Consider the following 113,082-nt stretch of genomic DNA (forward strand, 5'->3'; position numbering starts at 1 on the left):
GCACGTTACAAGTAGTTGCTTATGAATCGGGTGAAGAGGTTGGTCGAGATCAGTTAGAAACTGCTCATGACCCGATCAGCTTGAAATTAGAGACGGACAGAGACGAAATCTCTTCAAATTATGGAGATTTATCATATATAAAGATGACTATATTAGATAGCTCTGGAAGAGAAATCCCCTATGCAGATCATCTCATTACTTTACAGGTCGAAGGGCAAGGTGAACTTATCGCGGTAGGCTCTGCTGATCCATTATCTACTGAATTATTTGTTGAGAACCAAAGAAGATTATATAAAGGTAAGTCTCTTGCAATTGTAAGGAGTACAGGAAAAGAAGGAACATTTACAGTCACTGCCACAGCAGAAGGTATAGAGAGCCAAAGTGTAACAGTAACGTGTAAAGAAACAGAAAAAAAGTATAAGGAATTTATCATTGAAGAAAAGCTGACGATCTATGGTTTTGATATGACTGTTGGAGAGTTAGTAGAGAATCCTGTCACAAAAGAAATTATTCAAAAGCATTTACCTGAATTTCTTTCTAATCCTTTACTTGAAAGAGCTAAGAGAATAAGTTTTAACCAACTTATCCAGTTTACTCCGGAAACGATTCTTCCAAAGGACAAATTGAAACTGATAGAGGCTGAATTAAAAAACGTACAATAAGTACTCTTGCTCACCTAAATTTTGAGTAAAAGCAGTGCTAATACACTATTTATGAGGAGTGAGGATATATGTTAAAAGAATTTCCGCGTGAATTTATGATGGGGGCAGCCACCGCTGCCCACCAAGTTGAAGGTAATAATAACAATAGTGATTTCTGGACGATGGAACATGTCCCGAATTCAATGTATAAAGAACCCTCTTTAGAAGCTGTTGATCATTATAACCGCTTTAAAGAAGACATTTTACTACTTGCAAAAGCCGGAGGTAATACGTACAGATTTTCTATTGAGTGGGCTCGAATTGAACCTAAAAAAGGTTTTTTTAATCAAGAAGAAGTCGAACATTATAGAGAAGTTCTACAATATTGTCATGAACACAACGTTACACCGATTGTAACGTTACATCATTTCTCTTCACCTAAGTGGTTGATTTCAGAAGGCGGATGGGAAAGCGAACAGACCGTTCAGTATTTCGAGCGGTACACCCGTCACATTGTTTTAGAACTAGGAGAACTTATCCCTTATATATGTACTATTAATGAAGCCAACATGGGAAAACAAATAAAAAAAATCATGAAGAGAATGGAACAAAAACTAAATTCGTCTTCAAACGAGAAATCTGATGGCAGTGTTCAAGTTGGATTAAATATGGACATGAAAACTAAAATGAAGAGCTATTATCAAGAACTTGGTAAGGCTTTCGATATGGACCCTAGTGCCATCTATACCTATTTAATGCCAAGGTCAGAACAAGGTGAGAAGATTATCATGGACTGTCATCAACAAGCGAGAGCTATTATAAAAGAGACAGCTCCACATATAAAAGTCGGTATCACATTCTCACTTTATGACCACCAAACGTTACCAGGCGGTGAAGAATCCGTTAAAAAGGAACAATATGAAGATTTTCTCTGTTATTTGCCCGCTATTCAAGAAGACGACTTTTTAGGCGTGCAGAACTACTCAAGAAAAATTCATGGACCAGATGGTGTAATCGCTTCAGATGATACAACAAGGTTAACTAAGATGGGGTACGAGTATTACCCTGAGGCTCTTGGTAATGTACTTCGTTTTGTAGTTAAGCATTGGCAAAAGCCAATCATCATTACGGAGAATGGGGTCTCGACTGACAATGACAAAGAAAGAGTTGAATTTATAGAAAGAGCATTAAAAGGTGTTCAGGATTGTATGGATGAAGGGATCCCAGTTATCGGATACACCTATTGGTCTTTACTTGATAATTTCGAATGGCAATTGGGTTATGAACAGACGTTTGGATTAATCGCCGTGGATCGAGAAACCCAAACAAGGTATCCTAAAGAGAGTTTGACATTTTTGGGGAGTCATATAAAATCCGTTATTAAGAAAGATTCAAGTAGTCTAAAATAGGATGTGGATTAGTTTATGATTGATTCAATTAATTCATCACGTCCACCATATAAAATGATTGCTGTATTGTTAGTCGGTGCCTTCATTGCCTTACTAAATAATACATTACTCGGAATTGCCATTCCTTTTATTATGAGCGATCTAAATGTTAATGCAGCATCAGCACAATGGCTAACAACAGGTTATATGTTAGTAAATGGCGTTCTTATTCCTGTGACAGCATTTCTAATCCAGAAGTTCTCGATTAGAAAATTATTTTTAGTTGCTATTGGGCTTTTTATAGTAGGTACACTGGTCGCTTGGACCTCTCACCTCTTTTCTATTCTTTTAATTGGCCGAATGATTCAGGCTTCGGGTGCAGCTGTCATGTCCCCATTATTAATGAATGTCATGCTAGTGAGTTTCCCAATTGAAAAAAGAGGTAGAGCCATGGGGATTACTGGCTTAGTCATGATGGGGGCACCAAGCCGTTGGTCCTCTAGCCTCTGGCTTGGATTCTTCAATCGTTTGAATGGAGAATGCTTTTTTTATTAGTAGCACCCATTGCAATGTTGATCTTCATCACAGGTTTTTTCTTTATAAAAGATAAAAAAGAATATAAGAATCTACGACTGGACTATTTATCACTAGTCCTTTCTACTATTGGATTCGGTAGTATCTTATATGGATTTAGTTCTGCAGGTAATAGTGGTTGGAGTCATCCAAGTGTATATGGAATGATATGTATTGGTGTGCTTTCTTTAATAAGTTTTATTTTACGTCAACAAAAACAACAGCAGCCCATGTTAAATTTCACTGTATTTCGATACCCCTTGTACACGATAGCCATTTCCATCTCTATGATTGTAGCTATGACCCTGTTTTCATCCATGATACTAGTGCCTATTTATTTTATTGATCTTAGAGGAATCCCTTCATTTGATGCAGGCTTAATGATGGTTCCAGGTGCCATTATGCTGGCACTAACTTCACCTATTGTAGGCAGGTTATTTGATAAGTATGGTGGAAGGATTTTAGCTCTTATTGGTTTATCAATTATAACCATAACGAGTTATTATTTTAGTCAATTAACCTTCGAAACGTCGTATCTTCATTTGGTCGTGCTTAACACAATAAGGATGTTAGGAATTTCAATGGTCATGATGCCTGTAGCCACTACTGGGTTCAACCAATTACCAAAGCAATATTATTCACATGGAACAGCAATGAGTAACACCTTCCAGCAAGTATCTGGAGCTATTGGCACAGCCTTGTTGGTAACGATCATGTCCAATCGAACAGATTTTCATCTTACTAACTTAAACACATCCTCTTCAAATGAACAAAATGTCCAACTAATCGATCAAGCTATGCTTTCAGGCATTAACGATGCTTTTTTTACGACCATTTTCTTTTCTGCCGCAGCATTTTTGTTAGCCTTATTTTTACAACCAACAAAACAAAGCAAAGGTAAGAAACGTAAGGAAAAAATAAGCGCATGATTTAATATGTGGCTTTAATCAATTCAATCGTTACATTAAAAAATTAAAGGCTCAACCTCTCATTTATGAAGTTGAGCCTTCCATTAATCACACATAACATAATTAAAATAAAGAATGACCATATTAGTCATTCTTATTACTTATAAATAGTCTAAATACACCAAAAACCTTACTATTACACCATACAAGAAAAGGATCTACTGATATACTTTTTTTAGTAAGTAAGCGCTAACATAAACATTTTCACGCGATCTAATCTAGCTCAGTATTATGAAAAGAATTTCAATTCCCTTCGCATGAAAGCGCTCTCTTATGCAGATAAATAAAAAATCATAAAGCACTTGAAAGGGGCGTTAAATATGGATAAGAAAGAAATAAAAAGGGCAAAAAAAGAACAAAAAGCATTAGAGAGAGCAGAAAGAGAGCAAAAATTCCGCAGAGCAAAAACGTGGGAATTATTCATGTATCCTACCTTTTCTATTGGCCATAATGGATTTATGTTTTTGATGACATTAGTATCTTATTATGCAGCAGGAATTGTGGGGCTTGGTACGGTCGTTGCATCCTATATCATTTCAGGTTCTCGGATTTTTGATGGTATAACAGATCCACTCATTGCACTTATTATTGATAAAACAAAAGGAAAATATGGTAAGATCCGAATTTTATTCGCAAGTGCCTATTTCACAATGTCTCTTGCAACCGTCCTATTATTTTTTACGAACCATTTAGTAGCGGATGGCTTTAAACTCTTTTACTTTATCCTATTATATATCGTCTTCATAATTGGATATACATTATCAGGGATAGCGGGAAATATAGGGAATAACCTTCTTACCAATGATCCTCAGCAGCGTCCTGTTTTTGGAGGATTAAACATGATTTACTCCATGCTTTTCTATTCTGGAGTAACTCTTTTTCTAACTGTTTATTTAACAGGAAAATATAGCTTTAGTGATGTGCAATTGTTTCATGAGATGACAATTTTCACACTTATTATTACAGCAATTGGATATGGATTATCCTCTATAGCCATTCGTTCAAAAGACAAAATCGAAAATTTTGGAGAAGGAAAAAATACAGAACGTGTAAAATTCAGAGACTTGTGGCCTATGCTTAAAGGGAACCGCCCATTGCAATTATTTGTTGTAACAATGGCTACTGATAAATTGAGTTTACAAGTATCTGGGAATGTAGTAGCTAATGTTATGCTTTTCGGAATTGTCATCGGTAACTACGCAATGTTAGGTATAACACAATCATTAGCTACGATACCAAACATACTAGTCTTATTCTTTGGCATACGTTACGCCATGAAGTTTGGTTCGAAGAAAGGCTATGTCCTTTCAACATGGGGTTGTTTAATTAGTTATGGGTTACTATTCTTACTACTATGGTTAGGCGATCCAACGCAAATTCGAATGGACAATATGGGATTCATGACCTTAGCATTTATCACTCTGTTTACGATTAGTGGTGCTGTGAGATTTGTGAGCTCTTCATTTGTTCAACCTATGCTTGCAGATGTAGTTGACTATAATACGTATAAGTCAAATCGGTACGCACCAGGACTAGTCTCTGCCATTTATACGTTTATCGACAAGGCTGTCTCTTCATTGCAACAGACCGTGATAGGCTTATTACTTGCATTTATTGGTTTTAGAACCGCTTTTCCTGATGTAGACACTCCTTATACTGAAAAGATTTTTTGGATGACGATGTTTCTGAATTTTGGAATATTAATTATTTCATGGACACTATCACTCATTGTCATGAAATATTACGAACTGAATAAGGAACGTATGGTCGAAATTCAAGAAATATTAGAAGAAAGAAGCAAGGGTAACACGGATGATCCTGACTTATTAGCAAAATAAATAGATCACGCAAAAGGTTCTGAAAATCACTTAGATTTTCAGAACCTTTTATCATGTTATGTAAGATGCTGTTTTTCTCGATACTGCCTTGGCGTCATACCCACCAGCTTTTTAAAAACTTTTGTGAAGTAGCTTTGATCATAGAAGCTTAAATAGGCACATATTTCAGGAATGGTGGCTTGGGTATTTTCAAGTAACCTTTTAGCTTCTTCAATTCGCTTGAATCTTATATAGTCTGTTAAAGACATCCCTACTTCTTTTTTAAATAAGACCGATAAGTATTTAGGGCTTAAATCTACATAGTTAGCGATATCATCATGCGCAATGTCTGAGTACAAATGACGTATAACGTAATCAACAGACTTACTAACCGTTTTTGAATAATGTTCATGATTCACTTGCTTAACTTTATTAGTAAATGTATAGAGCATCTCCTTGGACATTCGTTTAACGTCATCTACGTGATGTAGTGTTTCTAGTTTTTTAATATAATTATCATTCAAACGAAAAGCCTCTTCTGGATTAAGCCCTCCATTAATTGAACTTCTGGTTACGAGCGTAATTAATGTAATCATATGAGTCTTTAACGATCGAAGATAACCTGCCTCTGAGTAAACAGATGCAGAACCTTCCTCTTTAAGAAAAAAGGGATTATCAAGTGCATCGACTCTTCCTCCCTCCACAATTGACAGAATTTCTTTCTCAAACAATCGGTCACGAAAAGGTGGAGCACTAGGGCTTGCCTCCTCATCAATAAATAGTGGCGCATGATCATTGATAGGAGTAATGACTTCTTTATTGTTTCCTAAAATTAACTGTGGCGAAATGAAACTACCGTTAATCAAGTTGTTAATTAAAACACTCATGTTTATGAGCTTATCTAAAGTTATATTAGGGATTAATTGATAATATCGATAGACCTCTTCTCGATTAGCAAACGTTTGCTCATCCTTAATTAAACCGCTAACATTTTCTTTGCTCACAAACGATGTGGTCACAGGACCTATAATTACATTCCCAATAAATGAATCTTCAACCATTACACTCACTATAATAAACTTCTCAAAGTAAGCTGTTTTTCGAATGATGGGTGTCGTATATATCTGGCTAGCATCGAATTTTAAGATATTTGTTGCTCTCTTTTTCTCATTATCATATAAGGGATTTAGAGATTTCTTAGATAGTACCTTCAGCACTTTACTATCTGGAGTGACAAAAAAAGCAGCAATATCAAACGTATTGCAAATCAGCTCACACTTGTCTTTTATCATCTGTATATGGACATCCAGGACCATCAACTCCTTGATTTTAGGAACTAATATTACTTCTATATTACTAAAAATAGAACGAGGTTTCCATAAAGATCTACCTGATAAATGATAAAATGGGATCTATAACACGTTAGTACAACAGGAAAATGAAAGCGCTTGATAGTTTTTTTCAACGTGATCTTAGGAGGATGAATATGCGAAAAATAATTAATTTAAACCCAAACTGGACCTTCTCTCGCCAAGAATCTCAAATTGAAGAAGTGATGTCGACTTACCAAACATGGTCTTCCCTCTCGTTACCTCATACTTGGAATGCGATAGATGGTACAACTGGCAAGGAATATGATCGAGGAGCATATTGGTATGCAAAGTCTCTCACTTTACCTAAGGAAGATCAAGAAAAATCGGTGTTTATTGAATTTAAAGGAGCTAATAGTGTTACCGATGTCTATTTAAATGGAGAATACCTTGGGCAACACCGTGGTGGGTATTCAATCTTTCGTTTTGATCTTACAAATCATTTTCGTTTTGGAGAAGAAAATATACTTGCAGTGAAAGTTGATAATTCAGCAATTGTTGATATTTACCCATTAAGAGCTGATTTTACGTTTTTTGGTGGCATTTATCGAGATGTAAACTTACTTGTTGTGAACCCCACTCACGTTGATCTCATGGACTATGGCTCTCAAGGTGCCTACATTGTGCAGGAAGATGTGACATCTGAGAATGCCGACATTAAGCTTAAAACAATTATCACCAACCACTTATCAGAAGAGGAAAAAGTAAGGTTATGGATTGAAGTTTATGACCAAGACGAAACCCTAGTGAGCTATTGTGCTTCTGAGGTGATTCTAGATGGCAAGGAGACAAGGGTCATAGAGCTAGACATGAGAATTGAAAAACCGAGGTTATGGAATGGGATCAAAGATCCTCATATGTATAAAGCAAAGATTACTTTGCAAAAACATAATGATACAGTAGATGAACTCTCTGTTCCATTTGGTCTACGCTACTTCCATGTTGACCCAGATTCAGGATTCTATTTAAATGGACATTCACACCGACTAAATGGTGTTTCGCGTCATCAAGACCGAAAAGACAAAGGTTGGGCCATTTCCAAAGAGGATCAACAAGATGATATGGAGCTTATCAAAGACATAGGTGCAACCTCCATTCGGCTAGCTCATTATCAACATGATTCTTATTTTTATGATTTGTGTGACCAAGAAGGAATGGTCGTTTGGGCAGAGATTCCATTTATTACTCAGGTATCTGAAACAGATCTCACCGGAGAAAATGCAAAGGTACAATTAACAGAGCTGATACGACAGAATTATAACCACCCATCCATTATGTTCTGGGGCATTCAAAATGAAATTCAAATTGACAGTAAGAGAGATAAAGAGGCTCGTCAGATTGTAAAAGAGTTAAACGATTTGGCTAAACAAGAGGATGCGACTCGTTTAACAACGATGGCTAATCTGTTTCTAGTAGATGAAAAAGACGAGTATAACTTTATGACCGACATTATTGGTTACAATAAATATTATGGATGGTATACAGGGAAAGCCGAAGATTTTGCAGACTGGATTGATCTATTTCGTGCCAAAAACCCAACTACTAGTCTAGGCATTTCAGAGTATGGTGCTGAAGGAATTATTGACTATCACAGTGATAATCCGGTAGTAAAGGATTATTCAGAAGAATATCATGCGCTCTATCATGAAAAAGTGTTAGATATCTTTGCCGATCGACCATACTTATGGTCCACCTATGTATGGAATATGTTTGATTTTGGCGCAAATATTCGTGATGAAGGTGGCGTCAAAGGACGAAATAACAAGGGTCTTGTTACTTACGACCGCAAGATAAAAAAAGATGCTTTCTACATTTATAAGGCACATTGGTCAAAACAGCCGTTTGTTCATATTACAGGAAGAAGGTATGTAGAAAGAGCAACAGACACTATTAATATAAAAGCTTATACCAATCTCTCTGAAGTGGTTTTAATGATAAACGGAGAGAAAACAGAGACATTCTCCGTACAAGGAAAAGTAGCAGTTTTTGAAGGTATTACATTAACTAAGAAGCTTAATCACATTAAGATTGTTGGAATAAGTAATAATGAAGAGTACAAAGATGAAGTCTTCTATATGAGAAAGTACTCACAGCAAACAAAAGTTATAAAGCACCAGTAGAAGATGTCGGTTCGGTCGTGGCGAACTGGTTTGTAGAGTCAGATGAAAATGATGAGCCGCTAGAAAAAGCTGTAATTGGTGAAGGGGTCTATTCATCACGAGAAATACTAGCAGACCTCATGGAAAATGATGAAACCAAACAATGTGTCGTAAAAGTCTTAGGTGATCTTTCTGAACTACCTATGTATGGAATGATGAAGAATATGAAAGTAGATGTTCTAGCTTCCATGGACAGTGAAGGTTTGGTCTTTACAGAAGCGAAAATAAATCGATTAAATCACAAATTAACTAGGATTAAATCTAAAAAAGATTAGATAATAACTATGGAAAATTAGATGAAGTTTAAGTAGGAGGCCCTATCATGATCTATAAAGACCCACAAGAAACAATTACATCTCGAGTAGAAGATCTACTTGTCCGAATGACATTAAAAGAAAAAGTGTCTCAGCTTTTTGGACTTGTTAACCATGGACAGGATGATCCACTAAAAAACGTAAGTAAGAAATACCTAGATGGCGTAGGAACATTAAGCTTCTTAAATAGTTCTCAAACAGGTGATCATAAGAAAGATATGGAAACGTTAAAAAAGCTACAATCCTTCTTCGTTAATGAGACACGTTTAGGTATTCCGGTACTGATTCATAATGAAGGGATCGCAGGGGCTCAAATCCCAGGAGCAACCACTTTTCCTCAATCAATGAATGTAGCTTCTACGTGGGAACCAGAACTTGCTATAAAAATGGGGGAAGTTGTAAAAAAACAGCTAATGGCGTTTGGTATAAGAGCCGTTCACTCTCCATTATTTGATCTTGGACGTGACCCAAGGTGGGGCAGAATCGGGGAAACATATGGGGAAGATCCTTACCTCGTTGCTCAAATGGGGACCGCTTATGTTAAAGGGGTGCAAGGTGAGCAAGAAGTAATGGCTGCAGCTAAGCATTTTGTAGGCTATGGCAATACAGAGGGTGGAAGGAATGGCGGCGAACAACAACTAGCAGAAAGAAAGCTACTAGATACGTATTGCTTCCCTTTTGAAGCGGCTATTCATGAGGGGCATGTCATGGGAATTATGAATAGTTATGGGATCGTTAATGAACAACCAGTATCTACATCCAAGTGGCTATTAACAGATATATTAAAAGAAAAACTTGGGTTCTCTGGCGTAGTCGTTGCGGATTATGGAAGTGTGAGTCATGCTCATTCCAGGTATCGTGTAGCAGAGAGCAGAAAAGAAACAGCCATTATGGCTCTTCAAGCTTGGATGGATGTTGAACAACCAAATAATATCTGCTTTCAGTATCTTGAAGAGGCTATAGAACAAGGGGATTTAGATGAAGAATATGTAGACCGTGCTGTTAGAAAAGTCTTAGAAACTAAGTTTGCATTAGGGTTGTTTGAATCACCATATGAGGTAGGGAATTTCCAAGAAGAGATAAAGAAAGAACAGAATCAACTTCTTTCACAAGAGATTGCAGAAAAATCAATCGTGCTTGTTAAAAATGAGCAGGATGTTCTACCATTAAAAAAGCAAGTGAAAGTTGCAGTTATAGGTCCATCTGCCGCAAACGTCGTTAACTTCTTTGGAGGGTATTCATCACTCGGTTCAGCTGACACAACAACCGGAGATTTTGATCGATCTGAGGACGATAACTTTATTAAGATGGCCTATGATACAGTTGTGACGGAACATCGGGACATGCTAAAAGAACAAGGGATCGTGTTTGATGATCAACCTTCTCCTGAGCAAAAAGAAGCCATTATTACGATGCTTAAGAAAAGAAGAAGAACTTCAAATAAAGTTTACAAAACAATGGAAGAATTTATTGAGTTATTCTATCCCTCTTGCCGCACAGTTAAAGAGGTACTTGAAGAAGAGTTAGGCCTAGAGAATGTTGTCTATGAAAAAGGTTGTGAGATCAATACATCTATTCAAGGTGGATTAGAGAAGGTCCAGAAAGTCGTACAGCAAGCTGATATTGTCATTGCCGTTCTTGGTGGGCGTGAAAGCATGCGTGCTCCTGATGCAACCTCTGGAGAAAATAAAGACAATATTCACATTGATGTAGAGAAGCCACAGATTGAGATGATGGATGAAGTATTTAAACATAATAAACCAGTCATTACTGTTGTCGTTGATGGACGACCTCTATCAAACTCAACAATCAATGAAAAAAGTCAAGCGGTCATTTACTCATGGTTACCCGCACAAGCAGGAGCAAAAGCAATAGTTAATGTGTTAACTGGCGCAGTAAACCCAAGCGGAAAATTGCCAGTCACCATCGTTAAGGATAAAGGTCAGATCCCAATGTATGCAAGCCGAGCTCCATTTTATTTAGAGATAAACGACTGGGCTGAATATATTGATTATGATAAAAATAAGCCTCAGTATCCCTTTGGACATGGTCTAAGCTACACTTCTTATCAATATAGTAACTTAGAAATAGATAAAGAAGTTGCATCAGATGGTGAACTTCATGTTCGTTTTAACATAACAAACACTGGATATAATCAAGGTGATGAAATTGTTCAAATCTATATTCGCGACTGTTTCAGTGAGGTTGCCCGACCTACTAAACAGCTAGCTTGGCTTTGCTAAAGTTCATCTTGATGTGGATGAGTCGAAAGAAGTCTCGTTTACGATTAATATGAAACAATTAGCCTTCCATGACATAAATATGGAGCAAGTTGTTGAACCAGGTAAGATGGAAGTATACGTTGGCGCTTCATCAGAAGACATTCGTTTAGTAGATACGTTTAACATAATAGGAGAAAAAACTAAGATTGATCGAAAAGTGTTTTCGTCAGAAGTAACGATAAGATAATAGTAAGGGCCTAGAACACACCTCTTTTATCCAAAATAAGGACCTTACAATGATGTCGTTTGACACGTCATTGTAAGGCCTTTTTCTATGAGGAAACTGGACAATTTTGTCTGCACGGAAGCAGAGTTTATCCGGTATGCGGTGAGAATGAGCTCCCCCCTCTATGAAATGAATGCTTTAAAGTAACATCATAATCCATCTTTAGATCATATCGTCCTATTATGAATAATTGAGAATTGTGCCACTAGGAATCTAGGTGTATAAGGCATGTCGTTGTTAAGCCACGCAATGATGGTCCCTATTATAGCCGATGAATCATACCAGGCTAAAACCTCCTCTTCCACACCGGTTTTCGTAATAAATGATCCCTCTCTCCTTTCTCCGATCTGCGAAACGATTCTATTAATTAAGAATTCTATTAGACGATTTTTAAATAATGGTACCCCTCTAGTTCCTAATATAACTTTATAAAAAACGGCTTGGCTAGAAATATGTTCAAGTAAATTAATCATTGGTTGCCAATTTGTATTATGACTATCATCTTTATACGAGGTCTTATCTTCTAAATCTTTAGATATTTGGTCAATCATATCTTGAGCCAGTTTTTCTAGCATATCTGGAATATCTTTATAGTGAGAATAAAACGTAACCCGATTAATATTTGCTCGTTTCGCTAATGTATTTACGGTTATTTTTTCAATTTCTATCTCTTGTAGTAATTCGATTAAAGCATCTTTAAGTGATTTACGCGTCCGTCTCACTCTAAGATCCGGATAATTATTTTCAAATTTCATGTTATTACTCCTCTTTTCTACTAAAACAAAAAATTAAATGACGTTTCTGTATACACTTGTTATTTATCTTACATAAAGAAGAAGATTGTTATTTGATGAATGACCTTTCAGCGAATATAATTTACACTATGTAAATTATACAACATTAAGTAAATTAATTGTAGTAGGAAGGATTTGAAATACATTGAAGAAAGAAATGAACTCTGATGTGCCTTTAAAAAAGAACGTTATCGTTATGATCATGATACTCGGAACTTTTCTTACGGCATTAAATCAAACGATCATGAGTGTGGCGACCCCAGAGGTAATGAAAGACCTAGAGATTTCAGCATCTACTGCACAATGGCTAACAACAGGATATTTGTTAGTAAATGGGGTACTTATTCCAATTACGGCCTTCTTTATGAAACGATTCTCAACTCGGCAACTCTTTATGAGTTCAATGATTATTTTTCTATTTGGTACAACGATATCAGCTGTAGCCATAAACTTTCCGCTTCTTTTAAGTGGACGTTTAATTCAAGCAATTGGTGCAGGAATCATCATCCCCTTATTATATAATGTGGTGTTAACACTCTATCCTCCATCTAAAAGAGGCACAGTAATGGGTATGGTTTCACTAGCCATTCTTTTTGCTCCAGCAATCGGACCAACTGTAGCTTGGTTATGTATTAGACCAATATTCATGGCAAGCCATGTTTTACAGTCTAATACCTGTGATCATTATCATTATTATTAGTAGCTATTTTTATCTAAGAAACATATCAGAGACATCCAAAGCTAAGGCTGATATTCGAAGCGTCATCCTTTCAACTGTTGGTTTCACAGGGATCTTGTACGGTTTTAGTGTGGCTGGTGAACAAGGGTGGTCAAGCTTAATCGTCCTTTCTTCTCTAGGTATAGGGTTAATAGCCATTGCTCTATTTACTCGCAGACAGTTAGTTTCAAAAGATCCACTACTTGATTTAAGTACATTTAAATATGGAAAATTCACTTTGTTTAACATTATTAATATCGGTATTACCATTATCATGTATGCAGATATGATTTTGTTACCTCTCTATCTTCAAAGTTCAAGAGGTTACTCTGCAATGGAAGCAGGATTACTGTTATTACCCGGAGCCATTTTAATGGGTTTACTTAGTCCGGTTGCCGGAAAGATTTATGATCGATTTGGCGCAAAGTGGATTACGATTGTTGGAATACTCATAACCATTTTGACTACTATTCCGTTTACGGTATTAACAAGCTCAACCGATTACTATTACCTTCTTCTGATGTCAACTGGTCGGCGAATTGGTATGGCTCTATTAATTACACCCATACAGACAGCTGGGTTAAATCAAATACCAACTTACTTGAGCTCTCATGCTTCGGCCATATGGAATACCGTTAGGCAGGTAGCAGGTGCTTTAGGGACGTCCTTACTTGTAACTGTGATGACGATCGGTACGACTAATACCCTTCTCAATCTCACTGATTCGACTGAAGATGGGCAAGCTGATTTAATGACATTGGCTTCTATTCAAGGTGTAAACGATGCCTACTTTGTCATTGTTGTTATTGGAGTGGTTAGCTTAGTATTATCATTCTTCATCGGTAATGATAAACAAATTAGAGAAGGCTAATCTCTAGATAAAAAGGCATGATGCAAAAGGAACTGGAGGCAGGAACAAAACTTAAAATCTTCTCTAGAAACACGAACGGTGCAGAAAATTCGCTACAGGAGAATCCCTCGCTTTCCATGGGCACGGCCTTAGCTTCAGCCCTTGAAGTGGAAAAGTGTCACTTCACTGTCGGTCTGGCTCGTGCTGTCCCACAGGAGTCTCGGGTTCTCCTACGCGAGTTATGTAAGAACACGAAGAGAAGAATGATCCAAGCTAGGATCATTCGTCTTTTATTCATGCTTATATACTTCTGTCCCAACCTCTATTCCGAGGGATGTATTTAGAAGATGATTATTTTGACCTTATTTAAATTGATTAACATGATAAAACAATAAAGTCTTAAGAGATTCCTCTCTCTCATTATTCTCCAACCACATCTCTACAGAAACTCGAAAAGCAGCCATATGAATTGCGACTTGGAAACGAATGTGATCTTTATCGGTATCTTTAAAGGAAATGCAGAGGTCATCGCAGATCACTATTTCTGGTTCTAAAAGTTTGTATAGAAACAAAGATGATATAGATTCGGCTTGCTTTGAGATATGATATCGGATCATCAGATTTTCTTTATTCTGTTCATACTTCTCTGAGAGCACGGAAAAGATCGTTTGAAGAGCCTGATCAAGAGAATCACTACTTGATTGAATTAGCTGCAATCGCTCATCTTTAGTCGTTATAGGTGAGCCTGTAAGAATCTCTTCTTTGGACGCAAAATATCGAAAGAAAGTCCGAGAGGACATCATGACTTCATCTGTAATATCTTTAATTGATGTATTTTCATATCCTTTTTCTAGAAATAAACGCAGTGCGGCTGTCTCAATATCATTTTGAGCTTTTCTTTTTTTAAATTCCCTTAGACTTAAATTATGAATACCATAACTCTCATTCATTTTTACATCTTTCCTCCGTTGACTTATGTCACAGTGTGACACTATAATTTTAATAAGCTTAATATTAATGCTTACTCTATCACATTTCAATTTCTTTTTTAAACGAACTTGTTAATTAGACAGAGAGGGTGAAGAAAAGATGAATCATGAAGCTCACGTTTCAGTTGAGGAGAGAGTTTTAGGTTTTTTAAGTGGACAGACTACAGAAAGTCCCTTTTCTCTTTTTGCGCAACTCAGAGAGATGGGACCAGTCATTTCAGTCAGAAACCCATTGGGGGAATCAGTAGGGAATTCATGGATGATAACTAAAATGGATATCGCTACTCAGGTGTTAAAAGATGCTAAGTCGTTTACAGTTGACCCATCATCTATTGAAAGTGATAGCGGGTTCAGAGAAGACATATTGACCGAGAAAAATTCAAGTCCTGACACCTTTTTCACAGGAAAATCAATGCTCTTTATTGATGGAATCGATCATAAAAGGTTACGCAGATTAGTTTCAAAGGCATTCACTCCAAAATACATGGAGAGTTTACGCCCGCGTATCCAGGAATTAGCAGATGAATTAATTGATCAAGTTAAAGATAAAGGCAGAATGGACCTTGTTAAAGATTATGCGTACCCTTTGCCAATCAACGTAATATCCGAGATGCTTGGTGTTCCTAAGGAAGACAGGGCAAACCTACAAATCTGGTCTTCTGCCATCGCAAAAGGATTAGGTTGGGGGAAACAAGATCCTGGTATTCAAAAACACTTAAAAGAGTTTGGTGCTTACACTAAGGAGCTTGTAGAAAGAAAACGTATAACACCAGCTGATGACTTAATAAGTCAACTAATAGAAATAGAAGAAGAGGGCGAACAATTAAACGAAGATGAGTTAATTTCTATGATCACTCTACTCATTTTCGCAGGCCATGAGACAACATCGAATTTAATTGCAACAGGCACGATGATGTTATTTGATCACCCGGAACAGCTAGATCAATTGAAAGCTGATTTGAGCCTAATACCAACGGCTGTAGAAGAATTGCTGCGATTTAATGGTCCCACAACCAGTGTTGGTCCTAGATTTGCTAAGGTAGATCTAGAATTAGCTGGTCAATCCATTAAAAAAGGAGATATGCTTCTGATAATGGTTAAATCGGCAAATCGTGATGAGGAAAAGTTCCATGATTCAGATGGACTTGATATCACCCGTGATATTCATCGTCACCTAGCCTTTGGTTTTGGTATGCACATGTGTCTTGGAGCTCCTTTAGCTCGTGTAGAGGGAGATATAGCCTTTACAACTTTACTAGGTAGATTACCAAATTTGCAGCTTAGCATCCCACCCGAAGAGGTAAATTGGCAATTCTCTATTTCTTCACAAAGTATTGAATCTTTACCTGTTTCATTTTAAATTTAATTGGTTCAACCATGAATGATGTTAAGCTCTCTCAGTTATTTTTTTCGAATGTTATTTTGAAAAAGCTTATCATTTTTTACTAATAGATAGAGTCGGAGGCGTGAAACAATTATGGAAAAAGAAACTTTTATAGGTTTGACATCAAAATATGCAAATGAAGCTGGCTCTATGTCCGGTCTACTTAACCTTACTGACCAAGTTGCTGTTGTAACGGGTGGTGCAGGTAGCCTAGGTTTTCTTGTAGCAAATCGACTCTCAGAAGCTGGAGCTGCAGTAGTACTTACAGACTTTGATGAGGATGCTTGGCGCTCAAGCTGTAGAAGCCCTAAATGAATTAGGAAGAGAAAACATCATATTTTTTAAAGCAGATGTAAAAAGTTCTAAGGAAATGGATGCCGTTATGACATTTGCAGTTGAACAATATGGTGGCCTTGATATCTGCGTGAACAGCGCTGCTTGCTGGAGTTATTATCCGACTTTGGAGCTTACAGATGAAGAATGGCGGTACACAATCGATACGGTTTTAACTGGAACCTTCAACACATGTCGCAGCGCAGCTAAGATGATGCAGCAACTTGGCAATGGCGGCAAAATCGTGCCTATTGGATCAGCAGCATCAACAAACGCTGAGCCTCCTCTTGGTATCCTCAATCATTATGCTGCAGCAAAAGCCGGTGTTATGGGCTTTGCGAGATCATTTGCACGTGAGGTTAAGCCTTATGGCATCAATGTGAATATGGTACTTCCAGGAGCAATGAACACGATTGGAGCAAACATGCTTAATGTCCGTGGAGCGGAAAACGAAGAAACACGTGCTAAAATGGCACACATTAATATGCCGATGAGCGAAACACCTGATGATGTGGCACGAGTGATTTTCATGCTCTGTACGAAGGTTGCTGATTTTATGTATGGAGCAAGCATTCCGGTTGATGGTGGTGCGCATATAAACATTAGTGGTAATAGTCATTAAAAAGGGGCGTACCCTAGTTATGCCAATAGATTTTTTGAAGAAAATAATATTGAAATATCTATTGAACTTTAAATCGGTATAAAAAGAAAAGCTTCTATTGGTATAAAGCTCTGATAGAATCTAATGGAAGAATTATCGGTAAGGAATAGAATATTTAATAGTCATATTCCTTTTAAATCAAGCAGGAAAAAGAGATGACCTCTGTCGGAAATGAGTGTTGGTATTTGAATGAGATAACACCTACACTGCATTGAGGGGCTATTGGGGTTAAACCCGTGGAGGTTCGAGTCCTCCGGGGTGCATACTAGTAGTACCAAGGCTTTCAGAGCTTTGGTGCTTTTTTTATTTTTGGTAATAGGACCAGGAACCCACCCTGTTAGTAAAGCTCTAGCATTATTATGGTCCTGATTTTCTATTTTGTATTAATTTCCATTCTTAATTGCGTTCGATACTCCCCAATATATAAAGCGAAATACGGCAGTAGTAAGACAAAAAATCCAGAAGTATTCAAATGCACTGTAATCCGGATTACTGATTACAATTGAGTTTAGAAAAACTAAGCTTAGAGACAAATATTCTATAAAAGAATCTTTAAACCCAATTTTCTTATATAATTCTTTAGTTTCAGTAAGGTTAAAAACATCTTTCAATTCTTTTGTACGATACCCTTTAGCAAATCCTAGACCTATAATATAAAACCCTAAAGCAGGTCCATAATCTATATTTAGTACCCAGGTCGATGCGCAGTAAATGAAAGTGAATAGAATTAAGAACATTTTAATATCTCTCCTCGTTATTATTTCGAAGCAACACTCTTTGTTTAAAAATTAGCATTTAGCGTATTTAATAATCTTTTAAATTTAGTTAAAGCTGAAATCAATATATAATGGTAATTTCAAGTGAAGTCTGGAGGAATTAAAACGTGTTGAAAAAAATAAGTTTATTATTACCTATCTTAATGCTGGTTGCATGTAATTATGATATAAGTGGATCTGCAATGGTAGAAATCACAGAAAGGTTTAAGGATGATAGTGATTTTTACATTAAAGTTAAAAATCAAGGTGAAGAGATCTATACACTAGAAGTAGATGAAAATGTGTTTAATCTTATTGAAGTAAAGGAAGAATATTTTATTTCGTATAAGAGTGACAAAGATAGAGTTGGTATTCTAGAAACCATTGAACCTAAATAAATGTAGGTCTATTTTTCGAGCACAGCACTTATCTAAATGGTGCAATTGAGTGTAGGGAATACGCAAGTTTGAAGGAAATAACAAGTTTCACGGCATTGAGGGCTTAGTGAGGTTAAACACGTGGAGGTTCGACTGCTCCGGGCCGCATGTATAAGAAACATAAGGTACTGAGGCGCTTTAAGAGGCTTTGGTATTTATATATATAGAATATCACATTATGACAGTTTGAAGTTGTAACTAGAAAAAAGTCCTCAATGATTGAGGACTAAAATTAGACTTTAACAGTGCGATGTAATAGGGAATTTGAAATGACCATCTAATAGAGGGGAATCTGACAAATAAAATAGTGCATCATCATCTGACTGAACTTTTTTAACTTGTAAACCTTTAATATTGTCTGGTTCAAAATGAAATATAACTTGTTCAATCTTTTCATTTATTACGTTATCTAACACCGCGGAAATGTCTAGTTCTTTGGTTGAGATAATATCGAAAATATGCAGTGTATGCTCTTCATGTTCCATTATAACAACGGATTCTAATTCTGAAATATAGTAAATCGATTCAGGGAATATAACTAAAAAGTAAAACATCAATAGCTCTTCATTATTTATTACATTGATTTTACTCTTATTTGGGTAGCGATTCTTGGTGATTGCTTCAAGTAAACGGATATCAGTATCAACGCTTAGTTTTCTTACGTTATTTTTAGTAGCTCCTTTTAAGGAACTGTTAGTAACCACTAAACTATATTCACTTTCATCAACTCTGGAAAAGCCAAATTTAGGGTAAAATTCAAGGACAGATTCATTTGCAAAAAGGTAGAAAAAATCACAATCATCCTTCTGAGAATCTATTATTTTATTCATTAGTATTTTAGCTAGACCTTTATTACTATATCGAGCATCAGTCATAACAGTTCCAATTTGAATGGCGTTATGTGACACATTATCAATTACAATGTTCATTTTAAAGATTGAAGCATTCGCAATGATATCACCATCATTATTAGCAAATGAATAAGGAACATATTTATCATTCCAGTACCCTTTGTTAAACCACTTACTAAAATCAATTTGAAACGTTGTCTGTGCTAAATGATTAAAGCTATTTCTAAGTTTTTCGTCCTTTCGATAACCAGTTACTAAGTTTAAATTCTCCATCACTTATTCCTCCTGAAAATTTTATTTTAGTTGTTTTAGAATTTATAAATCATTTGTAATACTCCTTTTCTTAATAACAAAAAAGACTTCATGAGAATAAACTCATAAAGTCTTTTGGTGTGTAAAATAACAAACTACTTCCTCAAAAGGTTTAGTAGTATCATTTAATACACTCATCGTTAGACAATATTTGCTTCTCTTTTATCGCAAAAGGGTAACATTAATAATCTACAAATTCCTTTTAAGAAATTTATAGATGAAACCCCTATTAAATTCATAGAATCTAGTTTGCGATAATAAGTTTTAGCATCGTTGTCTAATCTCCTTGTTGTTTGATTATCAACATCATAGCATAGATATTAAAATGTAAATAGAGGATGGTTCAAGCTAATATTATTTTAGTTTTACATCGTCTGAATGATGAATTTTTTATCATCTGTTTCCGCGTCATTGAGGGTTTAGTGAGGTTTAACTCATGGAGGTTTGAATCCTCTGGGTCGCATCCATTTAGTGACAAAGCTTTTGGAGCATTGGTACTTTTAAAATTTTGGGATTATATAAATGTGGAAAAATTACTCTTTCCATAAGATAAGTAAGGAGAAAATACTTATATTTTTGAGAAGGAAAAAAAGAAGTGGTTGTTGAAATGATTAACTACATAAGAAAACTGAGGTAGCCTAATCACAATCATTAAATAAAGCAATGAGGGAGTCATATAGATGATTTTAAGCTTAAACCATGTTAGTGGTGGATATCTTACTCGGAAAATCATAAGAGACATATCGTTTGATATTCAAACTGGAGAAATCATAGGTTTAGTCGGTTTGAATGGAGCAGGAAAAAGCACAACCCTTCGTCACATTATAGGCACCTTAAAACCTATGGATGGAGATGTCACGATTAACAAGCAAGATTGGTATAGTCATAGAGACAAACTTGCTCTTATTCCTGATAAACCTCATCTTTATCCAAACCTTACTGTTAAGGAACATTTTGAATTTATAAAGAGGATTTATCAAATTGAAAATGACGATTACTTAAATGGTTTAATAGACAGATATTCACTTCGAACCCACATGAACAAATATCCTTACGCTTTATCAAAAGGTACACAACAAAAGGTTTCAATTATTAGTGCAATGATCTCAAATCCAATATTTCTTGTTATTGATGAACCCTTTATGGGTTTAGATCCACGAGGGTTAAAATACTTTATGGAGGATCTTATTAGACTCAAAAAAGATGGTGTCGGAATTATCCTTTCAACTCATATGTTGAATATAGCGGAAAGCTTGTGTGATAGGGTGATTGTTTTACATGAAGGGCACCAAAAGTTTTTTAATGATAGTCCTTACCTGTCTGCTGATCATATGAAAGATGTGACGTTAGATGATCTTTTCTTTTCCATCATTGAGGATAAAAGATGAAGGATTTATTTATTGAACGATTCCAGAACTCCATGCAACAAAACAGTAAAGTTCTTGTTAAAGTGTTGGGACATAGTGGTGTGTTTGCGTTAATACCCTTTATTATGTTATTGATGTATGTCGTTATTATGGTACTACAAGATGGCAATCTTCATTCGTTCTATAAATCTTTCATTCTTACCGGTCTCTTTCTGTTTTTTACACTTAATAGAGGCATCATTAGTTTTATTAGTGAGTATGATGAGATTTATTTAGCTCCTAAAGTAAAAGGGATGGAAGGTTATTTTATTTATTGTTTACTTTATAACCTGATCATTCAATCGATAAAGGCTACTTTGTTTACCTTGTTTTTATTATACGCACTTAGTTTAAGTATAAGCGAACTGGCGACTCTTTTTATTTTCATACAACTCATAGGTGTTTTGCATATTCTGTCTCTAGTTATGATCATTAGCACGAGTACAAAAAAAACAGAGTTATTCTTTGTACTTAACAATGCTTGTATTGGCGTTGGTTTTCTCTTATTGCTTGAAGCACCTATCATCTTTGGTATTGCCGTTATGATAGGTATCATACTTATTGGCATACTCTATAGTAGAATGAGGATTTTCCCTATTCACTCTTGGAAGAGACTAATGAAGTCTGAAGAGAAAACGAGAAAAGTAGTTCAGATTTTTTTAAGTAGTCTTATAGATGTAAAGTCAAATCAGTCATCTTTTAAAAGTATTATACCGTTAGCCTTTTTTAAAAAAGATGAGAATCCAATAGTCTACCTATTAGTGCGATCAACAGTAAGAGGGACAGAGACCAGTCGAAACTTTGTCCGAGTGATACTCTTAACAGTCTTTCTGATCATTTATTTTAAGAGCTTATTCATTCTTATTCCACTGTTAGCTGTATTGATTTATTTTAATACATTGCAATTCTCGCAAGGGATCGGCTCAGGAAAAGAATTAATCCCACTCCACTTTCCTATTAATGATCAAATGATAAACGATGCGGAAAAGCACATTAAAAGGAGAGGTATTTTCATTCAATTATATATTTTTATGTTTGTTGTATTCATTCAGAAATTCTTTTTTCAGTAACGTGTATGTAAGTAGTGTGGGTGTTTGCAGAAGATAACACGTTTCCTCGGCATTGAGGGCTTAATGAGGTTAAACCCGTGGAAGTTCGATTCCTCCGGGCCGCATTCCATTAGTACCAAGGCTTTTAGAGCTTTGGTGCTTTTTTGTTTATAACTGTACAGTTAAAATCTTATTATTAGATATTGACAATATCATCCTTGTCATACATTCTAATATTAAAACATGCGTTTGAATGTTATTGGCAGGGAGGTTTAAATGATAGATACATATGAAGTATTGATTATTGGTGGCGGTCAAGCTGGGTTGGCAATGGCTTATGCACTAAAGCAACAAAATACTCCCTACATTATACTTGATGAAAATGAAAAGCCAGGAGCTTCATGGGAACAGAGATATGATTCACTAACCTTATTTACACCAAGGAATTATAGTTCTTTGTACGAATATAATATAGAGGGAGAGCCCAAAGGATTTCCTAGTAAAGGCGAGATTGCTTCATATATGCGAAAGTTTATATTGGAAAATGATTTATCTATTAAACACAATGAAAAGGTGTGGAGTGTTGCAAAGAACAAAAATAATACATTCAGTATAGAGTCTGAATCAAATACGTATGTTGCTAATCAAGTAGTCGTAGCTACGGGAGCATTTCATGACCCTTTTATTCCTAACATTCATGACCAGACGATCCCTTTTATGATTCATTCATCAGAATACAAGAATTCTAATCAAGTGCCAGAGGGAAAGGTATTAATTGTAGGCAGTGGAAATACAGGAGTACAAATTGCAGCAGAGTTAAGCCATTCCCATGATGTCATTCTTTCTAGTAGTAAAAAAATTAAAAATATCCCCAATCAAATAGTAGGTAAGAGTTTATTTTGGTGGCTTGACGTACTTGGAATTTCTAAAGCTACACCCCATTCATTGGTCGGAAAGTTTCTACAGAAAAGAGACCCTATTATCGGTAACGATTATAAACGTGTAAAGAAACAAGTTAAAAGGGTAAGTAGACTAATGAAAATGGAGCAAGGAAAAGCCTATTTCCAGAAAGATCGACCAATAGAGATAAATTCTATAATATGGGCAACGGGTTATAGAAACCGTTATGATTGGATTCATATCGAAGGAGTCATTGACTTAAAAGGAAAGCCTGTTCATACATTCGGTGAGTCAACGGTTAAAGGACTCTACTTTATAGGACTTAGTTGGCAGAGTCGAAGAAGTTCAGCTTTAATTTATGGAGTAGAAAAAGACGCTAATTATGTTGCGCAACTTGTGATAAAAAGACAGAAGAGTTAAAAAACTGATTAATAGAGGTGCTATATGAAAAAACTGATTAATGTATTTTATATTGGATTAGCACTTATATTCGTAGGCTGTACTAATAACAACGAGCCAGTGACCATTTCAAACAGTGAAGAAAATCCGACAGCAGAAGAAGTTCTTAAAGAAAACTCAGAAGCTGATATTTTGATGTACTATGGAACTATATATAACACGAACGTTGATTGGGTAGATGAATTAACGTTAACGAAAGGCGATCAAGTGGGAGAAATAAAAGAACAAGCAACGGAAGGAAACTATGATTATTCAAATGAAATGGCAAATAAGTTATCAGTAGGTTCGATGATCTTTGAAGCAAAAGAAAGAGATGATGTTTTAATTGTAGAAGATAACGGAGAAACACATTATTATTATGCATTGGTAGAAGGGTAAGATACAGGACAAAAATCAAGGGTTGATTACCGAATTATAGAAGTGCATTGTTTTATGTTCGTGTTTTATAGTTTGTTTATATTTAAAATTAGGGTGTAGGTACTTAAAGTTCCTCACCAAATCTTTACAACGATTGTGGAAGTGGAGAATTTGATCAAAAAATTGACTGTGTCATTGATTTCCATCGAGAGGATTCTGTATATTTTAAACAATCGGTAAAAGAAAAAGAAATAATAGAAAATGCGAATGTCGTTTATGATGAAGGGAAATATATTAGTATCTCATTTATTGATCCTGAAGATCAAACAGAAACTCGAAAAGAATCTTATGAAAAAATCGGTGATAGCTAGAACGATTGAAACTATATGAAAGTTAAGCGTTAATTAACAATTCCCCTGTTTATGATAAATAGTTAGGCGAAGAAATATAGGACTAACCTCATCTTTAAATCCAAAATAATTAATAACCCCGTATAACTTAATAGTATTACGGGGTTATTTTTGATATTCTACCTTTTCTACAAAACTAAAGTACATAAGAGCATTTATAGATACTGACGCTCTCCAGTTTTTGCAGCTGTCTCTATTGTATCTAGAAGTTGATGAAGCTTCACTGCATCCGCAAAAGTAGGTAGACTTGAAGTTCCTTCAGAGATATCCTTAGCAAACTTACTATGTGCTTGAGCCACATTAAGAATCATTCCTGTATCATTTTTAAGAGAATCCGGTACCCAGTAGTAATGATCCGGAATGCTTAAATCCTGAAGTTCTTTATCAGTAGAATTTGCTCCTCGTAATTGATGGAATCCAAATTGAATAGAAGCAGGGGCATTGAGTGTGATTGTTCCCTCGTCTCCAAAAATCTCTAATGTTAAACCATTTTGATGTTTAACACCTCCCTGGATGTGAACACTAGCAGTTGCGCCATTGGTTAACTTCCCTGAGATTATGATTTGATCATCGGTATCTTTTTTTATTGTTTTTTGAACATCTGTTAATTCGACCTCTGGGAATTGTTGTGCCGTAACTGCTGAAAGTTCTTTGAAGTCTCCAACCATATTAGTAAAAGCATCAAGATTATGTCCACCTACGATAGTCAACAGGTTGCCACCTATCTTTTTATCAAATAAGTAAGCAGAAGCCCCATCAGCCACTCCACCCATAGCATCAATCGAGATCTTTAAGTTGGCTGACAAAACGTTTCCAACATAGCCATCAGCTAGTAAATCTTTTACATAATTAATAGTAGGAGACTGCCTCGACTGCAATCCAATGACATTGGGTACATTTCCCGATTCAACCCATTCCTGCATTTCTAAGGCTTCGTTAGTGTTTGAGCCCAGTGGCCATTCACAATAAATGGGCTTGGTTGCTTGGAACAATTGCTTTTACTGCATCATAATGTTCTTTAACATTAATGCTAACGACTACCATATCAACATTTGTTTCTTTTGCTAATTGTTCGGCATTTTCAAAAGCATACGGAGCTTTAAAAGCATCAGCACTTTTTACAGCACTTTTCATATTACTCGTACTAACAGCTTTGAGTTCAAGGTCATCTAGTTGTTCGATTACAGGAATATGCGTTCCTTTGGCCCACCCGTTATTAATAGACCCACCTATAATGCCTACGCGTAATTTATTATTCATTTTAAAAAAACTCCTTCTTATTTTGTTGTGGGAAACGAATGTACATTCTTTTGTACTGTGTACATTTTTATTGCCCTCTTTAATTTATGAACAATTCATTCTATCCTTTAAGAACGAAAACGTATGAAAGTAGGCGAAACAATTATGAACAGCACAATAGACTTGTTAAAGAATCACTCGTCATTTCGTTCTTTTGAAAAGAAACCAGTATCCAATGAACAAAGGGACACGATCTTCCAAGCTGCAAGCCATTCTTCTTCTTTTAGTCTTTTACAAACCGTTTCTATTATTCGAATTTCTGATCAGGAGCTTCGCAAAAAAGTAAACAATCTTTGTTTTAACCAACCATATATCGAAGAAGCAGGAGAATTTTGGATCTTTTGTGCAGACTTTAATCGCAATCATCAAATGGCTCCTAGTGTTGATTTGTCTTATATAGAATATCTATTAATCGGAACATTTGACGCTGGCATCATGGCTCAAAACGCACTAACTGCAGCTGAATCTTTAGGGTTAGGCGGAGTATACATTGGTGCTGTTAGAGGGAATATACAAGAGCTATCGGACCTTCTAGAACTTCCCGAATACGTTATTCCATTGGTTGGTCTGTGTATCGGTCATCCTAAAGGGGAAAAGCCCGATTCTAAGCCTAAATTACCTCAAGAGATAGTGATGTCTGAAAATACGTATAAGCCATTAAACAAAGATTCTCTTGATATTTACGATCAACACATGAAACACTACTATGAAAATAGGTCTTCTAGAGCACCGTTTACAGCACGAACAGTCAAAGGATGGTCCGATCATATACAAGATCATTTAGAGCGTAGCTCACTAACGTTTATGAAAGAGTATTTAAATAAACAAGGTTTTGCTAAGAAGTAAGAAGAATATCGATCTATATTTGATTTTGCTTCATTTATAGAAGACAATATAGATGAACTTAGTACAATAAAATGTACTAAGTTCTTTAAAGTCTAACGCTTTTTGTGTACATACTTTCAGGGTATGGCAGCTCTAAATTTCCTCGGAGTGTAGGTTGATCATCATTATAGTCTGTTCGAACAATTCCTCTATCCTGCAAGATAGGAACTACTAACTTAATAAAGTCCTCAAAACCTGATGGACCATTCTGTCTAATCAGCATGATATCCATAATGCCTTCTCGATACCAATGTTCAATTTGTTCTGCTACGTTCTCCGCAGAACCTATAAACTGAGGTCTTGGTAATCTGTGACCTATAGGCATGAATGATTCAATTTCTTTCAATTTTTCTAATGCCTCTTTCTCAGTTTCTCCTACAATTGGATTTTGCGCAGGCATCATTAGGAAATCATCAGGAGAGCGTCCTTGATCTTGAACTCTTCTTTTTAGTTCAGCCGTATATCCCTTAAGGTAATCAAAATGATCTCCAGGTGCCATAATCCCTTCAGCATGTTTAGCCGCTATATCCATAAAGTCTGAAGATGTTCCTGCTTGGAAAATCACAGGTCTTCCTTGTCTTGAACGACTAACATTTAATGGACCATCCACTGAAAAGTATTTTCCTTTGTAATAGAGAGGATGCATCTTTCTTGGATCATAAAAGATGCCACTTTCTTTATCACGGATAAAAGCATCATCTTCATACGAATCCCAAAGTCCCTCTACAATTTCTAGAAACTCCTTTTTCATTGGATAAAGATCTGATTTGCTTAAATGAGAGCGACTATAATTGGCTAAACCTCCTGGATTAGATGTAATCGCGTTCCATCCAGCTCGTCCATTACTAATTTTGTCTAACGAAGCAACTTGTCTAGCTACTGTAAAAGGATCAGCATACGAAGTCGCAATTGTTGCTATTAATCCAATAGATTTAGTCACCATACTTAAAGCCGACAAAATAGAGATGCCTTCAAACATACTAAGATAATGAGGGATCATCCCCGGCCCGATGTGGCTAACATCCGCTAAAAAGATCGCATCAAATTTACCATTTTCTAATTGTTTGGCTTTTTCTACATAATGATTTATGCTTTCACTCGCATTTGATGGCATATCATGGTGTTTCCAACCCGTATGACTCCACCCAACTCCATCAATATTCCCAATGAGTTTTAGCTTTCTTTCTCGCATTATTGATTTCTCTCCTTCAAAACGATCATTAAGCATAATTCCCTTATATCAATCCAAATTGTTTAGCCAGTAATTTATGTCCATTCTTCCGACTTTCTTGATTAGGGTAAAAATCAGCAATGATTATTTCATCAACCATACTGGCCTTCGCCATTTGGTGTAATTTTTCAGCAACCGTTTCAGGACTCCCGATAACAAATCTCGCTTTGTTATGTTCTCTAGCACTTGCTTCTGCAAGAGTATACGTATGATTTTTAGCTTCACTTGGAGTTGGGAAAGAAAGAATCTTTGTTCCAGTACTCATCTGTGCCCACATTAATTCTGCCGGACCTGCAACAAATTCTGCCTCTTCTTCGGTTTCAGCTGTAATCACCATAATAGCCATCATACTTTTCGGTTCATTTAAATAAGAAGAAGGCTTAAATTCATTTTTGTAGGCTCGTAACATAGGAACAGCCAATTGCGGTGCGAGTTGAGCAGCAAATACAAAACCAAGTCCCTTTTGAAGTGCAAAGTGTAAACCACCTTCGCTAGACCCAAGCATGTACAGGTCTGGTACCATGGATTTGTCACCAGGAGGGTTTATGTGACTAAAGGGATGTGTTTCTTTAAAGCTACGATAAAAAAATGAAAGAAGGTCATCCAGTTGCTCTGGAAAATCATTTGCTCCTAGTAGTTCTCTAGACCGCAACAATGCCAACATCGTTTGGGCATCGGTTCCAGAGGCTCTTCCAATTCCAAGATCAACGCGGCCAGGATATAACCCTTCAAGCAAAGTGAAATTCTCCATGACTTTTAACGGACTATGGTTTGGCAACATCACACCACCGGACCCTACGCGAATTTTATTGGTATGTGCAGCAGCGTGCATACTTAACATATCTGGTGACGTACTCATCAAGTTTGTTGTATTGTGATGTTCCGTAAACCAATACCTTGAGTAACCCAACTCTTCCGCAAGTTGCACCATTTCTGTCACATTTTTAAGACTTTTACTAGCAGGGCTATCTTTATATATGTGAACAAAATCCAGAATCGAAAGTTTTAGTTTGGAATTTTCGCTATCCATTCATCTCTAGCTCCTATCTGTGGTATAATTTTAGTTAGCTTGCTAACTAAAAGTCCAGAAAAATGTAGTTGCTAATTTATTTATTTTTGGTGTGTTTCACCATCATAAGGGCATTATGTTTATCTGCAAAGAGGGCAAACTAAATGGACTTAGTACATTTTTATGTACTTAGGAAAGGAGCTTAAAGATGAAGGTTTGTAATGACGGTTTTGACCGTGATTTTATTGAAGGTAAAACTGATATGTACGCCATTGCATTCACACAAAATGTGTTATCAGGCAGATGGAAATACTTTATCTTATGGTACTTAAAAGGAGACACACGAAGATATTCAGATATTAAAGCATTTTTAGGAAACTTGTCACAAGGATCTCTCACAAAACAGCTTAAAGAACTAGAGAATGATGGTGTTATTAAGCGCGAAGTATATCCAGTGGTTCCTCCAAAAGTAGAATACTCTTTAACTGAAAAGGGGATTAAATTGATGCCAGTCCTTGATGCGATGGAGATTTTCGGTAAAGAATATGGTGAAAGCAATCAGGACTAATTGTATTAGAAATGGACGTAAAAACAACTCCGCGATATAGTTAGTCCACTAATTAAATTGTTAAGTGGGGTCTTGATATGGTAAATGATGATATCAGAGTTCTTTTAGATAAAATCTCTTCACAAAACCGAAGAAACTATAATCAATTATTAACTAATTTAAACTTACATGTAGGCCAAGACAATCTATTATGTAAACTCTGGAATAAAGATGGTATGACTCAAGTTGAACTGTGTAATCAGTTAAATTGTGAAGCCCCAACTGTAACCAACATGGTGAAATCATTAGAAAAAAAAGGATTAATTATTCGACACAAAGATGTTCATGACAAACGAATAACAAGAATCTATCTCACAGATTCTGGGAAAGAGATTGAAAAACCAGTTAGTGAGATATGGAAAAAACAGCAAGAGCGTTTATTAACAGAAATTACTCAAGATGAGAAATTGCTTTTTAGAAGACTGTTGAAACAAATGGAAAAGAACCTTTTCAACTAGTTAGTCGCAAGGATATAAAATCCTACAATGATAGGCAATGCTACTATTATCGATTGATTAGATATTATTTTAAATAGAAAAGAAATTATTGTGGCTCGAGTATTCACTTGAAGAACCAAAGCATTAAAACTTTGGTTCTTTTTTTATTGATCAGTACAGATATGACTGTTAACAACTGAAATTACAAGATTAAATCTCTAACTTACGATTACTAATCATCTTTATCATTTCAGGATCTCGGTGAGAGAAAAATAAAGTTTCTTTTTGATCTAATGAAGCGATATTAGTTAGATCATTTTCATCTAATTCAAAATCAAAGATATTAAAATTCTCAGTAATCCTTTCTTGATTAATCGATTTTGGAATAACAATAACATCTCTCTGGGTCAGCCAACGTAAAACGACTTGAGCCACGGACTTATTATGTTTTTCAGCTATTGCAACCAAAATTTTGTTATAAAATAGATTGTTCTTTCCTTCCGCAAAAGGTGCTGGTTACAGCCTGTTAGAGTGTATCAAGAAAACCTATGATCAGCTGCGTATCGAAATAACCAGGTAGGTAACCAAAGTGGAGGAGTTAGAATATATTTCTTTATTATAAATCCGATGAGTGTGGATGAATTTTAAAACCTCAAGAAAAAACATTGACTATAATCGAACGATCGTTTATTATAGATTGTATGAGACATAAAGATGAAAATAAAAACAAAAGTATATATAAAGCAGCCATACAGTTAGTTAATGAACAAGGGTTATCTGCAACCTCTATGTCAAAGATTGCAAAACGGGCAGGTATATCTGCTTCTACAATTTACGTTTACTTTGAAAATAAGGAGGATATGCTCAACAAATTGTATTTAATGATTAAGAAAGATATGAGCGTCGAAGTGTTTCAACATTACGATGATTCTATCTCCGTACGTTCTTCTTTTGAATATACATTGAGAAAATATCTAGACTTTATTCTGAATAATAAAGATGAATTCTTATTTATTGAACAATTTTCAAACTCTCCTCTTCTTCACAACTTATCTAAAGAAGAAGGAACACTAATGTTTGAACCAATTATTAGGCTACTTGAAGAAGGGAAAAGCCAAAAAATATTCAAGCAAGTGGATACTAATCTGCTATATATGGCAATGGTTAACCTTTGTATGCAGTATGTTAAAGAGCATTATGGTGGGCGAATAACGTTTAAGCAAGAAGATATCAACATAATCGTTGAAATGACTTGGGATGCTATTAAAAAAGATGAAATCTGATGTAGGAGATCATTTTCTCTTACATCTTCATTTTATATAATAATTAATCGAATGAACGTTTATTATACAAATGTTCATAATTAAACGAACATTCGATAATTAAAGGGGGTGATATGGAGTACGAAGATCTCTTTTAGAGAAGATCAGGAAGTTCTTTTAAAACAATTATTCTGATGGGATGTACCTTGTTAAGGAAAAAATATAATTAAGAGAGGACGTTTATAATATGTCAAATATTCAAGGAAAAGTTGTTATCATTACTGGTGCATCAAGTGGAATTGGGGAAGCTACTGCAAAGGAGCTTGCTTCGAAAGGTGCTAAAATAGTTCTTGCTGCACGGAGAGAAGAGCGACTAAAGGAGATACAGCAAGAAATTAAGCGTAATGGGGGACAGGTAATTTATCAAGTTACAGATGTGACTTCATACGAGCAAATGGAAACGCTAGCTTCGTACGCTCTTACAGAGTTTGGCAAAATTGATGTTATGATCAATAATGCAGGTGTAATGCCACTATCAGCTATTTCAGATTTGAAAATAACAGAATGGGAAACAATGATTGATGTAAATATTAAGGGCGTAACATATGGAATGGCTGCTGTTCTTCCTTCTATGAAAGAAAATAAAGTTGGTCACATCATCAATGTTTCTGCTGTTGCTGGCCATATGGTATTTCCAACTAGTTCTGTTTACAGTGGAACAAAATATGCTGTACGTGCTATAACAGAAGGTCTTAGACAAGAAGAATGTAAAAACAATATACGTACAACAATTATCTCTCCAGGTCCAACTTCAACCGAACTTACAAATTCAATTTCTGACCTAGGACTAAGAAACTTCATTATAGAGAGCGCTAAAGAGGCAATTGATCCTTCCAGTGTAGCAAGAGCCATTGCATTTGCGATTGGAGAACCTGATAACGTAGCTATTAATGAAATGATTATTCGACCAACTATTCAAGAAATGTAAAGATAGTAACTACATTTGTTTTGAAGAGTTGTTCTTATTTTGCCCCTAAAAAATAGACAGGTAACTCGGAATTTCCGTGTTGCCTGTCTATTTCATTTAGCCACAGTTCTGAGTTTTGTTTTACAGGGGGAAGTTACTATTCATCTAACTCTTAGCCTAATAAATTAATGAGAGCGATTACATTAAATCTGTACATTTTATACCATATTTTGATATAATTTATATAGAGATTAATTATCAAACTAGAAAAGGGCAAATCAGTCGAAAGATTGAGACGCAAAGTTACAGGTCTAAGGTTTATACTATGATGGCTGTGCTACCTAAAATAGTACATATTTTAGGGGGGATATGTTTGGTTCCTTTTAATAGTGAAAGTGAATTAGACAAAGAATGGAGTAACTTAATAAAGGAAGCTTTGGAAATGGGGATTTCTGCCGAAGAAATTAGACAGTTCCTAAAAGATCCTAAAATGGTTGACAATCTTTCAAATGCGCATGTTTTAGAAAGATTGTATTACAAATAGGGATAACATAGGTGAAGTTAATAGACCTTAAAGGTCAAGAAAACAGTGCAAACGAACCTTAGAAGCCTTGCAGACGCTTATGGGTTCATTACAGAAAGGATATATGTTACTGCCTTTCTAAAAACGTGATGAAGTTCCTGCTGTTTTTTTGTGCAGATTGAACTCATAGTCTAATTAAGTTACGATACGAAAAACAGTAGTGGTTGAAAATCTTTTTAAAACAGAGAAGGGATATCCCAAGAGGAGCTTTTAAGCTCCTCTTTTTTCGTTTGTATGTTTATCCATTTGCTCGTTCATTATAAGATATAACAACAAGATTAGATCATCTAACTTACTTCTCTTTCCCTCCAAAGTACCAATCCATTGCATTCTGATACAAGACTTTATGTATAGCTGTTTCATCATCTAAAGCTTCTTTTATGATAGTTATGTCTGAGTCTTGGAAAGGTCGTGGTGCTCGGGTAGAGGGTAAATCACTTCCAAACATTAACGCATTATTGTTAATGTTGTATATTTCTTTGATCATTTCTCCGGGATCGAAATCTAATCTGCCAAATCCAGTTGCTTTTACTTTAACTCCATGAGAAACAAGGTTCAGTAGTTCATGCGAGCCAAGCTTTTGAAAGGCCTAGATGATCAATGGATACAGCGGGCAAAGTCCTAAGTATATTCATGATATCTGCTAGTTTAGAAGAGTTTATATACAGTTCGGTATGCCAACCGGCTAAGTCATATACTCGTTTTGAAAATGACTCTAGTTTAGAAAGTTCTTCTGAACCTCCTCGATTTACATTAAATCTTAATGCTGTAACCCCAATAGAATCTAGTTCTAGGATCTCTTCGTCACTTGTAGAGTAAGGCAACTGAGTGACTCCAACAAACCCACTTCCTAATTGTTTAAGGGATTCTTTTAGATAGGTTTGGTCAAATTTTTGAAAGGAACCTGATACAATGGCACCATTTGTAATACCTAATCTGTTAGCATCAACTTGATAATCAACAGCAGTATAGGAATCGGGCGTAAAGCCTTGGTTTTCATAAATAGGGAAGTGTTTATCAATAATATGTAAGTGGGAATCAAAGATCTTCATGAATGTTCTCCTTTTTCATTCTATTATAGTTTAAGCTTATCAAAACGATTAAAATAAGAACATACATATCAATTCATATCTTGCGCCAAAAATTGAATTGCTCCTGTCACTATCGAGCACAAAATATCAAGAATCAACATTGAGCTACGTATAAACTTAGTGAAGAGAGGGGAGCTGCTAATATGGAAGGGCTTCAAAGGATGCTTGCTAGTCTCGAGTATATTGAAAACAATTTAGAAAATGACTTGAATATTGAAGAGGTCGCTGAGATTGCCTGTATGTCAAAGTTTCACTTCCAACGAATGTTTAGCATGCTTACGAGTTTTACGGTTAGTGAGTATATTCGTAATCGCCGGATGACTGTTGCTACACAGATGCTGAATCATTCAAACAGCAAGATCATTGATGTGGCGATGAGATATGGCTACGAAAGCCCGGAAGCCTTCACTAAAGCATTCAAACGAATTCATGGAATCAATCCATCAGAAGCAAAGAAGAGTAATCGTTCTTTAAAGGCGTATCCAAAGCTTTCCTTTCAAATTCAATTAAAGGGTGATGTAGAAATGGATTACAAATTAGTAGATAAAGATGAATTTGCTGTTGTTGGAAAAAGCATTCGTACGTCATGTATCGACGGTGAGAATAACCGTAACATTGCGGGGTTCTGGAATGAATCAAATCAAAACGGGTTCACAAAAGAACTAGCAAAAAACAGTGGATCACTTGGACTGATTGGCTTGTGCTTGGAATTTGATAGTAAGCAAGAAAATCTGACCTATCTCATTGGAGCCGAAAAGAACATTGATTCCATACCAAACGATTGGCAAGAGACAATCATTCCAGCAGCTACATGGGCCGTCTTCCCAGTACACGGACCAATGCCTGAAGCTATGCCAAAAGTGTGGGGCAGAGTTTTTTCAGAGTGGTTTCCTTCTACTGGATATGAGCATGCCGGTGGACCAGAAATGGAAGTGTATCTTAGTGATGCGGATCCATTTTCAGAGGACTATTATAGTGAAGTCTGGATTCCAATTAAAAAATAAGAGTGTAGATAGGCGCGCGTGTTCACAGGAGGCGCCTATTTTTTCGAGTATACTAAAAGAGAATTACTGTTAATAGAGAGGAGGAATAGATGATGAAGCTTTTTGTTTCTCAGTATGAATGGGTGCGAAAGACACGCGACGTATTATTTCAATATTGTGAGAGTTTACCTCAGGAGGACTATGTAAAAGAAGTAGAATCATTTGGCGGTGATTCTATCCGAAATTTACACGTCCATGTTGCTGAATGCTATCAAGTCTGGTTAGGCAAACGAGCGCTTAAAAAGGAGCTCTCATTGGTTAATCCAATAGACATTACAACTGTTCAACAAATGCGAGAGCTATTCAAGCAAACGGATGACATCGTTAATGAGTTTTTACATACGTATGAAGGTCAGTGGGAACAAAAGGTTGGAGTGACTTATCGGAATGGCGAGTCTAATGAATTTACAGCGCTATGGTTATTTACTCATACCTTAACCCATGAATTTCACCACAAAGGGCAAATTGTGAAAATTGGAAGACAGCTAGGCTATATTCCACCAGATACTGATCTTATTGAGGAATAGATGAAGCACTAAAATAGATAGTATAGGAGGCAGTCTCCATTTGTCATCATTCATGACGAATTGAGGCAGCTTCTTTTTTTATTTTGATGAAAGTTCATATTAGGTATTGCGATTTAGAAAATTAAATCATATAATAAATTTAAATTAACGATTTAAGTTATTAAATCGGATTGTTAAATTAAATCGAAAGTTGGTGTTGTTATGTCTAATAGAGAAATGATGAAGATTACTTTAAAGCAGCAAAAAGTGATTTCAGATCCATTAAGGTCCCGTATCATAGCTATGCTACACGAAGAACCAATGACGCCAAAACAAACAGCGGAGAAACTAGATAAAAATGCGGGAACAATCTATTACCACATTCAACAGCTTTTTAAGCATGACATCTTAGAAATTGATCATGTTGATACGAATAAGGGTGTGGTGGAGAAATATTACCGGTCAAAGGCCATTTTGTTCCAAGGTCCTGAGCAGGAAGATTCTGAGGAACATGTAACAGGTAGCAATATTCACATCCTCCTTTCAAAGAAATTATTAGATGAAATGCATCAAGAAGTCCAGGAGATCTACTTTAAATACGGACGTTTATCAATAGAAGAAACGGAAGAGCAGAATTCTTATACTGTCGAGTTTAATGTAAAAAACTATGTGGAGGAGGAAAAGGGATGAGGGCATCTTTTGTGATGGAACGAAACTTTCTCATTTTACTATCTGGAATATTTATTAATGGAATTGGTGGCGGAGTTTATGCAGTGTCGGGCATGATGCTTGTATTTCAATTGAGCGGGAGTGTGATTTATTCAGGATTCGCCTTCTTTGCTTTGACCCTTGCTAGTGCAATGGCTTTTCTGATCGCTCCATTTGCTAATTATGTAACCTACAAAAAGGGTTTGATTGGCTGTGAAGCTTTAAAATTTCTGTTGCTATTTACGATCCCACTATTTTATTTTACTGTCGGATTAAATGTATTCTACGTCATATTAATTCTATTTATAGTCGCACTGATTTCGCAGTTCTCTTACCCAATCGAATCCACAATCATGCCAATCATTGTAGGTAAAGAGAATATCATCAAAGCTAATTCCTACTTTCAAACGGTACGTGAAGGCATGAGTATCGTATTTGTAGCCGGTGCTGGAATTCTTGTGGTTGTCATCGGACCCGTTCAAGCAATTCTAATCACGGCAATCTGCCATGTATTATCCTCTATCACCTACTTATTTTTCACCTTCCAACAAGAGAAAGCAACAGAGAGACCAGTGATTGGTCAACTTGTAACAACGTATACAAATGACTTAAAAGCAGGGATTCGCTATATACAGGATTCACTGATTCCAAAAATGATCGTATCCATTGTGTTTATTAATTTTGCTATGGGGGTCATGATGCCTAATATGCCTGCTTTTGCTCTTATAAAAGGCAATGGAAGCGAGGCGCTGTATGGGTTTTACCTCGCAGCGATATCACTAGGTATTATGATTGGGGCTATACTTGCACCTAGAGTGAAGAAGTTTAGTTTTGGATTACTAACCATTGTTAGCTTTAGCATCACAGGCTTATTGTGGATGGGTGCTGCAGCACTGCCGGCGGTTCCATCTCTGATCTTCTTCTGCATCGGTACCATATCAATTGGCATATTAAACATACTGATGTTCTCATCTATTCAACAGCAGGTTGAATCTGCTTTTATAGGTCGCGTATTAACTGTATTAACAAGTGCAGCGTCAATTGGCATGCCGTTTGGTTCCTTATTAGGTGGTTATATCGGTGAAACCTTTACAGCCATTGTGCCAATGTACCTATGTGGCATAGCGATGATCATATTCAGTTTAAGCTGGCTCTTTAACGCAGTATTAAGGAAGCTGCCGAAGATTGATGAGGCAAAGCTTTTTCCGGCACGACCGGTAACTGAAACCAACTTTGAAAAGTCGCTGTAGATACAAAGCTCTGGTTGGTGTTTTGGCTGGAGACTATCTTAATTGCACTGCATTCTCTAAAACGGGTTTGTACGCTGCAGATCAAGTTGGTTTTTAATAAATATGTTAGCTTAGGGAGTTGTTATTTGCTACGGCCTTTTTATTTTGATAAAAGGGGTCCCTTTAACTAATCTATCATACGTGAAAAGAAAAATCGGAATGAAAATAGCAAAGAGAATTCCAGCGTATTCATTATAGTGGAAGATTCGTCGAATGGATAATAAATTCTGAGGAATCATACTTAAACTAATGACTATACATCCGATTAGAATAGAGAATAATCTTGTATTTGATCGATTGAATATAATCTCCAAACCTGTTGAAGCTGAATAAAGCAGAATGGTTAGTGTTGATAACACGATAATGGACCAGAAAGCTAAAAAAATTAAATCAACTCTTTCAAATAAAGTAAAGGAAATGGTTTTAATCATATACAGGAAAGGTTCAGGAAGAACTTCAAATTGACCCGGGCTAAAATAGATATAACACGAAACTACAATAAATGTATAAAACGTTGTCACAAATATATTTGCATACGTAGCTGTTAGTAATTTCTCTTTACTTGTACCAGATACGAAGGGATATATAATTGGAAGAATTAAAAATCCCTGCATAGCAAAAGAACTAGATAAAGCTCCTTTCCATATACCGCCCCATTCTGTCTCCAATAACGGTAAAAGATATAGGGGTTCAGAATCTGAAAATGCGAATGCAGCGCAAATGGGGGCTAAGAATAAGATTGGAGCAGTGATTGTCATAAAAGATGCTATTATTTTGATTGGACTATTTAAAAGGTAGAGAGCTGGTATTGTAAAAAGTATTAGTTTAACTACATCTGGTGTATGCGGTAATACCCAAGCATCAATAAGAGTTTTAAAGAAAACCAAAAGAGTTATGGTAATAACAATAAAATATAAACTGTATAAGAAAATGACGCTCTTCCCAATTTTATTGCCTAGAATGTGTTTTTGGAATTCATAAAATGTGAGATTTGGATAATTATTGGATACGCTCCAAAGAATAACGATCATGACTTGTGAGATGAGCCCGGCTATTAAAACAGAAATCCACCCATCAGTTAGTGCTTGTTGAAAGACGATATAAGGAAGTGTGAAAAGACCCGCACCAATTTGGGCTTGAACAAAGAACCAAAAGAAATGAATGAGACTTATACCTTTTTTTTGATCCAAGTTATTGCCCCCCACCCTTAGTTAAGTCACGATCTTAGTATTTCCAAAAGAAAATAATGAATGCATATTTTAAGTGGTGAGAATACAATATTAAGAATTAAAGTGAATGATCATTCTTACTTTTCTTTGAATACATCGCTTAAAGATACACTAACCTTTTAGTAAGTACCCCAACTAAAAGTGCGTACTTACATGACCTTTAAATCTTAATTATAATTAATAGAGATTTAAAGGAGGATAAAGAATGAAAACATTAGTCATAATTGGTCACCCAGATATTGAGGCATCTATCGTAAACAAAAAATGGATAGAGGAAATGAAGTTGTACCCTGATTTATTCACCATACATGAATTGGAAAAAGAGTATCCAGATGGCGTAATCGATATTAAAATAGAACAATCACTAATCGAGTCACATGGAAATTTAGTATTACAATTCCCAGTACATTGGTTTAATTGTCCGCCTATTCTTAAAAAATGGTTAGATGAAGTATTTACAGATGGGTGGGCATTTGGAAAATCCGGGGATAACTTAAAGGATCGAAAAATGGCGTTAGGAGTTACTACAGGAAGTAGAAGTGACGACTATGATAAGCAAGGAAGATATAAATATAATTTAAAAGAAGTATTAGTGCCGTTTGAAATAACAGCAAAATACTGTAAAGCAGATTATCAATCTTTTTTCGCTTTTTATGGCACAGATTTTAGTTCACAAGATGAAATTGATAAAAGCGCTAAAGATTATGTGGATTTCTTAAAAAAATTAATATGAACAAACAATAAGAAGCAACTGAGAGTAAGTTGCTTCTTATTTATAGTTATCTAGATACTTCTGGTTTTCTCCCCATTCACACATCGAATTCAACACTGGTATTAATGAAAGACCACGTTCAGTCAATGAGTATTCAACTTTAGGAGGAATTTGAGGGAATTCAACTCTGTTAACTAATCCATCTTTTTCTAAGTCCTTTAACATAACGCTAAGTGATTTAAAGGAAATGGTTCCTATCTTACGTTTTAATTCGTTATGTCTAATCTTATGGTGTTCATAAAGCAAATATAGTATGAGCATTTTGTACTTACCATTGATTAAGGACAATGTTAATCCGAATCCAGTGTTTTTAACATCGACATCCGAGGGACTTGTTTCCTCCACTTTACAAACCTCCTAACCTAAATATAGAACGTTGATAGTGATCAGTATTACTACAGTTTAACACTAATTAACCGTAAGACAATATTGATAGAATATAAGAGGTAATGAAAGAGATGGCCAAGTGTGGTGTCAGATTCCTTTTAACTTTAGAAGAAATACAAGGCTTATCTAATATAGCTTAAGCTTGTATGATAAGAGTACGTTTTATTTAGAATTTCTATCTGCTCTTCTCTTAAAGTCAATTAGCGTAATGAACAGTAAGCGAAGGGCGATAATTAAACCGCTTTTAATCATTAGATCTACTCCTCTAAAGTTGGTGCGTATAAAGGTAATTCAATAGTAAACGTGATCCAATCTTCATGTAGTTCGGCATACATCTTACCCTGATGCAGCTCTACAATTTTTTTAGCAATGGCAAGTCCTAATCCCGTACCAACACGTGTTGTTCTTGCTTTTTCGCCTACAAAAAAACGTTCAAATAACTTGTCCAATTCCATAGAAGTATGATGTTCAACTTGGTTTGATATCTTGAATAGAGCAATACCTTTTGCACTTACTAGTTCAACTTTTAATTCTGAAGGCTTCAGGCTATATTTTAAACAGTTTACTAAAAGGTTCTCAAATACTCGTGCAACTTTCTCAACATCCATAAAAACAGAAATTTCGTTTCCGACGATGGTTCTTGATAGTTGTATCTTTTCCATTTCAAGTTCCAACGTATATTCACCTAGTACTTGTTCGACTAAATCTACCATATTTACGACATGCCTATTTAAGGTGATGTTTGGATTAGACAATCGTGAGTACTCGAACAATTCTTCTATTAACACGTTTAAACGATGTGATTTTTGATTAATTATTTGAAGATATTCATTAAATTGTTCTTTATTTTTGTACTTATTTTTCATGATCAAATCTACGTATCCAATTACAGATGTAAGGGGTGTTCGTAAATCATGCGATACATTTGTAATTAGTTCGTTTCGATCAGATTCTAATCGTCGTTCATTCTGGAATTTATACTCCAAGTCTTTAGACATGTTATTAATGTTCTTTGCAAGTGTGGTTAATTCGTCATTCCCCTTTAGATCAATTAATAGCCCTAATTCACCTTCCGCTATTTTCTGAACATTATCAGAAATATGTTTTAGAAATCTAATTTTTTTTCTTGTGAAAAAGGTAAAAGATAAAATAAATACAAATAGTACAAATAAGAAAATACAGGTTGTTAGAATAACTGCAAACGTAACATTTAATTCTGTCACATTCATTTTTTCGTACAAATGTCCTGTGAATTGAAAAATGGTTAAGAGAGTAACAAGTGATATCACTGTGCTTAAAGCAATCACACACAATAATTGAATGACAATTTTATTTTTGAGTGTTAAGACATTCATATTTTATATCCGACTCCCCAAACCGTCTTAATGTAAATTGGTTTTTTAGGATCTTGCTCAATTTTGTTACGAATATTAGTAATGTGAACCATTACGGTATTATCTGATCTTGAGAAGTCTTCTTTCCAAACCAATTCATAGATCTTTTGGATACTGAGTACGATTCCTTTGTTACGAGCCAATAATTTTAGTATCTCAAACTGTTTGGGTGTTAAACGAACTTCTTCTTTTTGCACATATACTTGGTGCGTATCTATATGAATGTCTAAATCACCAATCTCGATGATACTTTCATTTAGATTATTAGTTACATTACTGTACTTATTCATTCTTCTTAACTGAGACTTGACTCTGGCCATTAATTCTAGGGGATTAAATGGTTTGGTTAGATAATCATCTGCCCCTGAAGTAAGACCTTGGATTTTATCCATATCTTCTGATTTTGCCGAGAGCATAATAATCGGCATGTTCCGTTCTTTTCTAATTTTTATGCAAGCTTCAATACCATCCATTTCAGGCATCATAATATCTAATATGATTAAATCAATCTCGTGATTTTCTAATAGCTGCAAGGCTACAACTGCGTTTTCGGCTTTTACTGTGTCCATGCCTTCATTTACGAGATATACCTCAATTAGATTTCTAATATCTACATCGTCATCAATAATAAGGATTTTTGGTGGCATAAAAATCTCCTATAAATTATTTTATTTCTTGCAGCTTAGTATATAAGCTGGAGGAACATTTCTGTATTCTTTTTCAATTTGAATATGAGGAAAAAAACGTTCCATATAAGCTATTTTTAATTTAGTGTATTGAAAAGTAATGAAGAGTCCATTTTGATTTAAGATGTTTAGAGTATTAGTTAGAATTTTATCAGACATTTCAGTAGGTAGACTAGCGAATGGGAGACCAGATACGATAAAATCCACAGAGGTAATATTAAGGTCATTAAGGTGCTTTTCAATATTTTCCGCAGAATCATTAATAATAAAAAGATTTGGTTCATTTTCAAAGTTCTCTTTGAGGATATTGAAAAACTCTTTATTGTATTCAACTAGAACAATTGTTGTTTCTTTTTTGCGTCTTTTCAGTATTTCTTTAGTAAAAGCACCCGTACCAGATCCATATTCAATAATACAGTTTGCAGTTTTAAAGTTCACTTGATCTAACATTTTATAGCTAAGGTACTTGGAACTGGGTAGGACTGCGCCTACTGTTCTTGGGTTAGTTATATATTGTGTTAAAAATTTTATATTTCTCAAGACGCCTTGCACCTCATTCATTTAGTATGAGCACAAGTGTATAAAACAAATCTTAATTATTAAGTGCAAAAAACCTTAATAATTCTTAAGATCTAGAATTCATTCGTAAACATGGTGAAGAGTGGATTTAGTAGGAATTTATTAAGACATATCTATTAAAATCTTTATATAAGTAAATCGTTATATAATAATTGACTTATATAAAACGCTTATAATATACTTCGTTTTGAAAGGAGTCGGGACAATGGTACATATACAGAAGCTAGAAACAGCGGATACGGTTACTTGTTTGAAAATTATAAGCGATCCAACTAGATTGTTAATATTAAAACTTGTTGAGAAGAAAGAGTATTGTGTGTGTCAGTTTGTTGAGATGTTTGAAACTAGCCAACCAGCAATCAGTCAACATATTAAAAAACTGAAGAAGCTGCACTTATTAAATGAAAACAGAAGAGGACAGTGGAGACATTACTCTCTTAATGTAAGTTCTCCATATTTTCAAGTAGTGAAATCTATTTTAGATCAAGTAGATCATGATGATCCTTCTCTAATAGAAGCATTAAAAAAAGAAAGACCGGTTCAATGCTAGTCAGAGGAGGAAATTAACCTTGAGTTCAGTCATCTTAGCATCTACTATTTTTATTTTGACAATTGTTTTAGTCATTTGGCAGCCAAAAAATCTTAATATTGGGTGGTCGGCTTGTGGTGGGGCAATTTTGGCTCTGTTGTTTGGAGTTGTAAGCTTTACTGATGTAATGGACGTAACAGGTATTGTTTGGAATGCCACTTTAACATTTATTGCTATCATTATTATCTCGCTTATTTTAGATGAAATTGGTTTCTTTGAATGGTCAGCTTTACACATGGCAAGAATGGCCAAAGGTAATGCTGTTCTTATGTTTGTATATGTATGTATATTAGGCTCTGTTGTCGCTGCGTTTTTCGCTAATGATGGAGCAGCTTTAATTCTAACTCCTATTGTTTTATCAATGGTACGTTCACTTAAATTTAATGAAAAGATGGTTTTTCCATTCATTATAGCGAGTGGGTTTATAGCCGATACAACTTCCCTACCTTTAGTGGTTAGTAATTTGGTGAATATTGTCTCTGCTGATTATTTTGGAATTGGGTTCGTTGAATATGCGACACGTATGATCGTACCAAACTTTTTTGCCTTAGTAGCAAGTATTCTAGTCCTTTATCTTTATTTTAGAAAACAGATCCCAAAACGATATGATTATTCAGAACTGCAAGATCCTGTGGACGTTATTAAAGATCATAAGATGTTTCGTCTGTCTTGGTTTGTGCTAGGTGTATTGTTTATTGGTTATTTAGTAAGTGAGTTCTTACATATACCAGTTTCAATTGTTGCCGGTAGTATCGCACTTATTTTCTTGGTATTTGCTAGTAAAAGTACAGCAGTTGAAACACGAAAGGTGCTAAGCGGTGCTCCGTGGAATATTGTCTTCTTTTCCATTGGTATGTATGTAGTTGTGTATGGACTTCGTAATGTTGGTCTGACAGATGTTTTATCTGAAGTGATTCAGGTTGTAGCCGATCAAGGTCTTTTTGCAGCGACAATGGGCATGGGTTTTATAGCGGCAATACTATCTTCAATTATGAACAACATGCCTACTGTTTTAATTGATGCGATTGCGATAGCAGGAACTGATACAACAGGATTAACAAGAGAGGCATTAATCTACGCAAATGTAATTGGGGCGGATCTTGGGCCGAAGATTACACCAATTGGTTCATTGGCAACTTTGTTATGGCTTCATGTTTTAACTCAAAAAGGAGTTAAAATCTCTTGGGGCACTTATTTTAAAACTGGGATTATCATCACTCTACCAGTATTATTTATCACTCTAATGGGGCTATATCTATGGTTACTTATTATTCATTAAATGTTGGGGGAGAAATAGGATGACTAAAAAGATCATTTATTTTCTTTGTACAGGAAATTCATGTAGAAGCCAAATGGCGGAAGGTTGGGCAAAAGAATATGTAGTAACAAGTGAGTGGGATGTATACAGTGCTGGGATCGAAGCACATGGGTTGAATCCGAGTGCTGTGAAGGCAATGAAAGAGGTCGGGGTTGATATTTCTAATCAAACATCAGATATTATTGATACTGATTTGTTAAACAACGCAGACTTTGTGGTTACATTATGTGGCGATGCAGCAGATAAATGTCCAGTGACTCCTCCACACGTAAAACGAGATCATTGGGGATTTGATGATCCCGCAAAAGCAGAAGGTACAGATGAAGAGAAATGGGCATTCTTTCAGCGTGTTAGAGATGAAATAGCTGAGCGAATTAAACGGTTCTCGGAAACGGGTGAGTAAACACTTTTCAAGCTATATTACTTTTCTGTGATCACAAAATCCGTTCTCATTAGGGCTTAAATTAGTTGCCACTATTCTTTTAAATACAAGTAAATAAAAACTAATGGTACCAAGGCTTTTGAGCTTTGGTTTTTTTTGTGTTTCTACTCTTTTAAAAAGGAATCTTCAATATATTTTTTTGCCCAATTGCACCAATCTAAGTACATCTTTGAATAACGAATACCATATTCGATCGTTAACATCGTACCCATGTCATTTTCTCCTTGATTACTATAATGGTCTCTCCATCTTGTTGACATTTCTAATACTTTTTTTCTCTTTCTATGACATCTTCAATTAATTTAATCATATCTTCAACCGTTAAAACATTAAATGCAGTGGTCTTAATAAGGAATTCATCTTTAATTTTAGCCGGTTTTAATGGCTGATCTATAACCCATTGCACTAAATCTTTTCTACCTTGATCTGTAAGAGAATAGATTTTTTTATTGGGAGAGGTTTGTTGAATAACTAATTCATGATGTATTAATCCCTTGTTCTCCATTTTATGCAACTCAGTATAAATTTGACTATGAGTGGAGTTCCAAAAATACACCATCTGTTCTTTGAATATCCTAACAACATCATAACCAGTTGCGGGCTTTTTAGAGATGATACCTAATAAGGCATAGCGTAAGCTCATAAAACCATCAATCCCTTAACATTTGTCTATATATCGAAATTATATCACATAAACTTGACTCCATTGATTGAATCTGATTAATATGTATATAGTTTAATATGTCTAAAATGACATATGGGGAGGGGTTTGTTTATGTATGATTTTTTATATCAGGTTCATGTAGGCACGTGGATCATTTTACTTGTGTTTGTTGTGTTAAATATGTTCTACAGATCTACTATTTTGAAAATGCTATTCCGTCTCTGTTCCATTTTTATGTTGGGGTCTGGTGTAGGCTTAGCACTACATATGTCTTTTCCTATTATATTTATCGTTAAATTAATTTTGGCTTTACTTCTAATAGGGTTAACAGAAATGGTTTTGAAAAAAGAGAATCCGAGAGAGGAATCTTTTCTATTAATCTTGATTAGTGGACTATTTTTTCTGCTTGTCCTAATTGGATTTGGGATCATAAGGTTTTAATGATGAAAAAACTATTTAATAAAAAAATACTAATTATTGCATGCATCTTGATAATGGTAAGCTTCTTATCTTTTTATAAATGGACACAGGTAACATACGAAGCTATTAATAGTTCACAGATTGAACTGGAAGAAACCAAGCAATTAGAAGAAGGTTGGCTAATATACTCTGCTGAACAGGCAGATAAAGGGTTGATTCTTTATCCTGGTGCAAAAGTAGAAGCTAATGCTTATGCGTACTTAGCGCAAGAACTATCGAAACAGAATATTACGGTCGCTATACCGTCTGTCACGTTAAACCTACCAATTATTGATCTATCAAAAGCACTCGAAATGATTGATGGCAACGATGCAATGGAGTGGTATGTTGGTGGACATTCAATGGGAGGTGCTGCAGCAGCGATGTTTGCAGATCAACAGTTAGATAAAGTTAATGGTTTGGTGCTACTTGGATCATATGCAGCAGATAATGACTATTTAAAAGAATCTAGTTTACCTGCCTTATCTATTAGTGGCTCAGAGGATGGATTGAGCACGCCCGATAAAATTAAAGAGAACAGTAGAAACATACCTCAAACAACCGAGTTTGTTGAAATTAAGGGTGGGAATCATGCTTTTTTCGGTGATTATGGTAGTCAAAAGGGTGATAATGAAGCTCAAATAACAGTTAGCGAGCAACAAGAAATTATCATAGATACAATTGTTCAATGGTTAGAGAGTGTCGAATTTTCAGGAGGGGAAAATGGGTAAATTGAGAGTCTATTCATTTTTTACAATGATTGTTGTGCTGTTTGTTCTCTTACAAGGCTCCATTGTGACCAAAACAGGGTCGGGTCAAGGGTGTGGAACGACGTGGCCTCTCTGTTTTGGAGAGCTGATCCCATATAACCCCACGTTAGAGACCATTATTGAATACACTCATCGCTTAATCTCTAGCTTTGCGGGGATGTTGGTTCTCGTTCTATCTTTTTGGTCTTGGCATAAGTTATCTTATATTAAAGAAATAAAGTTCTTTGCAGCCCTAGCTTCTTTAGCGATTATTGTTCAAGGATTAATGGGAGCAGGACAAGTTGTATTTGGACAACCTCCAGTAATAATGGCTTTACATTTTGGATTTTCCGCTGTTTCTCTTGCGGCAGTCTTTACAATTTTCCTCTTTACGTTTGAAAATAAACTTGAACCTTTTAAAATAAATGTGAGCATATATTTCAGGCGTTATGTTATTGCAATAGCTTTATATTCTTATGCTGTTATTTATACAGGAGCGTTTGTAAAACATATGGGGGCTGCTACAGCTTGCGCAGGGTTCCCACTATGTGACGGTAAATTTGTTTTATTTAACGATGGAATGGTTGTTTTTGCTCAAATGTTTCATCGGATTTCAGGAATGTTTTTATCCGTTTTAGTGGTGTTGTTATTTATATGGATAGTAGTGAGATATAGGGGACAGCGCTTATTAATGTGGATAGGTTCAGCAGGAGTTTTATTAGTGATCATACAACTCCTAAGCGGAGTAGGGATGGTTTTAACTAAGAATCAGAATCTAACTATAGGTATTATTCATGCTTTAACTATATCAATCCTTTTCTCTATCTATACATACACGATTGTACTATCAAGAAGAAAATAAAATGCGTAAGCTAAGTGAATTTGTTTACCTTACTAAATTCCTAAAATGAAGAATTAAGAAACCGTACTTTAAAGTATTAATTATGTAGAGCTTTCTTCAAACTCTTAAGAATAAGCAAAATGCCTATCAACCATGAGCAAGAGAACCTTCTAAATTTCTTAGATGGTTCTCTGGCTTTAATTTTCCTTATTTATCTTCAACTAGTCGTCCTAATGTAAAACATTAATTAACACCAACCCACGTCTTATAAGAATATCTATGATCATGTTATGGATTTATTGGTATAGTGATTTAACTAATCATAAAATTAACTTCATCCCATCATGACTTGCTACAAATCCTAGATTCTCATAGAAGTGATGAGCATCTTCTCTTTCTTTATCTGTAGTTAATTGAACCAATCCACAACCTTCAGTTTTTGCTAGGGTAATCGCTTCTTTAAATAGTTTGCGCCCTATTCCTTTTCCACGGTGCTTATTATCAACACGAACTCCTTCAATCTGAGCACGTTTCATCCCCATTCTTGCTAAACCAGGAATAAACGTTAATTGTAGAAAACCTATGACTTGCTCGTTTTCTGTAGCTACAAGAATTTGGTTGCCTCTTTGATGTTCAATTTCTTTAAATGCGTCATAGTAAAAGTCAGGTAGAGGATCTTGATACTTCTCGCGTTTTGAACCCAATGTATCGTCTGCTAACATACGTACAATATCTGGCAGATCATTTTTAAGTGCTTTTCTACATTTCATCATTATCATCCTTCTCTTTTTATCTCTAATATATCAAACATTCTCAAAGAAAATGTCTTAAAATAAAGTTAAATGGTTCGTTTATAGTTATATATGTTTTATTGTAGTTATAATATTATTATTGGTGTTATTTGTAATGATTAAGATTTTTCGCAGTGGGGTATCAACTTGGCTAAGCAGTTGTAATATGAATTCCCAACTGGTTATTATTATTCGCTGAATGAAGATCGAGATACGGTCAGGCTGCTTGAAGTAGATTCTAAAGATCAAGTTTAGAATATATCGATTGAAGAGTTTCAAACGTTATTGGTAGAACGGTACGAAAATGGTTATGGTGGCAGTGTAGAACCACAGCGCCAAATAAGCTGGCTGTAATCTACAGTTGGTGCAGAGACGGTTTTGATTTCCAAGGTTTCTTTAATTGTTTGGAGAAAGAAGAAGTTTAAACACAATTGAAGACTTATAACGCAAAGGGGTTGCTTCACTATGTTAGAGGGTCAGTTAATTGAATTACGTTCAGTAATTGAACAGGACTTAGAGGATGTTTTTAAGTGGAACAACGATGAAGAGCTAGTCACTCTTGCATCAGGAAGCGATAAACCTTTTCAAATAAATAACTCGATGGTTGGTTTAAAGCATTATTTAGAGAAGAATACGTTAGAAAACGATTTAGTAGAAGATGGGCAGTTTTTTTCTATTTATACGAAAGATACTGGTTGCCACATTGGTAAATGCGACTACCGTGATATTAACTGGATAGTAAGATCGGCGACTATTGGGATTATGATTGGTGAAAGAGATCATTGGGGAACTGGTCATGGTAAGGATGCTATAAAGGTACTTTTAAATTATCTATTTAATACACTTAACTTAAACCGAGTTCAGATTGATACATGGAGTGGGAATCAAAGAGCGATTCGATTTTTTGAGAATGCTGGGTTTGTAAAAGAGGGAGAGTTCAGAGAAGGAGAATATATTGACGGTCGTTTCTACAATACTATTATTATGTCTATTCTTAAGAACGATTACATAGTAGATCAAAAAAAGAATTAAGAACAAAAAAGCTACGTGAGTTCTCTCACGTAGCTTTTTTGTTCTTAATTAATCTAACCAGCTATCGACTACATCACGATTTTCTTCGATCCATTGTGAAGCCGCTTCTTCATCATCTCCAAGTTCCTGCCTGAGGGAGAGAAGTGCTGATAATTGATCGTCATCAAAGAAACTATTTTTAAGCCATGTATCAACTTCAGGGAAGTCCTCTGCAAATCCATTACGTCCCATGTAATAAATATCATCGGGATCACCAAAGGCTTGATCAGGATCTTCTAGATATTTCAGATCATAATCTTCAAATGCATAATGTGGGCTCCATAACGTAACAACAATTGGATCTTGATTTTGATAAGCCGTGTCGAGCTGCTGCATCATTGCTTGTTCAGATGAATTGGTAAGCTCGAATGACTCTAAATTATAATTTGGAATAACTTCTTCATTCATAATTTGCATAAGAGATGAGCCTGGATCAATTCCAAGCTATCTTGGCATCGAACTCATCAATATGATCAACCAGATCAGATATTGAGTTAATATCCTCCATATAGGAAGGGACTACAAGACCGTTGTGAGCTCCTTCATACATGATTCCTTCCTCAGATATTTCCATCTCATCTGTATCTTTTGAAACATAGGATTGATCAGTAAATGGAAGCCAGGCTGGAAACGCAACATCTAAATCTCCATTAGAGGTTCCTTCAAATAGAAAGGCTTTTTCAAAAGTCGTAATGTCGACATCATAGCCTTGCTCTTCTAAAAGTTGTTTCCAAACATAAGCAAAGGCAGTGCCATCTGAATATGTAGTGTGACCAATTGTGATGGACCCACCTTCACCTGTGTTATCCCCGCCACATGCAGCAAGTGAGAAGGCAGAGGTAAGAATTACTCCGAATAAAACGTTTTTTCTACGAGACATTAATCGAACAACTCCTGAAATTTTTAATTGTATGTCCCCATTATTAATACCCACATTTCATGAAAAGAAACCCTTTAAGGAAAAGGGATACATTCACATGAGAGATGAGCATCGATAATGGAGGATACAATTGTTCCATTTTTGGGGATTATATATAGAGGAAGAGGGTATTGTTCGTTTAAGTGTATCTTTCATATAAGGAGCTGATTTGTATGAATAGATTAGAAAAGGCGCTTATCCTTATCAAAATTGGATCCATTGCAGTGGTACTTCCTCTTATTACAACTCAATCAGCTGGATACCTTTCAGGACATATAGCTTTTTACCTTATTTATATTCTTCTTGGACTCGTTTTAATATCAACAGGTGTAATAGAAGTAGCCATGAAAAAAACAAAGCAAGGCACCATAGGTATGGTTGGAGGCTGCTTTGTTTTGATCTTTTTACTAATGTTTAGCTTGAACTAGGAAGGTATAGAGGGCATTTGGTTTGTGTACTGCCTTCTTAATGGTTTGGTGAAGATAAAGCACAATCTAGAATCTCTTGATAGATATGGTGCCATCCATTATATAATCGACTAATTTCCGTAGGATCGACTAGGATACGCTCACATGATTCAAAACCAGCTTCAAATGTATGCATCTTATTGATCTGTAATGTATGAAAAAGTTGGAAGCCCACTTTAGGATACTTACTTTGATCATTCCATTTAGCATTATTACTATGATCAACAATGATAAAACCTAATTGTTCACAAGTCCCCTCAACATACGCCTCTTCCATGACTTCTCGATGTAAACTCTCATCAGGGGTTTCTCCTTTGTCGATATGACCTCCTGGAAGTCCCATCCTCTGTGATCTAAATTCACCAGTAGTATTCTGCCTTGCTTGAAACAGAATGCGTGAACACTTGTTATTAATTCAATCTGAGGTTTTCTAGAAGACTTAATCCACGTTAACCTAACTTCTTCTTCACCCCAGCGCACAGTGGTCGATGCCAATAGACTCTCCCCCTAGTCATCTTTCATATTCTGTTGGTACAGTCTTCTATAGAGGACCAGTCTATTCCTTTTTAACTCTAAAAGTTTACTGAACAACTAGTGAGCGAGTTTACTCTTAACTGGGACTACTAATCCAACAAGACCTAATAGAGAGAATACGAGAAACGTGACTGAATAAGTCAAAGCATCTATTGTAAGTCCAGATAGAAATGAACCAAAAGACTGTCCAATACCCAAAAATAAAAAGGATAGACTGACCCCTACTGATGGGAAATTTTTATAGATACGAGTTGCCCAAACAATTAAAATACCTGTCATAAAAATATACGATATGCCAAAAAAGATCGCAGACGTGTAAATCGTTATTTGAGAAGATAGTGTAATAATGGAAATAGAAATCATCATAAGCAAAAGAGTGAGTCGATAAGATAAAGAAAGTCCAATTCTATTAATCAAACCGCCACCTACTCCTCCAATTACACCTGAGATCCCCATCAAAATCCAAAAAACCACACTTTCAAATTGACTCATATTATGAACAACACTTAATAAACTTCTTGAGAATGTCCAAAAAACAGATGAACTCACTCCAACAATCGCGGAAGCAATGAATAAGAATTTTGCTTGTTTCATTGAGTTTAGCCATTCCCTTTTAGTGAGACTGTTTTTTTGAACGAGAATCAAGATTTCGAGTTGGGATTGAATACGTATTCCAAATGAATACGGCTAATGCAAGAGCCGTGAACAATAAGAATGAAAGCCTCCAATGTTCTGTGAAGAAGAGTGCGATGGGTCCAGACACGATGATTCCAAAACTTGTTCCGCTATTCATCCACGTATTCCCTTTGTCTCTATCCTTTTTAACTATCAATTCGCTTGCTACTTGTGCAAATGCAGGGGAGCTCCACCCACTTCCTAGTCCGGCAATAAAGGTTGCTAACACCAATACATACAAATTGGGGGCAAGTGAAATACCTAATAAACCTATTACAGCACTTATACCGGCAAATTGTATGACTCTCAAATGACCATATTTCCATATGAGATAGGCTGAGGATATTAAAGCCAGTGTGTATGCCACATACGCAGTTGAACTGACTAATCAAGCATCACTCTCACTAAGGTTCAATGATTCTGATATATTAGGTAAAAACAAGCCAAAGCTAAAACGAGCAAATGCATAAGTCACTCCAATCATCGCAATACCAGGAAATACATACTTCCACATTCAAATTCACTCCTATTTATTATATAGAACGATCACTATATTTCGTGTTAAAAAAGGAAGTAAGCTACTTAGCTTACTTGACAATAACTTGATCAATTAAATGAGTTAATTCGGATGTAACATCTTTTGGATCGAGTACTTCTGCTAAGGAAGTAGAACCTTCAAGAACTAACGTTAACTGGTTTGATTGCCTTTGATTAAATCCTAGCGTAATAAATAATTCAATTAAATTCTTTTTATGTTCGACAACCTGGTCGACTATAGCTTGATTAACATTAGCGTACTCTTCCTTAGCTCTAAGCAACATACAGCCATTCCGCTGCGAACTGAGCCATTCTGCATGTATTTTTGCAATGGACTTAGCTTTTTGATGTGTACTTCCTTGTCCGCAATTACTTAATAGAGATAAATATCTTTCTTCCCGAATGCTCAGAACTTCTTGGATGAGTTCTTCTTTAGAGCTAAAGTGATTATATAAAGTCATTAAAGCTACTCCGGAGTCACTAACAATTCGTTTAAGTCCTACATGGTGAAATCCATTTTCATAAAACAGCTTTTCAGCAATGGTTAAAATTTGTTTTTTCTTCTCACTCACAAATCCCACTCCTTTTTGATAGAACGGTCACTCTAATGATGTCATACTATTTGTTGAAATGCAATGTATAGAATGTAATTCAGTAGTGAGACGACAAAAGAAAATATATTTATTCTACTTGCCTTAGAGTTCACTCCAAGGTCTATACTAAAAACAATTAACTGAAAGAGGACGATAGATGATATCGGAACTCCTAAAGTTATCGTTATAAATAAAATGATGATCTGCCAGCCAATGACCTTATTAAATAAGTAAGGAAGGTGATTTTGATTAACATTAAAGTAATCAGTGAAAAAACTGGAGTCTCTGCTGATACGATTCGCTATTACGAGCGAATTGGATTGATACCAGCAGTCAAAAGAAATGAAAATGGAGTTCGTATTTTTGATGAGGAGGACATTCGTTGGATTCAATTTTCGCGTCAAATGCGTACTGCAGGATTATCAATTGAATCGTTAATTGAATACATTTCGTTATTTAAAGAAAATGATGATAGCACGATTCCAGCTCGAATTGATATTCTAACTGACCAATATGAAGATCTAAGCAATCATATTAAGAACATGCAAATTGCACTTGATCGTCTGAAATTTAAGATCAATAATTATGAAAATCATATGGTTCCAACTGAAAAGAAGCTTCGTTATTTTGATCAAGCATAAGCAAAGGGTACCAAACCTTAACAGAGTTCTATTAAATGATATTTAAAAGGAGACTTTTATTATGGAGTATGTAAAATTTGGTCCTACAGGTATGGATGTTTCTCGAATTTGTTTAGGGGCAATGGGTTTCGGGGACGCTGAAAAATGGACTCATAAGTGGGTGCTTGATGAAGAGAACAGTCGACCGGTTATCAAAAAAGCTCTAGATTTAGGGATTAATTTCTTCGATACTGCGAATATCTATTCAATGGGTGAAAGTGAAAAAATACTCGGTCGTGCTTTAAAGGATTACGCCAAACGTGATGAAATTGTCCTTGCTACAAAAGTCCATCAAACGATGCGTCCTGGTCGCCCCAATAGTGGAGGATTATCTCGAAAAGAAATTATGAATGAAATTGATCGAAGCCTGGAACGTTTGGGTACAGATTATGTTGATTTGTATATCATTCACCGTTGGGATTATAATACCCCGATTGAAGAAACAATGGAAGCTCTTCATGACGTCGTAAAGTCTGGTAAAGCTCGTTATATTGGTGCAAGTGCGATGTATGCTTGGCAATTCCAAAAAGCTCAAAACGTCGCCAACAATAATGGTTGGACAACGTTTGTTTCCATGCAAAATCACTACAATATGATTTACCGAGAAGAAGAACGGGAAATGATTCCATTCTGTCAGGACGAAAACATTGCTCTTACACCATACAGTCCACTAGCCTCTGGGATTTTGACCCGTGATTGGTCTGAAACGACTTTCCGTTCAGAGACGGACCAAGTTCAACACTCGAAATATAGCGCGATGATGGACGTAGACCGGGGAATTGTAGAACGAGTAGCTGAATTAGCAGTGAATCATGGTGTCACTCGAGATAAGATTGCGTTAGCGTGGATTTTAAATAAGGACCAAGTGGTGTCTCCAATTATTGGCGCTCAAAAGGAAAGCCACCTTGAAAGTGCAGTAGATGCTCTTGAGGTTCATTTAACACAAGATGAAATGAATTATTTAGAAGAACTATATATTCCTCATCCAGTTGTCGGGGCTCTTCCAAATCCTAAGTAAAACAAAAGAGGGGAACTTAAAAATGAAGAACGAAGAATTGAAAAATAGTACAATCTTTCCTTTAGGTCAAAAGTTGAACGATCATTTTATTGGTGATGCATATCTTTCGATGGTTTATACAGATTCTGAACCACTTAATGCCCCAATTGGGAATGTTACATTTGCTCCAGGAGCAAGAAATAGTTGGCATAAACACGATGTAGGACAGGTTCTGTTGGTTACAGGTGGTGAAGGCTGGTATCAAGAAGAGGGGAAAGTTGCTACACAATTAAAATCAGGAGATGTAATTAATATTCCAAGCCGGAGTAAAACACTGGCATGGTGCTACTAAAGACTCATGGTTTGTTCACCTTGCTATGACTGTTGGAGAAACTGAATGGTTAGAACCGGTTTCTGATAAACAGTATAAAGAACTCTAAATAATGTTTGACAGTATACATTTGAAATGAAAAAAGCGTACTAGTTTGAGCTAGTACGCTTTTGATCTTTCTTTAGCATATTACATATCTTAAAAATAGAAAGGGATCCTAGTAGAATACCAACTAAAACAACATTTTGAGCTTTTTCAATAGGAATGATGCTGAGTTGGGTCATAGAAATAATGATGATTGAGAAGGCTAGAAGAACGAGATGAAGAATGAGCCTTGTTTCATTTTTCATAGAAGATCAACTCCTATCTTTTTTTATTCTTTGTATGATTATATCACAATAACTACGAATTAAATTTGAACTAAATATGTTATTTGGTAAGCAACATTTTTTATTTGCTTTATTGTAAAGATCACTTTATCTTCTCCACAAAAAAGCCTGTCATCAACTGGACAACATGGTCCCTTGATGACAGGCTCCTCCTGATAACTGCCATTTATTAAGATTCAGGCGAAAGGGCTAACCAAAAGAAACATGCATGAGTTTGCTTATCTCAATCGAATGCAGGTGAGCGTGGGCTGAAATCAAAAGGGAACGGACGTATTCATTAGGTTCTCCACAGTCTCTTTATCCGAAAAGGTATGTGCTTTATAAGATTGTGCATATCGTTCGTGTCCTTTTCCGGTGATAAAAACCCAATCTCCTTTTTGAGTTGCATTCCATGCGTAACAAATAGCTTCAACCCGATCTGGAATGACTAGCCCTTGACCACATAAATCAAATGAATACAGTGTTTGGTTCATCTCCTCAAAGGAAACATTATTCAGGTCATCTAAAGTAAGAATGATAAGGTCACTAAACGACTTCGATACATCAACCATAACTTGTCTTTTTCCTACATCGCGTCCGCCTCTAAATCCAAAGATATGGATGATTCGCAATGCTCCCATTGCTTTTGCTGTTTGCAAGCAATGACGGAATGCGTCTTCAGTATGTGCATAATCTATAATGAATTTTGCACCAAGTGTTGGGTGCTCAAATACTTCGAATCGACCTGGTACGCCACTAAATGTTTCTAATGCGTGCAAAGCATCACCAGGCGTAATGTGTATAGCTTTTGCAGTTAGAAAGGCCATGACTGCATTAAAAATGTTATGCTCACCAAGAAAGTTCAATGTTAATTGGTGTTTCTGATTTTGATCTTGTAGGGAGACGCTCATTTTTTCGTTGTACTGTATGTCTTCTTTAGTAAAAGACGTTGTTGATTCCCCCATCGTAAAAACGGTGTGTTTCTTTTTTAATTTAGTTTCTAACGCAGCTCCCCAACTGTCATATGTATTGATGATAGCAATACCATTAGAGGAAAGCTGATCAAACAATGTTTCTTTTGCGGAGAAGTAGGAATCCATCGTTTTGTGGTAGTCTAAATGATCTTGACTTAAATTAGTGAACAAACAAATATCAAAAATGATGCCTCCTACCCGATGTTGAGTAAGGGCATGTGAGGTAACTTCTATAATTACAAATTCATCCTCACTTTTAGCTAGTTGTTTCTGCAGTTCTAGTGCATCGATTGTTGTGTTTTTGGTTGTGCCAGAGATGATTGTTCCATTAATGACATTATGAACAGATCCAAAAAGGGCACAGCTTCGACCGCACTCTTCTAAAATATGTTTGATCATAAATGAGGTCGTTGTTTTCCCGTTTGTACCGGTAATTCCGATGATTGTTTTTTGACTGCTTTTAGAGTTGTAAAAGGTCTTAGCTAAATGTGCAAGAGCAATGCGACTATTAGCTACTCTAAAATAAGGTACAGATAGTGTGTGGAGGTCCTGTTCACCAATAATGGCTTTTGCTCCAGCTCTAATGGCTGAATCAATATATTTGTGACCATCTGAAGCATACCCGCTTATCGCCACAAATAGATCCCCAGGTTCCACTTTCTGAGAGTTATTTGAGATGCCAGTAATGGTTATATCAATATCGTGGGAAGAGGAATCGACGTCTATATCGTGTAGTAAAGAGTGTAATTTCATGATATGTGCTCCTTATATCATTAAGTTAGTTATATCTAAAAGCTTGAAGTAATGTGGATGTATGCTAACGCAAAAAGAAGTATCCATTATTGAATACTTCTTTTTGTTATGTAGAGGTACAATGTGTATGACGATAGAAGTTATTGTACCCATCAATATCATTATTACGCTTCCAAAATCAAACTGAATGTTAAAATTACACCAGGGGAACAATTTGATCTTCCATGAAAAATAAACTCATCTGTATTAAAATGAGAATCACAAGAGTTAATTATAGGAAAAGAAAGGAAGGCAACAAGCATGGATTTTAGCAACGTTATGGCATTTATTCCAACCATCATTATTATTATTAACATTTTGCTATCTGCCGGATTTCTCTTTTTTGAGAGAAGAGATATAGGATACACATGGGCATGGTTAATGGTTTTGTACTTCATCCCAATCTTGGGTTTTATTATATATCTGTTTTTAGGAAGGAACCTCAAACAGAAAAACTTCTATAATCTGTCTGCTGAAGAAAGGGAGTACCTCCAATCGGAAGTAGATAAACAATTTCCTGTCTTAGAGAACAATGAGATAAAAACGTCTCCGCTGCTAACCAAATATGCAGATTTAATTGAGATGAATCTCAGGTCATCCCATTCTCTATGGTCGAACGATAATGAAATTGTCATACATAACGATGGGCATGAGAAATTTGATTCATTATTTGAGGGAATCAGATCAGCGAAGAAAGAAATCAATATCCAATATTACATCATCCAAGCCTGATTCACTTGGAAGAAAACTAAGAGATGAATTAACGTTAAAGGCTAAAGAAGGAGTGAAGGTGAGACTTCTTTATGATGAAGTTGGTTCAAAAAAAATCTCAACTACATTTTTTAAGGAGTTACGTCAAGCAGGTGGAGAAGTAGAAGTATTTTTTCCTTCGTTTTTTAAACTGATTAATTTCCGCATAAATAACAGAAACCACCGCAAGCTATGCATTATTGATGGGGAAACGGCTTATATCGGTGGATTCAATGTGGGTGATGAGTATCTTGGCTTGAATAAGAAATTTGGGTACTGGCGTGATACCCATTTCAAAATAAAAGGGGCCTCAGTCAACCAAATTCAAGGCCGATTTATTTTGGACTGGCATCAGACTGAAAAAGATAAAATTGGTCAATTCGAAGAGTTTTCGTACCTGTCTACAAAACACCATGGCTCAAGCCCAGTGCAAATTGTTTCAAGCGGACCTAACTCTGAGACTGAACACTTGAAGAATATGTATATCAAACTCATTATGTCTGCTAAACAAAGTGTCTATATCCAAACGCCTTATTTTATTCCGGACGCGAGCTTTATGGACGCTTGTAAAATTGCGCTCCTTTCAGGAGTTGATGTGCGTATTATGATACCAAATAAACCGGACCACCCTTTTGTCTATTGGGCGACTTGGGCTCACGCAGGAGAATTGCTCGAATATGGCGCGAAGGTTTTATTATATGAAAAAGGTTTCTTACATGCAAAAACAATCGTGGTTGATGGAGAAGTCACCTCAGTAGGTACGATGAACATCGATCCTCGAAGCTTTAAATTAAACTTCGAAGTGAACGCTATTGTATATGATGAAAAAGTTGCGATGCCACTTCAAGAGATGTTTTATAAAGATAGCCTTGTCAGTACAGAACTGACTCTTGATAAATATAAAGAACGATCTCTTAAAATTAAGTTTAAAGAAGGAATTTCCCGACTGCTTTCACCTATATTGTAGGAATGTTTCTGGATGTGTTTTCTAGATCAATTTCTTTTGAAAGTTTATGAAGTTTTGGTGCACGTTTAAAATCTTGGTTGTTTGTAGTGAAGTACATGCTTAAGAGTTAAAGTATACACTTGCCTACTAGGTTTATTTAATGTATCACTTACTTCAATATAATAATGGTTAGAGAGGTGTTTTGATGACAAACAGTAAACTAAATCCTAAGGTTGATGCCTTTTTAAGTCGCTCTGAAAAATGGCGAGAAGAATTTGAGACATTAAGAGAAATCGCTTTGGATTGTGAACTAGTTGAAGATCTGAAATGGGGAGTACCTTGTTACACAGTTAAGTCAAAAAATGTTGTGTTAATCCATGGTTTTAAAGAGTACTGTGCTCTTCTGTTTGTAAAAGGAGCACTGTTAAAAGATGCCGAAAAATTGCTCATTCAGCAAACAGATAATGTGCAAGCAGCGCGACAAATACGATTTACTCATGTAGAAGAAATCGAGAAAAATAAAACGAAGATAAAAGCCTTTATTCAAGAGGCGATAGAAGTTGAGAAGGCAGGTTTGAAAGTAGATACCAAAAAGAACATAGAGATAACGATTCCTGAGGAGCTTCAAAAGACATTTAATGAGGTACCAGGCTTAGAAACAGCTTTTAAGTCACTTACCCCAGGACGTCAAAGAGCGTATGTTCTTCATTTCTCTCAAGCCAAACAAGCGAAGACTCGAGAAGTGAGAGTCCAAAAATATGTGCAGCATATTTTAAATGGGAAAGGATTAAATGATTGATGTTCATGTGTAATGTAAAAACTCAGTGGAGTTGAAATAATGGAAAGAACAGAGAACATTGCATTAGAGTTTTTGAAGGATAGTCATTTAGAAATACTAACTACATTTGAACTTATAGAAGATCAAAAGAAATTCACCACCATGCCTAACGAGTTACTTACTAACGCAGATGGACAATATTCAATTGTGATCACTCATAAAAACAAGCCAGTTGGTTTCTTTTTATTACATACGACCAGTAGAGTGATGAAATATACCGAAAATAAACATGCACTGTTATTAACTTCTTTATCTATTAATAATAAGGAGCAGGGAAAGGGGTATGCATCAATTGGAATGTCGATGCTAACTCCGTTTATAAAGTCTGCATTTCCAATGTACAATGAGATTGTTTTGGCTGTTAATCATAAAAATGCACCTGCAGAGAAGCTATATAAAAAAGTAGGCTTTGTAGATACAGCTAAACGGATAGAAGGGCCCTTGGGTGAACAATTGATTATGAGTTTGAAAGTGACGTAATCGTTTAAAACCACATAAAGAGGACACTGACTCGTGTCCTCTTTGTGGTGGTTTAGTGTGTAGTAGATGATATTGCAGACTCCAAAACTTGCATAACCTTTTTACTATGATTAAGCCTTTCATCAGCCTTTGTGTAATCATTATTTTGAATGATCCGAGCAAATTCAACGAACTCATCATACATACGATGATGTTGACTAGGAGTGATACCTTCATTTTCTACAGCTTGCTCATGCGGTATATAGTTAAAAGATTTAATATGATTCGTAGGGTTGTCGATGTGAATGGTTCCTCTATCTCCTTGGATATGAATAGAATGAGATGCTTTACTATCCTTGGAACCAATACATACACTTTTAAATGATCCATAGTCCAAAATTAGAACACCTGATGTATCAATATCTTTCTCCATATTAGGGTAGTACTGAACATCTTTTGGTTCACCAACTAAACCGATCACAAAATGGATATTGTAGATGTTAATATCCATTAAGGCACCTCCAGACATCTCTGGATTAAATACAGGATGAATGACTCCATTTTTAAAGTCTGAGTATCTTGAAGAGTACTGAGAATAGTTGCATTCGATGATTTTTATCTCTCCTAGTTTAGGAAGATAGTCATGTAGTGCTAGATAATTCTCTTGATATTGGTTTGAAATGGCTTCAAGTAACATGACCTGTTGTGAATGAGCAATCTCGACCAACTCATTAAATTCTCTTAAAGTAGGTGTAAATGGTTTCTCACAGATCACGTGTTTTCCTTTTAGCAGTGCTTGTTTTGCATAGGAATAATGAAGATGGTTAGGTAAACCAATGTAAACTGTATCAATTTCATTACTCGCAAGCATCATGTCATACTCCGTATAGCTGTGATGAATGTTATGTTCACTTTGAAGAGCTTGGGCTTTATCCGCGGAGCGTGCATAGATTCCTTCCAGCGTGATAGAGGGAATGGTCTGAATAAAGCTTAATAAATCTTTTACGATCATTCCCGAGCCAATAATACCTAACTTCATTCATGGCACCCCTTTATTCCCGTTTCAAGGATTTCCATCGCAAGAAGTGTTTCTTCATCTTTTATTGCTTTCTCTTTTCCGTTAACAATCACCTCGTAAAAATCATCATAGATGTTTGCATAATCCCCTTTTTCAGAGACCACTTTTTCTTCATGATAACGACCATCTGAATCCAAGTAAGTTAGCGTACCATAGTGTTGAGGTAGATCAACTCCAAAATCCGGATGATTTTTAGGTAGATAAAATAATTTTAAATGTTCTTCCTGTCTATCCTCAGTTTCTTTAATAAACATACCTTTTGTGCCATGGACAACAAATCGTGGTCGCGATTTTATCCTGAAAAAGCTGGATTTTACAGACACTTTCAACGAAGGATAATAAAAATCTAAATCAAAATAATCATTCATTCTGCCAGCACCAAGTAGTTGACGGACATCATAGTGAACGTTTTGAGGTTTGCCGAAGTATGAAATGACTTGATCAATGGTGTGAACACCATGTCCATATAAAAAGCTGTTAAATGTTGAGAAGGAATGTGTGTTCAGAGGTATTTCTGGTCTGAAGTAATCATAATGCATCTCAACCTCTAGCAAATCTCCGAGTTTTCCGGATTCTATTACTTTTTTAGTCGTAAGAAAATCCGAATCATATCGTCTGTTTTGATAACATTGGATATGAAGATTTCTCTCTTTAGCATATTGAAAAAGAGTAGCAGCTTCTTCTTTCGTTTGCATAAACGGTTTTTCAACTAGAACATGTTTGCCGTGATCTAGAGCTAGTTTCGCAAATGTAAAATGAGATTCAATATGCGTACATACTACAACTACCTGGATCTCTTTATCGTTTAATAATACAGATAGATCATCTGTGTAATGGGTCTCTGGAATGAGGTCCCATTCATTTTTAGTTAGGTCACGTGCGTAGATGGTTTTAACATGTATGTTCTCTCTGTTAAGTGAAAAGGGGGTGTGATAACGGTTTGTACTTTTACCGTTTCCGATATATCCAATAGTTAGCATGTATATGACTCCTTCTTGTTTTTCCTTTATTATAGATAGAAAAAAGCTCTTACAACCGTTTTGGTGTGAAATTGGTATAAATAATCAAGCTTTTGCTATTATAGAATTAGTGCATTAAAAAATTTGTTCATTTCTGACACGTAATGAATAGGAGTGACCTCATGAGAATTTTGGATCAACTTTTAGAAACTGAACGGTTTATACCTAATGAAAAGTCTATTGCGACTTTCATTCTTACACAAAAGGAAAACATGCTGTACATGACAATTCAAGAGCTCGCAAAGCATACGTATACTTCACATTCAGCTATAATCCGAATGATTCAGAAATTAGGATTATCAGGTTTTAAAGAATTCACGATCAAACTTGCTCAGGAAATTCAGAGTGATCAGAAGGAGCAAGTGATCATTGATCCCAATTATCCTTTTTCTCGAGATGAGCAGCCAATTGAAATTGCCAAAGAGATATCGGATCTTATGCAATACACAATAAAGAGAACCTATGAATACTTAGACAATCGTTTGTTAGAGCAAACGGCAGAACAAATTAATCAAGCTGAACGAATCTTTATCTATGCGTTAGGAGATTCGCAAATAAGAGCAAAAAGCTTTCAAAATAAAATGCTTAAGATCAATAAATATGTAGTCATTGCTACGGAGCTTTCTGAATGGTCCTATCATTCTTTAAATCTTAGGCAACAAGATTGCGCTATTTTCTTGTCATACCACGCGAAATCCATTGATTTTATTAAAACGGCAAAGTTCTTATCAGATAAAGATGTGCCAATTATCTCTATAACGGCATCCTCCAACAGTGACCTAACGAAGCAAAGCACCTATACGATCTTAGTACCAAATGAAGAGGACAAGTTCTCAAAGATTGGGACCTTTTCATCTCAAATTTCATTTGAATATGTACTGAATACCATTTATTCATGTATATATAAACTTGATTATGAAAACCATAAACAGCTTTCAATCGATACGTTTAAACGTGTGGAGGAAGATATGTAGTAGTCAAATAAGGTTGAGAAGAGCACCCATAAGGTGTTCTTTTTTTAGTGCTTGACGTATCCTCAAGACTTACTATATCATTAAATCGTAATAATTACGATTTAATTGAGGGGTGTATGAATGAAAAGTTCAAGTTTTAAATGGGTAGGTGCAATCGCTTTGGTGGTTATAATGGCGGCTTGCCAGGATGCCACCACTACGGAGGAAGAACAGGGCGAGTCTTCTAGCGAAAATCATGAAAACGAGCTAGATCATGATCAGAATGTAGAGGAAGGGATTGTGATTCAAGGATTGGCGGATCATTATCACACAGGTGATGCCATTCAACTGACTGCGGAACTTGATGAAGAAGCGGAATATGATCATTGGCATTGGTACATAAAAAATGATGAAGAGTCTGAATGGGAAACGGTTCCGAATCAAGAAAGTACAAATTTCTCAAGTGAAGCGACAGTAGATGGACAAGAAATAAAAGTGATTTTATTTGATGATGAGCATGAAGCTTATGTGCAATCAGTTCCAGTCCAAATTAGCATTGACGATCATGAACATGGTCACAGTCATGCACATGATGAAGAAAGCCAAAAAATCTATGAAGGTTATTTTGAGGATGATCAAATCGAGGATCGTACCCTCACTGATTGGACGGGAGATTGGCAATCTGTCTACCCGTACTTACAGTCTGGAGAACTAGATGAGGTATTTGCTCATAAGGCTGAACATGGTGATATGACTGAAGAAGAGTACAAAGACTATTATGAGATAGGCTATGAAACGGATGTTGATCGAATTGTCATTGACGATCATACATTTACATTCTTTAAGGGTGACGAGGAACACTCTGGTGAATATAGCTATGATGGATATGAAGTTTTGACATACGAAAAAGGAAATAGAGGGGTAAGGTACATCTTTAAGCTAGCTGAAGATGAAGAAACGAATGAGATGCCTCAATACATTCAATTTAGTGATCATAGCATTTTCCCGACTGAAGCCTTTCATTTTCATCTTTATTGGGGAGACGATCGTGAGGCACTGTTAGATGAAGTCACTAACTGGCCGACGTATTACCCATCAGAAATGGATGCAGATGAGATTACTCATGAGATGATTGCCCATTAATTTTGTTTTACATTGCAGAAAGAGCTGTCCGTATTGGTGGTGCACCCCAAAAGTTAGAGAAAAATCTAACGTTTGGGGTGTTTTTTATATGTTAGTAAACCGGATAATTGACAATAATACAGTTAGGATTAAAATAAATCTATTAACAACCTTTTAGAAGCTAAGAACAAAAGAGAAGAGGAATGAGTATGTCCGTCGTATCCACTGTACTAGTCATGGTCGTGGCACTTGAACACCTATATATTATGTATCTTGAAACCTTTGCCACTTCATCAAGTAGAACGTCCAAAACGTTTAACATTGACGAAGAAAAATTAATGGATCCGACCGTAAATGTATTACTAAAAAATCAAGGAATCTATAACGGGTTTCTAGCGCTTGCTCTGATTTATGCCGCTTTATTTTCAAATCATGCGCTTGAGATCAGCACACTTTTAGTCATTGTCATTATCGGTGTCGCCATCTACGGAGGATTAACGAGTTCCAAAAGTATCATCTTAAAACAAGGTGGACCTGCGATTTTAGCCTTGCTAAGTATTGTGATTTTTAATTAATGAAAAATATAATTGTTTTCTAAAGCAAAAAAGTATGAAGGCCAAAAGGCTTTGATACTTTTTTTAGTATCTACAATAAAAGGGCTTTACTTTTATAAAATTCACAAGTATAGTTGGTTATACAACTAACCAACCTAATGAAGTAGCATGTAAGAAAGGAAGAGGTTCTCTTGAAAGCATTGTTAGACGAATCACAGCCTATATTTCAACAGATTGCCCAAATGATTATGGATGACATTGTTGATGGTCAGTTGAAAGAAGGCGAGAGAATCCCATCGGAAAATGAACTGTCGCAATTTTACAATATCAACCGGGCTACTGCGCGTAAAGGACTTCAAATGCTAGTAGACCGAGAGATTATTTACAAACAACGGGGTATTGGGATGTTTGTAAAAGAAGGTGCAAGAGCCCAAGTATTAGAGGAGAAGCAAGGGCAATATCGAGAAGCACATATTCGACCTTTGTTAGAAGAAGCCAAACGCATTGGCATGTCGGTTAATCAAGTGATTGATTGGATAATAGAGGAGGAGAAAAAACAATGATTTCAGTTCAAAATGCTGTCTTTTCGTATGATGACTCATACATCTTAAAAGGAATTTCCTATGTTGAGGAAAGTCCCATTATTGCAGGACTGTGGGGAAGAAATGGAGTAGGAAAAACCACGTTAATGAAATTGATGGCCGGTCACATGAAACCCTCAGAAGGCAGACTTGAAATCATGGGCCAGCAGCCTTATAACAATGTAAAAGCACAGAAGCACCTATGTTATATGCAAGAGGATCATCCATTTAGTGAGATTTGGACAGTTCGAGATGCGTTAAGATTTTATCAATACTTTAACCCTAACTGGAATCAAGAAGAGGCATTTCAGCTTTTAGAGGCATTTGAGTTACCTGAGAAAAAGAAAGTAAAAAAGCTCTCAACTGGAATGAAAACCGCTCTACAGCAAGTCATCGGATTGGCTAGTCATGCAGAGGTGACGATTTTGGATGAACCGACAAATGGCTTAGATGCGGGCATGCGTAAGACATTTTATAAATTGCTATTGAAAAGCTATGAGGCAAATCCACGCTTAATCGTCGTATCCACACACCATATTGAAGAAATACAAAACTTATTAGATTCAATCATGGTTATACATGAAGGGAAGCTGCTCATGCACAAATCAATGGAAGAAATAAGAGAAATGGGCATGTGGTTAACTGGAGAAAGCAATCAAGTGGATGTGCTGGTAAAAGGTAAAAGAGTTTTAGAAGAAAGCAAAATGGGATCTATGAAAAAAGTGATGGTTGACGATGTAATATCCGATGTTTGGAGAGATCATGCCCGAAAAGGCGGCGTTTCGCTTGAGAGTGCACCATTGCAAGATTATTTATTAAACGTGACAGAAAAAAAGAAGGAGGGTATTAGATGAGCTCAGTTTATGGAATAAATCGTTTATTCTATGAAGATGCGCGATGGTTTATAGGGAAACTACTTTTAATGTATATTACGCTACCCTTGGCCATTGCATGGACCATTCTTGCAGTGTCGGTAGATTTGGGGGACACACTCACGTCCATTGTTGGACCAGCTTATTTTTTCTTTATACCCGCTTATGGAATTCTAGCCTTTAAAGGACTTTTGCCAATTGCCATGGGTATTGGCAGCACAAGAACTCAACTTTTGAAGACCTTTTATCTAATTGGAACATCTGCCATACTCGCATATATTCTCTTCTTGAATGTGTTTCAGTTGGTCATCGCATCCCTATATCATCGTGGAATCGCATCCTCTTCTATTTTGCATCCAGGATTGCTGCACTCACAAGAGTATCTATTCCTTCCTTACTTATGGATTGATTTAATGTTTGCGCTGGCAATGTTTGGAGGAGCTTTCTTTATCTATTGTCTAACCTATCGAGTAGGAATCACTCAAACCCTAATAGCTACAATGGTGATTGGGATCTCTGCCATGTTTTTATACTATTCAGGTATGCTAGAAGGACCAATCGAATGGCTGTTATCACTTGATATGAGCGCTATAGCTATTTTTACCGTGGCTGGTGTTGTAGGTCTAAGTGCATTATTAGCTACTTACCCACTAATGAAAAACGCTTCACTTCTGCCAAAGGGGAAAAAAGAGTAAGAATTTAAAAATAAATTCCGATAAAAAAGGTTTGACAAATCAGTTTTATTGGTTTAAATTAATGACAACCCTTTTTATACTCCCCATTAAAAGCCGACTTGACCTCAAGAGGCCTGGACTCAGATGATGCTGAGTCCAGGATTTTTTTTGTTCTCCCAAGATTTTTTCCTAGAAGTAAGGTAAGTGATTAAGAGCGAGAAGCATTTTAGGAAGAAGCATTAGATAGATCAGCAAGAAGCAAGGTAAGGTAGCAAGGAGGAGTAGCGTTGAACCAAGAAGTATGGCAAGAGAGCAAGAGCAAACAACGTTGATCCAAGAAGCAAAGTAAGACAGCAAGAGCAAACAGAGTTGAACCAAGAAGCGAGGCAAGACAGCAAGGAAGAAAGGCGTTGAACCAAGAAGCAAGGCAAGACAGCAAGAACAAATAGCGTTGAACCAAGAAGCAAGGCAAGACAGCAAGAACAAATAGCGTTGAACCAAGAAGTGAGGCAAGACAGCAAGAGCAAATAGCCTTGCACCAAGAACTTCAATTTTATTTTCCGATTGTTCACAATCGTTCATATTAATATTGGAATAATTAGGTTGGAAATGGTAGGCTAAGAGTGAGAATAGATTTTCATGATGGAGTTTTTGTAGGTTCGAATGAAGGTTTGGTATTCGTATGTTTTTCTTATCCTTATGATCATAATCTTTTCTCGCTCTTTTGTTGATACCGGACTACATGTTACGGTTCTTTTTTTATTCTTGGTTAATCTAATTTGTTTTGTTAGGGAAGTTACGATGATTCGAACGCTTAAACAGAACCCTGAAAGGGATGTCACCGTAGCTTATGTATTCTTGATCATCAGTCAGTTTTTCCTCACTTTAGTTATATTTTTTTGTTTCTTTTTATTTTTCGTTAGGTGAAAGGAGTGAGAACCATGCCTACTTGCCAACAATGCGGCAACAAATGGAGCTGGAAACAAACATTAAAAAAGACGTTTGTTTTATATCCTGGGTTTGACTGTCCGTTCTGTGGTAAGAAGCAATATCAAACCAACAGGTCAAGAAAAAAAAGTGCGGCTTTAGCCTTTATCATTCCAACACTCATTTTTATATTTAATATATTGCAAGTTCCCTTTTTAACAATTATTGTCGTTTCAATTATTGTTTTCACTTTAATGATAAGTATCTACCCATACCTCGTTGATTTATCCAATGAAGAAGAATTCCTCTTCTAAACACCTGAATTGCCTAAATCCTTAAGCATGTATTCCTTTTTAGTTGATTCCCGCATAGAATAATTGACTAATACGAAGGGGAGTTTTTACATGAAGCAGAGCAGAGATCAAGGGAATGAGATCAGAGGTCGCTATCCTCCAAATTTTGCTAATCAACTTGCGCTGCTTGGTGGAATTTTAGCAACAGTTGGTGATGCACTAGCAACGTTTGGGGTGGCAGTTGATATAGAGCAAAGTCAAATTGAAGAAGCTAATCTAGCCCAGCAGAGTCAAAATCAAGATCAACAGCTGATTGCGCTACAAGATCAACTTAAAGCCTTGGAAAAAGAAGTTCATTTACTGAAAAGTAGGAAATGAAACGGATTCGTTTCATTTCTGAAACAGGGTGGATTTCACCCTAATGACTCCCATGAAAAATAGAAAGTATATAGCTCTTGAAAAATAAGGTCGGAATCCTCTGTAATAATGGCTCCTTCAAGCTTTGAGAGACTTAAACTAATGTCGATCATTTCATCTCTCTCTACGCTGAATTGAACTCGTTTTGAGATGGTATCCCAAGCAGATTTGGCTTTTCGTAACTCTTTGCGGGCTTCTTGCCAGCTATCCTCTTTTGAATAGCGTTCAACATTTTGAACATGCATTAACACGTTATTTTCTTCATTCCCATAGGCTTGTTTTAATAATGAGCCACTGTTCATCAAAAAAATAGACACTATAAGAAATAAAGCAGGAATAAAGTAAAATAAAAACTTATTTATGACTCTCACCTCAAAAGTAAGTTAGTAAGGACCTGGATAATCACTAATGTTCAATTCATCTCCAATCCCGTCTTCATACCTATCAACATAGATGCTATCATTTGGAAGAATAGCGGCATACATAATTTCAGAAAGATCTTTAATTCCTAATGTATCCAACTGTTTCATCAGCCAGTCGATATCTTTCTGTCGTTGTTTTAAGTTTTGTGGGATGATTTCTCCTTCAACAACAACTTCGGTAGTCAATTTTGCTAGTTTTAATGGTATATTTAGATCTTTTTTTTGGACTGGCTGAAAAGAAGAAAACGGCATGACTGATATAGAACCGTCTGGCTCCAAAATTGCAGTATTCACTTCAGCTGGCGAGAAGATGTTTTTCACTCGTAATTGAGTCATTAGTTCATCCATCGTAATTCTTGATTTTCTAAGATTATTTTCGAGGATTTTTCCATTTTCCATTATTACAACGGGTTCAGAGTTTTGTACCTTAGATAAAAACCGGCTTTTAATACCGATGAATTGAAGGATAACCGTTAAGATAATAAATACGGTTAATGCAACCCAATGAACAAATGCTTTGGATGTAAGGTCTGTAGCAAGGGTTGCTGCAATGGATCCGATTGTTATTCCATTAATGTAGTCAAACATGGTGAAGTTACCGAGCTGTTGCTTTCCAATAATACGAGCATATAAAAGAATGGTCATAAATGTTATCAGTGCCCGAACTGCAGCAACTAATGGTTCTTGCATCATGAACCCCACCAACTTTTCATCAAGTTATCTATACAGTTCGCTGAAAACGAATTAATTATGTAAAAAGAGAGTGAAGGCAGTGATTAAATGTTACGTACATACACAGTAGAGGATAGTCAGTATATAGAGGAGTCTCATTACGAACTGTATCATCAAGAATTTCATTATGATTTATCGTTTAAAGAATTCATTAATGAACGTGTTGCTGGTTTTGTTAGCAGAGATAGTCATGAAGAGAATATTTGGATTGTTGAACACGATGGAGAAAGAAAAGGGTCCATTTCAATTCATAAAGTGGACAATGAGATCGCACAGCTAGGGTTATTTTTAGTGAATCCTAGTGTGAGAGGGCATGGATACGGTCAAAAATTAATGGAAACAGCTATTCAATTTTGTGAAGGTTTGAGCTATAAATCAATTGTGTTAGTCACAAATCAAGAATTAAAAGGTGCTAGACGCATCTATGAGAAGAATGGATTCAAACGGGTTGAGGTATGGACAGAAACAAAGTCAAACAAAATGTTAAATGAAGAAAAGTGGGTGTTAGAATTAGAAAAATATTAGGAGCTGGCTATTGAACCATTTTTCCTTTACTGCATAGGCTAACACATAGATGTAGTAAAAGGAGTGGAAGGATGGCCATTTTAGATATTGATTTTAGTTCACCAGATGTCGAGTATTTTTCAGATCTAAGCAAGAATAACTTCTTCACACTTGATGAGAATAATCTAATAAATGCTTTAGGCAGAAATAATTTAAATTCTCTTGGGAATGTCTCACTGCTTGATATCTTCTTAAGTGTTGAAAAAGTGGTGGAGCCACATTACCATCAGAATGCATCAGAGCTTGTGTATTGTATTACAGGCAGTGCATTGGTGTCACTCATCAATCCGTTCACAAAAGAGTTAAATGAATTCACCATTGAACCAGGGCAGGTTGCAAATGTTCCTCAAGGTTGGTGGCATTATGAGATTGCTAAAGAGGATAATACTCATTTATTAGCGATTTTTGATGCGCCTTATCCTCAGGTGATTCTAGGTTCAGACCTTTTACGACTTACTCCTAAAGATGTGCTAGCACACACATATTGCTTAGATGAGGATCAGATTACAGAAGCTCTTTCACCAATACAATCTTCAACGATTATTGGTCCATCAAATGATTGTGCAAACCCTGCTGAGCTGCAACGGACGCAACAACCTATGTTCAATCAATATTCGAGGCAATATCCTGTAACCCCTTATTACCCTGGATATGCACCATATCCTCAAAATCCATATCAACAACCTAATTACAGATACTAATAAACGAAAAAAAGACCATCAACACCTTTTATAAAGGCTAGCTGATGGTCTTTTTTATATGGACGCGATAAGCTGGCCACCAATCGCACCTGCTACAACGATGGTCCAAGGGGGAAGCTTCCAATAGACAAGCATAAAAAATAATAGTGCAGCTAACGAAAAATCAATTGGAGTTATAATGGCACTCATCCAAATTGGCTGGTAAAAAGCAGAGATTAAAATGCCCACCACTGCTGCATTCACACCAAATAATGCGGCTTTGATATGCTGGTTTTGACGTAGTGCAGACCAAAATGGCAAGGTGCCAAATATCAGTAAAATTGCTGGTAAAAAGATGGCGACAGTTGCGAGTAAGCCCCCAGTCCAACCTGCAATATCAGCACCAATATAAGCAGCAAACGTAAATAATGGACCAGGTACTGCCTGTGCGACACCATATCCTGCAAGAAACGATTCCTCGCTTATTAATCCGCTTGGAACAAATTCACGTTCAAGCAGTGGAAGTACTACATGTCCTCCACCAAAAACTAACGACCCTGCACGGTAGAAGCTATCAAACATACTAATCCAGGTAGCAGAATTGAGAGTACTTAATAATGGGAGGCCAACCAGGAGTGCAAAAAATAGTGTTAAGCAAATCGTGCCGAATTTTTTTGACAGAGGGATCTGCATGTTATCTGTTTGGTCACTTTGAGAGCCTTTAAATAAAACCCATCCAATCAGTCCCGCAAATAGTATGACACTTATTTGAGTAAGTAAATAAGGAACGAGTAGTGTAACAAGTAAGGAAAAAAGAACGATTGTTTTTCGTTTTAAATCTGGAGCCAAGTTAGCTGACATTCCTAAAATAGCATGAGCCACTACGGCTACGGCTGTGATCTTAAGGCCTTGAATAAAACCCGAATTCATTAGATTAAATTGCTCAGCTACATAAACAAAAAGAATTAAGGAGATCACAGAGGGTAAGGTGAATCCGATAAAAGAAACAAGTCCCCCGATTGCTCCAGCCCTTGTTATTCCGATTCCAATTCCAACCTGACTACTTGCAGGACCAGGCAAGAACTGACAGAGTGCTACTAAATCAGCATACGCTTTATCGGTCAGCCACTTTCTTCTTATGACGTACTCATCTCGAAAATACCCGAGATGAGCAATGGGACCACCAAATGAAGTGAGTCCAAGTTTTGTTGAGAGTACTAAAATTTCAAGAAGTCTTTTGAAATAATTCATGCAAGCCTCCTTATTAATCTTTAATTTCCTTAAATAGTTCATATGCTTTATTTCGGGCTTCACGTAAAATTTGTTCGCCTTGATCTGTAATTGAATAATACTTTCGAATCTTGCCTTCCACGTTCCGGTCTTCTCTCATTAATAATCCATCTGCTTCCATGCTGTGAAGAATCGGGTATAACGTACCGCTGCTAATTTCGTACCCATGTTCTTTTAGCTCATCTACCATCCAAACACCATAAACGGGATGTTCTTTGGCATGATGTAAAATATGAATTTGGATGAATCCTAAAAATAATTTCCGAATAATTTTTCCTTCCATGTTATAGTCCCCTTATTTAATAGCTAAAGTCGATATCGAAAGTCTATATCAGGGAGTGCTTAAAGTCAACTCAGTGTAAGGGGGGGCTTGACAAGGGAATGGTACAATAAAAGATAGGATCGTATATTTAGGAGAAAAAGTAGGTGCTAGTCATGAATATCGTAAAACCAAAAATACCACAAAGCTTAGAACCAGGTAATTTTCAACAAATTTTTAACGAAGAGGATCCGCATTTGAGTCAATTAGACATTCACGGATCTGTATTTGAGTATGAAGCTGTTGATAGAGTCCATCTATCAAATATGAAGATTTCAAATTCCTCTTTCCAACATACGCAATTTAAGCAAATCGATATAACAGACGTACATTTCGAGAATTGTGATTTTTCGAATGCTAATTTAAGTGAGGCAAGTATTCACCGCGTAACATTTAAAAATTGTAAGCTGATGGGTGTGGATTTTTCAGACGGACGATTTGGTGATGTCTTATACGATCAGTCTCTATTAACCTTATGCAATTTTGGAGATTCAAAGATGGAGAAAGTTCTTTTTAAAGAGTCGAACTTAAAGAATGCTGATTTCTTTCATTGTAAGTTGAAGAAAATCGATTATTCATTAAGTGATATTGACGGAGTGAGCTTTGATACTACAAAATTAAAAGGAATAGATATAAGTACAGCTCAGTTTGAATCACTTGTTGTTTCGCTAGAGGATCTTAAGGGATGTATTGTGTCAGAGTGGCAGGCCATTGCCTTTGCTAGAATGATGGGACTAGATGTTAGGTAAGGATGAGAAAGCAAGAGCAAATTGAGGTTTACCAAGAGCAAGGGTAAGAAAGCAAGAGCAAAATGAGATTCACCAAGAGCAAGGGCAAGAGAGCAAGAGGAAAGAGAGATTCACCAAGAGCAAGGGCAAGAGAGCAAGAGGAAAGAGAGATTCACCAAGAGCAAGGGCAAGAGAGCAAGAGCAAAGTGAGGTTTACCAAGAGCAAGGGTAAGAAAGCAAGAGCAAAATGAGCTTCACCAAGAGCAAGGGCAAGAGAGCAAGAGGAAAGAGAGGTTTACCAAGAGCAAGGGCAAGAAAGCAAGAGCGGAATGAGGTTCACCAAGAGCAAGGGCAAGAGAGCAAGAGCAAAGAGAGATTCACCAAGAGCAAGGCTGAGAAAGCAAGAGCTTAGCCTGGTTCAACAAGACGCAATCCTACATCAAAGTAAAAAAAGGAGAAACGGGCTACTTAAAGTGCCCGTTTCTCCTTTTCGATATTAGTTTGATGTCTTAAAGCGAAACTTCCTCACCAACATAACCTTTGGCTTGAATTGGACCTGCTAAAAACTCAGGAGCTTTTTGTACAAAAGCTGTGAAGTGAGTGCTTGAGTTGTGAAGCTTTGTCGCTTCTTCATTTTCCCATGTTTCCATCATTGTGTACGTGTACTCTTCTTCGATGTTTTTCACTAGTTCGTACGAGATATTACCCGTTTCTTTACGTGTCTCAGTAATTAGAGCCGTTGCTTCTTGGATAAATGCTTGTTCTTGCTCTGGTTTAATTTGAAAACGTACGTGTGTAATAATCATTTTGTTATCTCCATTCTACGATTGAGTCAGTATCAAGACGAACAGAAGAATATCCTTCGTCCACTGCTTTACCTATGGAAAGCAGCATAACCGGATAATAGCGCTCCTTATCCATACCAAAAGCTTCTGCAATTTGATCTTTTTCATACCCACCCATTGGATTCGTGTCATAGCCATAAGCACGGGCAACAAGCATTAGCTGCATTGAGATAAGGCTTGCATCTATTACGTTCATTTCTTTTAACTTTTCGTGATCCATTCCAGCGAGTAAACCAGATACAGTTTGTAGCTGTCTTTCTTTTACTTCTGCAGGCATAAATCCTTTATCAACTGCTTGAGTTAGAATCTCTTCCAAATAATCTGGGCTCTGCATGTCAGCAAATACAGCAATGACGGCTGATGACGTTTCTACTTGTGTTTTGTTGAATTTTGCAAGAGGTAATAGTGTTTCTTTTCCTTCAGGTGTATCAACAACAAGGAAACGCCAAGGTTGCAGGTTAACGGATGAAGGAGCTGTTGCTGCTTTAGTTAGGATTTCCTTCATTTCATCGCGAGTAATCGTGACATTTTGATCATACGTGCGAATGGAGCGACGGCCTGTCATAATTTCATTAAAATCGTTCATCTTAGTTGGTTGCATGATTTTTATATCTCCCTTTTTTGGATATTTTCTATATTATTTTGAACGTGCTGTAGCGTTTGATCTAACTGAAGGTATTCTTCTTCTGTTAAACCTTTAAATAATTGTTCAGTAAAGTATCTTCTTTCTTCACAATAGGCTTGTACTCGTGTTCGACCTGCTTCGGTCATTTTAACGAAAGTGACCCGATTATCCTCAGTGGATTTACGTCTTGTGACCATACCCTTTTCTTCTAACTGTTTTAGATGGCGTGTCACAGCTGCATGGTCAATATTTACTTTTTGCTGTAGTTCCTTTTGACTTAATTCTTCAACGTTATAAATCGCATGGATGACTTCAAGACGGGACTGGCTTATACCTGTACACTGTTCAAACTTAGGTGTAAGGCGCTTGTTTATCTCATGTAAACGAAGCAGAACTCGTGCTTTATTCGAATCTTGAGCAGTCAAACTTATACACCTCCAAATTGTTTGATGGGTCAATCATTGACGTATCAAATATTATTCCTTTTCTATCGATCTGTCAATACTTCTGCATCTAGAAGTGAGAAGTCACGATCAATCGCCTTTTTCTAATCCCTATTATGCTCAATTCGTGAGTGGTTTCCTTTGGTAAGCTGTGCTACTATTCTAGTAGAACATACTAATTTCAATTGTTTGGAAGGGAACCTTTATTTATGTCTACAGAGTCTTTGCTTCAGTTAAGTGAAAGCGTTCTATTTATATCGTTTTTTATTTATTTAGTAGCTATTATTCCTTTGGGTTTGTCTATAAAGTCTAAGAAGAGAGTATATTCATATGCTGGAATATCACTAACTCTTATAGGCTTTATTCTTCAGTTGATTTATTTTGGGGCAAGGTGGTCTGTAGCTGGTCATGCTCCCGTCAGTAATTTATATGAGTTTATGACGTTTTTTGGAATCATGCTTATTGCTGGTTTCTTGCTTATTTTCTTTATGTATCGCCAAACGATAATTGGGCTCTTTACGATACCCTTGTCATTAATTATCTTAGGGTATGCTAGTGCCTTCTCTAGCGAAGTCTCACCATTAATTCCCGCACTTCAATCAAACTGGTTGACGATTCATGTGATGACTGTTGCCTTTGCTAGTGCTGTCCTTTCGATAGCCTTTGTAACAAGTGTTCTTTATTTATTGAAAACAAGTGTGCCAGATAAAAAGAACAAATCCAACTTTTTCTTAGAGCTTGTGATGTATGCTTTGGTTGTTGTTTGTGGGTTTATTATCTCAACAACTTTCTTTGGTATGGTAGGAGAAGAGCATGCTTTTCAGTTCCAAAACAAGGATGATGTGACAGAAATCTATGAATATACAATGTATCCAATTACGGTTCCAAATCAATCTGAGGTCATAAATGATGGAAGTCAAACCGGGCTAGTTGAACTTCCTGTCTACATAGATTCTCATAAGGTTAATACTCTATTATGGTCATTTATTATTGGGACAATCCTGTATATCTTGATGCGACTTATAACAAGACGGAAAGTCATTACACTTCTGAAGCCAATAACAAACAAACTCGATGCTTCATTAATGGATGAAATCTCTCACAGAACCATTGTAATTGGCTTTCCGTTGTTTGCATTAGGTGGGCTTGTGTTTGCGATGATTTGGGCACAAATGGCTTGGACACGATTTTGGGGATGGGATCCAAAGGAAGTCTGGGCGTTGATTACATTTTTGGTCTACGCAGTTTACCTGCATCTCCGTTTAAATGATAAGTGGACACCTCAGAAAGCAGCGTGGGTTTCTATTATTGGATTTGCGACGATTATCTTTAACCAGGTATTCGTAAACTTAGTGATTGCAGGATTACATTCATATGCATAACTAGTTGAAGAGTTAAACGTGGAATCCGTACCGCTATACATAGTGGTACGGATTTTTTTGAATAGAGCAATGAATTAGCCCTTTTTTAGTCTCGATCTATTGCTCATATAATATTTTTCCGCATTGTGCTGTGTTATAGCCGCCCAATGCTTTGATCTCTTGCTTGAACTCAGGTGAGTTGAGGATGGTAAGAGTTTGGTCAATAAAAGCTTGATTTGTTTTTGTTTTTAAAAGAACTAAATCATATTGCTCTTCTATTAATGGAATAAAATCCGTATCAACAATTTTTGCTGCCTTCTCAATGCCTACTCCAACATCAGCTTTTCCCTGTTTAACAGTGCTTGCTACATTTAGATGACTGGTTTCTTCATGTTGATATCCGAGAAGCGTACCGGGGTTAATCCCATGAATCTTTAATTGTTCATCCAATAGCACACGCGCCCCAGAACCCTTTTCGCGGTTCGCGAGAATTAAATCCTTTTTTTGGAGGTCACTCCATTTTGTAAGTTGCATTGGATTGTTTGTCTGTACATAGAAACCAAGCTTTTCCTGACGAGAAGATTCACTACTAGATAAGATCTACCTGTTAAAATACGATTTACAAAAGGTAGATTATACGCGCCCGTCTCTCCATCAAATAGGTGGACACTGACAATATCGCCCTTGCCTTGGTACATGGATATTAAACTATTTAGGCTTCCTTGATAAGAGCGGAGTGCTTGTACATCTGTGCTTCGCTCAAGATGTGTGCCTAACAGATCTAGACTCATATCCTGGCCACTAATGACGATTGAGCTTTTGGAGCTAGCAGAACTTTCAGGAACGGTTGATGGTGAAGAGGAAATCATTTTATTTTGATTCTTATATGTGTTCAGGTCCCGAGCGTCTATCCGCATTTGTTTACCAACTCGATAGGCGGGAAGTGTGCCTTTTTTTATAAGGTCGTAAACTGTCAGCTTGGAGACTTTGAGTAATTTGGCGATTTCGTCTGTTGTGTAAGATCCTTCATTCATCTGTATGACCTCACTTTCTCTTATTTCTATTCTATCAAACTTATAAAGGAAGAGAAGTACACATCCTAATTATAACTAAATATATGTACTTATAACTACTTATAACATATAATAAATAGAAAATTGGGAAACTAAGACGGATGTGGTACATATGAAAAAATGGGTTGGACTGAGTTTTGTAATATCAATCGTATTAACTGGCTGTGGATCTGCTAGTTCTTCAACTGAAGAAATCCATGTAATGGCTGCGGCAAGTCTCACGGATGCGTTAGGAGAGATTCAAGAACTCTATGAAAAAGAAGAGAATGTGAAGTTGGTTATTAATTATGGGTCTTCAGGAAAATTACGAGAGCAGATTACACAAGGAGCACCAAGCTGATCTTTTTCTTTCAGCTTCGATCGCTGATATGAATGATCTAGAAGAAGAAGGAGATGTCAATAAATCGGTTAACCTCTTAATGAATCAACTCGTTTTCATTTCAACACCGGAAGCGGCAGATACACTTCGTGAGTGGAGTGATTTAGTCAATGAAGAGATTCAAGGGATTGCGATGGGGCAGCCTGAAAGTGTGCCAAGCAGGAAGGTATTCATTACAAGCATTAGAATCTTTAGAGATGTGGGACGAAGTAAAGGACAATGTCGTCTACGGTTCTGATGTTCGTCAGGTTCTTACTTATGTAGAAACGGGCAACACAGATGTAGGACTTGTTTATCAAACAGATGCCCTTTCTTCTAATGAAATTGAGATTATTGACTCTGCGCCTGAGGGGTCTCATGATCCCATTCACTACCCAATTGCATTACTAGAAGCGGCATCTGATAACATGGCAGCAAATCAATTTTATCAATATTTGCAAACGGAAGAGCCTGTAGGAATTTTCGAATCATATGGGTTTGATCAAGGTAAATAGGGATGGGGACAGAATTTTGGACGCCAATTCTCGTGTCACTAAGAGTGGTTGCTTTAGCCAGTATTTTATCCTTTATCCTTGCTGTGTTAGCAGCGTGGTTTTTAAAGAAAAAGAGCTTCAAAGGAAAAGTGTTTGTCGAAACAATTCTCATGCTGCCTTTGGTGCTGCCTCCAACGGTTATTGGTTTTGGTTTGCTTGTCATCTTTGGGAGAAGGAGTTTTGTAGGTCAATGGTTTGAGCTGTTATTTAATCAGACCATTGTGTTCTCTTACATAGCAGCAGTGATTGCAGCAACAGTTGTTGCCTTCCCATTAATCTATCAAATGCTAATGAATGGCTTTGAATCAGTAGATGATGATCTTGAAGCAGCAGCAAGGCAGATGGGAGCAAGCGAGTGGAAGGTCTTTTATCATGTTACAGTGCCTTTAACTTGGCGATCCTTAGTATCTGGTTATATGTTAGGGTTTGCTCGTGCACTTGGAGAATTTGGGGCAACCATGATGTTTGCTGGTAGTATCGCAGGTCTAACCAGAACAATCCCAACAAGCATCTATATAGCAGTCGAGTCAGGAAATACAGCGATGGCGTATTATTGGGTAATCTCGATTGTGATCTTCGCATTTGGTCTACTTTCAGTTGTACAAAGACTCAAAAAATAGATGATCACTCATTTAAAGCGTACTAACGGAGCTACGTGACGTTTGGTCCTCTGCTATTAGGGTAAACAAACCTTTATAAGATCGTCCCACTTATAATAGGTGGGTTTATCCATTGCCAATCACTAATTAATGTTACAGTTAAGGGCAGTGGTTCATTAACCAAAGTATGTTTTAGGGGTTTTTAAAAAATGCAGGGATCCAGAGAAAATTTTCAATCGATTAAAGATGCAATCTTAACGAGAAAAGAAGATTTGATTAATATGCCTCCTGCTCACTCTATTGTTAGTGACAATACCCTAACGATGCAGTTATCTCCATGGAGAAAGAAATTAATTGAAGTGTACGCAAATTCAATGACAACTGGTCCCAAGATATCTGAGAGTGATATTGAAGAGTGGGGCACAGAAGTTTCAGGATTATTGGTAAATTTACAGTTTCCATTAGATGTTGGGTTAAACGAGATCTCTTATTATCGTAACAGTATAGGTGAAATTGTTAGAGACGAAGCAATTCGTCAAGAGCTAACACTAACAGAGTTTTATTCAATTATCTCTGAATTTGATACTGTGGTAGATCATGCGATTCAAATTGTTAGTCGTTCTTATATGGAAGAATTTCATCGAACAATTGAGACAGCAAAGTATGCCATTGATGAGTTATCGGTCCCAGTAGTGCAGTTAACAAAGGATACTGGTGTGATTCCAATTATAGGAGAAATCGATACAAATCGAGCTCGATATCTTATGTTAAATGCGCTTGATCAAGGTGCAGAAATGGGACTAGATCGACTTATTTTAGATCTATCAGGTGTCAGCGTGGTGGACACAATGGTTGCTGGTCAAATTTTCAAAGTCATGGATTCGCTACGCCTTATTGGAATCGATTGTGTTCTTAGTGGTGTCCGACCAGAAGTGGCTCAAACGATGGTGAACTTAGGCATTAAGGTTGAAGGTAAGGTCTATTCAAGCTTACGTAAAGCGATTGAAGATAAGGCAATTGTTGCGAAATAAAAAGAGTGAACACAGTGTTTCTCCACTGTGTTTTTTTATATGGCTGAAGGATGTGTTGACAATTTATTTAGTTGTAACTATAATGGTTACAACAAGAGGTGATTGATATGAAAATTAGTTCAAGATTTTCTGTTGCCGTTCATATTGGTACACTACTAGCATTCAACAACTCTTCTAGGATTACTTCAGATTGGATTGCAGGTAGTGTGAATACCAATCCAGTTGTGATTCGACGTATTCTCTCACAACTTAAAAAAGCTGATATAGTAGATGTGAAAAGTGGCGCTTGGGGAGCAACCTTAAAGAAAGCACCTGAGGATATTCGTTTGCTTGATTTTTATCAAGCCGTACAATCTGTTCCTGATGATGGATTATTTCATATCCATGAAAATCCAAATCCAGATTGTCACGTTGGGGCAAATATTCAAGGGATTCTTGATTTGCTGCTCACTAAAGCTCAATCAGCCATGGAGAATGTATTAGCCGAAATGACGTTGCAGGATGTATTGACGAGTTTTCCGGAAAAAATCAAATGAGATTTTTTCTTTTTTTACCCCTTGTGTAACCAAGGTAGTTACAACTAAAATAGGAGTGATATAGAATGAAAGTAGCAGTAATTGGAGCAACAGGTAAAGCAGGAAATCTTATTGTAGAGGAATTAAAAGAACGTGGTCACGAGGTAACGGCAATTATTCGTAATGCAAAAAAACTTAATATAACAGGTGTACATGTACTTGAAAAGGATGCATTTGAACTAGATGCTACTGATATAAAACCATTTGAAGCAGTTGTAAATGCGTTAGGGTTCCCACCTGATCAATCTGATAAGCATGTAACATTCGGACGTCATCTCATTGATCTTTTTAGTGAAGTGAAAAGCACACGTTTGTTAGTTGTGGGTGGGGCTGGTAGTTTGTATGTTGACAAAGAGCACACCACACAATTAATTGACACACCTGAATTTCCAGATGCTTATAAACCAATTGCAGCAGGTCAAGGGACTAACTTAGCTGATCTGAGAGAAGTTTCAGCATTCGATTGGACATTTGTGAGTCCGGCAGCTGATTTTCGTGCGGATGGTTCTCGTACAGGTACTTATACAAAAGGCGCAGAGGAATTCTTCTTTAATAAAGCTGGTAACAGCTACATTAGTTATGCAGATTATGCCGTTGCGATGGCTGATGAAGTTGAGAATGCATCTGTGCTTAAAGGTCGTTTTGCTGTAGTCGGAGAAGAATCATAAGAATGAAAAAGAAGCCTTGATTTTGTGAGGCTTCTTTTTTGTTTCTAATTGGGATATGGTAAGGTAAAAGAAAGTCTAGGAGGGTATGATATGGCTATAGGACAGTTAGAGAAATTATATCTTCTAAAATTAGTTGAAAATCAAGAAACATACACAAACTTTATAGTAAGCGAGATGAATGATCACGTTTTAAGAATTGCGGTAATGAATGGCGAGTTTCATTGGCATAAGCATGATGATTGTGATGAAATGTTCTATGTTTTAGAGGGTGAATTATTTATCGATCTTGAAGAAAACGAAACAGTGTCTCTTAAAGTAGGGGATATGTTCACGGTTCCAGCAGGTGTTATGCATCGAACGAGATCTAATCAACGAACAGTCAATCTTTGTTTTGAGAAAAAAGAAAATGATATAAATGGATAAGAAATAGTTATCTTTCTACAAATATGCTAATAGGGACGTTGCAATGTGAAAATAAATAAACAAACTTACGATGTCGCCAATCGCAGTTACAAAGGGACCTGATGCTATTGCGGGGTCTAGCTTACACTTGTTAATGATTAATGGCGTGGCAGCTCCGACTAGACAAGTAATAGACAAGGACAAACATATAGATATGCCTACAATAACGCCGAGCAACCAATTCCCCTGTAAAAAAGGTGAAACTGTAATAATTAGCGCAATCACGAGACCGCAAAGTAGACCTGTAAGTATGCCAGTACCGAGTTGTTTTTTTAATAAATGAAAGACACTTCCCCTATCAATTGATCCAAGTGTTAGTCCTCTAACCACTACAGCTAAGGACTGTGTGCCAATATTACCTGCTGACCCCATAATCATTGGAATAAAGGTTGCAAGAATGACAACAGATTCTAATGTTTGTTCAAAATGTTGAATGACTCCACCCGTTAACAAACCTAAAAGCATTAAAAGTATTAACCATGGTGCTCTTTTTTTGCAGCCATAAATGGGGAAAGTGTTAGGTCCGTCGCTCCCCTCACAGCTGCTAGTTCTCCAATATCTTCCGTTGTTTCCTCTTCCATAACATCTATGACATCATCAACTGTAATAATTCCGATTAACTGAGCTTGATCATTGATGACAGGTAAGGCTAATAAATCATGCCTCTTAATGAGTTCTGCAACAATTTCTTGATCCTCGCCACTCCGAACGAAATGGATTGAGGGACTCATCATTTCTGTAACGACAATATGAGCATCTGAAATAATGAGCTGCCTTAACGACAATACACCTGCGAGCTTTTGCTGGTCATCTGTCACATACAAATAGTAAATCGTTTCAGCATCAGGTCTTTTCTTTTTTAACAAACTAATTACGTCTCCTACTGTGAATGAGGATGGGATGGAGAGATATTCATCTGTCATCAAAGAGCCTGCTGTTTGATCCTTATTTAATTCATTCATCTGGTTTTCCTCCTTTTTACAGATCTAAGGAAACAGAAAAGAGGCATCTTCAACGAATGAAGACACCTCCAGAAAAAACGTATAGAAAAATCATGTACCTACATAGATAGACTATCATTTAAACGTTTATAGACCTCATTCGTAGAGCTTTAGCACTGTGTGGCATAGGGAATACCAGCTACGTTAAAAACCACCTTAGCTCGATGGTTCTTGTTGACCCGTTGGCGTCTTTCGATGTTTCCGGGCAGCAGCGTATCTCCAACACAGGAGCCTCACCTAACGATCCTATATTCTGTTACCCTTTTATGGTAGGGAAATATAGTCATATTGTCAATGGTTAAGCTGATTCATTTACTTGAGCTTTTCTTGTTTGCTTCGACGAACCAAAAGTGCTAAAACAACAGCAGCACAGGCAAAGTAAAAACCAGTAGAAAAGCTTAGCTGAGATCCAACCGTCAATGCGTCAGCTATATCAAGGTCTGTTGGGTTATTAATATCAGCTAAATAATTTTGTTGTCCATTCTCCAATATTGCAATAAATAAGGCAGCACCGATTGCACCTGATACCTGCATCAATGTACTTGCAATCGCCGTCCCGTGTGGATAGAGCTTAGTAGGTAATTGATTTAACCCGTTTGTTTGGGATGGCATCATAATCATTGCAATAGAAATCATTAGAAATGAATGTTGCAAAATGATGACCCAGATTGGTACACCTGGTGTTGAGAAACGGTATGTGAATACAGTTATTGCAAGAAGAATGGTTCCTGGAATAAGGATTGGACGTGGCCCAAATTTATCAAAAAGCCGTCCCATAATTGGAGACATGGCTCCGTTTATTAATCCTCCAGGTAGCATAACCAAACCAGTGGCAATCGCAGTAAATGCTAGAGCTCCTTGCATATACATCGGTAATACAAGCATCATGGCAAACATCGTCATCATGACAAGCATAATGAGAAGTAAACCAACTAAAAACATAGGGTACTTGAATACGCGTATATCGAGCATCGGTTTTTCTAACGTCAGTTGTCTCCAAGCTAAATAATGCGAGCGAAACAAATCCAACAATTAAACAAGAGAAAACAACGGGATCTGCAAAGCTGGCATCGCCCTTCCAAGCTGCGCTGAATCCATAGACAATACCTCCAAATCCAAGTGTTGATAGAATAAAAGAAAGCACGTCAAGTTTAGGTCTAGAAACTTCCGTAACATTTTTTAAGATTTTGATTCCAAATAATAATGAAAAGATGGAGATTGGAATGACAAAGTAGAACAACAAGCGCCATGATAGATTTTCAACAATTAACCCCGATACAGTTGGGCCAATTGCAGGAGCAAACATGATCACAAGGCCAACCATTCCCATGGCCGCACCGCGACGCTCAATTGGAATAACTGATAAGATAACGTTTGTCAAAAGTGGAATCATAATGGCCGTTGCAATCGCCTGTATTAATCGACCAATCAATAATACGGAGAAAATAGGGCTGATTCCTGCTACTAGTGTACCTAGAGTAAATAAAGACATCGCCGTAATAAATAACTGACGAGTCGTAAATCGTTGCATAAAATAAGCAGAGATTGGGATTAATGTCCCAATAATAAGCATGTAGCCCGTTACTAACCATTGAACGGTACTGTACGCAACATTAAACTCACTCATAATTGCATTTAAAGCTACATTTAGAATCGTTTCATTTAAAATAGCCACAAATGCACCAGACAGTAATACAGCAAGTAGCGGTACCACTTTGATCTTTGGTATTTCTTTTTTTACATTTATTTGTTCTGTATGTCCAACGTCCACATACATTCCTCCCTACATTACATTTACGAAACGGTATCGTTTCCTAAAGTATCGTACCACCACTAATAATGAAACGCAATCGTTTCGTATTTTGTTTACAATAAAAAAATGGTATGATGGATTTGGTAAGTTCATGCTCAAAAGGGGGAATCAACATTGAATGATAGCGTTCATCACCATGATGAAGAGAACAAACGGGGAAGACCAATGGATCTAACTCGTAATCAGGTCATCATAGACAAAACCCTAGAGCTCCTGGCAGAAGTAGGCTTTGACTCACTTACAATTGAGGCCATTGCTCATCAAGCAAAGGTAGGAAAAGCAACGATTTATCGTAGATGGTCGTCAAAAGAAGAGCTCGTCATTGATGCAGTCTCATCTACTAGTCCGTTTGAGTCGTTTATGGATAGAATAGATTTTGATAAAAATATACGGGAGCAGTTAATTGATTTGCTTTGTTTTTGTTTCCGGGAAGAACACGAAGTCCACCAGCAGGCAATGACAGCAATTGGTTCAGCACTGCCGCATAATAAGGAGCTAGAGCAAGGGCTTCATAATAACTTTTACCAAAAGCTTCGAGCTGCTATTTTAACGGTTCTAGAACCATTTCTAAAGGAAGATCACGCGCTTGAACCAGATGAATTAGATTTGCTAGTCGATATTGGACCAAGCTTTAATCATCTATCGTATGTATTTAATGCGTAAACCTTTCGATCGTAAGTATATCGAGAATATTGTGGATCATTTGATGTTATCGATGCTAGAAACACATCTTAAAAGATCATGATAAAAGCCCTCAACACAGTGTGTTAAGGGCTTAATAGTGTCCACGTCTAAACTTTATCAATGACATACGCATTTTTAGTGCGATAATATTTTTCTCCATCTTCTGCGGAGTGCTCAAAATAACCTTCAAATGCTTGTACAATTCTAAACTGTCTCTCAGGATTAGCGAACAGTTGATTCTCATTGGAAGATAGAATAACAGCATCTGATTTAGAAATAAATTGATCGATCTCTGCCGCTTTATAGTTTACTCCTACTTCGAGTTCATTTACCTTACTCAAAATAAAAACCTCCCTGTTAATCTAATTCTTTATTCTATATTTATTGCCATTACCGTTTAAAGAAAAAATAAAACATGTAATAAGAAGTAAGAGTAAGTTGTTATATATAGGTCTATAACAATAAGTCATAAAACCTTTTCCGCAGTGGAAAAGGTTTTATAACTTATTGTTCGTTAGAAAGCCCATCAGCCCAAGCTTTAAGCTTCTTTACAGGGAAGTACACTTGTCCATTAACTTTAATATGAGGAACAGAAGGATAGTCTTTCACAAGAGCCTTTGCATCTTCTTTTGAAATACCTATGTAATCGTGAACTTGATTTTCTTTTATTAGCTTCGGTGGTCCCCACTCATCATCCTCTGTAAAACGACTGAGAAGAGATTTAGCGTTTGGATTGTTAAAATTTTTTAATCCATCTCCTATAAAATAAGCAGCCCCAACCATTCCAACTGCTAGCCAAAAAAATTCATGCATCATGTCATTCCCCTAACCATTTATTTTTGTTAATCATACCATGTATACCCATATTAAGGTAGAATGGATGTGGAAAGGGGTTGGGTGGAGAATTGGATATTGTTGAGATACATGAGCTAGAAAGACATGAAGTTAAAGATTTTTTCAAAACACATTGGGGTTCAGATGAGATGGTTATATCAAGTGGAATCTTTACCTGCAGTGAACTAGATGGTTTTCTCACTCGAGACCGATCAGGCGATATAAATGGTTTAATTACATATGTAATAAGGCAAGAGACATGTGAAATGATTTCTTTAGATAGTGTGATGGAGGGAAAAGGCATAGGCTCAGCACTTCTTCATGCTGTGGAGAATAGAGCACGAAACCAAGGTTGCTCGATTATCAAGTTAGTTACAACAAATGATAATATGAGAGCGTTGAGTTTTTATCAGAAGCGAGAGTATCGCCTTTCACGAATTATAAAAGATGCAGTGACAGAAGCAAGAAAACAAAAGCCAGAAATCCCATTGATCGGGTACCATGGGATTCCATTATTTGATGAGATTGAGCTAGTTAAGGAGCTTGGTGGCAATGAAACAAAATAAATATGATGAACTAGATTTTTTTAACGCGTACGCACAGATGTCTCGTTCTATTCATGGATTGAAGGCAGCTTGGGAGTGGCATGTGTTAAAGGAATTAATGCCGAACCTGAAGGACAAACGAGTTTTAGATTTGGGCTGTGGCTATGGCTGGCACTGCGGGTATGCTGAGTCAAATGGAGCAGCTTCAGTAATCGGCGTAGATTTATCAAAAAAAATGCTGGAGAAAGCGCAGGAATTACACGGGTCAAAAAACATATCATTTCTGAATAAGTCCATAGAGGAAGTTACTTTTCCACAGAGTTCATTTGATGTTGTGATAAGTTCATTGGCTCTGCATTATGTGAAGGATTATCGTGAAGTGGTCCATAATGTGTATGATCTGTTGGCGGAAGGTGGAACCTTTTTATTTTCCGTTGAACATCCAATCTTTACATCGCGTCCGGAACAAGACTGGTATGTGAATGAAAAAGAAGAGATTCTACATTGGCCAATCGATTCTTATCAAGAAGAAGATAGAAGAGAGACAAGTTTTTTAACCAACGATGTCGTAAAATATCACCGAACCATCTCAACATATATAAATGAATTGATTAGTGCTGGTTTTATCATTCAGGCAGTGGAGGAACCAAAACCAACTGAAGAAGCACTTAAGGAATCGGTGGAAATGAGAGATGAGCTGAGAAGGCCGATGTTTTTGATGGTGTTGGTTCGTAAGGCGTAGACATAATTTTAGTATTGGGTGTGTGTTTATGAAATGTAATGCAACGTGTGGTGTTCTCTTTTTAGTTATGCTCAGTGGGTGTACAACTGCTAACACCGAGCAACTAGAAACTACGGAACAAGATAATATTTATAATGGAAGTGGAATTGTATACCAATATGAACCGATTGAGCATACAAATTCTCCCCAGCCTTATCAAGTGATCGTGGATGAAGATTTTGAATTATTTAGCGATCACGAACATGCAAACTATTACAATATGAAATTTTTATATAAACCTGATTTAGAGAATTATACGTTCCAATTAAAATCAGAGTTAGGTGATATAGAAAAAGAGGTTGCAACGTTTTCGATCTCAGGAGCAAATGCTATTGAAATGGGTCTGTTGAGTTCACCTGAGTATTATGATTTTGAATCAGCCCGCTCGGAAAAGGAACAGGCAGAGATCGAACATAATATAAAAGAAGAAATTAAACAGAATAAAGAATATGGATTAGAAGAGTTCAAAGATCAACTGATAGAATTGGCTGAATCAGAACCTGTAGTCGTAACAGACGAGGAAGAAGACTTGGGAATCTTTTCATTTATGGTAGAGACTATTGCGGAAAAAGGATATCATAAATTTCAATTAGCTGTAGGGAACAAAACGATTATATTTCTGCAGAGATGACGATTCCAGAAGGTCAAAAAGATCAGTTGCTTGACCAAATGTTGGAAAGTATTCAATCAGTAACGAATAATCGTGATCGGTTTTTTGAAGAATTCACGGATGTTAAAATTCCATCTATCTATACATATGAACCACCAAAACATCATGATGAGTATTATCCTGAGATTGGATATTCCTATCATGCACCCAAAACAGACCATTTCTTTTTAAATGATAGATATGGTAGCTATTATGGATATCGTTTTACCTTTTATGGGAGATACGATACAGAGATTGAAATGCCAATCCCAAAACTAGAAATTCGTTCTGCGAGAATAGAAGACGAGTCTTTTAGTGAAAATCAAATAAACAATCAAGAACCAGATGGATATATGGGTTATGAGGACAAATTCGCGTATGCCGTTAGTGACTTAATGCTAGATGACACAGTAGATACAGGGATTTTTACAACGGCAAAGAAGGTCCTGTTTGATGGGTACAACGTGTACTGGTTTGTTACCGAAGTAGATGGATTTATTTATTCCATTAACTTTAATATCGCAGAAGATGCTCCTGGAGAAATTCTTGATACATTTTTGAACGATGTCGTTGCTACTTTTGAATTGAAAGAAGGATGAGTATGAATCTAACTATTACAAAACTGAAAGCAGAAGATGAAGAGTCACTCTATCAATTTGAACTAGAAAACCGTACTTATTTTGAAGAAATGATTCCTGGTCGTGGAGATGATTATTATGTTTATCGCGAATTCAGAAGAAATCACCGCACATTATTACAAGAGCAGGAAGAGAACGGGTCGTACTTCTATTTACTAAAGAATGACCAGGCAGAAATCGTTGGCCGCATTAATCTTGTTGATCTGAATGAACAAGGGGTTGGATCGCTTGGCTATCGGATTGGAAAAAGATTTGTTGGGCAAGGTGCTGCTACACAGGCAATTAAGCTTTTATTCAAAGAATTAACCAATCTTCCACAAGTGCGTGTGATTGAAGCCAAAACGACCACCAATCATCTCTCATCTCAAAAAGTATTAATGAACAATGGCTTTGAAAAAGTAGGTGTTACTAGCGAAACCTATCGCAATGCTTCAGGTGAAGAATGGCCATTTGTTCATTTTAGAAAAGAGGTTTGTGAGAAATAGGTGTTGATAAATTAATAAGTGATGACGGCTTCCCGTACTCCATAGACGCATCAATAATTGTCTCTAAAGCTCCAACGGAAGTCGTCACTACTTTAATTAGGTAATCAAATTGTCCGGCAAGTCGTGAACACTCTACAATATCGGGTTGGTCTCTACAAAATTGCACAAAAGGTTTACACCTCGTTGTATTGTAAAGAATATGTGCGGTGATAGGTCTGCCTACTTTTTCTGCATTAATCACCGCTCTGTACCCCGTAATAATCTGCTTATCCTCTAGCTTTTTGACTCGTTCATTTGTGGCTGGATTGGATAGGCCTATTTTTTTTGCTAGTTCTGTAATTGAAAGACGCCCGTCCTCCTGTAAAAAACGTAGAATGAATGTATCGATTTCATCCATTTAAAACCCCTCCTTAAAATTGAAAGCAATGATTCGTTATTTACAAGAATTTTAAAGTATTTTAGAAGAACAAGCTATGATTTCTTATTAAATATAGACGGAGGTCTCTTTATACTAATGTAGAAGTGAAAAATTGATTGAAGGTAGGGTGGGGTAATCATGAACAAAGCACTGATTGTTATTGATGTTCAGAAGGCCTTTGAACACGGAGCTTGGGGAGAAAGAAATAATCTGCAGGCTGAAGAAAATATCTTAAGACTTGTGGAGAAGTGTCGTACGCAAAACCAAATGATTATTTTTGTCCAGCATACTTCAACGAATCCTAAATCTCATTTTTATATCGAGGATGAGTGTGTGAAATTCAAGGATTATATGAAACCACTTAAAGATGAAGTGGTTATTCAGAAACAAGTAAATAGTGCGTTTATCGGAACGGATTTAGAGAAGATTTTACACGAAAATAAGGTCGATGAGGTGGTCATCGTAGGATTAACCACTCCACACTGTGTCTCGACTACCACAAGAATGAGCGCGAATCTCGGCTTTAAAACAACTTTAATATCAGATGCCACAGCAGCTTTTGAGTTAACGGACCAAAATGGAATAACGTATGATGCCAAAACCATTCATCAAGTGTCGCTTGCTACATTACATGAGGAATTTGCGGAAGTGAGGACGACGGAGGAATGGTTAGGCGAGAATTGAAGAAAGAGTGGAGTACATCGGAAAGAGAGGAAATACATCGGGAAGAAGACCTGTTACATAGGGTAGAGAAGAAATACATCCGCAACCTCCAAACGAGATCAACAAAAAACCCCCTCTCCCAAGGGGGCTACGCTACTTTAAACTTTCGACGAGGACAATACACTTTTAAATTCCTCTGTCAAAAGGGGCACTACTTCAAATAAATCGCCTACGATTCCATAGTCAGCAAGCTTAAAGATAGGTGCTTCGGGATCTTTGTTAATGGCGATGATTAATCGGGATTGGCTCATTCCAGCTACATGCTGAATGGCACCGCTGATTCCGCACGCAATGTAAATCTCTGGTGTGACAACTTTTCCCGTTTGACCAATTTGCAAAGCGTAATCACAGTATTCGGCATCACAAGCGCCTCGGGAGGCACCAACTGCTCCGCCCAAAACTTGAGCAAGCTCTTCTAGTGGTTTGAAGCCATCTGAACTTTTTACTCCGCGACCACCGGCGATGACAACTTTGGCTTCGGCGAGGTCGATTTTTCCGGTTGATTTCTGAACGACGTTTTTAATTACGGTTCGCAACGAATCTGGTTGCTTGTATTCGATTTCCACGTGTGTAGCGGTATTCTCTGATGTTTCTGCTGCTGGAATATTGTTTGGTCTAATGGTAAGAACCCATGGTGTGCTGCGAAATGTCTTTTGTTCAAAGGCTTTTCCGGCGTAAATGGGTCGCGTGTACAGCACCTGGTCTGCTGTTTGCTCAATCGCCGTGACATCTGATATTTGTCCGGCATCAAGGTTTGCTGAAATGATAGGGGAGAGATCACGGCCGATGGTGGTATGGCCAAAAATAATGCCTTCAGCTCCGGATTGCTCAATAATCTGTGTTAATACTTTTGCATAAATCTCAGGGTTGTAGTGTTTGCAGTCTTCATGATCCACTGAATAAATAGTCGTTACGCCGCTTGAGCTCAATTGCTCGGTTATATCATGTAGCTCATGCCCAATTAAGGCTAAATGAATAGGTGTTTCATCTAATGACGACTGTCTGGCTGCTTCAATGGCTTCGTACGTAACCTGTTTGATACTTCCATCTCGATGCTCGGCAACTACCAGTATGCTTGTTGTCATATTGATTACCTCCTCCATTTTCTAGTTAAAAATATTAGATTTGCTTCTTAACTGTGATACCAGTTCTTTTACTTGTTCTCCGGGTTCACCTGTAAGCTTCTGTCCTGCCTGCCTCTTCTCGGGTAACGATAGCTCTATACGTGAGGTTTTAGGTGAAAGTTCATCATCTGATACGTTGAGATCATCAAGTGTTAGAGTGGTAAATGGTTTTTTCTTTGCTTTCATAATGCCCGGTAAGCTTGGGTAACGGGGTTCATTTAGCCCTTGTTGAGCAGTGAATAAACCAGGAAGGCTGACCTCAATCTCTTCGGTATCTCCTTCTGCGTCACGTTTCGTTAGTGCTTTTCCAGATTCAATTGTTAGCTCAGTAATCGAGCCTACATGTGGAATGTCTAAAAGGTGGGCAAGACGAATACCAACTTGACCAAGCGCCATTATCAACCGAGAAGTATCCGCCTAAAATCAAATCATAGGATTGTGTCTTTAGATAGGCTGCTAGCACTTTGGAAATACTACTTTCATCTGTTCCAATGCGCTCGTCGTTGATTAATACCGCTTCATCAGCACCCATAGCAAGTGCTGTTCGCAGAGCCTCTGCACTTCTGTCGGGTCCCACTGAAACTACGTAAACGCTTCCATTTGTTTGGTCCTTAAGTTGAATGGCTTCTTCAACGGCGTATTCGTCATATGGATTGACAACAAACTGGACACCATCTTCTGAGATAGTGCCATTTTCAATTGTAATTTTCTCCTCTGTATCAAACGTCTGCTTTAACAGTACAATGATATTCATTTAACATTCTCCTTCCTGGATTAGGGTCTTACTCGTTTGCCTGTAATCCTCTGAGAAAAAACTCAACCGTTTTATCGACTTGTTTTGATAGAGAATACTTTTGACCTGAGATTAGCCAGGTTGTTACCACCTCATCCATTGCACCAAACAGCAGGAGGCGAGTCAGTTTGACGTCGAGATCTGCTCGGAACATCCCCGCTTCAATTCCTTGATTAATCACGTTTTCTAGCAGCTGAATATATGGTTTTACCACTTGCCCAATGGCAACCCGCATGTCCATATTGCTTTGTCTTAGTTCAATTTGAGTCACATATGCAAAGTCAATGTTGGCTTCGAGTTCGGTATAATGAATACGGCAAATCTCTCGAATGGCTTCTTCTGCATTAGTTATATGCTCTAGGCTCGTATGAAATTTCTCAACGAGTTCGCCAAGCTTTTCGCGAAACAAGGAGATTAAGATGTCATCCTTATTTTTAAAATAAAGATAAATCGTCCCGTCGGCTACACAGCAACCTTTGCAATCTTGGAAACTTGTGACTTGTGATAGCCATTCTCCGCAAAAACTTTTACAGCTGCGTCAAGGATTTGGTGATATTTTTCTTTTTTTCTACTTGTCATGGTTACACCTCGATGTTAAGATTCAACTAATCAATGAATGAATAGTCATTCATTTTTTATCATCTTATTCGAATTTAAGGTCGATGTCAACGAAACAGAACGCGATTTTTGTAGTCTTTTTGTGAATAGGAGGTAATATCTTGGTGATAAGGTGAAGTTCGTGGAATCTAAGATGGAGCATTTTATATCTCCATGAAAGGACTGATTCACGTGGTGTTGCAGTGGACTCAATTTTTAGCATTTCTTATTGTAAGCGGTTTCAGCTTGTATATATTCGCAATGGTCATGTATAGCCGCTATCTGAATGTGAAATTGGGGCAGCCAGTAAAATTAGAAAAGAATTTAGGCAAACGCTTTAAGACTTTTTTTGTGCAGGTGTTTGGTCAAACCAAACTAATGAAGGATCCAAAAAGTGGTATCATGCACATCGTTGTCTTTTATGGATTTATCATTCTTCAGTTTGGCGCCCTTGATATTATCGTAAAAGGGTTTGGGAGTGAGGGGTTACCAATACCCGGCTACGATGTGTTTGTTTTGACGCAAGAAGTAACTGTGTTTCTCATTTTTCTATCAGTAGGTTATGCAGCTTACAGGAGATATGGGGAGAAGCTACCTCGTCTAAAGAAAGGCTTGGAAACCGAGTATTGTGATCTTCCTCATTCTATCTCTGATGCTTTCTGTTTTGGGAACACTTGGATTTGAACGAGTGTTTCACGACATGCAGGCATCTTGGTACGCGCCACTCTCATCAGCGATTGCTGCTCCTATTCAGGGGATGGGCACAACTGTTGGCGCCATTGGGTTCTATTTTTTTTGGTGGGTACACCTATTGATTCTGTTAACCTTTTTGATTTATGTCCCGCAGTCAAAGCATTTTCATCTCATTGTTGCTCCAATTAATATCCTACTTGGTCGCACAGGCCCGGTTGGAAGGTTACAAAAGCTTGATCTTGAGGATGAGGAAGCTGAGTCATTTGGAGTTGGCAAAATTGAAGATTTCACTCAGAAACAAATGCTCGATTATTATGCCTGTGTAGAATGTGGACGTTGTACGGATGTATGTCCGGCTTCGAATACTGGAAAGCTCCTGTCTCCGATGCATTTAATCGTTAAGCTACGTGATCATTTAACAGAAAAAGGAGCAGTTACGTCAAAAACACCATGGACACCTGCTTTTGCGTTTCCACAGTCAACGACTCATAGTGTGCAAACAGGGGAACCGCGTGCAGCGGCTTATGATTGGAGTCAAGGTGCAATCACCAATATTGAGCCAACTCTACAGATGCAAAAGCAAATGTGGTCGCAGGATGGCAAGGATGTTGGAGATCTCAATCTCATTGGTGATGTGATGACCGAGGACGAAATATGGGCTTGTACAACGTGTAGAAATTGTGAGGATCAATGTCCCGTTGGAAATGAACATGTGGATAAAATTATAGACCTTAGGCGCCATCTTGTTTTGATGGAAGGTAGTGTGCCAACTGATGGACAGCGGGCGATGCAAAATATCGAACGACAAAGTAATCCATGGGGAATTAACCGAAACAGTCGGGCAGATTGGACAGAGGAGCAGGATGTGCACTATGTGCCAACGGTTAAAGAAAATCCGGACTTTGAGATTCTCTATTTTGTTGGTTCGATGGGGTCTTACGATAACCGTAGCATCAAGGTTTCGCAGGCACTTACAAGGCTAATGAATAAAGCTGGAGTTAATTTTGCGATCCTTGGAAATGAAGAAAAGAACTCTGGCGATACGCCAAGACGTATGGGAAATGAGCTGCTTTTTCAAGAGCTTTGTGCGGAGAATATATCAATCTTTGAAAAGTATAACGTGAAAAAGATAGTCACAGCTTGTCCACATACCTACAACACATTCAAAAATGAGTATCCAGACTTTGGTTTGGATGGTGTAGAAGTTTTGCATCACACAGAGTTACTTGATCAATTAATAAAAGCAAAAAGATTAGTTCCGCAATATGAACTAAAAGAACGAATTACCTATCATGATTCCTGTTATCTCGGAAGATACAACAACATCTATGACCAAGCCTAGGGATATTCTTCGAGCAATTCAAGGGGTGGATGTCATTGAAATGGAGCGAAGTCGAGAAAACGGAATGTGCTGTGGAGCTTGGAGGTGGAATGATGTGGATGGAAGAAACCGCAGGCAAGAGAGTCAACATAGCTCGCACAGAGCAGGCGCTGGCAGTGAACCCAACTGTTATCAGCAGCGCGTGTCCATTCTGTCTTACCATGCTAGCAGATGGCACAAAATCAACAGAAGCGGAAGAAGTAAAAACCAAGGATATTGCCGAGATTCTAGATCTTGCGGTGTTTGGTGATGCAAAAGAAGACTCGGCTATTCATTAATAGGAGGTTATCTCGTATGGGAAAAACGATTAAACGAGCAGCGGTCATCGGATCTGGAGTAATGGGAGCGAGTATTGCCGCACATCTTGCTAATGCGGGAATTCCAACGTTACTTTTGGATATCGTGCCAAAAGAACGAACAGAAGAGGAGAGAGCAAAGGGAATAGAAGTGAATCACCCATTATATCGAAACCGGTTAGCAACCTCTGCTATTAAAAAGTTGAAAAAGGTGAATCCGGCTCCTTTTTTTGATCCACAGTTGGCTTCCCTCATTACACCTGGAAATATTGAAGATGATCTGGCTCGAATTAAGGAAGTTGATTGGGTCATTGAGGTGGTTGTTGAGAATCTGTCAATCAAGCAACAGCTCTATCAAAAGCTAGAGCAGGTATGGGAGAAAGGCATCATCGTAAGTTCTAATACTTCTGGGATCTCGATAAATGAAATGTCTGCTAACTGTAGTCAGGAGTTTCAAGAACACTTTCTAGGCACCCACTTTTTTAATCCACCACGATACATGAAGCTGCTGGAGATTATCCCAGGTCAACATACCAATCAGGAAATACTTGAGCAAATGAAACAGTTCTGCGAACGAGATTTAGGCAAAAAGGTAGTGCGCGCCAAAGATACACCAAATTTTATTGCAAATCGCATTGGGACACACGGCATGCTTGTGACATTAAACGAGATGATTAAAGGTGGTTATACGATTGAGGAGGTAGACGCGGTCACCGGTCCAAGCGATGGGCAGGCCTAAAAGTGCAACCTTTCGCACTTTAGATCTGGTCGGAATTGATACTTTTTATTTTGTCTCCAATAATGTTCACGAAAAACTAACGGACACTTCGGAAAAGCACATTTTTAAGGTGCCGCAGTTACTTGAGGATATTGTTTCAAAAGGCTGGATTGGCGAAAAGGCAGGTCAGGGCTTTTATAAAAAAGTGAAAACCGATCAAGGAAAACAAATTTTCTCCTTAAATCTTAGGACATATGATTACGAGTTATCCACAAGACCAAAAGACGCATCACTTGAAGCGGCAAAGCTCGCAAAAGGAACACCGAAGAAACTCAAAGCACTACTTTCTGGCGGCGATAAATATTCAGAACTAGCCTGGAATGTGTTAAAGCATATGCTGATTTATTCAGCAGAAAAGGTAGGAGAGATTGCCGACTCAATTGTGGAAATAGATGAAGCAATGAAGTGGGGTTTTAACTGGGAGCTTGGTCCATTTGAAACGTGGGATGCGATTGGACTGGAACGTTCCGTCAAACGGATGGAATCAGAGGGGCTTACAGTACCTAACTGGGTGAAAGCTTGGATAGAAGAAGGCAATCAAACATTTTATAGACAAATAGAAGGAACGACTTTCTACTATGCGGATGGATCGTTGCATGAATCGGAACGAGCAACAGAAGAAATTAGCCTGTCTTCTTTAAAAGAGCAAAACAAGGTTGTGCTCTCTAACAGTGGTGCAAGCCTCATTGATCTAGGTGATGGTATTGCCTGCCTTGAGTTCCATTCGCCAAACAATGCAATCGGAGCAGATATCTTAACAATGATTCAGCAGTCCACGGAGGAAGTGCGGAACAATTTTGAGGGGCTAGTCATTGCTAACCAAGGGCGAAACTTCTGCGTGGGTGCAAATATCATGATTCTGTTGATGGAGGCTCAGGACGAGGAATGGGATGAAGTAGATCAAATCATTCGCATGTTCCAAAACACCATGTATGACCTTAAACATTTTGAAAAACCGGTCATTGCGGCACCGCATCGAATGGCACTTGGTGGAGGGGTAGAAGTTTGCCTTCCTGCTGATCAGGTTGTTGCTTCTGCTGAGACTTACTATGGATTAGTTGAGGTAGGCGTTGGTTTAATTCCTGCAGGTGGTGGTTGTAAGGAATACATGCTGCGTGTAAGTCCAGAGTCTGCCCCAGCAGATCGTGACGTGCAGACTGAAGTCAATCGTGTATTTGAAACGATTGCCACAGCAAAGGTGTCAACAAGTGCAACACATGCTAAGAAGTTAGGCTATATGCAGAAATCAGATCGATTAGTTATGAACGAAGGGCATCTCATTTATGAAGCGAAACAAGCAGCATTAAAACTAGCTCCAAATTATCTGTCTACAGCTAGGGAGAACATCCGCGTAACTGGACGAGAAGGAAAAGCGATTATGAAGCTTGGAGCGAGGCAGATGCAGATGGCGGGATTTGCGAGTGATCACGATGTCTTAATTGCCGGAAAGCTAGCCCATGTATTAGCTGGTGGAGATGTCCCATCAGGAACCTTGGTTAGTGAACAATACATGCTTGATTTGGAACGGGAAGCATTTCTCAGCTTGTGCGGGGAGCCAAAAACCCAGCAGCGCATGCAGCATATGCTCAGTAAAGGAAAACCATTACGTAATTAAGAGGAGAGGTGAAACCACTTGAGAGAAGCAGTGATTGTATCAACAGCAAGGACAGCGTCAGGCAGAGCAAAAAAAGGCAGTTTGGCCGAAACGAGGGTGGAGGATCTAGGCAAAGCCGTTCTTGAAGCTGTGATGGAACGTGCTCCTGGATTGAAAAAGGAAGACGTGGAGGATGTCATCTTAGGCTGCGCAATGCCTGAGGGAGAGCAAGGCTTAAATGTGGCTCGAATTATATCGTTGTATGCAGGTTTTCCTGTGACGACACCAGCACTAACCATTAATCGTTTCTGTTCGTCTGGTCTTCAATCCATTGCCTTTGCAGCTGAGCGAGTGATGCTTGGGCACGCAGATGTTGTGATAGCTGGTGGAGTAGAGAGTATGAGTCATGTACCAATGACCGGCTTCAAATTTTCTCCTCACCCACAAATTGCCGAAGAAATGCCAGAAGCTTATATGGGCATGGGTTTTACAGCAGAGGAAGTGGCAAGTCAGTTTGATGTGTCGCGTGAGGACCAAGACGCATTCGCTGCCAGAAGTCATCAAAAAGCCTATGAAGCGGCACACAAAGGATTGTTTAAAGACGAAATTGTGCCTGTTCATACTTCAAAGAGTGGTGTAACAGAAGAAGGCAAACGCTTGGAAGAGACGTATGTATTTGATCAGGATGAAGGAATTCGCGGAGATACAACAGGTGATATTTTATCGAAATTAAAACCTGCTTTTAAGCGAAATGGATCGGTTACGGCAGGAAATTCATCACAAATGAGTGATGGCGCAGCAGCCTGTGTGGTGATGAGTAAGGAGAAAGCGGAAGAATTAGGGTTAACCCCTCTTGCAACATTTAAGTCATTTGCTGTCGCAGGAGTTGAACCAGAGATAATGGGAGTTGGACCCATTAAGGCGATCCCTAAAGCATTAGAGATGGCAGGTATTGGTCAAAATGATGTTGATCTTTTTGAGATCAATGAGGCGTTTGCTTCTCAGTGTCTGCAGATTATTCGGGAATTAGAAATCGATGAAGATAAAGTGAATGTAAACGGTGGAGGAATTGCACTTGGTCATCCACTGGGATGTACGGGAGCAAAGTTAACAGCAACGCTTATTCATGAATTAAAACGTCGTGGTGGTGGATACGGAGTGGTGTCGATGTGTATCGGTGGTGGAATGGGAGCCGCTGGTGTGCTTGAGGTTCACGCGTAACGAACGTTATAAAACTTTGGGAGGCTGTTTAGAATGTTAAAATCAGTGACTGGTGGAAGTTTTATTATTGAGGAAGTTGATTATGCATCGGTTGTCACACCGGATCATCTAACCGATGAGCAGCGTATGATCGCTGATACCACAAGGGATTTTGTAGAAGGTGAAGTTACGCCTCATGATGAGCAGCTAGAAAAACTAGATTATGAGCTAACAGTTGATTTAATACGTAAGGCTGGTGACCTGGGCTTACTAGGGGCTGATGTACCGGAAATGTATGATGGGTTAGAGCTTGATAAAGTGAGCTCTACATTGATTAACGAACGCTTAGCCAAAGCGTCCTCCTTTGCCTTATCAGTAGGTGCACACGTAGGCATTGGTACACTTCCAATCGTTTATTTTGGCACAGAGGAGCAAAAGAAGCGTTATCTTCCTGATCTTGCCTCTGGTCGAAGAATTGCTGCCTATTGTTTAACAGAGCCATCTTCTGGTTCCGATGCTCAAGGAGCAAAAGCAAACGCCGTTTTATCAGAGGACAAAACCTATTACTCGTTATCTGGAACAAAACAGTTTATTACCAATGCTGCATTTGCGGATCTATTTATCGTCTATGCAAAGGTAGATGGAGAAAAGTTCAGTACATTTATCGTGGAACGAACGATGGACGGTGTAAGCATTGGACCAGAAGAAAAGAAAATGGGGATTAAGGGCTCATCTACATGCCCGTTGATTCTAGAAGATGTCAAAGTGCCTGTTGAAAATCTATTATGGGAGGAGGGCAAAGGTCATTTAATTGCGTTTAATATCCTGAATATTGGTCGGTTCAAACTGGCTGCAGGAAGTGTTGGCGCAGCAAAAGAAACCATTGAGCTATCAGCTGATTATGCAAATGAGCGGACTCAATTTGGTCGTCCGATTTCATCTTTTCCTCTAGTAGGTAAAAAGTTGGCGGAGATGAATATTAAAACGTATCTGCTTGAAAGTATCGTCTATCGAACAGCGGGTCTGATGGATGAGGCAATGAAGGATATTGATTTTAGCAAACCAGATGCAGGAGTTGTATCAGCCAAGGCCATTGCAGAATATGCACTAGAGTGTTCGATTAATAAGGTATTTAGTTCTGAAACGCTTGATTCAATTGCAGATGAAGGAGTTCAAATTCATGGAGGATACGGTTATATTCAAGAATACAAGGTTGAGCGTATTTACCGTGATTCACGGATTAATCGTATTTTTGAAGGAACAAATGAGATCAACCGCTTATTAATCCCAGGCACATTAATCAAACGAGCGATGAAAGGGCAATTACCACTAATGGAAAAAGCGCAAGCCCTTCAATCTGAGTTGCTATCAATGGTACCCGGCAGAACGTTTGAAGGAACACTTGAACAAGAAGCTCATCTAATTGAGATGGCGAAAAAGATGTTTCTTATGGTTGGCGGTCAGGCTGTACAGAAGTATCAGCTTGAATTAGAAAAGGAACAGGAAATCCTTAGTCATCTAGCTGATATGATGATTCAAGTGTATGCTGTTGAAAGCGCATACGCCAGAACGAAACAATTAATTGATCAAAAGGGTGAAGATAAAGCAGCCAATGCGATTGCTATGACTGAGATCGCCGTTCATGAAGCCTTTGATACGATTGAACAATTAGCTAAGGAATCGCTTGCGTCGATGGAATCAGGGGACTCACTGCGTACTCAGCTATCTGTGCTTAAAAAGCTTGGGCGGAGAACACCAATTAACCTCACATCAAGAAAACGCCAAATCGCTGAAAAAGTCGCGTATTCAAGTAAATATGTTGTGTAATCATTGTACGAAACACCAAAAAAGGGGTGTTGATAATGCAGGACAACGTCTGGTTAACCCATTATCCACAAGAAGTTCAACCAACCTACGAATACCCAAAACAGCATTTGGCACGTTTTCTAATTGATAGTGCCGAAAAATATCCAGAGCACGATGCCTTGTTTTTTCTCGGAAAAAAAATGACCTTTAAGCAGCTGTTAGATGCAACCTATCGTTTGGCAAACAGCTTACAGGATCTTGGTGTAAAAAAGGGTGATCGGGTAGCAATTATGCTACCCAATTGCCCACAAGCGGTTATTGCCTATTATGGTGCATTACTCACCGGCGCAATTGTTGTGCAGACAAATCCACTTTATACCGAAAGAGAACTGAAACATCAGCTGAATGATTCTGGCTCCATTCTGCTCATCACATTAGATATTTTATCAAAACGGGTAAATAAGGTCCTTGATCAAACGAATGTAAGGCACACGATTTTCACCTCGGTTAAGGATTATTTACCATTTCCAAAAAATATTTTGTATCCGCTTACACTAAAGAAGGATGGATTATCCACAAAGGTAGATTATTCAGCCACACAGCATTCCTTTAAACAACGCTTGGCTAATGCTCCTAGCACCCCTGTAATGGTAGAAGTTGATTCAGAGAATGACCTGGCTCTTCTTCAATATACAGGTGGGACTACTGGTGTTTCAAAGGGAGTGATGTTGACGCACTATAATTTAATCGCAAACACCCATCAAACCAAAGCATGGTCCTACCAGACCGAAGAAGGCAAGGAACGGTATCTAGCAGCTCTTCCTTTTTTTCATGTCTTTGGCATGACGGTACTAATGAACCTAGCGATGCTTCAAGCTGGCATGATCATTCTGCTGCCGAAGTTTGATGCGGAGGCCACATTAAAGGTCATTGATAAAATGAAGCCAACGGTTTTTCCGGGCGCACCAACCATGTATATTGCCTTGCTTCATCATCCGAATATTCGCCAATACGATTTATCCTCTATTAATATCTGTATCAGTGGTGCCGCGCCATTACCTGGTGAGGTACAGGAGAAGTTTGAAGCCGTTACAGGAGGCAAGTTAACAGAAGGATACGGTCTGACAGAGACATCACCTGTTACACATGCCAATAACATTTGGGGAAAAAGAAAGCTTGGCTCAATCGGCATTCCGTTTCCTGATACAGAAGCAAAGATTGTTCAATCTGAAACGGGAGATGAGTTGGATGTTGGGGAAGTCGGTGAACTAATCATCAGAGGTCCTCAGGTTATGAAAGGATATTGGAATGCCAAGGAGGAAACAACACGGACCTTAAAGGATGGTTGGTTTTATACCGGAGACATGGCACAGGTTGATGAAGAGGGTTATTTTTATATCATGGATCGAAAAAAGGACATTATTATTGCAGGTGGATTTAACATTTACCCAAGAGAGGTAGAAGAAGTTCTATTTGAGCATCCAAGCCGTGATGGATGCTGTCGTAGCTGGAATTCCAGACGAGTATAGAGGCGAGACGGTTAAAGCTTTTCTAGTGTTAAAAGAAGGTGAGAAACTAGATGAAACCGAAATCGATCGTTTTTGCCGAGATAGACTTGCAGCCTTCAAAGTACCTCGCAGTTACGAAGTGCGCGAAGCCTTACCAAAAACATTAATCGGCAAAACACTACGCCGTAAAGTTGTTGAAGAAGAGCTAGCCAAACATAAAAACGCGTGACACAAAAAGGAGTGGAGAACCATGGCAAACACATCATCAACCCAAAGAGATGTTTTTATAGAGAAAGCAACTGAGCTCGCAGAGAGGACTTTTTGGGGTCATGTTGGCTGTGAAATGATCGAATTAGAGGAGCGACAGGTGACCGTTGAGCTTGATGTGAAGTCGCATCATCTCAACCTCATTGGAATTTTGCACGGTGGCGTTCACGCCACCATGTTAGATAGTGCGATGGGAATCTTAGCAATGGCATCAAATCCCGAAGACAAAATGGTTACGACAAACCTCAATATTCATTATTTAGCCCCAACCAAAGAAGAAAAGGTAAGGGTGCAGGCCAAGATCATTCATGAATCAAACTCGATGATGACGACAGAGGGAACATTAGTAAATGAAGCAGGAGAGCTTTGCGCCTTCGCTACAGCAACCTTCAGGAGGAGCTAATTATACATCTGCCAGCTCAACTCGTAAGCGCGAGTGGGCTTTTTTTGTGGTATAAAGGATAAAAAGGAGAGAAGACATGCAGCATACACTTGAGCTATACGACGTTCCTTTTTATTCAATTAAAAGTGGACGTAAAACAATAGAAGTTCGCTTAAACGATCAAAAAATGAGAAGCATTCAACCAAATGACATACTTACATTTGTTTATCAAAAAGAAACAATCATAACAACAGTTGTGGAGCTTTTACCATACGATTCATTCCTAGACCTTTATCAGACCATTCCTTTTGTTGAAATGGATTGTGAGAATTGGACGATGCACGAGATGCTTGCAGCTACGTACAAATTCTATACAAAGAGTGAGGAAGAAAAATGGGGAGCCGTGGCTATTAGAATCACGACTGCCCTTTAATCTTCGGTTTAATCCGAAGCAACACTTGTGCAACTATCGCCAATACAGGTAATTCTATAAGCGGGCCAAAGACCAAGGCTAGCGCGATAATTGGCTTGTCTGGGAATGCTGTTATGGCAATGGCTAGGGCAACAGGCGAGTTACGGGCAATAATAGTGAAGTGTAAGCTAACAGAATCCTCGTACGACATGTTTAACCATTTACATAAAAGTTGTCCCAATCCGAAGTTTATTATGAAATAAAAGAGGATAGGTATAAGTAAGACATAGATGATTTCCAAATTAGACCAAAGATAGCTTCCTTGAGAGGCGAACATCGAAATAATAGCTAAGCATAAAAAAATGAGTTGTGCAGATGCAAAAAACGGAATCACTCTTTTCTGCAAAAGCTCCTGGTTTTTTCTAAATACAACCCTCGTAAGCTGTGCGAGGGTAAAAGGGAAAAGAAAGACAAGTAACACACTTTCAAGAATGGTAGAAAGGGCAATGGTCTCTACAGTACAGCAAAAATTAACAAATACACCGGTAGTAACAGCACTTGAAGGATGAGGTTAATTGGAAGGACAGACGCGGCGAGAGGTACATTCCCCCGAGCAATGGAGGTGAAGACCAAATACCAATCGGTGCAAGGAGTTACCATTAACATAATGAATGCAATCCATAAGGCTGGATGATCTGAAAGAAACGCCGCACCTAGACCCCAGGCAAGTAATGGAGTCCAAATAAAATTAATAATAGTACTTGTTCCTAAGAATCGAACATGAGTGAATGAATTTTTTAACTGATCAAGAGGGATCGTTAAGAAGAGGCCATATAACATAACCAGTAAAAAAGGAATGATCAGTGATTCTGAATAAGTTGAAATGAGCGGAATTTGACCAAGCCCAAGCCCAATTAGTACCGCTGCAAGGATAATGAGGGTTTGTTGTTTTTCGAGAGTATCCAATGTAAACAGTCCTTACGAAAGAAATTCTTTAATATGAAAGGTGGGTGAGTTACTCTTTGAGAAAAATAGATGGTCATGAAAGACATCATAAAACAAAAGAGACATTCGGTGAAACAATTGATCGAGCGAGAGTTGGTCGTTGGCAAAGCCTAACGGAAGGAAGCTGCCTCACACGAATCTTGACGTTTGTGCTTATTATCGCTTTTATGGTGGTGCTTGGCTACTGTTATGGGTAGTTATTTTGATCTAATTCTGTTAAACGAATACGATAAAACGCTTTTCTGAATTCCGATGGTGTGATGCCCTCGGATTTTTTAAATACTCTCATGAAGTATTTTTCATCTTCAATGCCAATCGATAAAGAAATATCACGAATACTTTTTCTTGTTCGTGAGAGAAGGTCCTTGGCTTTTGTGACTTTTACTAGAGTTATGTATTTTTGAAGTGACATTCCAATTTGTGACTTAAACTGCCTTGAAAGATAGTTAGGGTTATAGTTAAAGTGTTCGGAAATTTGTTGAACAGACTTAGCCTGATCCGTATGTACTCGAATCCATTCGATCATATGAGAAAGATCATGAGCAGGTGAGAGCTTCTGCTGTTCATGTTTATATGAGTCTAATGTTTGATTGGAAAGTTCAATAAGTAAAGAGGTCATGATATAGCTAGCAGCCAAATAAGAATGTGCTCCTGCTTGAGAAATATCTAATAACTGATTAAAGAGAATTGTTAAGCGTTCAATTTTAATGGGTTCTGAGAATGTTGGAATGTAAATAGTAGAGCTAAACGATTGGCTAGTGGGTTCTTGGATAATGGTGACCATCTCATCAGCCATCTGATCGTTTGTCTGATAGCTAGCCCGTTTGTCATCAAGATAAAAATGAAACCAATAATAAGATAGCCGTGAATTTGAATGACTGACCCCATGATGCTGTATGCCTTTTTTTAACAATAAGGTTGTACCTGGCGCTAAATCATAGGTTAGATTTTCTTGTGAGATTTGTAAGCAACCCTCAATGCCGATCAGTAAAACATAGCTATCAAGAGTTCTAGTAGGGTGAAGAAATGGAGTAGACGTTTCGACTCGACCACAAGAAACAAATTGAACGGGCTGAGTGGCTTGAATCGCTAAATAGTCATTCCTCATTACCTAACCTCCGAAATAGTTTATTTTCAAATCGTATAAAATTAATGTGAAAAAGTCCACCTATTGTGTAAATTGAGCTACCGACAACATGGAAAAGGTTTGATAAGATCAACTGTAAGCGATTTCATAATATAATTAGAGAGGCTGATGATTATGACGATTCAGCAAAAAACTGAAGTAAGTGTCACTGATTCATTTTGGAGTAGATATATAGATTTGGTTAAGGACAAAGTTATTCCTTATCAATGGGACGCACTCAATGACCGAATTGCTTGGAGCAGCACCTAGTCATGCAATTAAAAATTTTAGAATAGCAGCAGGTGAAGAAGAAGGGGAATTCCACGGATTTGTGTTTCAGGATAGTGATGTAGCAAAGTGGATTGAAGCAGCCGCATATACGTTGCAGGAGAGACCGGATCAGCAATTAGAAGAAACGTGTGACGATGTCATTGAGTTAATTGGAAGAGCGCAGCAGCCTGATGGGTATTTGAACACGTATTATACGGTTAAAGAACCAGGGAAGAGATGGACTAACCTGAGAGATAATCATGAACTCTATGTAGGTGGGCATTTTATTGAAGCGGCGGTCGCCTATTACGAAGCAACAGGAAAGCGTAATCTACTTGAAATCATGTGTCGATTTGCCGATTATGTGGACTCCATTTTTGGCTTAAAGCAGAACCAACTAAGAGGATATGATGGCCATCAAGAAATTGAACTAGCTCTGCTTAAATTATATCGAGTAACACATGAAGAGCGTTATTTGAGGCTTGCTCAATTTTTTATTGATATCCGAGGAGAGCAACCACACTTTTTTGATATCGAGGCCAAAAAGCGTGGAGAAGAGCCTCATAGATGGTTCCATAATAGCTACAGTTACTCGCAATCACACGCTCCAGTAAGAGAACAGAAAACAGCTGCAGGGCATGCGGTTCGAGCTGTCTACATGTACACAGCGATGGCAGATTTAGCGAGTATTTTAGACGATGAGAGTCTTAAGAAAACCTGCAAAACACTGTGGAATAATGTCGTTCAAAAACAAATGTATGTCACCGCGGGAATTGGTTCGGCAGAGTTTGGAGAGTCTTTTAGCTTTAATTATGACCTTCCAAATGACCTCGCCTATACAGAAACATGCGCCTCGATTGGACTTGTTTTCTGGGCAAAAAAAATGATGGAGTTAGAGGCAAATGGTGAGTATGCAGACGTGGTTGAACGAGCGATTTACAACGGTACAATTAGTGGAATTCAATTAGACGGGACAAAATTCTTCTATGTAAATCCGCTAGAAGTATGGCCAGAACAAGCAAATCATCGCCACGACTATAAGCACGTGAAGCCAGAACGACAGCCTTGGTTCGGATGCGCTTGTTGTCCTCCTAATATTGCTCGGTTAATTGCCTCCATTGGCTCGTATGTTTACTCCGTTAAGGACCATATCGGATTTGTAAACCTTTATATCGGCAGCGAAACAACGCTTGGAGTTAGGGGAAACAAAAGTCCATATTAAGCAAGACTCTGAATTCCCGTGGAATGGTGAAATAAACTTCTCTGTTAACCCTGAACAAGTCTTTGAAGGCACCCTTGCGTTTCGCATTCCTGGCTTGGGCAAAGTCCTTCACTCTGTTAGTGAATGGAGAGGAATCATCAACTCAGCTAGTTAATGGCTATGTATATGTAACCCGGAAGTGGCAAGAACATGATCAAGTTCAACTGCAATTCCCAATGGAAACAGAGATCCTGTTTGCTCATCCTGATTTGAGAGAAAATGCTGGAAAAGTTGCGCTTCAGCGAGGACCAGTCGTGTATTGCCTAGAGCAAATTGATAATGGAGAAGCCTTATCTAGCTTATCCATAGATTGTAGTCAACCTATTGAGGCATCTTTTGAGAGTGACCTTTTAAATGGGATCATGGTACTTAAGGGAAAAGCACTTAGAACAGAAGTGGCAGACTCATCTAAGCAATCGCTCTATTTGACAAGTGGGGAATTAAAAAGACAAGAAACAAGCTTTAAGGCCATTCCGTATTATGCTTGGGCGAATCGTGGAGTTGGTGAGATGGTTGTTTGGATGGCTTATAAGTGATAGTTTGACTAGGAAATAGGAAAAACACTGGAGAAATTCAGTGTTTTTTTGCGATAAAAATGTCCTATATGGTTATACTACGACTAAAATCAGATAGACAATTCGACATAATTCGATAGTATTAGCGAGTAATTATACGAATGACTACTGCTAAAGTTATGTCCTCATCGATTAAGCGTGTTTTATTAAGCTTTATCATCTTATTACACATTTGTTTGAGATTTAGATTACCCGTATAGTTAGCAGAGTTAACCACTAGAGAGACAAGGAGCTTGGAAGAATTGAAAAAGAGTATGATGATTGTTACAGGTATCATTTCGGCAGCTGCATTATCAGCATGTGGAACAGATGATGCTAATCAAGGAACACAAATAGATGAAATTATCGGGGTAGATCCTGGAGCAGGCGTCATGATGAATACAGAAGACGCAATTTCTGAATATGGATTGGATATTCACCTTCAGCCAAGCTCAGACCCAACCATGACAGCAGCTCTTGGAGAAGCTTATGAAAATGAAGAGCCTATTATTGTAACAGCGTCATACCCTCACTGGATTTTTCTTGCCTATGATCTAAAATATTTGGATGATCCTAAAGGCGTATATGGTGAAACAGAAAACATCCACACCTTTACAAAAAAGAGCCTTGAGGAAGAAGCACCAGAAGCATACACCGTTCTTGACAACTTCTACTGGGAGCCAGACGATATTGGTGCAGTGATGCTTGATGTTTTTGAAGGAAAAGAACCAACCGAAGCAGCAGCTAGCTGGGTAGAAGAGCATCAAGAAAAAGTGTCTGAGTGGACGGATGGCGTAGATTCAGTATCTGGAGATGAGATTACTCTTTCATACGTAGCGTGGGACTCCGAAACAGCTTCGACACATGTAGTCGCAAAAGTCTTGGAAGACATAGGATACAATGTTACTCTCACTCAACTTGAGCCAGCATTTATGTGGGCATCAGTAGATTCTGGAGATGCAGATGCAATGGTAGGTGCATGGTTACCCAAAACGCACGGCGCTTATTATGAAGACTATAAAGAAAACATCGTCGACCTAGGTCCAAACTTAGAAGGAGCCCGAATCGGACTCGCAGTACCAGAATATGTAGATATTGATTCGATTGAAGATCTGAAATAAATGATGTTGCTTGGAAACCGCCTCTGTTGGAGAGGCGGTTTTTTGTGTGGGGTTGATTGGTGGGTGATCGGGATTGAGGATGAGAGTGAGGAATCGGGAAAGAGGGGGCGGAATCGAGGAAGAGAGGATGAGACTGAGGAATCGGGGGTGAGAGCGGGATATCAGTAAAGAGAGCGAGATATCAGTAAAGAGAGCGGGATATCAGTAAAGAGAGCGGGATATCAGTAAAGAGAGCCAGATATCGGTAAAGAGAGCGAGATATCAGTAAAGAGAGCAGGATATCGGTAAAGAGAGCGGGATATCAGTAAAGAGAGCGGGAAATCGGTAAAGAGAGCCGGATATCGGTAAAGAGGAGCAGATATCAGTAAAGAGAGCCAGATATCGGTAAAGAGGAGTAGATATCAGTAAAGAGAGCGAGATATCAGTAAAGAGAGCGGGATATCAGTAAAGAGAGCCAGATATCGGTAAAGAGAGCAGGATATCGGTAAAGAGAGCCGGATATCGGTAAAGAGAGCCGGATATCGGTAAAGAGAGCGGGATATCAGTAAAGAGAGCGGGAAATCGGTAAAGAGAGCAGGATATCGGTAAAGAGAGCCGGATATCGGCAAAGAGAGCCGGATATCGGCAAAAGAGAGCCGGATATCGGCAAAGAGAGCGGGATATCGGCAAAGAGGAGCAGAAATCGTTAAAGAGAGCGGGATATCAGTAAAGAGAGCGGGATATCAGTAAAGAGAGCGGGATATCAGTAAAAAGAGCGGGATATCAGTAAAGAGAGCCGGAAATCGGTAAAGAGGAGCAGATATCAGTAAAGAGAGCCGGATATCGGCAAAGAGAGCCGGAAATCGGTAAAGAGGAGCAGATATCAGTAAAGAGAGCCAGATATCGGTAAAGAGGAGTAGATATCAGTAAAGAGAGCGAGATATCAGTAAAGAGAGCGGGATATCAGTAAAGAGAGCAGGATATCGGTAAAGAGAGCCGGATATCGGTAAAGAGAGCCGGATATCGGTAAAGAGAGCGGGATATCAGTAAAGAGAGCGGGAAATCGGTAAAGAGAGCCGGATATCGGTAAAGAGAGCCGGATATCGGCAAAGAGAGCGGGATATCGGCAAAGAGGAGCAGAAATCGGTAAAGAGAGCGGGATATCAGTAAAGAGAGCGGGATATCAGTAAAGAGAGCGGGATATCAGTAAAAAGAGCGGGATATCAGTAAAGAGGAGCAGATATCAGTAAAGAGAGCCGGATATCAGTAAAGAGAGCGAGATATCAGTAAAGAGAGCCGGATATCAGTAAAGAGAGCCGGATATCAGTAAAGAGAGCGAGATATCAGTAAAGAGAGCGGGATATCAGTAAAGAGGAGCAGATATCGGTAAAGAGGAACAGATATCAGTAAAAGGCCCCACAAATAACCTACAAGCCACGGAACCCATTAATCATCAACCTTGCGTTCGGTGTTCTCCGCCTATCTAAAAAAAGGAATGCACCGCCCGCTGTAGAAAGAGTTATACATAGACCGAGACATATATGACTTAATGTAGAGGAGTGAGAGCATGAAGGCTGTGATCATAAATCGTTATGGTGGGCCTGAGGTTTTGGAGTATACGGATATTCCTCGGCCAGAACCACAGGCTGATGAGGTGCTGATTCGGGTTTTAAAGACAAGTGTTAATTTTGCAGATTTAAAAAGTAGGAGAGGGAAGAAGGGGAAGGCAGAGTTTCCGGCTATTTTAGGTCTTGATCTAGTTGGTCGTGTTGAACAAGTTGGGCAACATGTACGGGATGTTGAGGTTGGTCAGAAGGTGATCGCGTTCCCAAAACATGGTTCTTATGCTGAGTATGCGATAGCTAATGAGCAGCTTGTTTATGCGATTCCTGATGATATGGATCTTACTTGTGCGGCGGCGAGTCCAATTGTGGCGTTTTTGTCTTATAAATTGTTAAAAGATATTGGTGGAATCCAACCTGATCATTCAGTGCTAATTCACTCAGGTTCAGGTGGAGTGGGTTCGACTGCTATTCAACTTGCAAAGCATTTTAATGCACATACCATTTTTTCTACTGTTGGTGATTTGGAAAAAGCTCATGTTCCTATAGTATACGGAGCGGATGAGGTGTATTCCTATCAGGATTTTTCTCAACAAATCCTGAATGAAACCAATGGGAAGGGTGTTGATCTTATTTTAGATTCTGTGGGTGGAGAAGTGACTTCCCGCAGTTTGGAATGCTTAGCTCCGTATGGCAGACTTGTTCATTTTGGTCAGTCAAGCGGAGAACAAGCAAATGTGAGTAAAGATGATGTCCATTCGAGTTGTCGTTCGTTTTTGGGGTATAGTTTAGGAACAACCAGAAAACTAAGACCAAATCAGCTACAAGATATCTCGCATAAGGTAATTCAGCTTCTTCATCTCGGTCTCATAAATGTGCATGTAGGTCATGAATTTCTTTTAGAAGATGTTGCAGAAGCCCATAGGTTAATGGAAAAACGGCAACACACCGGAAAAATCATTCTAACCGTTCATGAGGAGGAATCATAATGGAAGGGAAATTGATCTATCAATTTGTTCCTGTAAAAGATCTTGTAACAGCAGTTGATTTGTATCGTGATACTCTAGGTTTTACTGAATCATGGCGTGAAGGTGATCTGACGGTTGCCTTTGATCTTCCAGGCTCTGAGGTGAAATTGTTGATCGAACAGGTTGAAGCGGGACGGATAGATGCGGCGGGTCCTGTATTTTTGGTTCCTTCTGTTCATCAGACCCTCATTCGTTATAAGGATCACTTGACCTTTATTGGTGAACCGGCGGAGACGCCAGATGGATTATGGGTAGGTGCAAAGGATGATTCAGGAAATGGAATATATTTTACGGATGAATCTAAGCTAGAGGCAGGATATACAAGCATAAAGGGTGATGTGGGATGATTGATCTTGAAGATTTGCCGCAAAATATCGGAAACCCAGCGAGAAGAGCATTAAAAGAATTGGGGTATACCCATTTGGAGCAGTTAACAGAGTGGACTGAGAAAGATCTTTTAGCGATACATGGTGTTGGTCCTAAGGCTGTTCGTATTATACGTGAAGCATTGCATGAGCAGAATTTATCTTTTACTACTAAGACGTAAACAAAACACATAGGATGAAAAAAGAGTTAGCCGGAAAGACTAAATGGAGGTGTAAAACAGCGACGTTATAAAAGAGGGTGGGATCTTGAGGACTACAAAAATTGCGTTTTTATCTGTAATGAGCAATACATTTGTTGTTGCAATTAAAATAGTAGTAGGTATTATAACGGGTTCAGTAGCTGTACTATCAGAGGCGATTCACTCTTCATTAGACTTGATGGCTTCATTAATTGCGTTCTTTTCCGTACGGATCTCAAAAAAACCGGCTGACTCAGTTCATCCATACGGACATGGAAAGGTCGAGAATTTATCAGGTACCATTGAAACGATTTTGATTTTTGTTGCGGGTATTTGGATTATCTATGAGTGCGTGCACAAGATCATTCATCCAGAACCATTACAGCTTCCCTTGCTTGGTGTTCTTGTCATGGTCGTGGGAGCAACCATTAATTTTATTGTTTCTAAGGTAGTACGTAAGGAAGCGGATCGTGTACACTCAGTGGCCATGAAATCTAATGCCCTACATCTTTTAACAGATGTGTATACGTCACTCGGTGTAGCTGTCAGCTTATTGCTTGTTACCTTAACTGGTTGGTATATTCTCGATTCCATTATTGGTATGATTCTTGCCATTTATATCATGATTGAGGCGTTTAAGTTAATGAAAGAAACCTTCCCTCCATTAATTGATTCTCGTTTGACTGAAAATGAAGAGTCAGCTGTCTTGAAGATTATTGAATCCTTTAAAGACGAATATCTAGAAGTCCATAATTTTAGGTCTAGAAGATCCGGTCCTCAAGAATATATCGATTTTCACTTAGTTGTACCTTCTGAAGCGAGTATGGGAGAAGTCCACGAGCTTTGTGATCGAATAGAAGAAAAAATAGAAAAAGAATTTCCGCGTGCAGAGGTTTTTATTCATCCAGAACCTGAGCATGAGAGGGAGAATCGTAAGTAAAAAACCAGGGCCAAAGCTTCTGGTTTTTTTGTTATATCAAGATTTTATATATAGATGTTTCTCTTTTGGTTTCAATGGGAACAGTACTTTACGTAACAAAATATAGAGAGACTTAGCTGTGAAGTTACTATTTTATCAGTAAAACAGACAAGTCATAGAGTTGGGATGGTTAGATGAAAACAAGTAAGGTAATATGGATTACGCTTCTTTTTGCAATTGGAGGAGGAGTATTAACAGGTTTAATAGGGTCTGGCGTTCTTTTTATCGTAGAGTCCATTTGGCCAGACGGTTTAATAGCT

General features: G+C 37.5%; 126 protein-coding genes, 12 pseudogenes and 2 riboswitches (2 of these 140 running past the window's edge). Of the genes and pseudogenes, 89 read left to right on the forward strand and 49 right to left on the reverse strand.

Annotated features, from left to right (window positions below; all coding sequences use genetic code 11):
- The 5 genes from NDM98_RS19695 to NDM98_RS19710 all read left to right on the forward strand — a co-directional run.
- Positions 1-662: the 3' portion of a DUF4982 domain-containing protein gene (locus NDM98_RS19695; protein ID WP_251611240.1), read on the forward strand. 259 nt of this gene lie to the left of the window's left edge; 662 of the gene's 921 nt are visible here — the last part of the coding sequence; the start codon falls outside the window, past its left edge; it ends in the stop codon at positions 660-662.
- Positions 663-730: 68 nt separating this feature from the next.
- Positions 731-2,050, forward strand: coding sequence for a glycoside hydrolase family 1 protein (locus tag NDM98_RS19700; RefSeq protein ID WP_251611241.1), 1,320 nt, complete (start codon positions 731-733; stop codon positions 2,048-2,050).
- 15 nt (positions 2,051-2,065) lie between these two features.
- Positions 2,066-2,584: an MFS transporter gene (locus tag NDM98_RS24320; RefSeq protein ID WP_307728906.1), complete on the forward strand. Its 519-nt coding sequence runs from the start codon at positions 2,066-2,068 to the stop codon at positions 2,582-2,584.
- A complete protein-coding gene (locus NDM98_RS19705) occupies positions 2,569-3,531 on the forward strand; it encodes an MFS transporter (protein ID WP_307728907.1) in 963 nt (320 codons plus the stop codon). The genes NDM98_RS24320 and NDM98_RS19705 overlap by 16 nt, the downstream gene beginning before the upstream one ends.
- Positions 3,532-3,890: 359 nt before the next feature.
- Positions 3,891-5,408 carry an MFS transporter gene (locus tag NDM98_RS19710; protein WP_251611242.1) on the forward strand — a complete coding sequence of 506 codons (1,518 nt, stop codon included), beginning with the start codon at positions 3,891-3,893 and terminating at the stop codon, positions 5,406-5,408.
- A gap of 56 nt (positions 5,409-5,464) precedes the next feature.
- Here NDM98_RS19710 and NDM98_RS19715 read toward each other — a convergent pair whose 3' ends face one another.
- Positions 5,465-6,703 (reverse strand): helix-turn-helix domain-containing protein, encoded by a 1,239-nt coding sequence (locus NDM98_RS19715; protein WP_251611243.1) that lies wholly within the window; start codon positions 6,701-6,703, stop codon positions 5,465-5,467.
- A 170-nt stretch (positions 6,704-6,873) separates the two neighbouring features.
- Here NDM98_RS19715 and NDM98_RS19720 point away from each other — a divergent pair, with 170 nt between their 5' ends.
- The 4 genes from NDM98_RS19720 to NDM98_RS19735 are packed head-to-tail and all read left to right on the forward strand — an operon-like array spanning position 6,874 to position 11,699.
- The gene (locus tag NDM98_RS19720) at positions 6,874-8,877 is read left to right on the forward strand and encodes a glycoside hydrolase family 2 protein (protein ID WP_251611244.1); all 2,004 of its coding nucleotides are present in this window, start codon (positions 6,874-6,876) and stop codon (positions 8,875-8,877) included.
- 17 nt (positions 8,878-8,894) lie between these two features.
- Positions 8,895-9,191 (forward strand): hypothetical protein, encoded by a 297-nt coding sequence (locus tag NDM98_RS19725; RefSeq protein ID WP_251611245.1) that lies wholly within the window; start codon positions 8,895-8,897, stop codon positions 9,189-9,191.
- 47 nt (positions 9,192-9,238) lie between these two features.
- Positions 9,239-11,473 carry a glycoside hydrolase family 3 protein gene (locus NDM98_RS19730; protein WP_251611247.1) on the forward strand — a complete coding sequence of 745 codons (2,235 nt, stop codon included), beginning with the start codon at positions 9,239-9,241 and terminating at the stop codon, positions 11,471-11,473.
- A gap of 13 nt (positions 11,474-11,486) precedes the next feature.
- Complete coding sequence (locus NDM98_RS19735; RefSeq protein ID WP_251611249.1) at positions 11,487-11,699, forward strand: fibronectin type III-like domain-contianing protein; 213 nt, start codon at positions 11,487-11,489, stop codon at positions 11,697-11,699.
- Between the two features lie 206 nt (positions 11,700-11,905).
- Here the strand turns inward: NDM98_RS19735 and NDM98_RS19740 are convergent, their stop codons facing one another.
- Complete coding sequence (locus tag NDM98_RS19740) at positions 11,906-12,493, reverse strand: TetR/AcrR family transcriptional regulator (RefSeq protein WP_251611251.1); 588 nt, start codon at positions 12,491-12,493, stop codon at positions 11,906-11,908.
- A gap of 184 nt (positions 12,494-12,677) precedes the next feature.
- Here NDM98_RS19740 and NDM98_RS24325 point away from each other — a divergent pair, with 184 nt between their 5' ends.
- Together NDM98_RS24325 and NDM98_RS19745 are read left to right on the forward strand one after the other, a co-directional pair.
- Positions 12,678-13,232, forward strand: coding sequence for an MFS transporter (locus tag NDM98_RS24325; RefSeq protein ID WP_307728908.1), 555 nt, complete (start codon positions 12,678-12,680; stop codon positions 13,230-13,232).
- A complete protein-coding gene (locus tag NDM98_RS19745) occupies positions 13,210-14,121 on the forward strand; it encodes an MFS transporter (protein ID WP_308807784.1) in 912 nt (303 codons plus the stop codon). Before NDM98_RS24325 ends, NDM98_RS19745 begins: the two co-directional genes overlap by 23 nt.
- Positions 14,122-14,462: 341 nt before the next feature.
- Here the strand turns inward: NDM98_RS19745 and NDM98_RS19750 are convergent, their stop codons facing one another.
- Positions 14,463-15,050 carry a TetR family transcriptional regulator gene (locus tag NDM98_RS19750; RefSeq protein WP_251611253.1) on the reverse strand — a complete coding sequence of 196 codons (588 nt, stop codon included), beginning with the start codon at positions 15,048-15,050 and terminating at the stop codon, positions 14,463-14,465.
- A 139-nt stretch (positions 15,051-15,189) separates the two neighbouring features.
- Between NDM98_RS19750 and NDM98_RS19755 the strand changes: the two genes are divergently transcribed.
- The 4 genes from NDM98_RS19755 (at position 15,190) to NDM98_RS19770 (ending at position 18,620) form a co-directional block, all read left to right on the forward strand.
- Positions 15,190-16,449, forward strand: coding sequence for a cytochrome P450 family protein (locus NDM98_RS19755; RefSeq protein WP_251611255.1), 1,260 nt, complete (start codon positions 15,190-15,192; stop codon positions 16,447-16,449).
- A 117-nt stretch (positions 16,450-16,566) separates the two neighbouring features.
- Positions 16,567-16,788 carry a hypothetical protein gene (locus NDM98_RS19760; RefSeq protein ID WP_251611257.1) on the forward strand — a complete coding sequence of 74 codons (222 nt, stop codon included), beginning with the start codon at positions 16,567-16,569 and terminating at the stop codon, positions 16,786-16,788.
- Complete coding sequence (locus NDM98_RS19765; protein WP_251611258.1) at positions 16,754-17,428, forward strand: SDR family NAD(P)-dependent oxidoreductase; 675 nt, start codon at positions 16,754-16,756, stop codon at positions 17,426-17,428. The genes NDM98_RS19760 and NDM98_RS19765 overlap by 35 nt, the downstream gene beginning before the upstream one ends.
- 922 nt (positions 17,429-18,350) lie before the next feature.
- Entirely contained in the window at positions 18,351-18,620 is a 270-nt protein-coding gene (locus tag NDM98_RS19770) for a hypothetical protein (RefSeq protein ID WP_251611260.1), read from the forward strand.
- 278 nt (positions 18,621-18,898) lie between these two features.
- On the opposite strand, the gene NDM98_RS19775 is transcribed toward NDM98_RS19770, so the two are convergent.
- Positions 18,899-19,783 (reverse strand): GNAT family N-acetyltransferase, encoded by an 885-nt coding sequence (locus NDM98_RS19775; protein WP_251611262.1) that lies wholly within the window; start codon positions 19,781-19,783, stop codon positions 18,899-18,901.
- Positions 19,784-20,502: 719 nt separating this feature from the next.
- On the opposite strand from NDM98_RS19775, the gene NDM98_RS19780 reads away from it, so the two are divergent.
- The 4 genes from NDM98_RS19780 (at position 20,503) to NDM98_RS19795 (ending at position 24,014) form a co-directional block, all read left to right on the forward strand.
- The gene (locus NDM98_RS19780; RefSeq protein WP_251611264.1) at positions 20,503-21,210 is read left to right on the forward strand and encodes an ABC transporter ATP-binding protein; all 708 of its coding nucleotides are present in this window, start codon (positions 20,503-20,505) and stop codon (positions 21,208-21,210) included.
- Positions 21,207-22,298 (forward strand): ABC transporter permease, encoded by a 1,092-nt coding sequence (locus NDM98_RS19785; protein ID WP_251611266.1) that lies wholly within the window; start codon positions 21,207-21,209, stop codon positions 22,296-22,298. The genes NDM98_RS19780 and NDM98_RS19785 overlap by 4 nt, the downstream gene beginning before the upstream one ends.
- Positions 22,299-22,553: 255 nt before the next feature.
- On the forward strand, positions 22,554-23,597 hold the full coding sequence (locus NDM98_RS19790; RefSeq protein ID WP_251611268.1) for a flavin-containing monooxygenase: 1,044 nt from the start codon (positions 22,554-22,556) through the stop codon (positions 23,595-23,597).
- A gap of 24 nt (positions 23,598-23,621) precedes the next feature.
- Positions 23,622-24,014, forward strand: coding sequence for a hypothetical protein (locus NDM98_RS19795; protein ID WP_251611270.1), 393 nt, complete (start codon positions 23,622-23,624; stop codon positions 24,012-24,014).
- A gap of 544 nt (positions 24,015-24,558) precedes the next feature.
- Here NDM98_RS19795 and NDM98_RS19800 read toward each other — a convergent pair.
- Entirely contained in the window at positions 24,559-25,326 is a 768-nt protein-coding gene (locus tag NDM98_RS19800) for a Gfo/Idh/MocA family protein (RefSeq protein ID WP_251611271.1), read from the reverse strand.
- A 37-nt stretch (positions 25,327-25,363) separates the two neighbouring features.
- Positions 25,364-25,663: a Gfo/Idh/MocA family oxidoreductase gene (locus NDM98_RS19805; protein ID WP_251611272.1), complete on the reverse strand. Its 300-nt coding sequence runs from the start codon at positions 25,661-25,663 to the stop codon at positions 25,364-25,366.
- Positions 25,664-25,807: 144 nt separating this feature from the next.
- Here NDM98_RS19805 and nfsA point away from each other — a divergent pair, with 144 nt between their 5' ends.
- A complete protein-coding gene (gene nfsA, locus NDM98_RS19810; RefSeq protein ID WP_251611396.1) occupies positions 25,808-26,548 on the forward strand; it encodes an oxygen-insensitive NADPH nitroreductase in 741 nt (246 codons plus the stop codon).
- Positions 26,549-26,633: 85 nt separating this feature from the next.
- On the opposite strand, the gene NDM98_RS19815 is transcribed toward nfsA, so the two are convergent.
- On the reverse strand, positions 26,634-27,779 hold the full coding sequence (locus tag NDM98_RS19815; protein ID WP_251611273.1) for an NtaA/DmoA family FMN-dependent monooxygenase: 1,146 nt from the start codon (positions 27,777-27,779) through the stop codon (positions 26,634-26,636).
- A gap of 43 nt (positions 27,780-27,822) precedes the next feature.
- Positions 27,823-28,848 carry an LLM class flavin-dependent oxidoreductase gene (locus tag NDM98_RS19820; RefSeq protein WP_251611274.1) on the reverse strand — a complete coding sequence of 342 codons (1,026 nt, stop codon included), beginning with the start codon at positions 28,846-28,848 and terminating at the stop codon, positions 27,823-27,825.
- Positions 28,849-29,035: 187 nt separating this feature from the next.
- Between NDM98_RS19820 and NDM98_RS19825 the strand changes: the two genes are divergently transcribed.
- Both NDM98_RS19825 and NDM98_RS19830 read left to right on the forward strand, forming a co-directional pair.
- Positions 29,036-29,395: a winged helix-turn-helix transcriptional regulator gene (locus tag NDM98_RS19825; protein ID WP_285804085.1), complete on the forward strand. Its 360-nt coding sequence runs from the start codon at positions 29,036-29,038 to the stop codon at positions 29,393-29,395.
- Positions 29,396-29,472: 77 nt separating this feature from the next.
- Entirely contained in the window at positions 29,473-29,892 is a 420-nt protein-coding gene (locus tag NDM98_RS19830) for a MarR family winged helix-turn-helix transcriptional regulator (RefSeq protein ID WP_251611276.1), read from the forward strand.
- A 189-nt stretch (positions 29,893-30,081) separates the two neighbouring features.
- On the opposite strand, the pseudogene NDM98_RS19835 reads toward NDM98_RS19830, so the two are convergent.
- Positions 30,082-30,384, reverse strand: a pseudogene (locus tag NDM98_RS19835) (aldo/keto reductase); the annotation flags it as partial.
- Between the two features lie 188 nt (positions 30,385-30,572).
- Between NDM98_RS19835 and NDM98_RS19840 the strand changes: the two are divergent.
- The 3 genes from NDM98_RS19840 (at position 30,573) to NDM98_RS19850 (ending at position 32,644) form a co-directional block, all read left to right on the forward strand.
- Positions 30,573-31,154, forward strand: a complete 582-nt coding sequence (locus tag NDM98_RS19840; protein ID WP_251611278.1) for a TetR/AcrR family transcriptional regulator — start codon at positions 30,573-30,575, stop codon at positions 31,152-31,154.
- A gap of 226 nt (positions 31,155-31,380) precedes the next feature.
- Positions 31,381-32,121 (forward strand): SDR family oxidoreductase, encoded by a 741-nt coding sequence (locus tag NDM98_RS19845; protein WP_251611279.1) that lies wholly within the window; start codon positions 31,381-31,383, stop codon positions 32,119-32,121.
- A gap of 241 nt (positions 32,122-32,362) precedes the next feature.
- Positions 32,363-32,445: riboswitch (cyclic di-GMP riboswitch) on the forward strand.
- Entirely contained in the window at positions 32,426-32,644 is a 219-nt protein-coding gene (locus tag NDM98_RS19850) for an anti-repressor SinI family protein (RefSeq protein ID WP_251611280.1), read from the forward strand. (Overlaps the previous riboswitch by 20 nt.)
- A gap of 331 nt (positions 32,645-32,975) precedes the next feature.
- Here NDM98_RS19850 and NDM98_RS19855 read toward each other — a convergent pair.
- Positions 32,976-33,735: pseudogene (locus NDM98_RS19855) on the reverse strand (amidohydrolase family protein).
- A 182-nt stretch (positions 33,736-33,917) separates the two neighbouring features.
- Between NDM98_RS19855 and NDM98_RS19860 the strand changes: the two are divergent.
- The 4 genes from NDM98_RS19860 (at position 33,918) to NDM98_RS19875 (ending at position 37,281) form a co-directional block, all read left to right on the forward strand.
- Positions 33,918-34,778 carry an AraC family transcriptional regulator gene (locus NDM98_RS19860; protein WP_251611281.1) on the forward strand — a complete coding sequence of 287 codons (861 nt, stop codon included), beginning with the start codon at positions 33,918-33,920 and terminating at the stop codon, positions 34,776-34,778.
- Positions 34,779-34,870: 92 nt separating this feature from the next.
- Complete coding sequence (locus tag NDM98_RS19865; RefSeq protein ID WP_251611398.1) at positions 34,871-35,344, forward strand: DinB family protein; 474 nt, start codon at positions 34,871-34,873, stop codon at positions 35,342-35,344.
- A 201-nt stretch (positions 35,345-35,545) separates the two neighbouring features.
- A complete protein-coding gene (locus tag NDM98_RS19870; RefSeq protein ID WP_251611282.1) occupies positions 35,546-36,013 on the forward strand; it encodes an ArsR/SmtB family transcription factor in 468 nt (155 codons plus the stop codon).
- On the forward strand, positions 36,010-37,281 hold the full coding sequence (locus tag NDM98_RS19875; RefSeq protein ID WP_251611283.1) for an MFS transporter: 1,272 nt from the start codon (positions 36,010-36,012) through the stop codon (positions 37,279-37,281). The genes NDM98_RS19870 and NDM98_RS19875 overlap by 4 nt, the downstream gene beginning before the upstream one ends.
- Positions 37,282-37,409: 128 nt before the next feature.
- Here NDM98_RS19875 and NDM98_RS19880 read toward each other — a convergent pair whose 3' ends face one another.
- Entirely contained in the window at positions 37,410-38,510 is a 1,101-nt protein-coding gene (locus NDM98_RS19880) for a GerAB/ArcD/ProY family transporter (RefSeq protein WP_251611284.1), read from the reverse strand.
- A gap of 244 nt (positions 38,511-38,754) precedes the next feature.
- Here NDM98_RS19880 and NDM98_RS19885 point away from each other — a divergent pair, with 244 nt between their 5' ends.
- On the forward strand, positions 38,755-39,282 hold the full coding sequence (locus tag NDM98_RS19885; RefSeq protein ID WP_251611285.1) for an NAD(P)H-dependent oxidoreductase: 528 nt from the start codon (positions 38,755-38,757) through the stop codon (positions 39,280-39,282).
- Between the two features lie 36 nt (positions 39,283-39,318).
- Here NDM98_RS19885 and NDM98_RS19890 read toward each other — a convergent pair whose 3' ends face one another.
- The 4 genes from NDM98_RS19890 to NDM98_RS19905 form a co-directional block, all read right to left on the reverse strand.
- Positions 39,319-39,666 carry a winged helix-turn-helix transcriptional regulator gene (locus tag NDM98_RS19890; RefSeq protein WP_251611286.1) on the reverse strand — a complete coding sequence of 116 codons (348 nt, stop codon included), beginning with the start codon at positions 39,664-39,666 and terminating at the stop codon, positions 39,319-39,321.
- Between the two features lie 299 nt (positions 39,667-39,965).
- A complete protein-coding gene (locus NDM98_RS19895; protein ID WP_251611287.1) occupies positions 39,966-41,063 on the reverse strand; it encodes a sensor histidine kinase in 1,098 nt (365 codons plus the stop codon).
- The gene (locus tag NDM98_RS19900) at positions 41,060-41,749 is read right to left on the reverse strand and encodes a response regulator transcription factor (protein WP_251611288.1); all 690 of its coding nucleotides are present in this window, start codon (positions 41,747-41,749) and stop codon (positions 41,060-41,062) included. The genes NDM98_RS19895 and NDM98_RS19900 overlap by 4 nt, the downstream gene beginning before the upstream one ends.
- A gap of 21 nt (positions 41,750-41,770) precedes the next feature.
- Complete coding sequence (locus NDM98_RS19905; protein ID WP_251611289.1) at positions 41,771-42,328, reverse strand: class I SAM-dependent methyltransferase; 558 nt, start codon at positions 42,326-42,328, stop codon at positions 41,771-41,773.
- A 244-nt stretch (positions 42,329-42,572) separates the two neighbouring features.
- Here NDM98_RS19905 and NDM98_RS19910 point away from each other — a divergent pair, with 244 nt between their 5' ends.
- Genes NDM98_RS19910 through arsC form a run of 3 tightly spaced genes read left to right on the forward strand, consistent with a single transcriptional unit; the run spans position 42,573 to position 44,677 of the window.
- Positions 42,573-42,917, forward strand: coding sequence for an ArsR/SmtB family transcription factor (locus NDM98_RS19910; RefSeq protein ID WP_251611290.1), 345 nt, complete (start codon positions 42,573-42,575; stop codon positions 42,915-42,917).
- A gap of 19 nt (positions 42,918-42,936) precedes the next feature.
- On the forward strand, positions 42,937-44,235 hold the full coding sequence (locus tag NDM98_RS19915; protein ID WP_251611291.1) for an arsenic transporter: 1,299 nt from the start codon (positions 42,937-42,939) through the stop codon (positions 44,233-44,235).
- Positions 44,236-44,254: 19 nt separating this feature from the next.
- The gene (gene arsC, locus NDM98_RS19920; protein ID WP_251611292.1) at positions 44,255-44,677 is read left to right on the forward strand and encodes an arsenate reductase (thioredoxin); all 423 of its coding nucleotides are present in this window, start codon (positions 44,255-44,257) and stop codon (positions 44,675-44,677) included.
- Between the two features lie 143 nt (positions 44,678-44,820).
- Here the strand turns inward: arsC and NDM98_RS19925 are convergent, their stop codons facing one another.
- Entirely contained in the window at positions 44,821-44,976 is a 156-nt protein-coding gene (locus NDM98_RS19925) for a virulence activator alpha C-terminal domain-containing protein (RefSeq protein WP_251611293.1), read from the reverse strand.
- Between the two features lie 2 nt (positions 44,977-44,978).
- On the reverse strand, positions 44,979-45,359 hold the full coding sequence (locus NDM98_RS19930) for a PadR family transcriptional regulator (protein WP_251611294.1): 381 nt from the start codon (positions 45,357-45,359) through the stop codon (positions 44,979-44,981).
- A gap of 132 nt (positions 45,360-45,491) precedes the next feature.
- On the opposite strand from NDM98_RS19930, the gene NDM98_RS19935 reads away from it, so the two are divergent.
- From NDM98_RS19935 to NDM98_RS19945, 3 genes are read left to right on the forward strand one after another with little or no spacing between them, the layout of a single operon-like run.
- Positions 45,492-45,821: a DUF1516 family protein gene (locus NDM98_RS19935; RefSeq protein ID WP_251611295.1), complete on the forward strand. Its 330-nt coding sequence runs from the start codon at positions 45,492-45,494 to the stop codon at positions 45,819-45,821.
- On the forward strand, positions 45,821-46,570 hold the full coding sequence (locus tag NDM98_RS19940) for an alpha/beta family hydrolase (RefSeq protein WP_251611296.1): 750 nt from the start codon (positions 45,821-45,823) through the stop codon (positions 46,568-46,570). The genes NDM98_RS19935 and NDM98_RS19940 overlap by 1 nt, the downstream gene beginning before the upstream one ends.
- Positions 46,563-47,450, forward strand: a complete 888-nt coding sequence (locus tag NDM98_RS19945; protein ID WP_251611297.1) for a COX15/CtaA family protein — start codon at positions 46,563-46,565, stop codon at positions 47,448-47,450. The genes NDM98_RS19940 and NDM98_RS19945 overlap by 8 nt, the downstream gene beginning before the upstream one ends.
- Before the next feature lie 299 nt (positions 47,451-47,749).
- Here NDM98_RS19945 and NDM98_RS19950 read toward each other — a convergent pair whose 3' ends face one another.
- Positions 47,750-48,199 carry a GNAT family N-acetyltransferase gene (locus NDM98_RS19950; RefSeq protein ID WP_251611399.1) on the reverse strand — a complete coding sequence of 150 codons (450 nt, stop codon included), beginning with the start codon at positions 48,197-48,199 and terminating at the stop codon, positions 47,750-47,752.
- A gap of 486 nt (positions 48,200-48,685) precedes the next feature.
- Here NDM98_RS19950 and NDM98_RS19955 point away from each other — a divergent pair, with 486 nt between their 5' ends.
- Entirely contained in the window at positions 48,686-49,252 is a 567-nt protein-coding gene (locus tag NDM98_RS19955; protein ID WP_251611298.1) for a GNAT family N-acetyltransferase, read from the forward strand.
- Between the two features lie 48 nt (positions 49,253-49,300).
- Here NDM98_RS19955 and NDM98_RS19960 read toward each other — a convergent pair whose 3' ends face one another.
- Positions 49,301-49,708, reverse strand: a complete 408-nt coding sequence (locus tag NDM98_RS19960; protein WP_251611299.1) for a glycine betaine ABC transporter substrate-binding protein — start codon at positions 49,706-49,708, stop codon at positions 49,301-49,303.
- Positions 49,709-49,724: 16 nt separating this feature from the next.
- Positions 49,725-50,171: a glycine betaine ABC transporter substrate-binding protein gene (locus NDM98_RS19965; protein WP_251611300.1), complete on the reverse strand. Its 447-nt coding sequence runs from the start codon at positions 50,169-50,171 to the stop codon at positions 49,725-49,727.
- Between the two features lie 212 nt (positions 50,172-50,383).
- Between NDM98_RS19965 and NDM98_RS19970 the strand changes: the two genes are divergently transcribed.
- Positions 50,384-50,638: a hypothetical protein gene (locus tag NDM98_RS19970; protein WP_251611301.1), complete on the forward strand. Its 255-nt coding sequence runs from the start codon at positions 50,384-50,386 to the stop codon at positions 50,636-50,638.
- Positions 50,639-50,675: 37 nt separating this feature from the next.
- Here the strand turns inward: NDM98_RS19970 and NDM98_RS19975 are convergent, their stop codons facing one another.
- The 5 genes from NDM98_RS19975 to NDM98_RS19990 all read right to left on the reverse strand — a co-directional run bounded on the left by NDM98_RS19975 (position 50,676) and on the right by NDM98_RS19990 (position 52,995).
- Positions 50,676-51,020: an NUDIX hydrolase gene (locus NDM98_RS19975; RefSeq protein ID WP_251611302.1), complete on the reverse strand. Its 345-nt coding sequence runs from the start codon at positions 51,018-51,020 to the stop codon at positions 50,676-50,678.
- A 248-nt stretch (positions 51,021-51,268) separates the two neighbouring features.
- Positions 51,269-51,805: a hypothetical protein gene (locus tag NDM98_RS19980; RefSeq protein ID WP_251611303.1), complete on the reverse strand. Its 537-nt coding sequence runs from the start codon at positions 51,803-51,805 to the stop codon at positions 51,269-51,271.
- A 19-nt stretch (positions 51,806-51,824) separates the two neighbouring features.
- Positions 51,825-52,253 (reverse strand): MFS transporter, encoded by a 429-nt coding sequence (locus tag NDM98_RS19985; RefSeq protein WP_251611304.1) that lies wholly within the window; start codon positions 52,251-52,253, stop codon positions 51,825-51,827.
- A 21-nt stretch (positions 52,254-52,274) separates the two neighbouring features.
- Complete coding sequence (locus tag NDM98_RS23650) at positions 52,275-52,400, reverse strand: hypothetical protein (RefSeq protein ID WP_285804086.1); 126 nt, start codon at positions 52,398-52,400, stop codon at positions 52,275-52,277.
- A 73-nt stretch (positions 52,401-52,473) separates the two neighbouring features.
- Positions 52,474-52,995 (reverse strand): TetR/AcrR family transcriptional regulator, encoded by a 522-nt coding sequence (locus NDM98_RS19990; RefSeq protein ID WP_251611305.1) that lies wholly within the window; start codon positions 52,993-52,995, stop codon positions 52,474-52,476.
- 269 nt (positions 52,996-53,264) lie between these two features.
- Between NDM98_RS19990 and NDM98_RS19995 the strand changes: the two genes are divergently transcribed.
- The 3 genes and pseudogenes from NDM98_RS19995 (at position 53,265) to NDM98_RS20005 (ending at position 55,133) form a co-directional block, all read left to right on the forward strand.
- The gene (locus NDM98_RS19995) at positions 53,265-53,657 is read left to right on the forward strand and encodes a MerR family transcriptional regulator (protein ID WP_251611400.1); all 393 of its coding nucleotides are present in this window, start codon (positions 53,265-53,267) and stop codon (positions 53,655-53,657) included.
- 61 nt (positions 53,658-53,718) lie between these two features.
- Positions 53,719-54,714, forward strand: coding sequence for an aldo/keto reductase (locus tag NDM98_RS20000; protein WP_251611306.1), 996 nt, complete (start codon positions 53,719-53,721; stop codon positions 54,712-54,714).
- A gap of 22 nt (positions 54,715-54,736) precedes the next feature.
- Positions 54,737-55,133, forward strand: a pseudogene (locus NDM98_RS20005) (cupin domain-containing protein).
- Positions 55,134-55,173: 40 nt separating this feature from the next.
- Here NDM98_RS20005 and NDM98_RS20010 read toward each other — a convergent pair.
- Both NDM98_RS20010 and NDM98_RS20015 read right to left on the reverse strand, forming a co-directional pair.
- Positions 55,174-55,374: a hypothetical protein gene (locus NDM98_RS20010; protein ID WP_251611307.1), complete on the reverse strand. Its 201-nt coding sequence runs from the start codon at positions 55,372-55,374 to the stop codon at positions 55,174-55,176.
- 293 nt (positions 55,375-55,667) lie between these two features.
- The gene (locus tag NDM98_RS20015; protein WP_251611308.1) at positions 55,668-57,119 is read right to left on the reverse strand and encodes a UDP-N-acetylmuramoyl-L-alanyl-D-glutamate--2,6-diaminopimelate ligase; all 1,452 of its coding nucleotides are present in this window, start codon (positions 57,117-57,119) and stop codon (positions 55,668-55,670) included.
- Positions 57,120-57,419: 300 nt separating this feature from the next.
- On the opposite strand from NDM98_RS20015, the pseudogene cls reads away from it, so the two are divergent.
- The 3 genes and pseudogenes from cls to NDM98_RS20030 all read left to right on the forward strand — a co-directional run bounded on the left by cls (position 57,420) and on the right by NDM98_RS20030 (position 60,172).
- Positions 57,420-58,875 (forward strand): annotated as a pseudogene (gene cls, locus NDM98_RS20020) (cardiolipin synthase).
- 184 nt (positions 58,876-59,059) lie between these two features.
- Entirely contained in the window at positions 59,060-59,653 is a 594-nt protein-coding gene (locus NDM98_RS20025; protein WP_251611309.1) for a YdeI/OmpD-associated family protein, read from the forward strand.
- Positions 59,654-59,692: 39 nt separating this feature from the next.
- Positions 59,693-60,172, forward strand: coding sequence for a GNAT family N-acetyltransferase (locus NDM98_RS20030; protein WP_251611310.1), 480 nt, complete (start codon positions 59,693-59,695; stop codon positions 60,170-60,172).
- A 52-nt stretch (positions 60,173-60,224) separates the two neighbouring features.
- Here NDM98_RS20030 and NDM98_RS20035 read toward each other — a convergent pair whose 3' ends face one another.
- Complete coding sequence (locus NDM98_RS20035) at positions 60,225-61,190, reverse strand: Gfo/Idh/MocA family protein (RefSeq protein ID WP_251611311.1); 966 nt, start codon at positions 61,188-61,190, stop codon at positions 60,225-60,227.
- Positions 61,187-62,209: a Gfo/Idh/MocA family oxidoreductase gene (locus tag NDM98_RS20040; protein WP_251611312.1), complete on the reverse strand. Its 1,023-nt coding sequence runs from the start codon at positions 62,207-62,209 to the stop codon at positions 61,187-61,189. Before NDM98_RS20040 ends, NDM98_RS20035 begins: the two co-directional genes overlap by 4 nt.
- Before the next feature lie 161 nt (positions 62,210-62,370).
- Here NDM98_RS20040 and NDM98_RS20045 point away from each other — a divergent pair, with 161 nt between their 5' ends.
- From NDM98_RS20045 to NDM98_RS20080, 8 genes are all read left to right on the forward strand, one after another.
- Complete coding sequence (locus tag NDM98_RS20045; RefSeq protein ID WP_251611313.1) at positions 62,371-63,222, forward strand: MurR/RpiR family transcriptional regulator; 852 nt, start codon at positions 62,371-62,373, stop codon at positions 63,220-63,222.
- A gap of 120 nt (positions 63,223-63,342) precedes the next feature.
- A complete protein-coding gene (locus tag NDM98_RS20050; RefSeq protein WP_251611314.1) occupies positions 63,343-64,344 on the forward strand; it encodes a ZinT family metal-binding protein in 1,002 nt (333 codons plus the stop codon).
- 188 nt (positions 64,345-64,532) lie between these two features.
- Positions 64,533-64,898 (forward strand): DUF1304 domain-containing protein, encoded by a 366-nt coding sequence (locus NDM98_RS20055; RefSeq protein ID WP_251611315.1) that lies wholly within the window; start codon positions 64,533-64,535, stop codon positions 64,896-64,898.
- Between the two features lie 170 nt (positions 64,899-65,068).
- Positions 65,069-65,440 carry a GntR family transcriptional regulator gene (locus NDM98_RS20060; protein ID WP_251611316.1) on the forward strand — a complete coding sequence of 124 codons (372 nt, stop codon included), beginning with the start codon at positions 65,069-65,071 and terminating at the stop codon, positions 65,438-65,440.
- Entirely contained in the window at positions 65,437-66,312 is an 876-nt protein-coding gene (locus NDM98_RS20065; RefSeq protein WP_251611317.1) for an ATP-binding cassette domain-containing protein, read from the forward strand. The genes NDM98_RS20060 and NDM98_RS20065 overlap by 4 nt, the downstream gene beginning before the upstream one ends.
- Positions 66,309-67,025, forward strand: a complete 717-nt coding sequence (locus NDM98_RS20070; protein WP_251611318.1) for a hypothetical protein — start codon at positions 66,309-66,311, stop codon at positions 67,023-67,025. Before NDM98_RS20065 ends, NDM98_RS20070 begins: the two co-directional genes overlap by 4 nt.
- Positions 67,026-67,945: 920 nt before the next feature.
- On the forward strand, positions 67,946-68,245 hold the full coding sequence (locus NDM98_RS20075) for a TIGR04104 family putative zinc finger protein (RefSeq protein ID WP_251611319.1): 300 nt from the start codon (positions 67,946-67,948) through the stop codon (positions 68,243-68,245).
- 90 nt (positions 68,246-68,335) lie between these two features.
- Positions 68,336-68,602 carry a hypothetical protein gene (locus NDM98_RS20080; protein WP_251611320.1) on the forward strand — a complete coding sequence of 89 codons (267 nt, stop codon included), beginning with the start codon at positions 68,336-68,338 and terminating at the stop codon, positions 68,600-68,602.
- A gap of 35 nt (positions 68,603-68,637) precedes the next feature.
- Here the strand turns inward: NDM98_RS20080 and NDM98_RS20085 are convergent, their stop codons facing one another.
- Together NDM98_RS20085 and NDM98_RS20090 are read right to left on the reverse strand one after the other, a co-directional pair.
- The gene (locus tag NDM98_RS20085; RefSeq protein ID WP_251611401.1) at positions 68,638-68,943 is read right to left on the reverse strand and encodes a DUF4363 family protein; all 306 of its coding nucleotides are present in this window, start codon (positions 68,941-68,943) and stop codon (positions 68,638-68,640) included.
- 81 nt (positions 68,944-69,024) lie between these two features.
- On the reverse strand, positions 69,025-69,756 hold the full coding sequence (locus NDM98_RS20090; RefSeq protein WP_251611321.1) for a DUF421 domain-containing protein: 732 nt from the start codon (positions 69,754-69,756) through the stop codon (positions 69,025-69,027).
- 87 nt (positions 69,757-69,843) lie between these two features.
- Between NDM98_RS20090 and NDM98_RS20095 the strand changes: the two genes are divergently transcribed.
- Together NDM98_RS20095 and NDM98_RS20100 are read left to right on the forward strand one after the other, a co-directional pair.
- Positions 69,844-70,320, forward strand: coding sequence for a GNAT family N-acetyltransferase (locus tag NDM98_RS20095; RefSeq protein ID WP_251611322.1), 477 nt, complete (start codon positions 69,844-69,846; stop codon positions 70,318-70,320).
- Positions 70,321-70,391: 71 nt separating this feature from the next.
- Positions 70,392-71,060, forward strand: coding sequence for a cupin domain-containing protein (locus NDM98_RS20100; RefSeq protein ID WP_251611323.1), 669 nt, complete (start codon positions 70,392-70,394; stop codon positions 71,058-71,060).
- Positions 71,061-71,114: 54 nt separating this feature from the next.
- Here the strand turns inward: NDM98_RS20100 and chrA are convergent, their stop codons facing one another.
- Positions 71,115-72,290, reverse strand: a complete 1,176-nt coding sequence (gene chrA, locus NDM98_RS20105; RefSeq protein WP_251611324.1) for a chromate efflux transporter — start codon at positions 72,288-72,290, stop codon at positions 71,115-71,117.
- A gap of 13 nt (positions 72,291-72,303) precedes the next feature.
- The gene (locus tag NDM98_RS20110) at positions 72,304-72,612 is read right to left on the reverse strand and encodes a PadR family transcriptional regulator (RefSeq protein ID WP_251611325.1); all 309 of its coding nucleotides are present in this window, start codon (positions 72,610-72,612) and stop codon (positions 72,304-72,306) included.
- 152 nt (positions 72,613-72,764) lie between these two features.
- On the opposite strand from NDM98_RS20110, the gene NDM98_RS20115 reads away from it, so the two are divergent.
- Positions 72,765-73,397, forward strand: a complete 633-nt coding sequence (locus NDM98_RS20115) for a pentapeptide repeat-containing protein (RefSeq protein WP_251611402.1) — start codon at positions 72,765-72,767, stop codon at positions 73,395-73,397.
- Between the two features lie 488 nt (positions 73,398-73,885).
- Here NDM98_RS20115 and NDM98_RS20120 read toward each other — a convergent pair whose 3' ends face one another.
- Genes NDM98_RS20120 through NDM98_RS20130 form a run of 3 tightly spaced genes read right to left on the reverse strand, consistent with a single transcriptional unit; the run spans position 73,886 to position 75,271 of the window.
- A complete protein-coding gene (locus NDM98_RS20120) occupies positions 73,886-74,182 on the reverse strand; it encodes a putative quinol monooxygenase (protein ID WP_251611326.1) in 297 nt (98 codons plus the stop codon).
- A 4-nt stretch (positions 74,183-74,186) separates the two neighbouring features.
- Entirely contained in the window at positions 74,187-74,822 is a 636-nt protein-coding gene (locus NDM98_RS20125; protein WP_251611327.1) for a nitroreductase family protein, read from the reverse strand.
- Positions 74,823-74,827: 5 nt separating this feature from the next.
- On the reverse strand, positions 74,828-75,271 hold the full coding sequence (locus NDM98_RS20130; RefSeq protein ID WP_251611328.1) for a MarR family winged helix-turn-helix transcriptional regulator: 444 nt from the start codon (positions 75,269-75,271) through the stop codon (positions 74,828-74,830).
- A 227-nt stretch (positions 75,272-75,498) separates the two neighbouring features.
- On the opposite strand from NDM98_RS20130, the gene ccsB reads away from it, so the two are divergent.
- A complete protein-coding gene (gene ccsB, locus NDM98_RS20135; protein ID WP_251611329.1) occupies positions 75,499-76,671 on the forward strand; it encodes a c-type cytochrome biogenesis protein CcsB in 1,173 nt (390 codons plus the stop codon).
- Between the two features lie 96 nt (positions 76,672-76,767).
- On the opposite strand, the pseudogene NDM98_RS20140 reads toward ccsB, so the two are convergent.
- Positions 76,768-77,684 (reverse strand): annotated as a pseudogene (locus tag NDM98_RS20140) (helix-turn-helix transcriptional regulator).
- 151 nt (positions 77,685-77,835) lie between these two features.
- On the opposite strand from NDM98_RS20140, the gene NDM98_RS20145 reads away from it, so the two are divergent.
- The 8 genes and pseudogenes from NDM98_RS20145 to NDM98_RS20175 all read left to right on the forward strand — a co-directional run bounded on the left by NDM98_RS20145 (position 77,836) and on the right by NDM98_RS20175 (position 81,931).
- The gene (locus NDM98_RS20145; protein WP_251611330.1) at positions 77,836-78,063 is read left to right on the forward strand and encodes a molybdate ABC transporter substrate-binding protein; all 228 of its coding nucleotides are present in this window, start codon (positions 77,836-77,838) and stop codon (positions 78,061-78,063) included.
- A 28-nt stretch (positions 78,064-78,091) separates the two neighbouring features.
- Positions 78,092-78,196 (forward strand): annotated as a pseudogene (locus NDM98_RS24765) (hypothetical protein); the annotation flags it as partial.
- Between the two features lie 16 nt (positions 78,197-78,212).
- Positions 78,213-78,596, forward strand: a complete 384-nt coding sequence (gene modA, locus NDM98_RS20150) for a molybdate ABC transporter substrate-binding protein (RefSeq protein WP_251611331.1) — start codon at positions 78,213-78,215, stop codon at positions 78,594-78,596.
- Between the two features lie 2 nt (positions 78,597-78,598).
- Positions 78,599-79,255 (forward strand): molybdate ABC transporter permease subunit, encoded by a 657-nt coding sequence (gene modB, locus NDM98_RS20155; RefSeq protein WP_251611332.1) that lies wholly within the window; start codon positions 78,599-78,601, stop codon positions 79,253-79,255.
- 188 nt (positions 79,256-79,443) lie between these two features.
- On the forward strand, positions 79,444-80,265 hold the full coding sequence (locus tag NDM98_RS20160; RefSeq protein ID WP_251611333.1) for an STAS domain-containing protein: 822 nt from the start codon (positions 79,444-79,446) through the stop codon (positions 80,263-80,265).
- Between the two features lie 107 nt (positions 80,266-80,372).
- Entirely contained in the window at positions 80,373-80,801 is a 429-nt protein-coding gene (locus tag NDM98_RS20165; protein ID WP_251611334.1) for an Rrf2 family transcriptional regulator, read from the forward strand.
- Between the two features lie 65 nt (positions 80,802-80,866).
- Complete coding sequence (locus NDM98_RS20170) at positions 80,867-81,508, forward strand: NAD(P)-dependent oxidoreductase (protein ID WP_251611335.1); 642 nt, start codon at positions 80,867-80,869, stop codon at positions 81,506-81,508.
- Positions 81,509-81,598: 90 nt separating this feature from the next.
- Positions 81,599-81,931: a cupin domain-containing protein gene (locus NDM98_RS20175; protein WP_251611336.1), complete on the forward strand. Its 333-nt coding sequence runs from the start codon at positions 81,599-81,601 to the stop codon at positions 81,929-81,931.
- A gap of 15 nt (positions 81,932-81,946) precedes the next feature.
- On the opposite strand, the gene NDM98_RS20180 is transcribed toward NDM98_RS20175, so the two are convergent.
- From NDM98_RS20180 to NDM98_RS24335, 4 genes are all read right to left on the reverse strand, one after another.
- A complete protein-coding gene (locus tag NDM98_RS20180) occupies positions 81,947-82,435 on the reverse strand; it encodes a magnesium transporter (protein WP_251611337.1) in 489 nt (162 codons plus the stop codon).
- An 8-nt stretch (positions 82,436-82,443) separates the two neighbouring features.
- Entirely contained in the window at positions 82,444-82,932 is a 489-nt protein-coding gene (locus NDM98_RS20185) for a CBS domain-containing protein (RefSeq protein WP_251611338.1), read from the reverse strand.
- Positions 82,933-83,059: 127 nt separating this feature from the next.
- Positions 83,060-83,223: riboswitch (M-box (ykoK) riboswitch) on the reverse strand.
- A gap of 60 nt (positions 83,224-83,283) precedes the next feature.
- Positions 83,284-83,841: an MFS transporter gene (locus NDM98_RS24330; protein ID WP_373370433.1), complete on the reverse strand. Its 558-nt coding sequence runs from the start codon at positions 83,839-83,841 to the stop codon at positions 83,284-83,286.
- On the reverse strand, positions 83,732-84,742 hold the full coding sequence (locus tag NDM98_RS24335) for an MFS transporter (protein WP_373370432.1): 1,011 nt from the start codon (positions 84,740-84,742) through the stop codon (positions 83,732-83,734). The genes NDM98_RS24330 and NDM98_RS24335 overlap by 110 nt, the downstream gene beginning before the upstream one ends.
- Positions 84,743-84,898: 156 nt before the next feature.
- On the opposite strand from NDM98_RS24335, the gene NDM98_RS20195 reads away from it, so the two are divergent.
- Positions 84,899-85,447, forward strand: a complete 549-nt coding sequence (locus tag NDM98_RS20195; protein WP_251611339.1) for a TetR/AcrR family transcriptional regulator — start codon at positions 84,899-84,901, stop codon at positions 85,445-85,447.
- Positions 85,448-85,575: 128 nt separating this feature from the next.
- On the opposite strand, the gene NDM98_RS20200 is transcribed toward NDM98_RS20195, so the two are convergent.
- Together NDM98_RS20200 and NDM98_RS20205 are read right to left on the reverse strand one after the other, a co-directional pair.
- Positions 85,576-85,809 carry a hypothetical protein gene (locus tag NDM98_RS20200; protein WP_251611340.1) on the reverse strand — a complete coding sequence of 78 codons (234 nt, stop codon included), beginning with the start codon at positions 85,807-85,809 and terminating at the stop codon, positions 85,576-85,578.
- A 163-nt stretch (positions 85,810-85,972) separates the two neighbouring features.
- The gene (locus NDM98_RS20205; protein ID WP_251611341.1) at positions 85,973-86,284 is read right to left on the reverse strand and encodes a DNA-binding protein; all 312 of its coding nucleotides are present in this window, start codon (positions 86,282-86,284) and stop codon (positions 85,973-85,975) included.
- 89 nt (positions 86,285-86,373) lie between these two features.
- Here NDM98_RS20205 and NDM98_RS20210 point away from each other — a divergent pair, with 89 nt between their 5' ends.
- The 5 genes from NDM98_RS20210 to NDM98_RS20230 are packed head-to-tail and all read left to right on the forward strand — an operon-like array spanning position 86,374 to position 89,400.
- Positions 86,374-86,868: a GNAT family N-acetyltransferase gene (locus NDM98_RS20210; RefSeq protein WP_251611403.1), complete on the forward strand. Its 495-nt coding sequence runs from the start codon at positions 86,374-86,376 to the stop codon at positions 86,866-86,868.
- Positions 86,855-87,589 (forward strand): class I SAM-dependent methyltransferase, encoded by a 735-nt coding sequence (locus NDM98_RS20215; protein WP_251611342.1) that lies wholly within the window; start codon positions 86,855-86,857, stop codon positions 87,587-87,589. The genes NDM98_RS20210 and NDM98_RS20215 overlap by 14 nt, the downstream gene beginning before the upstream one ends.
- A 28-nt stretch (positions 87,590-87,617) precedes the next feature.
- Positions 87,618-88,259 carry a hypothetical protein gene (locus tag NDM98_RS20220; RefSeq protein ID WP_251611343.1) on the forward strand — a complete coding sequence of 214 codons (642 nt, stop codon included), beginning with the start codon at positions 87,618-87,620 and terminating at the stop codon, positions 88,257-88,259.
- Positions 88,256-88,876 (forward strand): hypothetical protein, encoded by a 621-nt coding sequence (locus NDM98_RS20225; protein ID WP_251611344.1) that lies wholly within the window; start codon positions 88,256-88,258, stop codon positions 88,874-88,876. The genes NDM98_RS20220 and NDM98_RS20225 overlap by 4 nt, the downstream gene beginning before the upstream one ends.
- A 2-nt stretch (positions 88,877-88,878) precedes the next feature.
- Positions 88,879-89,400 (forward strand): GNAT family N-acetyltransferase, encoded by a 522-nt coding sequence (locus NDM98_RS20230; RefSeq protein ID WP_251611345.1) that lies wholly within the window; start codon positions 88,879-88,881, stop codon positions 89,398-89,400.
- Here NDM98_RS20230 and NDM98_RS20235 read toward each other — a convergent pair.
- Positions 89,375-89,797 carry an Lrp/AsnC family transcriptional regulator gene (locus NDM98_RS20235; protein WP_251611346.1) on the reverse strand — a complete coding sequence of 141 codons (423 nt, stop codon included), beginning with the start codon at positions 89,795-89,797 and terminating at the stop codon, positions 89,375-89,377. The genes NDM98_RS20230 and NDM98_RS20235 overlap by 26 nt on opposite strands.
- Before the next feature lie 159 nt (positions 89,798-89,956).
- On the opposite strand from NDM98_RS20235, the gene NDM98_RS20240 reads away from it, so the two are divergent.
- The gene (locus NDM98_RS20240) at positions 89,957-90,502 is read left to right on the forward strand and encodes a cysteine hydrolase family protein (RefSeq protein WP_251611347.1); all 546 of its coding nucleotides are present in this window, start codon (positions 89,957-89,959) and stop codon (positions 90,500-90,502) included.
- Between the two features lie 137 nt (positions 90,503-90,639).
- Here NDM98_RS20240 and NDM98_RS20245 read toward each other — a convergent pair whose 3' ends face one another.
- The 3 genes and pseudogenes from NDM98_RS20245 to fadR form a co-directional block, all read right to left on the reverse strand.
- On the reverse strand, positions 90,640-91,626 hold the full coding sequence (locus tag NDM98_RS20245; protein WP_251611348.1) for an electron transfer flavoprotein subunit alpha/FixB family protein: 987 nt from the start codon (positions 91,624-91,626) through the stop codon (positions 90,640-90,642).
- 21 nt (positions 91,627-91,647) lie between these two features.
- Positions 91,648-92,419 (reverse strand): annotated as a pseudogene (locus NDM98_RS20250) (electron transfer flavoprotein subunit beta/FixA family protein).
- A gap of 28 nt (positions 92,420-92,447) precedes the next feature.
- Positions 92,448-93,037, reverse strand: a pseudogene (gene fadR, locus NDM98_RS20255) (fatty acid metabolism transcriptional regulator FadR).
- A 192-nt stretch (positions 93,038-93,229) separates the two neighbouring features.
- Here fadR and NDM98_RS20260 point away from each other — a divergent pair.
- The 7 genes and pseudogenes from NDM98_RS20260 to NDM98_RS20290 all read left to right on the forward strand — a co-directional run bounded on the left by NDM98_RS20260 (position 93,230) and on the right by NDM98_RS20290 (position 103,393).
- A pseudogene (locus NDM98_RS20260) lies at positions 93,230-95,407 on the forward strand ((Fe-S)-binding protein).
- Between the two features lie 16 nt (positions 95,408-95,423).
- Positions 95,424-97,818, forward strand: a pseudogene (locus NDM98_RS20265) (3-hydroxyacyl-CoA dehydrogenase/enoyl-CoA hydratase family protein).
- Between the two features lie 18 nt (positions 97,819-97,836).
- Positions 97,837-99,018: an acetyl-CoA C-acyltransferase gene (locus NDM98_RS20270; RefSeq protein WP_251611349.1), complete on the forward strand. Its 1,182-nt coding sequence runs from the start codon at positions 97,837-97,839 to the stop codon at positions 99,016-99,018.
- 33 nt (positions 99,019-99,051) lie between these two features.
- Positions 99,052-100,824, forward strand: a complete 1,773-nt coding sequence (locus NDM98_RS20275) for an acyl-CoA dehydrogenase FadE (protein WP_251611350.1) — start codon at positions 99,052-99,054, stop codon at positions 100,822-100,824.
- Between the two features lie 35 nt (positions 100,825-100,859).
- A pseudogene (locus tag NDM98_RS20280) lies at positions 100,860-102,540 on the forward strand (long-chain-fatty-acid--CoA ligase).
- A gap of 21 nt (positions 102,541-102,561) precedes the next feature.
- Positions 102,562-102,981, forward strand: coding sequence for a PaaI family thioesterase (locus tag NDM98_RS20285; protein WP_251611351.1), 420 nt, complete (start codon positions 102,562-102,564; stop codon positions 102,979-102,981).
- A gap of 76 nt (positions 102,982-103,057) precedes the next feature.
- On the forward strand, positions 103,058-103,393 hold the full coding sequence (locus tag NDM98_RS20290; RefSeq protein ID WP_251611352.1) for an ASCH domain-containing protein: 336 nt from the start codon (positions 103,058-103,060) through the stop codon (positions 103,391-103,393).
- On the opposite strand, the pseudogene NDM98_RS20295 reads toward NDM98_RS20290, so the two are convergent.
- Positions 103,377-104,338, reverse strand: a pseudogene (locus NDM98_RS20295) (arsenic resistance protein). The gene NDM98_RS20290 and the pseudogene NDM98_RS20295 sit on opposite strands and share 17 nt — an antisense overlap.
- Before the next feature lie 56 nt (positions 104,339-104,394).
- Between NDM98_RS20295 and NDM98_RS20300 the strand changes: the two are divergent.
- On the forward strand, positions 104,395-104,574 hold the full coding sequence (locus tag NDM98_RS20300) for a hypothetical protein (protein WP_251611353.1): 180 nt from the start codon (positions 104,395-104,397) through the stop codon (positions 104,572-104,574).
- Here the strand turns inward: NDM98_RS20300 and NDM98_RS20305 are convergent.
- On the reverse strand, positions 104,565-105,485 hold the full coding sequence (locus NDM98_RS20305; protein WP_251611354.1) for a helix-turn-helix domain-containing protein: 921 nt from the start codon (positions 105,483-105,485) through the stop codon (positions 104,565-104,567). The two genes, NDM98_RS20300 and NDM98_RS20305, sit on opposite strands and share 10 nt — an antisense overlap.
- 153 nt (positions 105,486-105,638) lie before the next feature.
- Here NDM98_RS20305 and NDM98_RS23655 point away from each other — a divergent pair, with 153 nt between their 5' ends.
- From NDM98_RS23655 to NDM98_RS20340, 10 genes are all read left to right on the forward strand, one after another.
- Positions 105,639-105,773, forward strand: coding sequence for a hypothetical protein (locus NDM98_RS23655; protein WP_285804088.1), 135 nt, complete (start codon positions 105,639-105,641; stop codon positions 105,771-105,773).
- A complete protein-coding gene (locus NDM98_RS23660) occupies positions 105,745-106,995 on the forward strand; it encodes a glycoside hydrolase family 127 protein (RefSeq protein WP_285804089.1) in 1,251 nt (416 codons plus the stop codon). Before NDM98_RS23655 ends, NDM98_RS23660 begins: the two co-directional genes overlap by 29 nt.
- Entirely contained in the window at positions 106,964-107,149 is a 186-nt protein-coding gene (locus NDM98_RS23665; RefSeq protein ID WP_285804090.1) for a beta-L-arabinofuranosidase domain-containing protein, read from the forward strand. The genes NDM98_RS23660 and NDM98_RS23665 overlap by 32 nt, the downstream gene beginning before the upstream one ends.
- Positions 107,070-107,570: a glycoside hydrolase family 127 protein gene (locus tag NDM98_RS23670; protein ID WP_285804091.1), complete on the forward strand. Its 501-nt coding sequence runs from the start codon at positions 107,070-107,072 to the stop codon at positions 107,568-107,570. Before NDM98_RS23665 ends, NDM98_RS23670 begins: the two co-directional genes overlap by 80 nt.
- A 281-nt stretch (positions 107,571-107,851) precedes the next feature.
- Positions 107,852-108,709 carry a glycine betaine ABC transporter substrate-binding protein gene (locus tag NDM98_RS20315; protein WP_251611355.1) on the forward strand — a complete coding sequence of 286 codons (858 nt, stop codon included), beginning with the start codon at positions 107,852-107,854 and terminating at the stop codon, positions 108,707-108,709.
- A gap of 1,546 nt (positions 108,710-110,255) precedes the next feature.
- Positions 110,256-111,239: a quinone oxidoreductase family protein gene (locus tag NDM98_RS20320; RefSeq protein ID WP_251611356.1), complete on the forward strand. Its 984-nt coding sequence runs from the start codon at positions 110,256-110,258 to the stop codon at positions 111,237-111,239.
- Positions 111,239-111,625, forward strand: coding sequence for a VOC family protein (locus NDM98_RS20325; RefSeq protein WP_251611357.1), 387 nt, complete (start codon positions 111,239-111,241; stop codon positions 111,623-111,625). The genes NDM98_RS20320 and NDM98_RS20325 overlap by 1 nt, the downstream gene beginning before the upstream one ends.
- Positions 111,622-111,825: a helix-hairpin-helix domain-containing protein gene (locus NDM98_RS20330; protein WP_251611358.1), complete on the forward strand. Its 204-nt coding sequence runs from the start codon at positions 111,622-111,624 to the stop codon at positions 111,823-111,825. The genes NDM98_RS20325 and NDM98_RS20330 overlap by 4 nt, the downstream gene beginning before the upstream one ends.
- An 82-nt stretch (positions 111,826-111,907) precedes the next feature.
- The gene (locus tag NDM98_RS20335) at positions 111,908-112,783 is read left to right on the forward strand and encodes a cation diffusion facilitator family transporter (RefSeq protein ID WP_251611404.1); all 876 of its coding nucleotides are present in this window, start codon (positions 111,908-111,910) and stop codon (positions 112,781-112,783) included.
- 173 nt (positions 112,784-112,956) lie between these two features.
- On the forward strand, positions 112,957-113,082 hold the start of the coding sequence (locus NDM98_RS20340; protein ID WP_251611359.1) for a hypothetical protein. Its footprint extends 147 nt past the window's final position; only the first 126 of its 273 coding nucleotides appear in the window; its start codon is at positions 112,957-112,959; its stop codon lies off the right edge, out of view.

Origin of the sequence: Alkalicoccobacillus plakortidis, assembly GCF_023703085.1 — a bacterium.
Classification (GTDB): Bacteria; Bacillota; Bacilli; order Bacillales; family Bacillaceae_D; genus Alkalicoccobacillus; species Alkalicoccobacillus plakortidis.

Bases quoted from the DNA above. Each gene is read 5' to 3' on its own strand.
- NDM98_RS19700 (WP_251611241.1), top strand. From the start codon at position 731: ATGTTAAAAGAATTTCCGCGTGAATTTATGATGGGGGCAGCCACCGCT.
- NDM98_RS24320 (WP_307728906.1), top strand. From the start codon at position 2,066: ATGATTGATTCAATTAATTCATCACGTCCACCATATAAAATGATTGCT.
- NDM98_RS19705 (WP_307728907.1), top strand. From the start codon at position 2,569: ATGCTTTTTTTATTAGTAGCACCCATTGCAATGTTGATCTTCATCACA.
- NDM98_RS19710 (WP_251611242.1), top strand. From the start codon at position 3,891: ATGGATAAGAAAGAAATAAAAAGGGCAAAAAAAGAACAAAAAGCATTA.
- NDM98_RS19715 (WP_251611243.1), bottom strand. From the start codon at position 6,703: ATGGTCCTGGATGTCCATATACAGATGATAAAAGACAAGTGTGAGCTG.
- NDM98_RS19720 (WP_251611244.1), top strand. From the start codon at position 6,874: ATGCGAAAAATAATTAATTTAAACCCAAACTGGACCTTCTCTCGCCAA.
- NDM98_RS19730 (WP_251611247.1), top strand. From the start codon at position 9,239: ATGATCTATAAAGACCCACAAGAAACAATTACATCTCGAGTAGAAGAT.
- NDM98_RS19740 (WP_251611251.1), bottom strand. From the start codon at position 12,493: ATGAAATTTGAAAATAATTATCCGGATCTTAGAGTGAGACGGACGCGT.
- NDM98_RS19750 (WP_251611253.1), bottom strand. From the start codon at position 15,050: ATGAATGAGAGTTATGGTATTCATAATTTAAGTCTAAGGGAATTTAAA.
- NDM98_RS19755 (WP_251611255.1), top strand. From the start codon at position 15,190: ATGAATCATGAAGCTCACGTTTCAGTTGAGGAGAGAGTTTTAGGTTTT.
- NDM98_RS19760 (WP_251611257.1), top strand. From the start codon at position 16,567: ATGGAAAAAGAAACTTTTATAGGTTTGACATCAAAATATGCAAATGAA.
- NDM98_RS19765 (WP_251611258.1), top strand. From the start codon at position 16,754: ATGCTTGGCGCTCAAGCTGTAGAAGCCCTAAATGAATTAGGAAGAGAA.
- NDM98_RS19775 (WP_251611262.1), bottom strand. From the start codon at position 19,783: ATGGAGAATTTAAACTTAGTAACTGGTTATCGAAAGGACGAAAAACTT.
- NDM98_RS19780 (WP_251611264.1), top strand. From the start codon at position 20,503: ATGATTTTAAGCTTAAACCATGTTAGTGGTGGATATCTTACTCGGAAA.
- NDM98_RS19785 (WP_251611266.1), top strand. From the start codon at position 21,207: ATGAAGGATTTATTTATTGAACGATTCCAGAACTCCATGCAACAAAAC.
- NDM98_RS19790 (WP_251611268.1), top strand. From the start codon at position 22,554: ATGATAGATACATATGAAGTATTGATTATTGGTGGCGGTCAAGCTGGG.
- NDM98_RS19795 (WP_251611270.1), top strand. From the start codon at position 23,622: ATGAAAAAACTGATTAATGTATTTTATATTGGATTAGCACTTATATTC.
- NDM98_RS19800 (WP_251611271.1), bottom strand. From the start codon at position 25,326: ATGCAGGAATGGGTTGAATCGGGAAATGTACCCAATGTCATTGGATTG.
- NDM98_RS19805 (WP_251611272.1), bottom strand. From the start codon at position 25,663: ATGAATAATAAATTACGCGTAGGCATTATAGGTGGGTCTATTAATAAC.
- nfsA (WP_251611396.1), top strand. From the start codon at position 25,808: ATGAACAGCACAATAGACTTGTTAAAGAATCACTCGTCATTTCGTTCT.
- NDM98_RS19815 (WP_251611273.1), bottom strand. From the start codon at position 27,779: ATGCGAGAAAGAAAGCTAAAACTCATTGGGAATATTGATGGAGTTGGG.
- NDM98_RS19820 (WP_251611274.1), bottom strand. From the start codon at position 28,848: ATGGATAGCGAAAATTCCAAACTAAAACTTTCGATTCTGGATTTTGTT.
- NDM98_RS19825 (WP_285804085.1), top strand. From the start codon at position 29,036: ATGAAGGTTTGTAATGACGGTTTTGACCGTGATTTTATTGAAGGTAAA.
- NDM98_RS19830 (WP_251611276.1), top strand. From the start codon at position 29,473: ATGGTAAATGATGATATCAGAGTTCTTTTAGATAAAATCTCTTCACAA.
- NDM98_RS19840 (WP_251611278.1), top strand. From the start codon at position 30,573: ATGAGACATAAAGATGAAAATAAAAACAAAAGTATATATAAAGCAGCC.
- NDM98_RS19845 (WP_251611279.1), top strand. From the start codon at position 31,381: ATGTCAAATATTCAAGGAAAAGTTGTTATCATTACTGGTGCATCAAGT.
- NDM98_RS19850 (WP_251611280.1), top strand. From the start codon at position 32,426: ATGATGGCTGTGCTACCTAAAATAGTACATATTTTAGGGGGGATATGT.
- NDM98_RS19860 (WP_251611281.1), top strand. From the start codon at position 33,918: ATGGAAGGGCTTCAAAGGATGCTTGCTAGTCTCGAGTATATTGAAAAC.
- NDM98_RS19865 (WP_251611398.1), top strand. From the start codon at position 34,871: ATGAAGCTTTTTGTTTCTCAGTATGAATGGGTGCGAAAGACACGCGAC.
- NDM98_RS19870 (WP_251611282.1), top strand. From the start codon at position 35,546: ATGTCTAATAGAGAAATGATGAAGATTACTTTAAAGCAGCAAAAAGTG.
- NDM98_RS19875 (WP_251611283.1), top strand. From the start codon at position 36,010: ATGAGGGCATCTTTTGTGATGGAACGAAACTTTCTCATTTTACTATCT.
- NDM98_RS19885 (WP_251611285.1), top strand. From the start codon at position 38,755: ATGAAAACATTAGTCATAATTGGTCACCCAGATATTGAGGCATCTATC.
- NDM98_RS19895 (WP_251611287.1), bottom strand. From the start codon at position 41,063: ATGAATGTCTTAACACTCAAAAATAAAATTGTCATTCAATTATTGTGT.
- NDM98_RS19900 (WP_251611288.1), bottom strand. From the start codon at position 41,749: ATGCCACCAAAAATCCTTATTATTGATGACGATGTAGATATTAGAAAT.
- NDM98_RS19910 (WP_251611290.1), top strand. From the start codon at position 42,573: ATGGTACATATACAGAAGCTAGAAACAGCGGATACGGTTACTTGTTTG.
- arsC (WP_251611292.1), top strand. From the start codon at position 44,255: ATGACTAAAAAGATCATTTATTTTCTTTGTACAGGAAATTCATGTAGA.
- NDM98_RS19925 (WP_251611293.1), bottom strand. From the start codon at position 44,976: ATGTCAACAAGATGGAGAGACCATTATAGTAATCAAGGAGAAAATGAC.
- NDM98_RS19930 (WP_251611294.1), bottom strand. From the start codon at position 45,359: ATGAGCTTACGCTATGCCTTATTAGGTATCATCTCTAAAAAGCCCGCA.
- NDM98_RS19935 (WP_251611295.1), top strand. From the start codon at position 45,492: ATGTATGATTTTTTATATCAGGTTCATGTAGGCACGTGGATCATTTTA.
- NDM98_RS19940 (WP_251611296.1), top strand. From the start codon at position 45,821: ATGATGAAAAAACTATTTAATAAAAAAATACTAATTATTGCATGCATC.
- NDM98_RS19945 (WP_251611297.1), top strand. From the start codon at position 46,563: ATGGGTAAATTGAGAGTCTATTCATTTTTTACAATGATTGTTGTGCTG.
- NDM98_RS19950 (WP_251611399.1), bottom strand. From the start codon at position 48,199: ATGAAATGTAGAAAAGCACTTAAAAATGATCTGCCAGATATTGTACGT.
- NDM98_RS19955 (WP_251611298.1), top strand. From the start codon at position 48,686: ATGTTAGAGGGTCAGTTAATTGAATTACGTTCAGTAATTGAACAGGAC.
- NDM98_RS19960 (WP_251611299.1), bottom strand. From the start codon at position 49,708: ATGCAAATTATGAATGAAGAAGTTATTCCAAATTATAATTTAGAGTCA.
- NDM98_RS19965 (WP_251611300.1), bottom strand. From the start codon at position 50,171: ATGTCTCGTAGAAAAAACGTTTTATTCGGAGTAATTCTTACCTCTGCC.
- NDM98_RS19970 (WP_251611301.1), top strand. From the start codon at position 50,384: ATGAATAGATTAGAAAAGGCGCTTATCCTTATCAAAATTGGATCCATT.
- NDM98_RS19975 (WP_251611302.1), bottom strand. From the start codon at position 51,020: ATGGGACTTCCAGGAGGTCATATCGACAAAGGAGAAACCCCTGATGAG.
- NDM98_RS19980 (WP_251611303.1), bottom strand. From the start codon at position 51,805: ATGAAACAAGCAAAATTCTTATTCATTGCTTCCGCGATTGTTGGAGTG.
- NDM98_RS23650 (WP_285804086.1), bottom strand. From the start codon at position 52,400: ATGTGGAAGTATGTATTTCCTGGTATTGCGATGATTGGAGTGACTTAT.
- NDM98_RS20000 (WP_251611306.1), top strand. From the start codon at position 53,719: ATGGAGTATGTAAAATTTGGTCCTACAGGTATGGATGTTTCTCGAATT.
- NDM98_RS20010 (WP_251611307.1), bottom strand. From the start codon at position 55,374: ATGAAAAATGAAACAAGGCTCATTCTTCATCTCGTTCTTCTAGCCTTC.
- NDM98_RS20015 (WP_251611308.1), bottom strand. From the start codon at position 57,119: ATGAAATTACACTCTTTACTACACGATATAGACGTCGATTCCTCTTCC.
- NDM98_RS20025 (WP_251611309.1), top strand. From the start codon at position 59,060: ATGACAAACAGTAAACTAAATCCTAAGGTTGATGCCTTTTTAAGTCGC.
- NDM98_RS20030 (WP_251611310.1), top strand. From the start codon at position 59,693: ATGGAAAGAACAGAGAACATTGCATTAGAGTTTTTGAAGGATAGTCAT.
- NDM98_RS20035 (WP_251611311.1), bottom strand. From the start codon at position 61,190: ATGAAGTTAGGTATTATTGGCTCGGGAATGATCGTAAAAGATTTATTA.
- NDM98_RS20040 (WP_251611312.1), bottom strand. From the start codon at position 62,209: ATGCTAACTATTGGATATATCGGAAACGGTAAAAGTACAAACCGTTAT.
- NDM98_RS20045 (WP_251611313.1), top strand. From the start codon at position 62,371: ATGAGAATTTTGGATCAACTTTTAGAAACTGAACGGTTTATACCTAAT.
- NDM98_RS20050 (WP_251611314.1), top strand. From the start codon at position 63,343: ATGAAAAGTTCAAGTTTTAAATGGGTAGGTGCAATCGCTTTGGTGGTT.
- NDM98_RS20055 (WP_251611315.1), top strand. From the start codon at position 64,533: ATGTCCGTCGTATCCACTGTACTAGTCATGGTCGTGGCACTTGAACAC.
- NDM98_RS20065 (WP_251611317.1), top strand. From the start codon at position 65,437: ATGATTTCAGTTCAAAATGCTGTCTTTTCGTATGATGACTCATACATC.
- NDM98_RS20070 (WP_251611318.1), top strand. From the start codon at position 66,309: ATGAGCTCAGTTTATGGAATAAATCGTTTATTCTATGAAGATGCGCGA.
- NDM98_RS20075 (WP_251611319.1), top strand. From the start codon at position 67,946: ATGCCTACTTGCCAACAATGCGGCAACAAATGGAGCTGGAAACAAACA.
- NDM98_RS20080 (WP_251611320.1), top strand. From the start codon at position 68,336: ATGAAGCAGAGCAGAGATCAAGGGAATGAGATCAGAGGTCGCTATCCT.
- NDM98_RS20085 (WP_251611401.1), bottom strand. From the start codon at position 68,943: ATGAACAGTGGCTCATTATTAAAACAAGCCTATGGGAATGAAGAAAAT.
- NDM98_RS20090 (WP_251611321.1), bottom strand. From the start codon at position 69,756: ATGATGCAAGAACCATTAGTTGCTGCAGTTCGGGCACTGATAACATTT.
- NDM98_RS20095 (WP_251611322.1), top strand. From the start codon at position 69,844: ATGTTACGTACATACACAGTAGAGGATAGTCAGTATATAGAGGAGTCT.
- NDM98_RS20100 (WP_251611323.1), top strand. From the start codon at position 70,392: ATGGCCATTTTAGATATTGATTTTAGTTCACCAGATGTCGAGTATTTT.
- chrA (WP_251611324.1), bottom strand. From the start codon at position 72,290: ATGAATTATTTCAAAAGACTTCTTGAAATTTTAGTACTCTCAACAAAA.
- NDM98_RS20110 (WP_251611325.1), bottom strand. From the start codon at position 72,612: ATGGAAGGAAAAATTATTCGGAAATTATTTTTAGGATTCATCCAAATT.
- NDM98_RS20115 (WP_251611402.1), top strand. From the start codon at position 72,765: ATGAATATCGTAAAACCAAAAATACCACAAAGCTTAGAACCAGGTAAT.
- NDM98_RS20120 (WP_251611326.1), bottom strand. From the start codon at position 74,182: ATGATTATTACACACGTACGTTTTCAAATTAAACCAGAGCAAGAACAA.
- NDM98_RS20125 (WP_251611327.1), bottom strand. From the start codon at position 74,822: ATGCAACCAACTAAGATGAACGATTTTAATGAAATTATGACAGGCCGT.
- ccsB (WP_251611329.1), top strand. From the start codon at position 75,499: ATGTCTACAGAGTCTTTGCTTCAGTTAAGTGAAAGCGTTCTATTTATA.
- NDM98_RS20145 (WP_251611330.1), top strand. From the start codon at position 77,836: ATGAAAAAATGGGTTGGACTGAGTTTTGTAATATCAATCGTATTAACT.
- modA (WP_251611331.1), top strand. From the start codon at position 78,213: ATGAAGAGATTCAAGGGATTGCGATGGGGCAGCCTGAAAGTGTGCCAA.
- modB (WP_251611332.1), top strand. From the start codon at position 78,599: ATGGGGACAGAATTTTGGACGCCAATTCTCGTGTCACTAAGAGTGGTT.
- NDM98_RS20160 (WP_251611333.1), top strand. From the start codon at position 79,444: ATGCAGGGATCCAGAGAAAATTTTCAATCGATTAAAGATGCAATCTTA.
- NDM98_RS20165 (WP_251611334.1), top strand. From the start codon at position 80,373: ATGAAAATTAGTTCAAGATTTTCTGTTGCCGTTCATATTGGTACACTA.
- NDM98_RS20170 (WP_251611335.1), top strand. From the start codon at position 80,867: ATGAAAGTAGCAGTAATTGGAGCAACAGGTAAAGCAGGAAATCTTATT.
- NDM98_RS20175 (WP_251611336.1), top strand. From the start codon at position 81,599: ATGGCTATAGGACAGTTAGAGAAATTATATCTTCTAAAATTAGTTGAA.
- NDM98_RS20180 (WP_251611337.1), bottom strand. From the start codon at position 82,435: ATGCTTTTAGGTTTGTTAACGGGTGGAGTCATTCAACATTTTGAACAA.
- NDM98_RS20185 (WP_251611338.1), bottom strand. From the start codon at position 82,932: ATGAATGAATTAAATAAGGATCAAACAGCAGGCTCTTTGATGACAGAT.
- NDM98_RS24330 (WP_373370433.1), bottom strand. From the start codon at position 83,841: ATGTATATGCAAGGAGCTCTAGCATTTACTGCGATTGCCACTGGTTTG.
- NDM98_RS20205 (WP_251611341.1), bottom strand. From the start codon at position 86,284: ATGATGCATGAATTTTTTTGGCTAGCAGTTGGAATGGTTGGGGCTGCT.
- NDM98_RS20215 (WP_251611342.1), top strand. From the start codon at position 86,855: ATGAAACAAAATAAATATGATGAACTAGATTTTTTTAACGCGTACGCA.
- NDM98_RS20220 (WP_251611343.1), top strand. From the start codon at position 87,618: ATGAAATGTAATGCAACGTGTGGTGTTCTCTTTTTAGTTATGCTCAGT.
- NDM98_RS20225 (WP_251611344.1), top strand. From the start codon at position 88,256: ATGACGATTCCAGAAGGTCAAAAAGATCAGTTGCTTGACCAAATGTTG.
- NDM98_RS20230 (WP_251611345.1), top strand. From the start codon at position 88,879: ATGAATCTAACTATTACAAAACTGAAAGCAGAAGATGAAGAGTCACTC.
- NDM98_RS20235 (WP_251611346.1), bottom strand. From the start codon at position 89,797: ATGGATGAAATCGATACATTCATTCTACGTTTTTTACAGGAGGACGGG.
- NDM98_RS20240 (WP_251611347.1), top strand. From the start codon at position 89,957: ATGAACAAAGCACTGATTGTTATTGATGTTCAGAAGGCCTTTGAACAC.
- NDM98_RS20245 (WP_251611348.1), bottom strand. From the start codon at position 91,626: ATGACAACAAGCATACTGGTAGTTGCCGAGCATCGAGATGGAAGTATC.
- NDM98_RS20275 (WP_251611350.1), top strand. From the start codon at position 99,052: ATGTTAAAATCAGTGACTGGTGGAAGTTTTATTATTGAGGAAGTTGAT.
- NDM98_RS20285 (WP_251611351.1), top strand. From the start codon at position 102,562: ATGGCAAACACATCATCAACCCAAAGAGATGTTTTTATAGAGAAAGCA.
- NDM98_RS20290 (WP_251611352.1), top strand. From the start codon at position 103,058: ATGCAGCATACACTTGAGCTATACGACGTTCCTTTTTATTCAATTAAA.
- NDM98_RS20305 (WP_251611354.1), bottom strand. From the start codon at position 105,485: ATGAGGAATGACTATTTAGCGATTCAAGCCACTCAGCCCGTTCAATTT.
- NDM98_RS23655 (WP_285804088.1), top strand. From the start codon at position 105,639: ATGACGATTCAGCAAAAAACTGAAGTAAGTGTCACTGATTCATTTTGG.
- NDM98_RS23660 (WP_285804089.1), top strand. From the start codon at position 105,745: ATGACCGAATTGCTTGGAGCAGCACCTAGTCATGCAATTAAAAATTTT.
- NDM98_RS20320 (WP_251611356.1), top strand. From the start codon at position 110,256: ATGAAGGCTGTGATCATAAATCGTTATGGTGGGCCTGAGGTTTTGGAG.
- NDM98_RS20325 (WP_251611357.1), top strand. From the start codon at position 111,239: ATGGAAGGGAAATTGATCTATCAATTTGTTCCTGTAAAAGATCTTGTA.
- NDM98_RS20330 (WP_251611358.1), top strand. From the start codon at position 111,622: ATGATTGATCTTGAAGATTTGCCGCAAAATATCGGAAACCCAGCGAGA.